At 71.0% G+C, this 115,343-nt stretch carries 88 protein-coding genes and 4 pseudogenes (2 of these 92 only partly in view); 31 read left to right on the plus strand and 61 right to left on the minus strand.

All coding sequences use genetic code 11. The features are described from left to right. Window positions 1-9,689, minus strand: partial view of a type I polyketide synthase gene (locus AS97_RS41165; protein ID WP_210566683.1) — the 5' portion only. 4,750 nt of this gene lie to the left of the window's left edge; 9,689 of the gene's 14,439 nt are visible here — the first part of the coding sequence; its start codon is at window positions 9,687-9,689; its stop codon lies off the left edge, out of view. Between the two features lie 39 nt (window positions 9,690-9,728). Further along, window positions 9,729-10,376 carry a hypothetical protein gene (locus AS97_RS41170; protein WP_125759303.1) on the minus strand — a complete coding sequence of 216 codons (648 nt, stop codon included), beginning with the start codon at window positions 10,374-10,376 and terminating at the stop codon, window positions 9,729-9,731. Between the two features lie 332 nt (window positions 10,377-10,708). On the opposite strand from AS97_RS41170, the gene AS97_RS41175 reads away from it, so the two are divergent. Then, window positions 10,709-12,106, plus strand: a complete 1,398-nt coding sequence (locus AS97_RS41175; RefSeq protein WP_210566684.1) for a M28 family peptidase — start codon at window positions 10,709-10,711, stop codon at window positions 12,104-12,106. A 157-nt stretch (window positions 12,107-12,263) separates the two neighbouring features. On the opposite strand, the gene AS97_RS41180 is transcribed toward AS97_RS41175, so the two are convergent. Next, entirely contained in the window at window positions 12,264-14,294 is a 2,031-nt protein-coding gene (locus AS97_RS41180; RefSeq protein WP_210566685.1) for a M6 family metalloprotease domain-containing protein, read from the minus strand. A gap of 418 nt (window positions 14,295-14,712) precedes the next feature. On the opposite strand from AS97_RS41180, the gene AS97_RS41185 reads away from it, so the two are divergent. Beyond that, complete coding sequence (locus AS97_RS41185) at window positions 14,713-16,347, plus strand: AMP-binding protein (RefSeq protein WP_079059735.1); 1,635 nt, start codon at window positions 14,713-14,715, stop codon at window positions 16,345-16,347. A 111-nt stretch (window positions 16,348-16,458) separates the two neighbouring features. Here the strand turns inward: AS97_RS41185 and AS97_RS41190 are convergent, their stop codons facing one another. Further along, window positions 16,459-16,827 carry an arsenate reductase family protein gene (locus AS97_RS41190; RefSeq protein WP_059147552.1) on the minus strand — a complete coding sequence of 123 codons (369 nt, stop codon included), beginning with the start codon at window positions 16,825-16,827 and terminating at the stop codon, window positions 16,459-16,461. 123 nt (window positions 16,828-16,950) lie between these two features. Between AS97_RS41190 and AS97_RS41195 the strand changes: the two genes are divergently transcribed. The 4 genes from AS97_RS41195 to AS97_RS41210 all read left to right on the plus strand — a co-directional run bounded on the left by AS97_RS41195 (window position 16,951) and on the right by AS97_RS41210 (window position 19,564). Then, complete coding sequence (locus tag AS97_RS41195; protein WP_059147553.1) at window positions 16,951-17,247, plus strand: hypothetical protein; 297 nt, start codon at window positions 16,951-16,953, stop codon at window positions 17,245-17,247. 486 nt (window positions 17,248-17,733) lie between these two features. Further along, entirely contained in the window at window positions 17,734-18,213 is a 480-nt protein-coding gene (locus AS97_RS41200) for a general stress protein (protein WP_210566686.1), read from the plus strand. A 98-nt stretch (window positions 18,214-18,311) separates the two neighbouring features. After that, window positions 18,312-18,815: a hypothetical protein gene (locus AS97_RS41205; RefSeq protein WP_247204654.1), complete on the plus strand. Its 504-nt coding sequence runs from the start codon at window positions 18,312-18,314 to the stop codon at window positions 18,813-18,815. A gap of 71 nt (window positions 18,816-18,886) precedes the next feature. Further along, complete coding sequence (locus tag AS97_RS41210; RefSeq protein ID WP_210566687.1) at window positions 18,887-19,564, plus strand: DUF305 domain-containing protein; 678 nt, start codon at window positions 18,887-18,889, stop codon at window positions 19,562-19,564. 79 nt (window positions 19,565-19,643) lie between these two features. Here AS97_RS41210 and AS97_RS41215 read toward each other — a convergent pair whose 3' ends face one another. Continuing rightward, entirely contained in the window at window positions 19,644-20,354 is a 711-nt protein-coding gene (locus tag AS97_RS41215) for a M56 family metallopeptidase (protein ID WP_330790868.1), read from the minus strand. 197 nt (window positions 20,355-20,551) lie between these two features. Next, the gene (locus tag AS97_RS41220) at window positions 20,552-20,920 is read right to left on the minus strand and encodes a BlaI/MecI/CopY family transcriptional regulator (RefSeq protein WP_059147558.1); all 369 of its coding nucleotides are present in this window, start codon (window positions 20,918-20,920) and stop codon (window positions 20,552-20,554) included. Window positions 20,921-21,076: 156 nt separating this feature from the next. Between AS97_RS41220 and AS97_RS41225 the strand changes: the two are divergent. Next, window positions 21,077-21,610 (plus strand): annotated as a pseudogene (locus AS97_RS41225) (TerD family protein); the annotation flags it as partial. 93 nt (window positions 21,611-21,703) lie between these two features. Here the strand turns inward: AS97_RS41225 and AS97_RS41230 are convergent. Then, window positions 21,704-22,561 carry a hypothetical protein gene (locus AS97_RS41230; protein WP_210566689.1) on the minus strand — a complete coding sequence of 286 codons (858 nt, stop codon included), beginning with the start codon at window positions 22,559-22,561 and terminating at the stop codon, window positions 21,704-21,706. Further along, entirely contained in the window at window positions 22,561-23,829 is a 1,269-nt protein-coding gene (locus AS97_RS41235; protein WP_210566690.1) for a VWA domain-containing protein, read from the minus strand. Before AS97_RS41235 ends, AS97_RS41230 begins: the two co-directional genes overlap by 1 nt. 168 nt (window positions 23,830-23,997) lie before the next feature. Here AS97_RS41235 and AS97_RS41240 point away from each other — a divergent pair, with 168 nt between their 5' ends. Both AS97_RS41240 and AS97_RS41245 read left to right on the plus strand, forming a co-directional pair. After that, window positions 23,998-26,802: an alpha/beta fold hydrolase gene (locus AS97_RS41240; protein WP_210566691.1), complete on the plus strand. Its 2,805-nt coding sequence runs from the start codon at window positions 23,998-24,000 to the stop codon at window positions 26,800-26,802. Continuing rightward, window positions 26,799-27,653 carry an ABC transporter permease subunit gene (locus AS97_RS41245; protein ID WP_210566692.1) on the plus strand — a complete coding sequence of 285 codons (855 nt, stop codon included), beginning with the start codon at window positions 26,799-26,801 and terminating at the stop codon, window positions 27,651-27,653. The genes AS97_RS41240 and AS97_RS41245 overlap by 4 nt, the downstream gene beginning before the upstream one ends. A gap of 100 nt (window positions 27,654-27,753) precedes the next feature. Here AS97_RS41245 and AS97_RS41250 read toward each other — a convergent pair whose 3' ends face one another. Further along, on the minus strand, window positions 27,754-28,935 hold the full coding sequence (locus AS97_RS41250; protein WP_210566693.1) for an FAD-dependent monooxygenase: 1,182 nt from the start codon (window positions 28,933-28,935) through the stop codon (window positions 27,754-27,756). 712 nt (window positions 28,936-29,647) lie between these two features. Here AS97_RS41250 and AS97_RS41255 point away from each other — a divergent pair. From AS97_RS41255 to AS97_RS41265, 3 genes are all read left to right on the plus strand, one after another. Beyond that, the gene (locus AS97_RS41255; RefSeq protein WP_236670355.1) at window positions 29,648-31,942 is read left to right on the plus strand and encodes a glycosyltransferase; all 2,295 of its coding nucleotides are present in this window, start codon (window positions 29,648-29,650) and stop codon (window positions 31,940-31,942) included. Continuing rightward, on the plus strand, window positions 31,939-33,195 hold the full coding sequence (locus AS97_RS41260; RefSeq protein ID WP_059147587.1) for an acyltransferase: 1,257 nt from the start codon (window positions 31,939-31,941) through the stop codon (window positions 33,193-33,195). The genes AS97_RS41255 and AS97_RS41260 overlap by 4 nt, the downstream gene beginning before the upstream one ends. A 246-nt stretch (window positions 33,196-33,441) precedes the next feature. Continuing rightward, window positions 33,442-33,966, plus strand: a complete 525-nt coding sequence (locus AS97_RS41265; RefSeq protein ID WP_247204655.1) for an extensin — start codon at window positions 33,442-33,444, stop codon at window positions 33,964-33,966. Between the two features lie 11 nt (window positions 33,967-33,977). On the opposite strand, the gene AS97_RS41270 is transcribed toward AS97_RS41265, so the two are convergent. The 5 genes from AS97_RS41270 to AS97_RS41290 all read right to left on the minus strand — a co-directional run bounded on the left by AS97_RS41270 (window position 33,978) and on the right by AS97_RS41290 (window position 39,356). Then, complete coding sequence (locus tag AS97_RS41270) at window positions 33,978-34,871, minus strand: lysozyme (protein ID WP_210566694.1); 894 nt, start codon at window positions 34,869-34,871, stop codon at window positions 33,978-33,980. Window positions 34,872-34,953: 82 nt separating this feature from the next. After that, complete coding sequence (locus tag AS97_RS41275) at window positions 34,954-35,601, minus strand: TetR family transcriptional regulator (protein WP_210566695.1); 648 nt, start codon at window positions 35,599-35,601, stop codon at window positions 34,954-34,956. Window positions 35,602-35,611: 10 nt separating this feature from the next. Beyond that, a complete protein-coding gene (locus tag AS97_RS41280) occupies window positions 35,612-37,774 on the minus strand; it encodes a xanthine dehydrogenase family protein molybdopterin-binding subunit (protein ID WP_210566696.1) in 2,163 nt (720 codons plus the stop codon). Further along, complete coding sequence (locus AS97_RS41285; RefSeq protein WP_210566697.1) at window positions 37,771-38,772, minus strand: xanthine dehydrogenase family protein subunit M; 1,002 nt, start codon at window positions 38,770-38,772, stop codon at window positions 37,771-37,773. Before AS97_RS41285 ends, AS97_RS41280 begins: the two co-directional genes overlap by 4 nt. Further along, on the minus strand, window positions 38,769-39,356 hold the full coding sequence (locus tag AS97_RS41290) for a 2Fe-2S iron-sulfur cluster-binding protein (RefSeq protein ID WP_086709667.1): 588 nt from the start codon (window positions 39,354-39,356) through the stop codon (window positions 38,769-38,771). Before AS97_RS41290 ends, AS97_RS41285 begins: the two co-directional genes overlap by 4 nt. Window positions 39,357-39,407: 51 nt before the next feature. Between AS97_RS41290 and AS97_RS41295 the strand changes: the two genes are divergently transcribed. Both AS97_RS41295 and AS97_RS41300 read left to right on the plus strand, forming a co-directional pair. Continuing rightward, entirely contained in the window at window positions 39,408-40,559 is a 1,152-nt protein-coding gene (locus tag AS97_RS41295) for an XdhC/CoxI family protein (protein ID WP_125759668.1), read from the plus strand. A gap of 77 nt (window positions 40,560-40,636) precedes the next feature. Continuing rightward, the gene (locus tag AS97_RS41300) at window positions 40,637-41,980 is read left to right on the plus strand and encodes an MFS transporter (protein ID WP_210566698.1); all 1,344 of its coding nucleotides are present in this window, start codon (window positions 40,637-40,639) and stop codon (window positions 41,978-41,980) included. 280 nt (window positions 41,981-42,260) lie between these two features. Here the strand turns inward: AS97_RS41300 and gndA are convergent, their stop codons facing one another. From gndA to AS97_RS41320, 4 genes are all read right to left on the minus strand, one after another. Beyond that, the gene (gene gndA, locus AS97_RS41305; protein ID WP_059147572.1) at window positions 42,261-43,715 is read right to left on the minus strand and encodes an NADP-dependent phosphogluconate dehydrogenase; all 1,455 of its coding nucleotides are present in this window, start codon (window positions 43,713-43,715) and stop codon (window positions 42,261-42,263) included. Between the two features lie 619 nt (window positions 43,716-44,334). Next, window positions 44,335-44,871, minus strand: a complete 537-nt coding sequence (locus tag AS97_RS41310) for a hypothetical protein (protein WP_210566699.1) — start codon at window positions 44,869-44,871, stop codon at window positions 44,335-44,337. Between the two features lie 126 nt (window positions 44,872-44,997). Further along, complete coding sequence (locus tag AS97_RS41315; RefSeq protein ID WP_210566700.1) at window positions 44,998-45,210, minus strand: hypothetical protein; 213 nt, start codon at window positions 45,208-45,210, stop codon at window positions 44,998-45,000. A gap of 97 nt (window positions 45,211-45,307) precedes the next feature. Then, a complete protein-coding gene (locus AS97_RS41320) occupies window positions 45,308-46,003 on the minus strand; it encodes a recombinase family protein (RefSeq protein WP_247204656.1) in 696 nt (231 codons plus the stop codon). A gap of 266 nt (window positions 46,004-46,269) precedes the next feature. Here AS97_RS41320 and AS97_RS41325 point away from each other — a divergent pair, with 266 nt between their 5' ends. After that, entirely contained in the window at window positions 46,270-46,908 is a 639-nt protein-coding gene (locus AS97_RS41325) for a hypothetical protein (RefSeq protein ID WP_059147575.1), read from the plus strand. 125 nt (window positions 46,909-47,033) lie between these two features. Here the strand turns inward: AS97_RS41325 and AS97_RS41330 are convergent, their stop codons facing one another. Continuing rightward, the gene (locus AS97_RS41330) at window positions 47,034-47,519 is read right to left on the minus strand and encodes a MarR family transcriptional regulator (protein WP_059147576.1); all 486 of its coding nucleotides are present in this window, start codon (window positions 47,517-47,519) and stop codon (window positions 47,034-47,036) included. Window positions 47,520-47,660: 141 nt separating this feature from the next. On the opposite strand from AS97_RS41330, the gene AS97_RS41335 reads away from it, so the two are divergent. Both AS97_RS41335 and AS97_RS41340 read left to right on the plus strand, forming a co-directional pair. Further along, on the plus strand, window positions 47,661-48,011 hold the full coding sequence (locus tag AS97_RS41335; protein WP_210566701.1) for a DUF6653 family protein: 351 nt from the start codon (window positions 47,661-47,663) through the stop codon (window positions 48,009-48,011). A 140-nt stretch (window positions 48,012-48,151) separates the two neighbouring features. After that, window positions 48,152-48,550, plus strand: coding sequence for a GNAT family N-acetyltransferase (locus AS97_RS41340; protein ID WP_086710701.1), 399 nt, complete (start codon window positions 48,152-48,154; stop codon window positions 48,548-48,550). Window positions 48,551-48,817: 267 nt separating this feature from the next. Here AS97_RS41340 and AS97_RS41345 read toward each other — a convergent pair whose 3' ends face one another. Further along, window positions 48,818-49,300 (minus strand): Lrp/AsnC family transcriptional regulator, encoded by a 483-nt coding sequence (locus AS97_RS41345; RefSeq protein ID WP_059147589.1) that lies wholly within the window; start codon window positions 49,298-49,300, stop codon window positions 48,818-48,820. Window positions 49,301-49,444: 144 nt separating this feature from the next. Here AS97_RS41345 and AS97_RS41350 point away from each other — a divergent pair, with 144 nt between their 5' ends. Next, window positions 49,445-51,808 carry a pyruvate dehydrogenase gene (locus AS97_RS41350; RefSeq protein WP_197049232.1) on the plus strand — a complete coding sequence of 788 codons (2,364 nt, stop codon included), beginning with the start codon at window positions 49,445-49,447 and terminating at the stop codon, window positions 51,806-51,808. Between the two features lie 135 nt (window positions 51,809-51,943). Here the strand turns inward: AS97_RS41350 and AS97_RS41355 are convergent, their stop codons facing one another. The 4 genes from AS97_RS41355 to AS97_RS41370 all read right to left on the minus strand — a co-directional run bounded on the left by AS97_RS41355 (window position 51,944) and on the right by AS97_RS41370 (window position 55,277). Then, a complete protein-coding gene (locus tag AS97_RS41355) occupies window positions 51,944-52,441 on the minus strand; it encodes a hypothetical protein (protein WP_210566702.1) in 498 nt (165 codons plus the stop codon). Between the two features lie 186 nt (window positions 52,442-52,627). Next, the gene (locus AS97_RS41360) at window positions 52,628-53,179 is read right to left on the minus strand and encodes a DoxX family protein (protein WP_210566703.1); all 552 of its coding nucleotides are present in this window, start codon (window positions 53,177-53,179) and stop codon (window positions 52,628-52,630) included. Between the two features lie 91 nt (window positions 53,180-53,270). Beyond that, complete coding sequence (locus tag AS97_RS41365; RefSeq protein ID WP_210566704.1) at window positions 53,271-54,662, minus strand: MFS transporter; 1,392 nt, start codon at window positions 54,660-54,662, stop codon at window positions 53,271-53,273. A 111-nt stretch (window positions 54,663-54,773) separates the two neighbouring features. Beyond that, the gene (locus tag AS97_RS41370; RefSeq protein WP_059147582.1) at window positions 54,774-55,277 is read right to left on the minus strand and encodes a metallophosphoesterase; all 504 of its coding nucleotides are present in this window, start codon (window positions 55,275-55,277) and stop codon (window positions 54,774-54,776) included. A gap of 98 nt (window positions 55,278-55,375) precedes the next feature. Here AS97_RS41370 and AS97_RS41375 point away from each other — a divergent pair, with 98 nt between their 5' ends. Continuing rightward, on the plus strand, window positions 55,376-55,942 hold the full coding sequence (locus tag AS97_RS41375; RefSeq protein WP_210566705.1) for a tyrosine-type recombinase/integrase: 567 nt from the start codon (window positions 55,376-55,378) through the stop codon (window positions 55,940-55,942). Window positions 55,943-56,061: 119 nt separating this feature from the next. Then, window positions 56,062-56,748, plus strand: coding sequence for a GntR family transcriptional regulator (locus AS97_RS41380; protein WP_059147584.1), 687 nt, complete (start codon window positions 56,062-56,064; stop codon window positions 56,746-56,748). Between the two features lie 84 nt (window positions 56,749-56,832). Here AS97_RS41380 and AS97_RS41385 read toward each other — a convergent pair whose 3' ends face one another. Beyond that, window positions 56,833-58,218, minus strand: coding sequence for an aminopeptidase P family protein (locus tag AS97_RS41385; RefSeq protein WP_059147591.1), 1,386 nt, complete (start codon window positions 58,216-58,218; stop codon window positions 56,833-56,835). A gap of 149 nt (window positions 58,219-58,367) precedes the next feature. Between AS97_RS41385 and AS97_RS41390 the strand changes: the two genes are divergently transcribed. Next, window positions 58,368-60,704: a collagenase gene (locus AS97_RS41390; RefSeq protein ID WP_210566706.1), complete on the plus strand. Its 2,337-nt coding sequence runs from the start codon at window positions 58,368-58,370 to the stop codon at window positions 60,702-60,704. 148 nt (window positions 60,705-60,852) lie between these two features. On the opposite strand, the gene AS97_RS41395 is transcribed toward AS97_RS41390, so the two are convergent. The 6 genes from AS97_RS41395 to manD form a co-directional block, all read right to left on the minus strand. Beyond that, window positions 60,853-64,359: a phosphodiester glycosidase family protein gene (locus AS97_RS41395; RefSeq protein ID WP_210566707.1), complete on the minus strand. Its 3,507-nt coding sequence runs from the start codon at window positions 64,357-64,359 to the stop codon at window positions 60,853-60,855. A 159-nt stretch (window positions 64,360-64,518) separates the two neighbouring features. Then, window positions 64,519-64,941: a YchJ family metal-binding protein gene (locus AS97_RS41400; protein ID WP_210566708.1), complete on the minus strand. Its 423-nt coding sequence runs from the start codon at window positions 64,939-64,941 to the stop codon at window positions 64,519-64,521. An 86-nt stretch (window positions 64,942-65,027) separates the two neighbouring features. Further along, on the minus strand, window positions 65,028-66,059 hold the full coding sequence (locus AS97_RS41405; protein ID WP_210566709.1) for an NAD(P)-dependent alcohol dehydrogenase: 1,032 nt from the start codon (window positions 66,057-66,059) through the stop codon (window positions 65,028-65,030). Window positions 66,060-66,068: 9 nt separating this feature from the next. Further along, window positions 66,069-67,442, minus strand: a complete 1,374-nt coding sequence (locus AS97_RS41410; protein ID WP_210566710.1) for an MFS transporter — start codon at window positions 67,440-67,442, stop codon at window positions 66,069-66,071. Beyond that, window positions 67,439-68,908: a mannitol dehydrogenase family protein gene (locus tag AS97_RS41415; RefSeq protein ID WP_247204657.1), complete on the minus strand. Its 1,470-nt coding sequence runs from the start codon at window positions 68,906-68,908 to the stop codon at window positions 67,439-67,441. The genes AS97_RS41410 and AS97_RS41415 overlap by 4 nt, the downstream gene beginning before the upstream one ends. After that, window positions 68,905-70,122, minus strand: a complete 1,218-nt coding sequence (manD, locus tag AS97_RS41420) for a D-mannonate dehydratase ManD (protein WP_059142921.1) — start codon at window positions 70,120-70,122, stop codon at window positions 68,905-68,907. Before manD ends, AS97_RS41415 begins: the two co-directional genes overlap by 4 nt. A 148-nt stretch (window positions 70,123-70,270) precedes the next feature. Between manD and AS97_RS41425 the strand changes: the two genes are divergently transcribed. Further along, window positions 70,271-71,029 carry a GntR family transcriptional regulator gene (locus AS97_RS41425; RefSeq protein WP_059142920.1) on the plus strand — a complete coding sequence of 253 codons (759 nt, stop codon included), beginning with the start codon at window positions 70,271-70,273 and terminating at the stop codon, window positions 71,027-71,029. 84 nt (window positions 71,030-71,113) lie between these two features. Here AS97_RS41425 and AS97_RS41430 read toward each other — a convergent pair whose 3' ends face one another. From AS97_RS41430 to AS97_RS41490, 13 genes are all read right to left on the minus strand, one after another. Continuing rightward, complete coding sequence (locus AS97_RS41430; protein WP_247204658.1) at window positions 71,114-71,797, minus strand: discoidin domain-containing protein; 684 nt, start codon at window positions 71,795-71,797, stop codon at window positions 71,114-71,116. A 488-nt stretch (window positions 71,798-72,285) separates the two neighbouring features. After that, window positions 72,286-72,846 (minus strand): phage tail protein, encoded by a 561-nt coding sequence (locus tag AS97_RS41435; protein WP_210566711.1) that lies wholly within the window; start codon window positions 72,844-72,846, stop codon window positions 72,286-72,288. After that, the gene (locus AS97_RS41440) at window positions 72,847-74,820 is read right to left on the minus strand and encodes a putative baseplate assembly protein (RefSeq protein ID WP_059142918.1); all 1,974 of its coding nucleotides are present in this window, start codon (window positions 74,818-74,820) and stop codon (window positions 72,847-72,849) included. After that, window positions 74,817-75,224 carry a GPW/gp25 family protein gene (locus tag AS97_RS41445; RefSeq protein ID WP_059142917.1) on the minus strand — a complete coding sequence of 136 codons (408 nt, stop codon included), beginning with the start codon at window positions 75,222-75,224 and terminating at the stop codon, window positions 74,817-74,819. The genes AS97_RS41440 and AS97_RS41445 overlap by 4 nt, the downstream gene beginning before the upstream one ends. Before the next feature lie 3 nt (window positions 75,225-75,227). Beyond that, window positions 75,228-75,503 carry a PAAR domain-containing protein gene (locus AS97_RS41450; RefSeq protein WP_059142916.1) on the minus strand — a complete coding sequence of 92 codons (276 nt, stop codon included), beginning with the start codon at window positions 75,501-75,503 and terminating at the stop codon, window positions 75,228-75,230. A 74-nt stretch (window positions 75,504-75,577) separates the two neighbouring features. After that, the gene (locus AS97_RS41455; protein WP_125761430.1) at window positions 75,578-77,500 is read right to left on the minus strand and encodes a VgrG-related protein; all 1,923 of its coding nucleotides are present in this window, start codon (window positions 77,498-77,500) and stop codon (window positions 75,578-75,580) included. Between the two features lie 3 nt (window positions 77,501-77,503). Continuing rightward, on the minus strand, window positions 77,504-78,307 hold the full coding sequence (locus AS97_RS41460; protein ID WP_125761432.1) for a peptidase M23: 804 nt from the start codon (window positions 78,305-78,307) through the stop codon (window positions 77,504-77,506). Between the two features lie 3 nt (window positions 78,308-78,310). Further along, window positions 78,311-78,742 (minus strand): phage tail protein, encoded by a 432-nt coding sequence (locus tag AS97_RS41465; RefSeq protein WP_059142913.1) that lies wholly within the window; start codon window positions 78,740-78,742, stop codon window positions 78,311-78,313. A gap of 25 nt (window positions 78,743-78,767) precedes the next feature. Continuing rightward, window positions 78,768-80,345, minus strand: a complete 1,578-nt coding sequence (locus tag AS97_RS41470) for a hypothetical protein (protein WP_247204866.1) — start codon at window positions 80,343-80,345, stop codon at window positions 78,768-78,770. Between the two features lie 126 nt (window positions 80,346-80,471). Further along, window positions 80,472-80,615, minus strand: coding sequence for a DUF6760 family protein (locus AS97_RS41475; protein ID WP_185929941.1), 144 nt, complete (start codon window positions 80,613-80,615; stop codon window positions 80,472-80,474). Then, window positions 80,612-81,043, minus strand: a complete 432-nt coding sequence (locus AS97_RS41480) for a hypothetical protein (RefSeq protein WP_059142911.1) — start codon at window positions 81,041-81,043, stop codon at window positions 80,612-80,614. Before AS97_RS41480 ends, AS97_RS41475 begins: the two co-directional genes overlap by 4 nt. Then, window positions 81,043-81,486, minus strand: coding sequence for a phage tail protein (locus tag AS97_RS41485; protein WP_059142910.1), 444 nt, complete (start codon window positions 81,484-81,486; stop codon window positions 81,043-81,045). Before AS97_RS41485 ends, AS97_RS41480 begins: the two co-directional genes overlap by 1 nt. A gap of 35 nt (window positions 81,487-81,521) precedes the next feature. Beyond that, window positions 81,522-83,090 carry a phage tail sheath subtilisin-like domain-containing protein gene (locus AS97_RS41490; RefSeq protein WP_210566713.1) on the minus strand — a complete coding sequence of 523 codons (1,569 nt, stop codon included), beginning with the start codon at window positions 83,088-83,090 and terminating at the stop codon, window positions 81,522-81,524. Window positions 83,091-83,521: 431 nt separating this feature from the next. On the opposite strand from AS97_RS41490, the gene AS97_RS41495 reads away from it, so the two are divergent. Together AS97_RS41495 and AS97_RS41500 are read left to right on the plus strand one after the other, a co-directional pair. Further along, on the plus strand, window positions 83,522-86,926 hold the full coding sequence (locus AS97_RS41495; protein ID WP_210566714.1) for a DUF1524 domain-containing protein: 3,405 nt from the start codon (window positions 83,522-83,524) through the stop codon (window positions 86,924-86,926). Beyond that, a complete protein-coding gene (locus AS97_RS41500; protein WP_059142908.1) occupies window positions 86,926-87,561 on the plus strand; it encodes a hypothetical protein in 636 nt (211 codons plus the stop codon). The genes AS97_RS41495 and AS97_RS41500 overlap by 1 nt, the downstream gene beginning before the upstream one ends. A 241-nt stretch (window positions 87,562-87,802) precedes the next feature. Here AS97_RS41500 and AS97_RS41505 read toward each other — a convergent pair whose 3' ends face one another. From AS97_RS41505 to AS97_RS41520, 4 genes are read right to left on the minus strand one after another with little or no spacing between them, the layout of a single operon-like run. Beyond that, window positions 87,803-88,564, minus strand: a complete 762-nt coding sequence (locus AS97_RS41505) for an aminotransferase class IV family protein (RefSeq protein WP_059142907.1) — start codon at window positions 88,562-88,564, stop codon at window positions 87,803-87,805. Between the two features lie 20 nt (window positions 88,565-88,584). After that, window positions 88,585-89,100 carry a DinB family protein gene (locus tag AS97_RS41510; RefSeq protein ID WP_086708619.1) on the minus strand — a complete coding sequence of 172 codons (516 nt, stop codon included), beginning with the start codon at window positions 89,098-89,100 and terminating at the stop codon, window positions 88,585-88,587. Between the two features lie 41 nt (window positions 89,101-89,141). After that, window positions 89,142-89,492 carry a VOC family protein gene (locus AS97_RS41515; protein WP_059142905.1) on the minus strand — a complete coding sequence of 117 codons (351 nt, stop codon included), beginning with the start codon at window positions 89,490-89,492 and terminating at the stop codon, window positions 89,142-89,144. Between the two features lie 20 nt (window positions 89,493-89,512). After that, window positions 89,513-89,884 carry a MerR family transcriptional regulator gene (locus AS97_RS41520; protein ID WP_059142904.1) on the minus strand — a complete coding sequence of 124 codons (372 nt, stop codon included), beginning with the start codon at window positions 89,882-89,884 and terminating at the stop codon, window positions 89,513-89,515. A gap of 422 nt (window positions 89,885-90,306) precedes the next feature. Here AS97_RS41520 and AS97_RS41525 point away from each other — a divergent pair, with 422 nt between their 5' ends. Beyond that, window positions 90,307-92,049 (plus strand): sulfatase, encoded by a 1,743-nt coding sequence (locus AS97_RS41525; RefSeq protein WP_247204659.1) that lies wholly within the window; start codon window positions 90,307-90,309, stop codon window positions 92,047-92,049. A gap of 21 nt (window positions 92,050-92,070) precedes the next feature. On the opposite strand, the gene AS97_RS41530 is transcribed toward AS97_RS41525, so the two are convergent. From AS97_RS41530 to AS97_RS41550, 5 genes are all read right to left on the minus strand, one after another. After that, window positions 92,071-92,379, minus strand: a complete 309-nt coding sequence (locus tag AS97_RS41530; protein WP_086708621.1) for a hypothetical protein — start codon at window positions 92,377-92,379, stop codon at window positions 92,071-92,073. A 70-nt stretch (window positions 92,380-92,449) separates the two neighbouring features. Next, window positions 92,450-94,546 (minus strand): ATP-binding protein, encoded by a 2,097-nt coding sequence (locus AS97_RS41535; protein ID WP_059142901.1) that lies wholly within the window; start codon window positions 94,544-94,546, stop codon window positions 92,450-92,452. After that, entirely contained in the window at window positions 94,543-95,238 is a 696-nt protein-coding gene (locus tag AS97_RS41540) for a DUF4255 domain-containing protein (protein WP_210566715.1), read from the minus strand. The genes AS97_RS41535 and AS97_RS41540 overlap by 4 nt, the downstream gene beginning before the upstream one ends. Window positions 95,239-95,245: 7 nt before the next feature. Then, window positions 95,246-97,867 (minus strand): VWA domain-containing protein, encoded by a 2,622-nt coding sequence (locus tag AS97_RS41545; protein WP_247204867.1) that lies wholly within the window; start codon window positions 97,865-97,867, stop codon window positions 95,246-95,248. A gap of 225 nt (window positions 97,868-98,092) precedes the next feature. Next, window positions 98,093-98,701, minus strand: coding sequence for a response regulator transcription factor (locus tag AS97_RS41550; RefSeq protein WP_228053696.1), 609 nt, complete (start codon window positions 98,699-98,701; stop codon window positions 98,093-98,095). Window positions 98,702-98,962: 261 nt separating this feature from the next. On the opposite strand from AS97_RS41550, the gene AS97_RS41555 reads away from it, so the two are divergent. Continuing rightward, window positions 98,963-100,327: a hypothetical protein gene (locus tag AS97_RS41555; protein WP_185929943.1), complete on the plus strand. Its 1,365-nt coding sequence runs from the start codon at window positions 98,963-98,965 to the stop codon at window positions 100,325-100,327. Window positions 100,328-100,375: 48 nt separating this feature from the next. Here AS97_RS41555 and AS97_RS41560 read toward each other — a convergent pair whose 3' ends face one another. The 4 genes from AS97_RS41560 to fdh form a co-directional block, all read right to left on the minus strand. Continuing rightward, complete coding sequence (locus AS97_RS41560) at window positions 100,376-101,170, minus strand: DUF4157 domain-containing protein (protein ID WP_059142897.1); 795 nt, start codon at window positions 101,168-101,170, stop codon at window positions 100,376-100,378. 173 nt (window positions 101,171-101,343) lie between these two features. Further along, window positions 101,344-102,414: an NrfD/PsrC family molybdoenzyme membrane anchor subunit gene (gene nrfD, locus AS97_RS41565; RefSeq protein WP_125761186.1), complete on the minus strand. Its 1,071-nt coding sequence runs from the start codon at window positions 102,412-102,414 to the stop codon at window positions 101,344-101,346. Then, on the minus strand, window positions 102,414-103,436 hold the full coding sequence (locus tag AS97_RS41570) for a 4Fe-4S dicluster domain-containing protein (protein ID WP_059142895.1): 1,023 nt from the start codon (window positions 103,434-103,436) through the stop codon (window positions 102,414-102,416). The genes nrfD and AS97_RS41570 overlap by 1 nt, the downstream gene beginning before the upstream one ends. After that, on the minus strand, window positions 103,433-106,696 hold the full coding sequence (fdh, locus tag AS97_RS41575) for a formate dehydrogenase (protein WP_210566717.1): 3,264 nt from the start codon (window positions 106,694-106,696) through the stop codon (window positions 103,433-103,435). The genes AS97_RS41570 and fdh overlap by 4 nt, the downstream gene beginning before the upstream one ends. Window positions 106,697-106,757: 61 nt before the next feature. On the opposite strand from fdh, the gene AS97_RS41580 reads away from it, so the two are divergent. Continuing rightward, on the plus strand, window positions 106,758-107,492 hold the full coding sequence (locus tag AS97_RS41580; protein WP_125761182.1) for a DUF429 domain-containing protein: 735 nt from the start codon (window positions 106,758-106,760) through the stop codon (window positions 107,490-107,492). Window positions 107,493-107,707: 215 nt separating this feature from the next. On the opposite strand, the gene AS97_RS41585 is transcribed toward AS97_RS41580, so the two are convergent. After that, window positions 107,708-108,865, minus strand: a complete 1,158-nt coding sequence (locus AS97_RS41585; protein ID WP_125761180.1) for a transglycosylase family protein — start codon at window positions 108,863-108,865, stop codon at window positions 107,708-107,710. Between the two features lie 1,528 nt (window positions 108,866-110,393). On the opposite strand from AS97_RS41585, the gene AS97_RS41590 reads away from it, so the two are divergent. Beyond that, window positions 110,394-111,227, plus strand: a complete 834-nt coding sequence (locus AS97_RS41590; RefSeq protein ID WP_210566718.1) for an MOSC N-terminal beta barrel domain-containing protein — start codon at window positions 110,394-110,396, stop codon at window positions 111,225-111,227. Window positions 111,228-111,361: 134 nt separating this feature from the next. On the opposite strand, the pseudogene AS97_RS48045 reads toward AS97_RS41590, so the two are convergent. From AS97_RS48045 to AS97_RS41605, 3 genes and pseudogenes are all read right to left on the minus strand, one after another. Further along, window positions 111,362-111,541: pseudogene (locus AS97_RS48045) on the minus strand (Lrp/AsnC family transcriptional regulator); the annotation flags it as partial. Between the two features lie 181 nt (window positions 111,542-111,722). Further along, window positions 111,723-112,337 carry a TetR/AcrR family transcriptional regulator gene (locus AS97_RS41600; RefSeq protein ID WP_210566719.1) on the minus strand — a complete coding sequence of 205 codons (615 nt, stop codon included), beginning with the start codon at window positions 112,335-112,337 and terminating at the stop codon, window positions 111,723-111,725. Further along, entirely contained in the window at window positions 112,337-113,185 is an 849-nt protein-coding gene (locus AS97_RS41605) for an oxidoreductase (RefSeq protein ID WP_059142889.1), read from the minus strand. Before AS97_RS41605 ends, AS97_RS41600 begins: the two co-directional genes overlap by 1 nt. 141 nt (window positions 113,186-113,326) lie before the next feature. Between AS97_RS41605 and AS97_RS41610 the strand changes: the two are divergent. From AS97_RS41610 to AS97_RS41620, 3 genes and pseudogenes are all read left to right on the plus strand, one after another. After that, window positions 113,327-113,727 (plus strand): annotated as a pseudogene (locus AS97_RS41610) (transposase); the annotation flags it as partial. 85 nt (window positions 113,728-113,812) lie between these two features. Then, window positions 113,813-114,144, plus strand: a pseudogene (locus AS97_RS41615) (AbgT family transporter); the annotation flags it as partial. A 47-nt stretch (window positions 114,145-114,191) separates the two neighbouring features. After that, window positions 114,192-115,343: the 5' portion of a M20 family metallopeptidase gene (locus AS97_RS41620; protein ID WP_059142887.1), read on the plus strand. Its footprint extends 3 nt past the window's final position; only the first 1,152 of its 1,155 coding nucleotides appear in the window; it begins with the start codon at window positions 114,192-114,194; its stop codon lies beyond the right edge, outside the window.

The following is a 115,343-nucleotide window of genomic DNA, read 5'->3' on the forward strand; positions in this document are numbered from 1 at the left end:
AGATCCCAATTGCGGTCGGTGGGCATCTCCGCGATGGCATCGCGGTGGGCGACGACCAGGTCCCACAGATCCTTCGGGGAGTGTGCGTCGCCGGGGTAGCGGCAGGCCATGCCGACGATCGCGATCGGCTCGTCCTGGGCGGCCGTGGTGGGGGTGTGAGCGGCGACGGCGATCTGCTGGCCCGTGAGTTCGGCGCGCAGGTAGGTCGCGAGGGCGTTGGGCGTGGGGTGGTCGAAGACGAGCGCGGGCGCGAGGTCGATTCCGACGGCGGTGGCGAGCTGATTGCGCAGCTCCACGGCGGTCAGGGAGTCGAACCCGAGCTCCTGGAACGGCTGGGTGGGCGGGATGGCGTCCGCCCCGGAATGGCCCAGGATCGAGGCCGCGAGCGACTGGATCCGTTCGAGCAGGAGTTGGTGCTGCTGCTCGGGGGTTCCGGCGGAGAGCCGCTGGTGGAGCGAGGTGCCGGCGGACGCGCCCGTCGATGCGCTGCGGGTTCGCTCGGCGGGGTGCTCGGCGGTCGTGATCAGGTCGTCGAGGAGCGGGCTGGGGCGCTGGGCGGTGAAGGCCGCCGGGAACTTCTCCCAGTCGATGTCCGCGACGGTGATGGTGGTGTCACGGTGGTCCAGGGAGTGCTGGAGCGATGCCACGGCCAGTTCAGGGCTCAGCGGAGACAGCCCACGTCGGCCGTAGAACGCGAGCGCCGTCTCGTCGGCGGCCATGCCCGCGTCGCCCCAGGGGCCCCAGGCGAGGCTGGTGGCGGGGAGTCCCCGGGCGCGGCGGTGCTCGGCGAGGGCGTCGAGATAGGTGTTCGCGGCGGCGTAGGCGCCTTGCCGACTGCCGCCCCACGCGGCCGCGCCGGACGAGAAGAGCACGAAGGCGCTGAGGTCGAGCCCCTGCGTCAGCTCATGCAGATGAGTGGCGGCCAGGGCCTTGGGCCCGAGCACATGCTGTAGTCGCTCCGGCTCCAGATCGGCGATGAGCTCGGTGTCCGACGTTCCGGCGGTGTGGATGACGGTGGTGAGGGGGTGTTCCGCCGGGATGGTGTCGAGGAGGTGTTGGAGTGCGGTGCGGTCGGAGGCGTCGCAGGCGGTGATGGTGACGGTGGTGCCCAGGGTGGTGAGTTCTTGGGTGAGTTGGGTGGCGCCTGGGGCGTCGGGGCCGGAGCGGCTGATGAGGTGGAGGTGGGGTGCGCCGTGGTGGGCGAGCCAGCGGGCGACATGGGCGCCGAGCCCCCCGGTGCCGCCGGTGATGAGCGTGGTACCCGTGGGCTGCCAGGTCCTGGGCGCGGTGGCGGGGGCACCGGCCGTACGGAGGCGCCGGGCGTAGCTGCCGGTGGCGCGGATGGCGGTCTGGTCCTCCGGTCGACCGGGGGTGAGCAGGGCGGCCAGCCGGTCGGAGGTGTGGTGGTCGATGACGGTCGGGAGGTCGATCAGGCCACCCCAGCGGCGAGGGTGTTCCAGGGCCGCGGCGCGGCCCAATCCCCATGTCTGCGCCTGCCGCGGGCTCGGGAGCGGATCGCCGGGACCGGTGGCGACAGCGCCCTGAGTGAGGCACCACAGGGGCGCCGGGATCCCGGCGTCGCCGAGGGCCTGGACGAGCACGGCGGTCGCGGCCAGCCCGGAGGGCACGGCGGCGTAGTCGGGGTGCGGCTCCTCGTCGAGGGCGAGCAGGCTCAGCACTCCGGCGGGTTCCGCCTCCGAGGTGAGACGGGTGAGGTGGTCCGCCAAGGCGTCGCGATCGACGGTGTGGGTGCCGAGCACATGGCGGAGCGGGGTGGCACCGTGGGCGGTCAGGGACTGCTCGGCGGTTGCCACGGCAGGATGGTCGGACTGACCGGCGGGGAGGACCAGCAGCCAGGTACCGGAGAGGGCCGGAGGCGCGGAGGGAGCGGGAAGGCGCTTCCATGTGGCTTGATACCGCCAGGAATTGATGACCGACTGCTCCCGGTGATGCCGCCGCCAGGCGGACAGCGTCGGGAGGACGGCGCTCAGCATGGGCTGCTGGTCCGCCGGTGAGTCGATGGTCGCCGCGAGCGCTTCCAGATCCTCCCGCTCCACCGCCTCCCAGAACTCCCTGTCGACCAGAGCCGCCTCGGTGGGCATCGGGTCCGAGGACGAGGCCGACGACAGCCAGTAGTGCTGGTGTTGGAAGGCGTAGGTGGGGAGGTCGATGGTGCGGGGGGTGGGGGTGGCGGGGTACCAGCTGGTCCAGTCGACCTTGACGCCGTTGGTGTGGAGTTGGGCGAGGGTGTGGGCGAGGGCCTGTCCGTCGGGTTGTTTGTGGGTGAGGGTGGAGGTGGTCAGGGGTGTCGGCTGGTTGGTGGGGTTGTTCTGCTCGGTGGTGTTGGTGGTGGTGTGGTGGTGGAGGGTGTGGTGGGTTGCGGTGGTGAGGATGGGGTCGGGGCTGAGTTCGAGGTAGGTGTTGGTGTGGGGTGCGGTGTGGGTGATGGCGGGGTGGAAGTGGACGGGTTGGCGGATGTGTTGGGTCCAGTAGTCGGGGGTGGTGATGTGGTTGTCGGCTGGTTGTCCGGTGAGGTTGCTGATGAGGGGGATGGTGGGTGGGTGGTAGGTGAGTTTGCTGATGGCTTTTTTGAAGGGTTCGAGGATGGGGTTCATCAGGGGGGAGTGGAAGGCGTGGCTGACGGTGAGGGTTTTGGTTTTTCGGCCTTTGGCTGCCCAGGTGGTGGTGATGTCGGTGACGGGTTGGAGGGGGCCGGAGATGACGGTGTTGCCGGGGGTGTTGTGTGCGGCGATGCTCACGTGGTTGTTGTGTCGGGCGAGGTCTTCGGTGAGTTCGTCGGGGGTGGCGGCGATGGTGGCCATGCTTCCGCCTTCGGGGAGTGTTCCCATGAGGGTGGCGCGGGTGGCGACGAGGTGGCAGGCGTCGGGGAGGTCGAAGACTCCGGCGATGTGGGCGGCGGCGATTTCGCCGATGGAGTGGCCGATGACGGCGTCGGGGCGTACGCCGAGTGAGTTGAGTAGGCGGGCCAGGGCGATGTGCAGGGCGAATAGCCCTGTCTGGGTGTAGGTGGTGTGGTTCAGCAGTGCGGCGTGTTCGGGGTCGTGGCTGAAGACCACTTGCCGTAGGGGGTGTTCCAGGTGGGGATCGAGGAGGGCGCAGACGTCGTCGAAGGCTTCGGTGAAGACGGGGAAGCGGTTGTAGAGTTCGGCGCCCATGCCGGGGCGTTGGCTGCCCTGCCCGCTGAACAGGAACACGGTCTGGCCGGTCGTATCGGCGGTCTGTCCGGGTCCCACCAGGCCCGGATGGGGCTCTCCGGAGGCGAGGGCTTCGAGCCCCGCCACCAGTTCGTCGCGGTCCTGGCCGATGACCACGGCCCGGTGGTCGAAGAGTGTCCTGGTCCGCAGCAGGGACCAGCCCACCTCCGCAGCGGTCACCCCCGGGTCGGCGTTCACCCGTGCGGCCAGCGCCCGCGCCTGGCCGCGTAGCGCCTCCGCCCCGCGCGCCGAGACCACCCACGGCACCGGCCCGCCCACCGGCTCCGCCTCGATGGCCTCGACCGCCGCCGGCGGCTCCTCGGGGGCCTGCTCCACGATGACATGCGCATTGGTCCCGCTGATGCCGAAGGAGGAGACCCCCGCCCGACGAGGATGTTCGTCCCCCGGCCACTCCCGCGCCTCGGTCAGCAGGTGGACTTCGCCCGCGTTCCAGTCGACATGTGGGGTCGGCTCGTCGATGTGCAGTGAGGCGGGCAGCACCCCATGCCGCATCGCCATCACCATCTTGATGACACCGGCCACTCCGGCGGCGGCCTGGGTGTGGCCGATGTTGGACTTGATGGAGCCGAGCCACAGCGGATGTCCACCCCGCCGCTCCTGCCCGTACGTGGCCAGCAGCGCCTGCGCCTCGATCGGATCGCCGAGGGTGGTCCCGGTGCCGTGCCCCTCCACCACATCGACCTCCGCGGGCGACAGCCGCGCGTTGGCGAGCGCCTGGGCGATGACCCGTTGCTGTGAGGGCCCGTTCGGTGCGGTCAGCCCGTTGCTGGTGCCGTCCTGGTTGACCGCGGAGCCACGGAGGACGGCCATCACCCGGTGGCCGTTGCGGCGCGCGTCCGACAGCCGCTCAAGCAGCAGAAGCCCGGCCCCCTCGCCCCAGCCGGTGCCGTCGGCCGCCGATGCGAACGGCTTGCACCGGCCGTCGGCCGCCAGACCACGCTGGCGGGAGAACTCGATGAAGGTGGTCGGCGTGGCCATCACCGTCACACCGCCCGCCAGCGCCATGGTGCATTCGCCCTGCCGCAGCGCCTGGGCCGCCAGATGCATCGCCACCAGCGAGGACGAACACGCCGTGTCCACCGTCACCGCGGGCCCTTCGAGGCCGAACGCGTACGCCACCCGGCCGGACATGACACTCGGCGTACCGCCCGCGAGCAGATACCCCTCGACCTCCCGCGCCGAGGAGCTTCCGGAGGCGCCGTAGCCCTGATAGGTGCCGCCCGCGAAGACGCCGGTGACGCTTCCGGCGAGCGTGTCCCGGTCCAGGCCCGCGTTCTCGAAGGTCTCCCAGGCGATTTCCAGGAGCAGGCGCTGCTGGGGGTCCATGGCGAGCGCTTCGCGCGGGCTGATGCCGAAGAACGCCGCGTCGAACCCGGCCGCATCGTGGAGAAATCCGCCCTCGCGCGCATAGCTGGTGCCCAGACGCTCGGGGTCGGGGTCGAAGAGGGTGTTCAGAGGCCAGTCACGGTCGGTGGGCATCTCTCCGACGGCGTCCCGGCCCGTGGCGACCAGCTCCCACAGCTCCTCCGGTGAGCGCACGCCGCCCGGGTAGCGGCAGGCCATGCCGACGATCGCGATCGGTTCGTCGTCGGGGGCCGCGAACGCCGTATGGGTGGTGCCGGAGGGCTTTTGCCCCGTCAGTTCCGTGCCCAGATAGGTGGCGAGCGCATTCGGCGTCGGATGGTCGAAGACCAGCGCCGGGGCGAGCGGGAGGCCGGTGGTGGTGGCGAGCTGATTGCGCAGCTCGACCGCGGTGAGGGAGTCGAAGCCCAGCTCCTGGAAGGGCTGCGCCGGGGGAATTGCGTCCAGGCCGGGGTGACCGAGGATCGTCGCGGCCAGCGTCTGGATATGGCGGACGAGGATCTGGTGCCGCTGTGCGGCCGGCGCCGCGCTGAGCTGCTGCCGCAACGGATTGTCGTCGGCGGTGTCCGTGGGCGTGGCGGGCTCGGCGGCCGACGGCATCAGCCGGGTGAGGAACGGACTCGGGCGCTGCGCGGTGAACGTACTCCCGAACCTCGCCCAGTCGACATCCGCGATCGTGACGGCCGTGTCGTGGTGGGTCAGGGCGTGGTGCAGCGACGCGATGGCGAGGTCGGTGGGGAGAGGCGACAGACCGCGCCGCTTGAGGTGGGAGAGCGTGTGCTGGTCGGCGGCCATGCCTGCCTCGCCCCACGGGCCCCAGGCAAGGCTGGTGGCGGGCAGGCCCCGGGTGTGGCGGTGCTCGGCGAGCGCGTCCAGGTAGGTGTTCGCGGCGGCGTAGGCGGCCTGTTGTCCGCTGCCCCAGGTGGCGGCGTTCGACGAGAAGAGAACGAAGGCCGTGAGATCGAGGTGCTGGGTGAAGTCGTGCAGATGAGCGGCGGCCAGGGCCTTGGCCCGCAGAACGGACTGCAACCGCCCGGGATCCAGTTCGCTGATCTGGCCGAGTTCCATCGTGCCGGCGGTGTGGAAGACAGCGGTGAGGGGGTGTTCGGCGGGGACGGTGTCGATGAGCTGCCGGAGTGCGGCGCGGTCGGAGGCGTCGCAGGCGGTGATGGTGACATCCGTCCCCAGAGCAGTGAGCTCCTCGCTGAGCTCGGACGCACCGGGCGCGTCGGGTCCGGAACGGCTGATGAGGTGGAGATGGGGCGCGCCCCGGTGAGCCAGCCAACGGGCGATCTGGGCGCCGAGACCCCCTGTGCCGCCGGTGATGAGCGTGGTCCCCGACGGCTCCCAGGGGGCGGGGGCGGTGTCGACGGCGGGCACACGGGTGAGGCGGCGTACGTACGTTCCGGTGGTGCGGATGGCGGCCTGATCCTCGGGCTGCCCGGGTACGAGAAGGGCTGCCAGCCGAGCCGCGGTGTGGTGGGTCATGGTGGTGGGCAGATCGATGAGGCCGCCCCAGCGCTGCGGATGTTCCAGCGCGGCCACGCGGCCGAACCCCCAGATCTGCGACTGCTCGGGGTGGGGGAGGAGGTCGCTGCGACCGGTGGCGACGGCGCCTTGCGTCACGCACCACAGGGGCGCGCTGATGTCGGCATCACCGAGAGCCTGGAGAAGAGCGACGGTGGCGCCGAGCCCGGCAGGCACCGCGGAGTGGCCGATGAGCGGTTCCTGGTCGAGTGCGAGCAGGCTGAAGACTCCGGCGGGTTGGGCCTCCTCGGCCAGCCTGCCGAGGCGTTCGCGGAGTGTGGCGCGATCGACGTCATGAGCGTCGACCTCAAACGGCTGCGCCGTGGCGCCATGCGCCCGCAGCGCCTGGACGATGACTCTGACCGTCGCGTGCTCCTCCTGCCCGGCAGGGGCGACCACCAGCCAGGTGCCCGTCAGGGCCGGTGTGGCCGGGTCGGGGAGCTGCTGCCAAGTGGCCCGGTAGCGCCAGGAGTCGATGGTGGAACGTTCACGGTGCTGACGCCGCCAGGCGGACAGCACGGGGAGTGCGGGCAACAGGGCGTCGATGCCCGGGCTGTCCTTCTCCAGCCGGAGCGTGCTGGTGAGGGTGTCGACGTCCAGTTCTTCGATGGCATGCCAGAGCTGCGCCTCGGCCGGGTCCTCGGCAGTCCCCTGGAAGCCCGTACGAGCGGCGGGCGGGGCCAGCCAGAAGCGCTGGTGCTGGAAGGCATACGTCGGCAACCCGACCACTTGGGGCGCGGGGTCGGTGGGGTACCAGCTGGTCCAGTCGACCTTGACGCCGTTGGTGTGGAGTTGGGCGAGGGTGTGGGCGAGGGCCTGTCCGTCGGGTTGTTTGTGGGTGAGGGTGGAGGTGGTCAGGGGTGTCGGCTGGTTGGTGGGGTTGTTCTGCTCGGTGGTGTTGGTGGTGGTGTGGTGGTGGAGGGTGTGGTGGGTTGCGGTGGTGAGGATGGGGTCGGGGCTGAGTTCGAGGTAGGTGTTGGTGTGGGGTGCGGTGTGGGTGATGGCGGGGTGGAAGTGGACGGGTTGGCGGATGTGTTGGGTCCAGTAGTCGGGGGTGGTGATGTGGTTGTCGGCTGGTTGTCCGGTGAGGTTGCTGATGAGGGGGATGGTGGGTGGGTGGTAGGTGAGTTTGCTGATGGCTTTTTTGAAGGGTTCGAGGATGGGGTTCATCAGGGGGGAGTGGAAGGCGTGGCTGACGGTGAGGGTTTTGGTTTTTCGGCCTTTGGCTGCCCAGGTGGTGGTGATGTCGGTGACGGGTTGGAGGGGGCCGGAGATGACGGTGTTGCCGGGGGTGTTGTGTGCGGCGATGCTCACGTGGTTGTTGTGTCGGGCGAGGTCTTCGGTGAGTTCGTCGGGGGTGGCGGCGATGGTGGCCATGCTTCCGCCTTCGGGGAGTGTTCCCATGAGGGTGGCGCGGGTGGCGACGAGGTGGCAGGCGTCGGGGAGGTCGAAGACTCCGGCGATGTGGGCGGCGGCGATTTCGCCGATGGAGTGGCCGATGACGGCGTCGGGGCGTACGCCGAGTGAGTTGAGTAGGCGGGCCAGGGCGATGTGCAGGGCGAATAGCCCTGTCTGGGTGTAGGTGGTGTGGTTCAGCAGTGCGGCGTGTTCGGGGTCGTGGCTGAAGACCACTTGCCGTAGGGGGTGTTCCAGGTGGGGATCGAGGAGGGCGCAGACGTCGTCGAAGGCTTCGGTGAAGACGGGGAAGCGGTTGTAGAGTTCGGCGCCCATGCCGGGGCGTTGGCTGCCCTGCCCGCTGAACAGGAACACGGTCTGGCCGGTCGTATCGGCGGTCTGTCCGGGTCCCACCAGGCCCGGATGGGGCTCTCCGGAGGCGAGGGCTTCGAGCCCCGCCACCAGTTCGTCGCGGTCCTGGCCGATGACCACGGCCCGGTGGTCGAAGAGTGTCCTGGTCCGCAGCAGGGACCAGCCCACCTCCGCAGCGGTCACCCCCGGGTCGGCGTTCACCCGTGCGGCCAGCGCCCGCGCCTGGCCGCGTAGCGCCTCCGCCCCGCGCGCCGACACCACCCACGGCACCGGCCCGCCCACCGGCTCCACCGCGACCGCCACCGGTTCCGCCCCGACCGTCCCCGGCTCCACCTCGGCGGCGATCGGCTCCATCGCCACCGGCTCCATCGGCTCCACCCCGAGGTCCCCGAGCTCCGTCGCGGCCTCCTCGGGGGCCTGCTCCAGGATCAGATGGGCGTTCGTCCCACTGATGCCGAACGAGGAGACCCCCGCCCGGCGTGGATGCGCGCCCCGTGGCCACTCCCGCGCCTCGGTCAGCAGATGGACATCACCCGCGTCCCAGTCCACATGTGGGGTCGGCTCATCGATGTGCAGCGAGGCGGGCAGCACCCCATGCCGCATTGCCATCACCATCTTGATGACCCCGGCCGCACCCGCCGCCATCTGCGCATGCCCGATGTTGGACTTGATGGACCCCAGCCACAGCGGACATCCCTCGTCCCGCTCCTGCCCGTACGTGGCCAGCAGCGCCTGCGCCTCGATCGGGTCACCCAGAGTGGTCCCCGTGCCATGCGCCTCGACCGCGTCCACCTCGGAGGGTGACAGCCGGGCGTTGGCGAGCGCCTGCCGGATCACGCGCTGCTGCGACGGCCCGTTCGGTGCGGTGAGGCCGTTGCTGGCGCCGTCCTGGTTGACCGCCGTGCCCCGGATCACGGCCAGCACCTGGTGGCCATTGCGGCGCGCGTCCAGCAGTCGCTCCAGCAGCAGGACGCCCACGCCTTCGGCCAGGGTCATGCCGTCGCTGTTCGCCGAGAATGCCTTGGACCTGCCGTCCGGGGCGAGCCCCCGCAGCTCGCTGAAGCCGATGAACGGCGCCGTGGAGGACATCACGGCCACGCCCCCGGCCAGCGCCATATCGCATTCGCCCTGCCGGATCGCCTGGCAGGCCAGATGCATGGCGACCAGGGAGGAGGAGCACGCGGTGTCCACCGTCACCGCGGCGCCCTCCAGGCCGAGGGTGTACGCCACCCGGCCGGACACCACACTGGCGGAGTTGCCGATGGTGAAGTAGCCGGCCGAGCCCTCGGGCACCTGGGAGGCGTCGGAGCAGTAGTCGAGGTGATCGCAGCCGATGAACGTGCCGGTCCTGCTGCCCCGCAGCGACTCCGGGTCGACACCGGCGTGCTCGATGGCCTCCCAGGACGCCTCCAGGGCCAGCCGCTGCTGCGGGGCCATCCCGAGAGCCTCGCGGGGGCTGATGCCGAAGAACGTGGCATCGAATCCCGCGGGGTCGTCGATGAAGCCGCCCTCGCGCGTATAGCTCGTCCCCGGGTGGTCCGGGTCGGGATGGAAGAGATTCTCCAGGTCCCAATTGCGGTCGGTGGGGAGTTCCGAGATGGCGTCCCGCTCGGTCGCGACCAGTTCCCACAGCTCTTCGGGGGACCGTACGCCTCCGGGAAAGCGGCAGGACATTCCCACGATCGCGACCGGCTCATGCCCCGCGGACTCGACATCCTTGAGACGGCGCTGCGTCTGCCGGAGATCCGCCGTCACCCGCTTCAGATAGTCGAGCAGCTTCTCTTCATTGCTCGCCATGGTCGGCCACCCCCACTTCCCTCGGTCCGGAACTGAACGCTATTGGCGGCGGCAGTCGTAACTGCCCTGCAAGGTACTTCCGTCGGGGAAAGTGAAGCTCGTGGAGTTCTTGAAATGCCCTCGACCGAGCACCTGGTAGTCATCCATGAGGTCCAGCTTCACGCCCGATGTCTGTCCCGTGGCATTCGGTGTGATCACCTGGGTGAGGGGGCCCTTGAATATCAGGTGGCCGTCCTTCCAGCCGGACGAGGTGTAGTTTCCGGAGGAACCCCAGTTGTCGTGGTACTGATTGATGAATTTTCCGTCGACGGGATTCCAGCCGAAGGCAGAACGGCCGACCACGTTTCCGGGTTCGAGGGTGGCGTCCGTGTAGAAGTAATGCCCGCCCAGCGCCCGCCTGGTGGTCAGCTTCAGCACCGCCGCGGTGCCGCCCGGCGGCGGGGTGTACTCGCAGGTGTAGGAGCCGAGCAGAAAGTCGAGATCCCGGATCTGTGGGGGAGCGGGAAGTGGATTCCTGCCGCGCGGCGGTTTGGCTCTGCCGTCGGGCTCGGCGTTCACCGGGGAGACGGTGAGCGCGATCAGGCTCACGGCGGCCACGCCCACGACACCGGCCGGGACGCGCCGGATCCACTTCCTCCGCCTGGCCGTGCCATCCGGTTCCCGTTCCTCTGACTTCTCGGTGCGCACACTCGACTCCCCATCGTCAATCGGGCACTGACCTGCGGCTGAGCCGCCTGCCGGGCGACCAGTCCGGATACGGCGACCATCATTTGCGCCGTCGCCAAAGTGGGTCTAACGCCCGGCTTGGCCTCCTCCCTGACACGAACCGCTTGATACGAACCGCTTGATACGAACGGCTCGATACGAACCGCTCGACACGAACGGCTCGATACGAACCGATGGATACGAGCCGAGGCGGAAAGGGTCCCCGCGAAAAGAGGCGCACTGGCATCGCGTTAGCCCAGCTTTAGCCCGCCCGTCGAGCATGAATCCGGACCGTGGCGATGAGGAGGATGACGATGAGCGGCTGGCCGACGCTGGAGAAGTACCTCGATCGGGCACCCACGTCGAAGGAGATGATGGCCTGGATCGAACTGATCGTCAGCCAGGGCATTCGCCGGGCGGGCTATCCGGCCGACGGCTGGACCGAGGAGTGGGCCGCGGAACAGTTCCGGGAGACCGGGCTGGCGGACGTGCGGCTGGAGCCGCTGGACACGCCCATCTGGCGGCCGCGGTCCGCCGCCTTCGAGATCTGGCCCACCGGCCGCCCCGATGAGGCCGTCCGGTTCGAGGGACTCGCCCTGCCGTACACCACGCCGACCGAGGGCACCGGGGGCCGGCTTGTGCGGATGGAGGACGGGGAGGTGCGCGGCTCCATCGCGGTCCAGGAGATCGGCTTCACGCGGCTGCCGCAGACCGAGGTGCAGGCCCGGGCCACCGGCTCCTACGACCCCGAGGGCGTGTTCCCCGACCTCGTCCAGACCGTGCCGTTCGACCTTCCCCATGTGCTGGACTTCGACATCGCCATCAAGGACGGTGCCACGGCCTACGTCGGCCTGCTCACCGGACTGCCCTGGGAGACCAGCGACTTCTACTGGCCCTACGACGCCGAACGGCGCCCCATCCCCGGCATCTGGCTGAGTGGCGAGGACGGGCAGCGGGTCCGCGAGCTGATGGCGTCGGGGGAGTGCGAGGGCCGGGTCGTCTCCGACGCCACCATCACCGAGGAGACCACCCACAATGTGGTGGGCACCCTGCCCGGCGCCTCCGACCACTGGTTGATCATCGGCTCACACCACGACGGCCCCTGGGCGTCGGCCGTGGAGGACGCGTCCGGGGTGGCGCTCGTGCTGGCGCAGGCCAAGTTCTGGGCGTCGGTGCCCCAGGAGCTGCGACCGCACAACATGCTGTTCGTGCTGACGTCCGGCCATATGGCGGGCGCCGCGGGCACACAGGCGTTCATCGCGGCGCATCCCGAGCTGTTTCCGCAGGTCGTCCTCGAGATGCATCTGGAACACGCGGCACGCCAGGCGGTGGTGGTCGACGGGGAGGTCGTGCCCACCGACGATCCCGAGGTGCGCTGGTGGTTCACCACCCAGGCGCCCCGGCTGGAGGAGCTGGTGGCCGGGTCCCTCGCGGCGGAGGACCTGCGCCGCTCCTGGATCCTGTCGCCGACCGCCTTCGCGCCGAACCCGGCAACCGACGGTGCCTACTTCTACTACACGGGTGTGCCGCTGGTGCAGCTGATCACCACGCCCATGTACATCTTCGATCCGCGGGACACCCCGGACAAGGTGGACGAGCAGAGCCTGGTGCCGCTCACCAAGGGGGCGGCGCGGATCATCGCCGGTACGGCCGGCTGTGAGCCCGACACCCTCCGAGTGCCGATCCAGACCGCGGGCGACGAGACGGAGTAGGGCCACCGAGCCCCGACGGCCCGCGGGGCAGAGAGCAGGGACGGCCCGCCGTATGTCGGCGGGCCGTCACCCGTTTCACGTCACCCGTTTCACGTCACCCGTTTCACGTCACCCGTTTCATGTCACCCGTTTCACACGTCACCTGTCACCCATCGCCCTACCGGCGGCTCGACAGCCGGCACATGGCCTTGGCGGTGCGGTGCGGATCGCTTTCGGAGCGGGCGGTGAGCATGACCGCCCCCTGCCGTGTGGCGCCCTTCTTCGCGGCCACGGCCACCTCGACATCCACCGATCCACCGGCCTTTGCGGTGGCGAGACGGTTGGGCAGCCAGGCGGACCAGCCCCGTCCGACGGCCCTCGCCGACAGCCGGTAGACATCCGAGTCCACCGAAGTGGCCGCCGATCCGGCCCGGTTGCCCGTAGCGCCTCCGGTGTTGTCGAGGCCGAAGGTGCACACGGCCCGGGAGCGGGCGGCGTCCCCCTTGGCCTCGCCGCGGTGGAGGGCCAGTCCGCGCCGCCGCGGTCCCGCGCCGTCGAGGGACTTCACGGCGATGGTGTACGAAAGCACTCCGGACCGGTCGCGCTTGAGGTCGAGCACATAGAAGTGCAGCCGGTTGGCCCGGTCGATGTACTCGTACTGGCTGCCGGAGTCGGCTCCGGCGTGGAAGAGCGCATCGCTGAGCTGCCGGTAGTCGCCCATGGTGATCTTCTGGGTGGTGCCGTCGGGACGCCGGAAGTCCACCAGGTCGATGTCCTCGGGGTGCGCGTCGACCACCCAGGCGAACGGCGCCCGGTCCTTGTTCTTCGTCTTGGTGAGCAGCACCCCGTGATCCGGAGTGAACGAGTCCATGCCCATGCGGTCGACGATCTCGACGGTGTAGTTGTCGTAGCCACCGCCGTCGCACAGCGGGTCGGCTTTGTCGCAGGACGGCGAGAGATCGCGACCCAGGGCGATGTTGACCCCGGAGAGCCCCTTCTCACCCGGTGGCGCCGAGCGTGCGGTGACGTGGGCGACGACGAGGCCGGAGCTCTTCAGGGCGTCGCGGTCCAGCCGCAGGACGTTCTTCTCGTCGACGATACCGAGCTTCAGCTTGTCGCGCAGTACATGCTGGGAGCCCATCGAGCCACCGGCGGTGGCGGGGATCTGCCAGCGGGAGTGCGGCCCGCCGGGGCCGTTGAACGAACCGCGGGAGAGCATGCTCCAGATACCGGTGTACGAACGGCTGAGGGGCGTGCCGTATGGGTTGTTGTAGTTGTCCCCGATGCCCAGGATATGGCTGAGTTCGTGGGCGTACACGGCCATGCCGGAACTCTCGGCCTGTACCGACGACCCGTCGGCGGCGTTGGGCCAGATACGGGCGGCGGACTGCCAGGACGTCCACGGTACGTAGCGGGTCCGGGCGGAGTTGGCGCCCGCGGTGGCCGGTGGTCCCCAGTCGGCGGGTATGTCCGCCGCGCTCGGGAACTTCATCTGGCCGAACTCCTGCCAGGTGGACGACTCGTCCTGTCCGGCCGTGAGGTAGAAGACGAAGTCGAACGAGTCCGCCTTGTCGGCGCCGACATCGGCTACCCAGGCGGCCTTGCCGTCGGCCCGGATGTCCTGGTCGCAGGTGTCCCCGGCCGGGCAGGCGCCCGGGTTCATCGAGTCCTCGACGCCGTACTGATAGGACTTGCCCGGCATGCGGTACACACCGAAGGCGGTCAGATCGACACCGATGCGGCCGCCGGAGTCCTCCATCCAGTACTCGTTGATGGTGTGACCGTTGTTCAGCGGCCCCGGTGTGTTGAGGAAGTCCTGGTAGAAGCGCGGGAGGCGAGCGCGGGGGATATCGGACGCACTGGCCTGGGGATTGCCGAAGAGGGTGGATCCGGCCGGGCGGCTGACCGCGAACTCCTCGTCCGGATAGTCCAAGAGCACCAGCGCGCCCTTGAAGGTGCGCTGTGTGGGCTTGACGTCGGGGTCCGCCCAGTGCGTCCCGGGAACCGCACGGTAGTCGGCCCAGGTCATGTCATCGGGGTTGCGCCACTGCTGCGGGTCGATCGGCCGCACCAGCGAGGGACGGGCGGAGCCGGCCGACGGTGTGTCATCGGGGGTGGCCCGCGCGGGTCCGGCGGCGATGGCCGCTGCGGTGGCGAGGACCGTGGCGACGACGGTCAACCGGCCGACGGGTCTTCGGGGCAGTAACAAGACTCACCTCGTGTTGGGCGTCTTGGAGCTCAGACATGACAAACCGTACAAGCGGTATGCCTACCGCCGCCCAAGGTAAGGCGGGGAAAGAGGGGGGCGCCAGAGTGCGTCGGTGACGGACGGGGCCATCGCCCGCCGGTTCCGCTCCGGGCTCCGCATCGGTTCCGCTCCGGCTCGCGGAGGCCGTCCCGGTCCCGGTACCGGTGGACGGCTGCCGGACCGGCGGGAAAGCGCGATAGCGTGTACAGGCCAACGGGAGCTGCCGCCTGGGACTTCGGCTCAGCGCAACCCGGGAACAGCCCACCCCGGAAGGCGAGATGCGCCCGCGCCCCGAGGTGCGTCCGCACTCGCCCGAAGCCGGGCACCTGCCCTGTCTCCCGTCCGGCGCGATTCGTGGATACCAGCACTAGGAGCCCTCTTGACCAGCCCGGAACAGCGCATGGCTGACCTGCTCAAGACCTTCGGTGAGCCCGCGGCGAACACCGCGTACCTGCTGTGCGACAGGCACCCGGACGACGCCGTCGCGTTCACTGTGGTGGGCAAGGATCTGACCGGCCACGACATGACGTACGGGGAGCTGCGTGACCGTTCGTCACGTATGGCCGGTGCCCTGGCCGCCCTGGGAGTCGGAGTGGGCGACCGCGTCGCCACCTTGATGGGCAAATCCGCCGACCTGCTGGTCGCGAGCCTTGCGATCTGGCGGCTCGGGGCCGTCCAGGTGCCGCTGTTCACCGCGTTCGCCCCGCCGGCCATCGCGCTGCGGATCGCGGGCAACGACACCAAGGTCGTGATCAGCGACGCCGACCAACGTCCCAAGCTGGACCCGGAGTCGGGCTTCCCCGGCGAGCGCCCCTGGCAGATCGTCACCACCGGGCCCGTCACCGGGTCCGACCTGTCCTTCGCGGAACTGGCCGAGGGGGAGGCCACGCTGCCCGAACCGGTGGCCGTGGGCGGCGACGGGCTCATCGTCGAGCTGTTCACCTCGGGCACCGCGGGCACCCCCAAGGCCGTCCCGGTTCCGCTGCGGGCCGTCGCGGGCTTCTCGATGTACCAGCAGTTCGGCCTGGATCACCGGCCCACCGACGTCTTCTGGAACGCCGCCGACCCGGGCTGGGCGTACGGCCTGTACTACGCGCTCATCGGGCCGCTCGCCCTCGGGCAGCGCGCACTGCTGCTGAGCGGCCTGTTCTCCGCGGAGTCCACCTGGGAGGTGCTCTCCCGCTTCGGGGTCACCAACTTCACCGCCGGGCCCACCGTCTACCGCAAGCTGCGCGCCTCCGGCATCCCCGCCCCCGGCGATCTGCGGCTGCGCTGTTGCTCCGCCGCGGGCGAACCGCTGCCCCCGGACGTCGTCGGCTGGGCGCTCGAGACGCTCGGTGTCCCCGTGCGCGACCACTACGGCTCGACCGAGCTGGGCATGGTGGTCGCCCACGCCTGGCACCCGGCTCTGCGCGAGGACATCAAGCCCGGCTCCATGGGCCGTCCGCTGCCCGGCTGGGGGGTGAAGGTGCTGCGCGAGGACACCAACTCCGCGCTGGCCCACGTGGACATCCCCGGCCGGGTCGTGGTGGACATCGAGGACAGCCCGCTGATGTGGTTCAAGGGCTACCGCGACGCCCCCGAGCAGACCGCCGAGAAGTTCAGCCCCGACGGGCACTGGTTCTACACCGGGGACACCGCCTCCCGCGACGACGAGGGCCATCTGTTCTTCTCCGGGCGCGGCGACGACATCATCCTGATGGCGGGCTACCGCATCGGCCCCTTCGAGGTGGAGACCGTGCTGCAGGAGCACGCCGCGGTGGCGGAGGCCGCCGTCGTCGGCGTACCGGACGAGGAGTACGGCGAGGTCGTGGAGGCGTTCATCGTGCCGCGACCGGGGACGGCGGTGGGCGACGCGCTCGTGGCCGAGCTGCAGCAACTGGTCAGGGAGCGGTACGCCAAGCACGCCTATCCGCGGAACGTCCACTTCGTGGCCGAGCTGCCGAAGACCTCCAGCGGTAAGACACAGCGGTTCCTGCTGCGTCCGCAGCAGCCCGCGCCCGGGCGCCGCTGAGCCGCCTCGCGCGCCGAGGCGGCCTCCGCGCACGCCCCGGAGCCGAACCGAGCACGTCCGGCGCCCCGTGTCGCAGCACGGGGCTCCGGGGCGTCATGCCCCTGCCTTGAGTCACTCGCGGGACCGGGACATCGCCTCCCGCACCGCCTCCTCCGTGCGCCCCACCACGGCCGTGCCGTCGTCCGCCGTGATGATGGGCCGCTGGATGAGCTTGGGGTGCTCGGCGAGCGCCGCGATCCAGCGGCCCCGTGCGCTCTCCTCGCGCGGCCAGTCCTTCAGCCCCAGCTCCTTCGCGGCCGCCTCCTGCGTGCGAGTGATGTCCCACGGCTCCAGCCCGAGCCGGCCGAGCACCTCGCGGATCTCGTCCTGGCTCGGTACGTCTTCGAGATAGCGGCGGACGGTGTACCCGGCGCCCTCCGCGTCGAGCAGGGTGAGCGCGCCACGGCACTTCGAGCATGCCGGATTGATCCAGATCTCCATGCCGTACACAGTATCGCGAGACCGTCTCGTAAATGGCGCCTGACCAGGGGCCTTTGTCAGTGCCCGGCCGTAGAATAGAGGCAGTTGAAGGGAAGGTTTCCCGACCATCTCAGGAGGCTGCCGATGGCCGTTGCCGCACCCCCTCTTCAGGAGCTGCCGAGCTTTCCGACCCTGCCGAAGAAGCGGATGCCTGCCGGGCGTCCGCGTGAGTGGTACGAGTCCCACAACCGCCGTCTGAAGGCCATGCGTCTGGCCATCGCGCTGCTCAACTCCGGTGTCTACCGCCCCGAGCAGGCGTCCAACCGCAAGATACGCTCCACGGCCGCCCGGATCGGAGTGCATCCGCCCTCCGACATCACCTGCCGGATGGTGCGCTCCCTCATCCGCACCGATCACGCCGACCGCCCCGCCCGGGGCTGAAACCGCCGGCCCGCCGTGCCTCCTCGGAGCGCGGCGGGCCCGGCCCGAGGGCGCGCGGTCACCGCATCAGCGTCAGCCGCGCCCACGGCTGTGGTCGCTGTCAACGGTTAACCGAAAACGGATAACGGGTGTCCCGGGCGAGCGAGGGAGCAGGCCCCAGCAGGTCTCATGGACCGACAGCGCGAAAGGGAGCGGCCCCTTCCGGGATCGGCCCCTTCCGGGATCGGCCCCTTCCGGGATCGGCCCCTACCGGGAATGGCGCGGCCTTCGTGCCCGGGTGGGAAATGAAGGGCGAAGAGTGGCAGGGAGAAGGGCGTAGAGGGTCGGGGAAATGTTCCGCCGATAGCCGTGCCGGCGTTCCGGATATCCGGCGGCACGGACCACTCTCGGAGGTTCCGCCGCTTTCCCCTCGCCGCTCCCCGCCGCCTCTCCCGTTGCGAGGGGGCAGGCGCGGGCGCACGCTCTCCTTGACGGAGGGAGGCGGCGATGACCCAGCAACCGCCGTCGGAGGTGGTCGACCGCCCGGTCGTCGGCTCGTTTCCGACCTACGCAGGCGCCCAGCACGCGGTCGACTTCCTTTCCGACAACAAGTTCCCGGTGGAACACATGGCGATCATCGGCTCGGACCTCCGGATGGTCGAGACGGTGCTCGGGCGGATGACCAGGGGCCGTGCGGCGCTGGCGGGGGCCGGTACAGGAGCCTGGTTCGGACTGCTGGTCGGGCTGCTGCTGACCGTGTTCGCCGCCGGGGCCAACAACGTGATCGTGCTGCTGGTGAGCGGTCTCGTCTACGGGGCGGTGTTCGGCGCGATCTTCGGTTTCGTCGGGCATACCATGACCCGGGGGCAGCGCGATTTCTCGTCCCGTAGCCAGATCGTGGCCGCGCGCTATGACGTGGTCGCGGACGCCGAGGTCGCCGATGAGGCGAAGAACATGCTGGCCAGGCTCGCGATGCAGGAGGGCTGAGCGGCTTCCGAGGGTCCTCCGGGGGGCTGTGCACGTACTAACGGCATTAGGAGTAGGGTGTGACTCCGAGAGATCACACCGACCCCCGAGGAGTGACGGTGAACACCGGCAGGAGTATGCGCGCGGACGGAGTCCTTCCGCGACTCCTGCTCGTCGTCGTGCTCGCGCTCGGTGTCTTCGTCATGCACACCCTGGGCCATCCCGACGGCGGATCCGGTCCGGGTGGGAGCCCCTCGGCACACCATGCCTCCGGTGACCTGCGCCCCGCGCCGTACGGCGGCGACCGCGACGGCGGTACGGCCGCCATTGGCTCCGGGTCGCACCAGGCCGCGCCCGCCCCGTCCGCCGAGGCCGGGCATGCGCCGGCCGTATCCGAGACAACGCCACACACAAAGCCACGCGCACCCATGACCGGGATGGACATGGCCTCGCTGTGTATCGCGGTGCTCGGCGTCTGGGTGCTCGGAGCGCTCCTGCGTGCGGTGCTCGCCCACCGCGACGGCCCCTCGCCGAGGCTCCCCGTGACGTCGGTCGCCGTCGCGCGGCCCGACCCTCCGTCACGCGGACCCGACCTCACTGCCTTGTCTGTTCTCCGGATTTAGGCCGAACCGCGCGCAATGCGCCGGTACACCCCATGGAACAGTCAGCACTTGGCAAAAAGAGGTATATCGACATGACCGCATTCACGCATGTCCCGCGTCGGCCGCTTCGTCGCCGTCTCGCGTTCGTGGGCGCCGTCGCCGCCGGAGGGCTGCTGCTCGCCGGATGTGGCGGGAGCGACGACGCGAAGGGCATGGACCACGCGAGCGCGAAGGGGTCCGCCACCTCCGAGGCGACCACGGGCCCCGCCGCGGGCGCGTTCAACGACGCGGACGTCCGCTTCGCGCAGATGATGATCCCGCATCATGAGCAGGCCCTGGCGATGGCCGCACTGGCCGATGACCGGGCCTCGGACGCGCGGATCACGAGCCTGGCGGGGCGGATCGAGAAGGCGCAGGACCCGGAGATCGCCACCCTGAAGTCCTGGCTCAGGGGTTGGGGCAAGCCGGAGAAGCCGTCATCGGGTGGTATGGACGGCATGGATGGCATGGAGCACGGTTCGGGCAGTAAGGGCGATATGGGCGGAATGATGTCCGGGGAGGGCATGCGGAAGCTCGAGGCCGCCAAGGGGCCCGCCTTCGACCGCGCCTTCGCGAGCATGATGATCGACCATCATCAGGGCGCGATCGCCATGGCGAAGGACGAGAAGAAGAACGGGCGTAACGCCAAGGCCAAGAAGCTCGCCGACGAGGTCGTCAAGAACCAGTCCACCGAGGTCGCCACCCTGCGAACCCTCCTCGACCGGCTCTGATCCGCATCGAGCCCCGCCGCCCCGGGCCCCGCGGTTCCTCCGCGTGGCCCGGGGCGGCCACCGAGGCGCGCGGGGGTCGTTACCCCATCCCGGGGACGCAGCCGAGCAGAGGGGGCAGGACCGGTGCGGCCACGGCGGCCGCCACCACCGCACCGCGCAGCGCCGGATGCGGGCGCCGCCGGGCCTCCAGCATCCGCCGCAGCCGGATCACGGCGTCCGGTCCGCCGACGCTGAAGGCTCCGCCAGGAGCATCCCCCGCCGCCATCGCGTACAAGGCGGAGACGAGCGCTTCACGTGGATGGCGGCGCAGGGCCCGGTCGTCCGCGGCCATCTCCAGCAGAAGTGCCGTCTGTGTCCTGGTCTCGCGCGCCAGCGGCAGCCACCGGAACACCCGGGCGAACGCCTCGGTGGCCGCCAGCGCCAGATGGTGGCGGCCCGCGATATGCGCGCGCTCATGCTCCAGTACGGACTCCAACTGCGCGGGGGAGAGCAGTCTCAGCGCGCCCGCGCTCACGACGATCCGCGGCCTGCGGCCGGGCAGGCAGTACGCCGCGGGCGTGTCATGGTCCAGCACGGTGGCGCGCCATCGCGCCGAGCGCCGCCCGACCATGTCCAGTACGCCCCGGTGGCGGGCGCGAACGCGCCGGGCCCGTAGCAGCTCATGTGCGAAGCAGACGAGCGGAAGCAGGGCCACCAAGGCCGGTACCGCGATGGCCGGAACGCCGACCGGGCCCGTGCCCGGGATACGGGCGTCGAACGTCAACCCACAGAACCGGAGCAAGCCGGACATTCCATTATGAAGAGGCCAAGTTGGGGTGACGAGGTGATAAGTGGTCAGAGCCAGTGCGATGGTGAACGACAGGACTAATCCATGCCAAACGGCAATCGCCAAACCGGGTGCGCGATACGGCCAGGCGCTGCGCGCCAGTGCCTTCGGGGCCACCGAGCCGACCACGGCGGCGTAGCAGCCCAGTACGAGGGCGGCCGTCACGCCTGGGTCCGCCGACCCGCGGCCCGCAATGCCTTGCGCAGCGCGCTGACCTCCTCCGGGCCCATCTGCTCGACGAAGTGGGCGAGGGCGGCGGAGCGGTCCTCGCTGGTGCCGAGCGCGTCTTCCATCAGGGCGGCGGTGTACTCCTCGCGGCTGCGGACCGGTGAGTACACCCACGCCCGGCCCTCCTTGGCGCGCAGCAGCCAGCCCTTGTTGTAGAGGATGGAAGCGACGGTCATCACCGTGGTATAGGCGACCGGGCGGTGCTCATTGATGTCGTCCACGATCTCCCGCACTGTGGTGGGACGCTGCCAAGCCCAGAGGCGGTCCATGATCTCCGCCTCGAGCTCCCCCAACCGTCGCATGGACGCTTCCTTCCGCCGTTAGTACGGAGGCCCATAGTAGAGACCCCTCGGGGAGGTCTCGCACGCGGCCGTCAGGAAATCCCCAACTCGCCCTGCCCGCGATAGGCTTGACGCCACGCGCATTCAACATCCGCACGGTTCGAGGGAAGGGAAGTCCGGGTGACTGGTCTCAACAAGGGGCTTCGGAAAATCGAGGTGGCGCTCAAGTGGGATCCGAGTCCCACCGGTGAGCCGCCCCATGATCTCGACATCGTGGCGGGGACGTACCGCGCCGCCGATCCGTACGGTGAGCCCGCGTATCTCGTCCACTTCGACAGCCGCTCACCGGACGGCACCATCAACCTCAACAGGGACAGCCGCACCGGTCAGGGCCTTGGCACCGACGAGTCCATGACCCTCGAACTCGAACGGCTGTCGTCCGAATACTCGCGGGTGGTCGTCGGGATAGTCATCCAGCCGAGCTCGGGACGGAAGGCGTTCGGAGATGTGCCGAACACCAGCGTCCGGATTCTCAACGGATACACCGAGCTGATTAACAGCGACTTCACCGGTGTCGCAGAAGCCACTGCCGCCACGGTAGCGGTATTCACCCGGGACGACTCGGGGGAATGGGGAATGCGGAGCGCTATTCGTGGATTCGACACGGATCCCGAAGAGTTTGGGCGGCTCATGGGCCAGGACTATTCCTGAGGTTCCCGGCGACCGGGGTCCGGTGTGGTGCGCGGCCCGCACGGTGAAGGTGCGGGCCGCGCGCCGATTCCGGACATCGGGTCAGCTATCGGGTCAGGCGTCGCTCGGCGGGCGGCCCGGGAAGCGCGGCCCCCGGGTGAGGGTGTACCCGCCCACCCCGGCGAGCGCCGCCAGCGCCGCGCCGATCACGGTCCACACCCATCGGTCCGACCACCAGCCGGAGCCCCAGTCGTCCTCCGGCTCGGCGACCGCGTACGGGATGCCCCCGTCCTTGTCGTCAGCGGAATCCGAGGACGTGTCGCCCGACGGCTCGGCGTCCGTGCCCGGGGCCGTGCCGGACCGCAGCACCGGATTGAGCGGGGTCACATCCCCGCCGTCGGCGTGCGCCCCGCCCGCGTCCGGTACGGACGCCTCCACCTCGGCGTCGATCGGCAGTCCGAGGTCCTCGGCGGGCAGATCGACGACGGTGAGCCGCACATAATAGGCGCCCTGCAGAGGGTCGTTGGCCCAGCGCTCGGACCAGGACCGCACCTGGCGCAGGGTGCAGCTCACGGTGACCGACCCGTCCTGCTGGGCCGCTCTGCGCGCCGGGGTGCCCGAGGCGCACGGCTGGTGGCGGCGCAGACCGTCGTAGACATCGAGCTGCCAGGTGGCGCTGCCGTGCCGGCTGGCAGCGTCGGGCAGCTTCAGCTCCGCCTCGACCTTGGGGATCTGCCCGGCGGCGGCCGGGAACACCCAGTACAGATAGTCGCCGGTGGAGGCCGCCGCGGTGGCCTTCTGACCGGGCTTGATCTCGGTGGCGGTACGGAAGTTCGTGCCCGCCTCGGTGGGGGCGCCGTCCTTCGTGTCGGCCGCGCTGTCCGCGCCGTCCGCGGCGGCCGGGACGGCGGCGGTCAGCCAGGCGGCGGCACACAGGGTGAGCGCGGCGCCCACGGTACGCAGGGCTCGCATCAGTTGGACCTCCAGACGGTGACACGCCAGCGGGCCAGCCAGCCCCACAGCAATCCCGCGAGCAGCCCGCCCACGGTGAGCACGCCCAGCAGCATCCAGCCGCGGCCCAGGCCGAAGGCGGCCACATCGGCGGGCGGATCGTCGTTGCCGACCACATCGACGGCCAGCTCCACCGGAAGGCCCGGAGCGCGCTTGACGGAAGCGGGCGCGGAGAAGGACTGGCTCAGCTCCAGGCACACCGTTCGCGCGGTCTCGTCCTCGTCGTCGTCCACATCCGCGACCGGATAGCGCAGCCCGCTGGAGAGGACGTCCGTACGGCCGCTGCCCGCCTCGCTGCCGCGCACCAGCTCCCGGCCACCCGGGGTCATCGCCCGCAGCAGCACGCCGTAGTCCGGGTCGACAGCGCGGTCCACGGCCACGCTCGCCGAGGCCCGCAGCTCCTGACCGGGCGCCACGCGCATCCGGTACCAGCGGTGTTCGCCGAAGCTCTCCCGGTCGCTGTAGAGGCCGGAGCCCAGGTACGGGGCCTTCGCGCACTGTGTGGCGCCCTGCACCGGCGTGGGCGTCTGCACGGGGGTGTCGGCGGAGCGCCGGACCAACTGCTTGATACGGCTGGAGAGCTGGTCCCGGTGCTGGATCGCCGTATAGGTGCCACCGGTGGCCTCGGCGATGCAGCTGAGCTGCTCGCGGACCTTGCGGTCCAGCGTCAGCCCGAGCGTGTCGACGACCAGGTGGGTTCCCTGGGCCGCCAGTTCACGGGCCACATCACACGGGTCGGGCTGACCGCAGGAGTCCTCGCCGTCCGTGATCAGCACGATCCGGCGGGTCCCGTCGCCGCTGGAGAGGTCCTTGGACGCGCCGCGCAGCGCGAGCCCGATGGGCGTCCAGCCGGTGGGGCGCAGTGTGGCGACGGCCGCCTTGGCCTCGGTGCGGTCCACCTGGCCCACCGGGTAAAGCTGCTCGCTGTCCCGGCAACCGGCCACGCGGTCCTTTCCGGGGTAATTGGCGCCGAGGGTGCGGATGCCCAGCCGCACCTCCTCGGGAGTGGCGTCCAGCACCTCGTTGAACGCCTGTTTCGCTGCCGCCATCCGGGTGTCGCCGTCGACGTCGCGGGCCCGCATGGAGCCGCTGACGTCGAGTACCAGTTCGACCTTCGGGGAATCGGAAGCCGGTTCGCCGGCCATGGCGGCGGGAGGGGATATCAGGCCGCAGGCGAGGGCCGCGAGGAGCCCCAGCGCGCCTGTTGCCAGACGTTTCTTTATGATCACCGGCGCATCTTATGGAGCTTCATCTGACGGATCCAAAAGCCCGGCCGCCGCGGCCGGGGGCATACCGCGCCGGGTGTACGGCAGGTGTCCGGGTACTCCCCCGGGAGGGGACGAGAATCCGTCTGGTGTCAGCTCCGGCGTTCGCATCCTCCTCTTAGGGTTGCGGGTATGGATCTCCGAAAGACCCGGCTGCGGGGCCGGCGCCTGGCCGCCGCCGTGGCCGCCGCGGCCGTCCTCGCGGGCGCGGGCACCTGGGCGGCCGCCGCCTCCGACGACCGGCCTGCCGTGCACCGCCAGGACCGCGTGCTGGACATGCCGGGGGCGCGCATCGACACCTCGTACTTCACCTCGGGCTCCGGCCGCAGGCCCGCGGTCCTGCTCGCCCACGGCTTCGGGGGCAGCAAGGACGACGTACGCGACCGGGCCGAGGAGCTGGCCCGCGACGGATACGCCGTGCTCACCTGGTCGGCGCGTGGATTCGGCAGATCCACGGGGAAGATCGGGCTGAACGACCCGGACCATGAGGTGGCCGATGCCCGGCGGCTGATCGACTGGCTGGCGAAACGCCCCGAGGTGCGGCTCGACGGCCAGGGCGACCCCCGGGTGGGCGTCGCCGGCGCCTCCTACGGCGGGGCGATCTCCCTGCTCGCGGCCGGATACGACCGCCGGGTGGACGCCATCGCGCCCGAGATCACCTACTGGAACCTCGCCGACGCGCTCTTCCCGAACGGTGTCTACAAAAAGCTCTGGGCCGGGCTGTTCTTCACCACCGGCTCGGCCGATCTCTCCCAGGCCCAGGGAGACCAGGAGGACGCGAACGGCGGGGGAGGAGCGGGCGGCGGAATGGGCCAGTCGGGCGCGGGCGGCGCGAACGGCGGGGCGGGCCAGGGAGTCCGGGCGGACCCGGGAGACGCGAACGGCGAACGGGGCGAGAGCGGTGGGAAGACCCTGGGAGGCCAGGGCTGCGGTCGCTTCGAGAAGCGGCTGTGCGAGATGTACGAGCGGGTCGCGGTCGCCGGAAAGCCCGACGCCGCCGCCCGCCGGCTGCTCGAGGCCCGCAGCCCGTCCGCCGTCGCCGGCCGGATCAAGGTCCCCACGCTGATCCTCCAGGGGCAGGTCGACTCCCTCTTCCCCCTCGGCCAGGCCGATGAGATGGCGAAGTCGATCCGGGCCACCGGGGCGCCGGTCGCCGTCGACTGGACGGCCGGCGGACATGACGGCGGCGACCGCGAGACCTCGCGCGTGGCGGCGCGCACCCACGCCTGGTTCGACCGCTACCTCAAGGGCGACAAGGGCACCGACACCGGTCCCGCCTTCCGGATCAGCCGCACCGGCGGCATCGACACCACCAACGGCGCGGTCCAGCTGCGCGGCGCCGACGGCGACCGCTACCCGGGCCTGAGCGACGGCACCCGGAAGGTGGCACTGCCCGGACGCGAGCAGTCGTTCGCCAACCCGCCCGGGGCGGGGCCGCCCTCCATCTCCACGGTGCCGGGCGTGGCCGGGCTGTCCCAGGCGTCCTCGCTCGGCGTCGGCCTCTCCCTCGACGTCCCGGGCCAGTTCGCGCGGTTCGACTCGGCGCGGCTGGACCGGCCCCTGCGCATCACCGGATCGCCCGAGGTGAAGGTGCGGGTCAAGGCCGACACGGACGACGCCGTCCTGTTCGTCAAGGTCTACGACGTGGGACCGGACGGCCGGCAGGTGCTGCCCGAGCAACTGGTCACGCCGCTGCGCGTCACCGGCGCGAAGCAGGGCCGTACCGTCACCGTCCGGCTGCCCGCCGTCGACCACGAGCTCATCGCGGGCCATCGGCTGCGGCTCGTCCTCGCCTCCACCGATCTCGGCTACGCTTCCCCGACCGAGCCCGCCACCTACACGGTCGGGCTCGTGGACGGCGGCCTGACGGTTCCCACCGCGCCCGCGGTGCACACCCAACCCGCCCCGCTGCCCGCCTGGGTGTGGGGGCTGCCGCTCGCCGCGGCCGTGGTGGCGCTCGGGCTGGTGCTGACCGGCAGGCGGCGTACGGCCACTCCCGCACCCGATCCCGAACTGGCCGGGGTGCCCCTGCAGATCACCGGTCTCAGCAAGCGCTATGCCAAGTCCGCCGACCGTTACGCGGTACGCGAGCTGTCCTTCCGCGTCGAGAAGGGGCAGGTGCTCGGGCTGCTCGGGCCCAACGGCGCGGGCAAGACCACCACCTTGCGCATGCTGATGGGGCTCATCGCCCCCGACGAGGGCGAGATCCGTGTCTTCGGCCAGGCCATCAGGCCCGGCGCGCCCGTGCTCTCCCGCGTCGGCGCCTTCGTCGAGGGGGCGGGCTTCCTGCCGCATCTGACCGGCAGCGCCAACCTGGAGCTGTACTGGCGGGCCACCGGCCGTCCCGCCGCCGACGCCCATATCGAGGAGGCGCTGGAGATCGCGGGCCTGGGCAGCGCGCTGGAGCGTGCGGTGCGCACCTACTCCCAGGGCATGCGGCAGCGGCTCGCCATCGCCCAGGCCATGCTGGGCCTGCCCGATCTGCTGATCCTCGACGAACCGACCAACGGCCTCGACCCTCCGCAGATCCGCGAGATGCGCGAGGTGATGATCCGGTACGCCGCCGAGGGGCGCACCGTGATCGTTTCCAGCCATCTCCTGGCGGAGGTCGAGCAGTCCTGCACCCATCTGGTCGTCATGGACCGGGGCCGGCTCATCCAGGCGGGCCCGGTCGGCGAGATCACCGGTAACGGCGGCAGTGTGCTGGTGGGCCACGAGGGCGAGCTGAGCGACGTCCACGTCGACAAGGTGAACGCGCTGCCCGGTATCGCCTCCACCGCCCACACCGCCGACGGACTGCTCGTCCAGCTCGACGGGACCACCCCGGCGCGGCTGCTCGCCGAACTGGTGCGGCTGGAGATCCCGGTGACCAGCTTCGGGCCCAACCGGCGCCTGGAAGACGCCTTCTTGACGCTGATTGCAGGAGGATCCGCGTGAACTCCCTGTCCCAGGTCGCGCCCGGCTACCGGGCCCATCACACCCTGCCGCTGCGGGTCGAGGCCGTACGGCAGCTGCGCCGTCGCCGGACCCTGGTCATGGCGCTGGTGCTGGCGCTGCTGCCGTTCGTCCTCGTCGCCGCGTTCGCCATCGGCGGCGCCCCGGAAGGGCGGGAGGACCGGGTCACCCTGATGACCACGGCCACCGCCTCCGGAGCCAACCTCGCCGCCACCGCGCTGTTCGTCTCGGCCGCCTTTTTGCTGGTGGTGCCGGTGGCGCTGTTCTGCGGTGACACCGTGGCCTCCGAGGCCAGCTGGTCCTCGCTGCGCTATCTGCTGGCCGCGCCCGTGCCCCGGGCCCGGCTGCTGGGGAGCAAGCTGGCGGTGGCCCTCGCGTTCAGCGCGGCCGCCATGGTGCTGCTGCCGCTGGTCGCGCTCGCGGTGGGCACCGCCGCATACGGCTGGGGGCCGCTGCGGATGCCCACCGGCGGTGAACTGCCGATCGGGGACGCCCTCGTCCGGCTCGCCCTCGTGGTGGTGTACATCTTCCTGTCCCAGCTGGTCACGGCCGCCCTCGCGTTCTGGCTCTCGACCGTCACCGACGCACCGCTGGGCGCGGTGGGCGGCGCGGTGGGGCTCACCATCGTGGGCAATGTGCTGGACGCGGTCACGGCGCTCGGCTCCTGGCGCGACTTCCTGCCCGCGCACTGGCAGTTCGCGTGGGCGGACGTACTCCAGCCCCATATGGAATGGGGCGGAATGGTGAAGGGCGTCTCGGTGTCCGTCGCCTATGCGCTGGTGCTCCTCGCGTTCGCCTTCCGTGGCTTCGGCCGCAAGGACGTGGTGTCCTAGCCGGCCGCGGGGCCACGGGGCCACGGGGCCGCGGGGCCACGGGGCCACGGGCGGCACGGGGCCACGGGGGGCACGGGGCCACGCCCGTCGGGCGGCCCGGTCAGTAGTCCTTGAGCGCATAGGAGTTGACCACCTCGTAGAAGCCGTCACCGATATCGGTCGGGTTGGTGTCGGGCTCCTGCCCGGCCGAGGCGGTCTCCGCGTCCTTCCGCGCCTTGTGGTCCAGCGCGATCTGCTGGTTGGCCGCCACATAGCCCCGAAGCTCGCGCTCGTAGGCGGCGAAAGCCGCGGTGTGGTCGCCGCCTGCGGCCTTCAGCTCGCCCGCCAGGACATAGGCGCCGACCATGGCCACGCTGGTGCTCTGCCCGGACATCGGCGAGCCGCAGTAGCCGGCGTCGCCGACCAGGGCCACCCGGCCACGGGACCAGGAGTCCATATGGATCTGGGCCGCCACGTCGAGGTGGAAGTCGGGCGCCCCCCACATGTACTCCAGCAGCCGTGGCATCTCCCAGCGTGCGTCCTTGTGCAGCTCGGCCACCAGCCGCTTCTGATCCGAGACGGTCCGGGAGCCGAGGAACTCGGCGGGCGGTTCGTCCGAGTCGATGCCGATGTAGACCCGGACCTCGGTGTTCTCGCGGACACTCATCACCATGCCGCCCCAGACGTCGCCGGGCATCTGGTAGATGACCTCCCAGCGGTCGAGGCCCAGATAGTTCGGTGCCGTCCACACGCCCAGATAGCCCCCCATATGGCGAAGGAACTGCTCCTCCGGGCCGAAGACCAGCGCCCGGGTGGAGGAGTGCACCCCGTCGGCCGCCACCACGATGTCGAAGGCGCGCGAACCGCCCCGGTCGAAGGTGACCGCCACCTCATCGGGCCCCTGGGCGAGCGAGGCGATCGAATCGTTGAAGAGGTACTCGATCCCGTCGCCGCCCGCGGCCAGCAGAACCGAGGACAGATCGTCCCGGAGAATCTCCACGTCGGGGCTGTCGAGCCGACCGCCACTCGCGGTGCGCTCGGTGGTGCTGAACAGCTCCTTTCCGTCGCCGTCGACCATCGACATACCGCGCAGCCCGGTGCGGTGCGCCCGGATCTCCTCCAGCACACCCATGCGCGCGCACACCTCCAGCGCCGGGCCTCGTACGTCGATCGCCTGTCCGCCCGGTCGCGGCCGCGCGGCGCGCTCCACCACGGTGACCTGGAAGCCATGGCGGTCCAGCCAGTAGGCGAGGGCGGGCCCGGCGATACTGGCGCCGGAAATCAGGACCCGGGTATTGCGCATGGTGTTGTCCCTTCCGAATTCAACCACCGAATGTGGTGCCTGGAAAAAGACTGGCCGCAGGTACCGACACCGCACCGACGTGGCGCCGACGCCGGGTCGATGACCCGCCGACGCCCCACCGACGCCGCACCGACAGGGCTCCGACCCCCCCGCGTCGTGGGGGAGTTGAGACCGGTGGCGATCGGCCCGTCGGCACGCGGAACTCTCTCATCGGTTAATGAGAGTGTTACTTCGGTGTGTTGTGTGGTTCCGTAGTGATCGATGAGACTAAGGATTCCGACCGGTCAGCCCAAAAGATCGGTCGGCCCGCACTGGTGACGTTCGGTCCGCCCCCCACGATCCGAACAGGATGGGACCTTATGCGCAATTCGCTGGAGCACGTTCGCGTGTCCCCCGCCGCCGTCACGTCCGTCTGCCCGAGACCCCGCCGGAGACCTCACCTCTCCCCGCGCGGATCGGCCACGGTCGCGGCGTAGCCGCCTCTCACCACTCACCGAACGGCGGATCGCCCCGGCCTTCCCGGCGACGCCGTGCTCCGGCCTGCCCGTAGACGCATGCCCATGCAGGCATGCCCGCGGGCCACGTGGTCTGCCCTGACCCCGGCCGGAATGTCCGCGCGCCCACGGCCCGTTCGGTGACGCACGTCTTCCAGAAAGGAACCACTCAGGTGCTTACTTCGCACCACCCACGATCACGCGACTACCAGCAACCCGTGCCCGCCGCTCGCGGCGATGTGGCGGGACCGAGCGGGCGGGTGCTGGCGGTCGGCACACCGGGCCCCAGACTCGATCAGCTGACCCGGACACTCGTCTCGACCGGGCATGAGGTGAGCCATGCGGCGCCCGGCGACGTCAGCCGTCAGATGCGGCAATCCCCTCCGGACGCGATCGTCGCCCTGGACGACGCCGACGACGGGCTGGACCTGATACGCGAGGTCCGCGCCGTGCCCGCGGGACAGGCGCTGCCCCTGCTCGTGGTCACCTCCGACCCCGGGCCCGTCGGCGTCGCCGACATGCTGCGCGGCGGCGCCGACGACTGCGTACCGGACAGCTCCGACCCCGTCGAGCTCTCCGCCCGGATCGAGGCCAAGCTGCGCCGGGTCCCGGTCCCCGTCGAGAATCTGCTGCTCGACCCGCGCACCGGTCTGTACTCCCAGCCCCACTTCCTGGGCGAACTCGACCGGGAACTCAAGCGGATCGACGACAGCCGCGTCGGCGGTGTCGTCGCCATGGTCGGCGTCGCCGAGATAGCCGCCCTCGAAGCCCGACTGGGGCCTCGGGTGCGCCGTGAGGTCGCCGAACGTCTCGCCGGAGTGGCGGAGAAGCTGGGCGGTGTCTGCGACCGGCTCGGCTGGGACGACGACGGCCATCTGCTGATGCTGATGCCCGGGGTGGACGAGGACACCGCGCGCGACGAACTGCAGAAGTTCGCCAACGCCGTGGCCGGGACCCGCTTCGTGGTCGCCGATGAGAACGTACGGCTGACCCCGGCGATCGGATGGACCCCGCTGGCCGACTGCCCGGACCGCGCCCAGGCCGTCGCCAACTCCCGCAACGCGGTCGAGGAATCGATCCGCCACCGGGATCTGCGGCCGGTCAAGTACGCGGCGTGGATGCGCGGCAGCCACCGCCGCCGTCGCCGCCCCCTGGCCACCGCGCTCCGCGCCCTGCTGTCGGCGCTCTCGCCCATCCTGGTGCTTGCCTTCGGCGTGGGCATCCCGTTCGTCTTCTACCAGCAGATGTACGAACTGGGCTGGGACGTCGGCTCGGCCGCCTACTGGGTCGTGGTGTCCGGGCTGGTGCTCTCCGCCGCGATGATCGTGCTGGAGTGCCTGTTCGCACTCGACGCCAAACCCCGGCCCGAACGGCCCGCACAGCCGTATCCGCCGGCCAGCGCGGTCATCGCCGCGTATCTGCCCAATGAGGCCGCGACCATCGTCGACACCATCGAGTCCTTTCTGCGCCTGGACTACCCCAACGAGCTGGAGATCGTGCTCGCGTACAACACGCCGCACCCCATGCCCGTCGAGGAGACCCTGCGGGAGATGGCCCGCCGCGACCCGAGGCTGGTGCTGATGCCGGTGGCGGGCAGCACCTCCAAGGCGCAGAACGTCAACGCCGCGGTCACCCGGGTGCGCGGTGAGTTCGTGGGCATCTTCGACGCGGACCACCACCCGGTGCCCGACGCCTTCCAGCACGCCTGGCACTGGCTTTCAGGCGGCTACGACGTGGTCCAGGGCCACTGTGTGATCCGCAACGGCGAGAGCTCCTGGGTCTCCAAGCTGGTGGGCGTGGAGTTCGAGGCCATCTACGCCGTCAGCCACCCCGGCCGGACCCGGCTCTACACCTTCGGTGTCTTCGGCGGCTCCAACGGCTTCTGGCGTACCGATCTGCTCGCCCGCACCCGGATGCACGGCACGATGCTCACCGAGGACATCGACTCCTCGATGCGCGCCCTGCACGAGGGTGCCCGGATCGCCACCGACCGCACGCTCATCTCGCGTGAACTGGCGCCCACCACCCTCAAGGCGCTGTGGAACCAGCGGTCGCGCTGGGCTCAGGGCTGGCTCCAGGTGTCGCTGAAGTATCTGTGGCGCGGACTGCGCTCGCCGGCCTTCACCGCCCGCCAGAAGGCGGGGCTGGTGGTGCTGCTGGGCTGGCGGGAGATCCAGCCGTGGCTGACCCTGCAGATCCTGCCCGTGCTGCTGTACTCGGCGTGGCGGGCGGGCGGCGTGGACCAGCTCGACTGGGCGGTGCCGGTCTGCCTGCTGGCCACCTTGTTCACCCTGTCCGCCGGGCTGGTCCAGGCGCTGTTCGCATGGCGGCTCGCGGTCCCCGAACTGCGCCGCCGCAGGGCGTGGTTCTGGCGGTATCTGTTGGTGTCCACCTTCTTCTACAGCCACTTCAAGAACATCGTGGCCCGTCAGTCGCTCCTCAAGGAGGTGCTGCGGGACCGCCAGTGGCGGGTCACCCCGCGGCCCGGCGAGAAGGCGGTGAAGCGGACATGAGCACGGTGTCCACGACCCTCACCACCGTGCCCGCCGCCGTTCGCCGGCCGGTCAACGGCACGCCCGCCAAGGGCGCGCCCTCCCGGAACCGGAGGAACGCGGAGATCCAGGGCTTCCGGGGCATGGCGGCGCTCCTCACGGTCGTCTTCCACGTCTGGCAGCAGTACTTCACCTACGACCGGGACGGCGCCCACTCACCGGTGCCCAACCGGTACGCGAACGCGCTGGTGTCGCTGGAGGTCATCGACTTCTTCTTCGTCCTGTCCGCGTATCTGCTGACACTGTCCTACGCACGGGCGGCGATCGACGGGGGCTCGACCCGCCCCGGCCGGGTGTTCCTCTTCCGGCGCGCCATCCGGATCATCCCGCTGTACTTCCTGGCGGTCCTGTGCGTCTGGGCCACCCGCAACCCCACCCTGCCCGGCGAGTGGTCCGATCTGGTGCACCATCTCACCTTCACCCAGGTCTTCGACCAGGAGCAGATCTTCTACACCATCGGCCCCACCTGGTCGTTGTCCCTGGAAATCATGTTCTATCTGGCGCTGGTGGGACTCGGCCCGCTGGCCGCCCGCGCCTGCCGTCCGCTGCGCAAGCGGGCCTCCCGGGTGGCGGTGTGCGCCGCCGGATGTGCCCTGCTGTACATCGGGCCGTTCATCTGGATCGCGGTCGCCCGCTATGTGCTGGAGATTCCGCATACCGAATGGCCGGTGTACTTTGGACCGCAGGCCCGCTTCGGAGGGTTCGCTGCGGGCATGGGCCTGGCCGTGATGATGGTCGCCCTCGGCGACCGGGGCCGGCTCCACGCGAAGGTGGCGATCCCGCTGCGGGTGGCCGCCCTCCTGGGGCTGTATCTGCTGTCCTGGTCCGGTACGGAGGCGGAGGACTTCCCCACCACCTTCTACCATCCGCTGTCCGCCCTGCTGTGGATGCTGCTGCTGTACAGCACCATCCATGTGCGGCGGCAGGGGCGGTGGCACAGGTGGCTCACGGTCCGCTGGCTCACCGGTGCCGGGCTGGCCAGCTACAGCCTCTTCGTCTGGCATGAGCCGATCATGCTGGGCCTGTACAACGCCGGGCTGCTGCCACCCGACGGCCAGGCGGGCTTCCCGCTGGCCGTGGTCATCGTGCTGGTGGTGGCCGTGGCCGCCGCCGCGGTGAGCTATTGGCTCATCGAGTATCCGGCGAGCCTGCTCGGCAAGCTCAAGGACGGTCAGGGCCGTTCACGCGACTTCTATCCGGAGGCCGCGCGCTAGCCATGGACAGACGTTCCCCGGTGTACGGGTGGCCGTACACCGGGGGGCCATGGTTATCATCTCGCTCATTCTTTACTCTGTAGCACGTGTGCGTCGGACATCAGTCCCTCTCGGAACCGGGCCTTCCGGTGCACTGCACCCAACCCATGCCATAACGGGGAGACCAGCGAAATGGGTCGACACAGCCGACCGACCGCCGCTCAGCAGGCGCGTACCACGACGCTCAAAGCGGCTACCGCCCTCGGAGTGGCCGGAACCATAGCCTTCGGCCTCCACTCGACGGCCGGCGGTGACAAGTCCGCGCAGGCCCGCTCCGATGTGAACACACAGCAGGAGCAGGCGCCGCACATCGACCCCGCCGTCGACCACTCGCCCTCACAGAGCCATGTCTCGCCCAGCGAGTCCACGAAGCCGAAGCTGATCTCCGACGACACGGACTCCGCCACTCCCGGTGGCGGGGCGACGGACCGGAGCGCCGGCGCGCAGCGGCCCACCACCCCGGCCACCCCCGACGCGGCCCCCTCCGAGGCCGCGACCACCCACGCGGCCCCCACTCCGGCGCAGCGGGACGACCAGGTCCCCTCGGAGCCCTCCTCGCCCGGCGAGACGACCCCGAGCGCCGATCCGACCACCCCCTCGCAGCAGCCCAGCCAGCCGCCGCAGTCCACCCCCGGCGGGGGCGGTCACCACGGCAAGGGTCTGGTGGGCGGTCTGGTGGACGGTGTCGGGGACACGCTCGACGGAGTGCTGGGCGGTGTGCTCGGCGGCTGAGCGCCGCCGCCTCACCCTGTGGCCAGCGCCTTGAGGCCGGCCAGGCTTCCGTTGAACCTGTTGTGGTCGCCCACCAGCGGTCCGGTGGAGGTGTACTGCCACAGGGTGTGGGTATCCCAGCCGGCCGGCAGGGCCCCGGGGGTGGCGGCGTACCGCGCCAGCCACAGTGGGTTGCGCTCGGCGAAGGCGGCGCTGTTCCCGGTGCACGTCTTCCACCAGCCGGTGGCCGTGTAGATCACCGGCTGGCGTCCGGTGCGCTCCTTGACCCGTGCGGTGAAGTCGCCGATCCAGTCCACGATCTGGGATGCGGTCAAGCCGTAGCAGGTTGCTCCGTACGGGTTGTACTCGAGGTCGAGGACGGGCGGCAGTGTCTTGCCGTCGTCGGACCAGTCGCCTCCGTTGCTCACGAAGAAGTCGGCCTGACGGGTGCCGCTGGAACGATCCGGCAGGGCGAAGTGGTAGGCGCCGCGGATCATGCCCTGCTGGAAGGAGCCGTTGTACTGCGCGGCGAACGAGGGGTTCTCGTAGGTCGTGCTCTCGGTGGCCTTCACATAGGCGAATCGGACGTTGTCGTCCCACAGGGCCGCCCAGTCGACCGAACCCTGATGGTCGCTGACATCCACACCCTCCACTGAGCCCGCTCTGGTGGCCCTGGGGGCGGCGCCGGGGCCGGACGTCTCGTGGCGGGCGATCGTCGAGCCCATCCAGTCCCGCTCGGGGTGCGGGACGGATGCGGGGGCCGGGTCGGTACCGGCGTCGTGGTCGGGGTCGGCCGTCCCGGCCGTGGCCGGGACGAGGGTGGCGAGGACGGCCGCGGTGACCGCCACCCCCAGTGCGCCGATGGCGTGCGGCGAGCGCAGACGCGAAGGGGCCCGGTGGGCGCCCTTACCGGATTTCAGGGACATCTGTTCCTCCGATCCGTTCCGCAACGACGGTATGCGCGCCGAACGAAGAACGTGAAGCGGAACGGGAAATTCTGTCCCTCCGTCAGCGGTCCCGTGCCACCTCGCCGACGGGCCGCGAAGGCACGCCGTAGCCCGCTACCAGCGCCCGGGCGGCCTGGGTCGCACGGGTGGCGACCCCCTCGACCACATCCTTGGGATCGCCGAACTTCCCTTCCAGCAATTGGGCGACATACCCCCGGGCGAGTGCATGCAGCGCGTCGAGCAGCGCCACGGCCGTCGCCGGTCCCTCGCCGGGAGCGATCACCTCGAACGCGCTCGGCAGCAGCAGATCGACGAACTCCCTGGTGCTGTCCCGTAGCTCCGGATGGGTGGCCCGCAACCCCGGGGCGAACAGGATGTCCAGCCCGCCGCGGTAGCGGGCGGCCGCGCGAACGAAGCTGCCCGCCACCGTCGCCAGCCGCTCCTGAGCGGAGCCGGTCTCGGCCGCGGTCTCCAGGTAGATGGCCCGCAGCCGCCGCGAGACCTCCAGCGCGGCGGCCGCGAGCAGCGCGTCACGGTCGGCGAAATGGCGGTACGGGGCACCGGGGCTGACACAGGTGCGGCGCGCGGCCTCCGCGACGGAGAAACCGCGCACCCCGACCTCGTCGATGATCTCCAGGGTCGCCTCCACCAGCGCGGCGGCCAAGTCGCCGTGGTGGTAGGTGGCGCGTCCCTTCGGGGTGGGTGCCATTCGGGTGACCCTACCCGACCCCAGGCTCCGGCTCGCCGGCCCCTGGCCTGCGCCTTTCGGCGGACCGGGCCACCCGAAGCGCCTCCCGCGAGCGCTCGATGCGGATCGGCAGATCCCGCACCCGCTCGCCGGTGGCATGGTGGAAGGCGTTGCCGATGGCCGCCGCCGCGCCCACGATGCCCAGTTCGCCGATGCCCTTGGCACCCACCGGGTTGGAGGTGTTGTCGGTTTCCTCCAGGCACACCACGTCCAGCCGCGGGACATCGGCGTGGGCGGCGATGTGATACCCCGCGAAGTCGTGGTTGGCGAAGTCGCCGAAGACCGGATCGACCTCGCCGATCTCCAGCAGCGCCATCGACAGACCCATCGTCATGGCTCCCAGGAACTGTGAGCGCGCGGTGTGCGGATTGACGATCCGCCCGGCCGCGAACACGCCCAGCATCCGGTCCACCCGGACCTCACCGGTGTCGCCGTCCACCCGCACCTGGGCGAACTGCGCCCCGAAGGTGTGCCGCGACAGATCCGCCCGCTGCCCCAGGTCCTCGGTGGTGTCGGCCACCACCTCAAGACCGCCGTCCGGGACCACACCCGCGTAGACGTCCAGCTCCTTGAGCAGCGCACGGCACGCCTTGTCCACCGCCCAGCCCCAGGAGGCGGTGCCCAGTGAACCGCCCGCGAACGGCGCCATGCCCAGGGACGCGCGGCCGATCTCCAGCCGCAGCCGCGACACCGGAATGCCCAGCGCGTCCGCCGCCACCTGGGTGAGGGCGGTGCGGGCACCCGTGCCGAGGTCGGCCGCGCCGACGCGCACCCGGAACGTCCCGTCCTCCTCGGCGCGCGCCACCGCGGAGGAGGGGAAGGTGTAGTCCGGGTGGTGCGAGGCGGCCACACCGGTGCCGACCAGCCAGCGCCCCTCACACCGGGTCCCCGGCGTCGGATCGCGGTGCTCCCAGCCGAAGCGCGCCGCGCCCTCGCGCAGGCAGGCGACCAGGTTGCGGCTGCTGAAGGGCTTACCGCTCTCCGGGTCGTTCTCCGGCTCGTTGCGGATCCGCAGCTCGATCGGGTCCATGCCCAGCGCCTCGGCCAGTTCGTCGACGGCCGACTCCAGCGCGAACATCCCCGGGGTGTGGCCGGGCGCGCGGAACCAGGCGGGCGTCATCACATCCAGTGGCGCCACCTTCACCGTCGTGCGGGCGTTGGGCGCCGCGTACATCATCCGTGTCGAGGACACCGTCTGGTCGGCGAACGGCACCAGGGCCGAGCGCTGCTGCACCGACTCGTGCTGGATCACCGACAGCCGGCCGTCGCGCCCGGCACCCAGCCGCACCCGCTGGATCGTGGGGGAGCGGTAGGGGATCAGCTGGAACATCTGCTGCCGGGTCAGGGCGATCTTCACCGGCCGCCCGACGGCCCGTGCGGCGAGCGCCGCCAGCACCGTGGGCGAGCGCGGAATGCCCTTGGACCCGAAGCCCCCGCCGATGTACTCGGCGACGACCTCGACCGCACTCAGCTCGATCCCGAACAGCGCGGACAGCAGCTGCGCGCTCATGTACGGGCCCTGATCGGAGTTGAACACCGTCAGCCGGTCCTCGTCCCACACCGCGATGGTGGCATGCGGCTCCATCGGGCTCACATGCTCGACCGGGGTGGTGTACGTCTGGTCCACCCGCACCGGAGCGTCGGCCCACGCCGCGTCGGCGTCACCGCGCTCGACCAGGCCGGCACTGCCGTCGGTCACCGTCTCGGCGATCTCCAGCCGCTCGTCGTCGGCGCGCAGCACCACATCGTGCGGCTCCCGCTCATAGCTCACCCGGACCGCCGCCGCACCCTCGCGCGCCGCCTCCAGCGAGGTGGCCACCACGGCGGCCACCATCTGGCCGTGGTAGGCCACCTGAGGAGACTGCAGTACGAAGAGGTCCGCGCTCGCCTCCGCCTCGGCGTTCAGCCGCGGGGCGTTGGTGTGGTCGAGCACCGTCAGCACACCGGGCAGGGCCAGCGCCGGGGCGGGATCCACCTCCGTCACCCGGCCGCGGGCGATGGTGGCCTGCACCGGCCACACGTAGCTGACGCCCTGAGTGGGGAACTCATAGGCGTAGCGCGCCGCGCCGGTCACCTTGTCCAGGCCGTCGACCCGGGTCATCGGGGCGCCGACGCATCGCGAGACGGTGGTCATGCGCGATCCTTCCTCGCGATGAGGTCGCGGACGCCCGCGACGATCAGATCAATGGCCAGGTCGACCTTGAAGGCGTTGTCCGGCAGCGGCCGCGCCTCGGCCAGCTCGGCCCGGGCCGCCTCCCGCAGCGTCTCCTCGTCCGGCCGGCTGCCGCGCAGCCGCTCCTCGGCGATCCGGGCCCGCCATGGCCGGGGTGCCACCCCGCCGAGGGCGATCCGCACGTCCCGGAGCGAGCCGTCCTCCGCCACGGAGACCGCGGTGGCGGCGCTCACCAGCGCGAAGGCGTACGACCAGCGGTCACGCACCTTGCGGTAGCGCATCCGGGCGCCTGGCGGCGGCGCGGGCAGCTCCACTGCGGTGATGAGGTCGCCGTGGTCCAGGACGGTCTCCCGGTGCGGTGTGTTGCCGGGCAGCAGATACAGCTCCGCCACCGGAACGGTGCGCGTGCCGCCGTCCACGGACCGCAGATGCGCCACCGCGTCGAGCGCCACCAGTGCCACCGCCATGTCGGAGGGGTGGGAGGCCACGCAGTGGTCGGAGGTGCCCAGCACGGCCAGATCGCGGTGCGCACCCTGGATCGCCGGGCACCCGGAGCCCGGTTCGCGCTTGTTGCACGGCTTGGTCACATCCTGGAAGTACCCGCAACGGGTGCGTTGCAGCAGATTGCCGCCCACCGTGGCGACCGTGCGCAGCTGCCCGGACGCCCCGGCCAGCAGCGCCTGGGACAGCAGCGGGAAGCGCTCGCGGATGCCCGGATCGCCCGCCAGAGCGCCGTTGCGCACGGTGGCGCCGATGAGCACGGAGCCGTCGTCGCGGTGCTCGATCCGGTCGTACGGCAGCCGGGAGACGTCGATGAGCAGCCCGGGACCGGTGACGCCGAGCTTCATCAGATCCACCAAGTTGGTGCCCCCGCCGAGATAGGTGGCGTCGGGGCGCTCGGCGATCAGCGCGGCGGCCTCGTCGGCGTCGCCCGCGCGGGCGTAGGCGAACTCCTTCATCGGGCGCTCCCGACCGTGGCAGTGTCCTGGGCGCCCTCGGCGCCCGCGGCCTCCAGCACGGCCTCCACGATGCCGTTGTACGCACCGCAGCGGCACAGATTGCCGCTCATGCGCTCGCGCACCTCCCGCGCGTCCAGCTCCGCGACATCGGCCACCCCGGCGGCGGTGTCCTCGGTGACATGGCTGGGCCAGCCGCGCTCGGCCTCGCCCAGGGCCCCGATGGCGGAGCAGATCTGGCCGGGGGTGCAGTAGCCGCACTGCAGCCCGTCGTGGTCGAGGAAGGCGCGCTGCACCGGGTGCAGCTCCCCGCCGTCCGACAGAGCCGCCACGCCCTCGATGGAAACGATCTCCCGCTCCTCGGCGGTCACCGCGAACACCAGGCAGCTGTTCACCCGCTCACCGTCGACCAGCACCGTGCAGGCCCCGCACTGACCGTGGTCGCAGCCCTTCTTGGTGCCCGTGAGCGCCAGCCGCTCGCGCAACACATCGAGCAGGGTCGTCCGGTTGTCGATGGTCATGGAGTGCGGCGTGCCGTTGATCCGCAAGGTGATGTCGCTACTCGGTGAGTGATGTGAGAGGCTCATACATTGAATGTATCAACCTCTTACATGGGTCGGCGAGGAGATGTGGATTCCATGCGGGACGTCGTAGCGCAGATGCACCGATGGTGGGGCGAGGGAGAGCCGTTCGCCCGTGCCACGGTGGTGGCGACCTGGCACTCCTCCCCGCTGCCGCCCGGGACGAGCATGCTGGTCGGGCCCGATGGCGCCGCGATCGGCAGCGTCTCCGGCGGCTGTGTCGAGGGCGCCGTCTACGAACTGGCGCAGGAGGTGACCGACAGCGGCAGGCCCGTGCTGGAGCGCTACGGAGTCAGCGACGACGACGCCTTCGCGGTCGGGCTGACCTGCGGCGGAATCATCGATGTGTATGTGGAGCGGGTCGATCCCGAAGGCTTCCCCGAACTGGGCGAGGTGGCCACGGCGGTGGCCGCGGGGGAGCCGGTGGCCGAGGTGATCTGCGTGGCCGTCGACGGGCCCGACCCGGAGGGGCGGCTGGGCCGCCGGCTGGTCGTACGGCCCGAGGGCAGCTCGGGCTCCCTCGGCTCCGCGCGGCTGGACGCGGCCATCGCCGAAGACGCGCGCGGACTGCTGGCCGGCGGGCGCACCGAGACCCTGCGCTATGGCTACGACGGCACCCGCATGGACGAGGAGCTCACCCTGTTCGTCTCGGTCCACGCCACCCCGCCGAGGATGCTCGTCTTCGGCGCCGTGGACTTCGCGGCGGCCATGGCCCGGATCGGCGCGTACCTCGGCTACCGCGTCACCGTGTGCGACGCCCGGCCGGTCTTCGCCACCGCGCGCCGCTTCCCCGAGGCACACGAGGTGGTGACCGACTGGCCGCACCGCTATCTGCGCACCGAGGCGGAGGCGGGCCGGATCGACGAACGCACGGTGGTCTGTGTGCTCACCCACGACCCGAAGTTCGATGTGCCGCTGCTGGACGTCGCCCTGCGCCTGCCGATGGCCTATGTCGGCGCCATGGGCTCCCGCCGCACCCACGACGACCGGCTCCGCCGGTTGCGTGCCACCGGTCTCGGCGAGGACGCGCTGGCCCGGCTGGCCTCGCCGATCGGCCTGGACCTCGGCGCCCGCACTCCGGAGGAGACCGCGATCAGCATCGCGGCCGAGATCATCGCCGACCGAGGGGGCGGCAGCGGCGCCCGGCTGACCTCCCTGAGCGGCAGCATCCATCGCCCGCGGTCGATGCGGCCCGCGGCCGGAGACTGAACCGGGGTCACGGCGCGGGCCGGGGGTCGTCACAATGGTTCCCGGCCCGAATGGATGTAGGAGGAATCGAACCAGTCGTGGAGACCGCCCGAAGCAGCGACGACGAGATAGCACCCACCGCCCGGGACGGCGGCACGCCCCCCGGAGCCGGGGACGGCGCCCCCGCCCCGCCGCCGAAAGCCGGCTGGCGCCGCTGGGTGATGGACGCGAGGCCGCTGCGCCACCGTCCCTTCCGACGGCTGTGGACCTCCACCACCGTCACCGCCATCGGCAGCCAGCTGACCGCCGTGGCCGTCCCCAAGCAGATCTACGACATCACCGGCTCATCGGCGTGGGTCGGCTACGCCAGCTTCGCGGGGCTCCTCCCGCTGGTGGTCTTCGCGCTGTGGGGCGGGGTGGTCGCCGACCGGATGGACCGGCGCACCCTGATGCTCGTCACCAACGTGGGCATCGCCGTCACCTCGTTGCTGTTCTGGGCGCAGTCCTTCGCCGGTCTGGACTCGGTGGCGGTGCTCATGGTGCTGCTCGCCGCCCAGCAGGGCTTCTTCGGCATGAACTCCCCGGCCCGCAACGCCTCCGTCGCCCGTCTCGTCCCGGCCGACGAACTGCCCGCCGCGGGCGCCCTGCAGTCCACCGTCGCCCAGACGGGCATGATCATCGGCCCACTGCTCGCGGGCGCCCTGATCCCCGTCCTCGGCCTGCCCACGCTCTATCTCATCGACGCCGTGGCGCTGTGCATCACCCTGTGGGCCGTCTGGCGGCTGCCCGCCCTGCCGCCCCTCGCCGAGGGCGCCGGGGGCGGGGGCCGGCGCGCCGGGTGGCGCGATGTGGTCGACGGCTTCCGGTACATCGCCGCCCACCGCATCCTGCTGATGTCCTTCCTCGCGGACATCATCGCCATGGTCTTCGGCATGCCCCGTGCCCTCTTCCCCCAGCTCGCCTCGCACACCTACGCGCCCTGGGGCGAGGGGTTCGCGCTCGGCCTGCTCTTCGCGGCGATCCCGATCGGCGCGGTGGCCGGCGGTCTGCTGTCCGGGACCTTCTCCCGCGCCCGCCGCCACGGTCTGATGGTCATCGCCGCCGTGGCGGCCTGGGGCGTGGCCATCGCCGGATTCGGGCTCAGCCCGAACCTGTGGTGGGCGGTGGCCTTCCTCGCCCTGGCGGGCGTCGCCGACATGGTCTCGATGGTTTTCCGCGGGGCGATTCTCCAGTCGGCCGCCACCGACGACATGCGCGGCCGGATGCAGGGTGTGTTCACCGTGGTGGTGGCGGGCGGCCCGCGCATCGCCGACCTGCTGCACGGCACCGCGGGCTCCCTCGTCGGTGCCCGCGCGGCGGTCGCCGCGGGTGGGCTGCTGGTGGCCGTCAGCACGCTCGGGCTGGCCGCCGCGGTGCCCGCTTTCCGCCGCTACACGCCCTGACGAGGCGGCCGTGGCGCGACGCCACGAAGGCCGGGCTACGGCGCGACGCCATGAGGGCCGGGCCGTGGCGCGACCGCACGCGGTGGGTGCCACACCCGCACGACGGCCGTGGCACAACCGCACGTACGAGGTCGGTGGCACAACCGTACGAGGAGCGCGGCGCGCACGCCGCGCTCCTCGTACGGGCGCGGCGCACACGGCGCGCGGCCGCGGCACACAACCCACGAGGGCCGTGTCCCCCCCCGCCGGAACGCGGCGCGGGGACACGGCCCTCGCGACGTCAGGCCGTACGCTCGTCGCGGTCGGCGCCCCACATCGTGTGGAACGAACCCTCGCGGTCCACCCGCCGGTAGGTGTGCGCGCCGAAGAAGTCCCGCTGCCCCTGCACCAGCGCGGCGGGCAGCCGCTCCGAGCGCAGCGCGTCGTAGTACGCCAGCGCCGCCGAGAAGCCCGGCGCCGGTACGCCCAGCTCGACCGAGGTGGCCACCACTCGCCGCCAGGCGTCCTGCGCCGCGCCCAGCGCCTCGGCGAAGTGGTCGTCGGTGAGCAGCGTGACGGGCTTGCGGTCCTTGGCGTACGCCTCGGTGATCCGGTTCAGGAACCGCGCCCGGATGATGCAGCCGCCGCGCCAGATCCTCGCGACCGCCCCCGGGTCGATGTCCCAGCCGTACTCCTGGCTGCCCGCTTCGATCTGGTGGATGCCCTGCGCGTACGCCACGATCTTCGACGCGTACAGCGCCTGCTCGACATCGTCGGCGAACCGCTCCGCCGCCGCGCCCGTGAGCTTCTTGCCGGACGGCCCCGGCAGCCCCTGCGAGGCGTCCCGCAGATCCGCGTGGCCGGACAGCGAGCGGGCGAACACCGCCTCGGCGATCCCGCTCACCGGCACGCCCAGGTCCAGCGCGGTCTGGACGGTCCAGCGGCCGGTGCCCTTCTGCTCGGCCTGGTCCTGCACCACGTCCACGAACGGCTTGCCGGTGGCGGCGTCGGTGTGCCCGAGCACCTCGGCGGTGATCTCGATCAGATACGACTCCAGCCGACCGCCGTTCCAGGTGCGGAAGACCTCCGCGATCTCACCCGGCGCCATACCCAGCGCCCGCCGCAGCAGATCGTACGACTCCGCGATGAGCTGCATGTCCGCGTACTCGATGCCGTTGTGCACCATCTTCACGAAGTGGCCGGCCCCGTCCGGGCCGATGTGGGTGCAGCACGGCGTGCCGTCCACCTTGGCGGAGATGGATTCCAGCAGCGGCCCGAGGGACTTGTAGGATTCCACCGATCCGCCGGGCATGATGCTGGGCCCGTTGAGGGCGCCCTCCTCGCCACCGGAGATGCCGGTGCCCACGAAGTGCAGCCCGCGCTCGCGCAGGGACTTCTCCCGGCGCCGGGTGTCGTCGAAGTGGGCGTTGCCCCCGTCGATGATCACGTCGCCCTCTTCGAGGAGGGGTGCGAACTCCTCGATGACGGCGTCGGTAGGTGCACCCGCCTTGACCATGATGATCAGCCGCCGGGGCCGCTGCAGGGAGGCGACGAACTCCTCGGCGCTCTCGGCCGGAACGAAGTTCCCCTCGTGGCCGTGCTCCTCCATCAGCGCCTTGGTCTTGGCGAACGTGCGGTTGTGGAGGGCGACGGTGTGCCCGTGCCGGGCGAAGTTGCGGGCGAGGTTGCTACCCATGACGGCGAGCCCGGTGACGCCGATCTGGGCGGTCGGCTGGGCGGCGGAAGGGCTGGGCATACGGTGTTCCACTCCTGTCACGCGCATCGAATCCTTATGCGAGGCAGCAACGCCGAGGGGAGCGAGGATCTTCCCCATCGTCAGCCGGATATCGCCCGGCCATAGTTGCACGATGTGCGCGACGGCGGACGAGTGTCCGAGGAAAGGGGCCGAGGTGTGTCACTTTTCGCAATGCCCGGCCGGTGCGCCGGGTTGTGGGGTGTCCACAAGGCGGCTGGTGGACGGCTGGTGAGCGTGCGATGTGCGCGTGATGGGCCCGGCGGGGGTGATCTTGGCGCTTGTCGGCGGGCCTGGGCGATGGGTGGCGGGTCTTATGCTGACCGATCGCTGACGCTACTGACGAGGTATCAGGTGGTGGATCCTGAGCCCCGGGGAGACACGGCGACGCCGACGCCAGGGCATGGCTTCGCCTGTCAGCTGCGCGACCATCTCGACCGCGCCGCCAGTGATCGCCGTAACCTTGATCCGCCTGATCAACGGGGGCGGTTCGTCAGCCATGGCAGAGGCGCGGAGTCCCTCGCTCTATGCGGGACCCTCCTCAAAGGTTTGCGCTGTAGGCCAGCACGCGCTGTAGGTCCCGCTGGAGTTCCCCGGCGGCGCCGCCGCTACGGCACTCGCCCTACTCCGCCGGGAAGAGCCGCAGCTTCGCGGTGTCCCCCGCGATGGCGAGAACGGCAATCGACAGCTCGTTGACGGTGGAGGGCCCGCCCTGGTCGGGGCGCTGGCCGAGCAGGTTGGAGGCGAATCCGCTCGCGTCGACCGAGCTCAGGTCCACGCCCTCGGCACCGACGGCACTCACCGTGAACGGTCCCGCCCGAAGGCCGTCGGCGCGCGGGATCTCGGTGCCCTTCGTCACGACGACCGTGCAGCTTCCGTCCGCACACCCCCGCAGCTCGGCCGGGGTTGACGGCGTCATCGGCTGCACCGCGGTCGGCGACGGTGACGAGGAGGGTTTCGTGGGCGGTGGCGAGGCGGGAGACGGTTCGGCCGAACGCGAGGACGCGGCTGGCGCGGGCGCCCCCGTGTCGCCGCCCGAGTCGGAGCCGCAGCCGGTCAGCGCGGCGGCGAGGGCCAGGACGCAGACGGTCCCGGCCGGGCCGCGCGCCGCAGACAGCCTGGTCCTACGGCGGTGGGCCGGTGATTCTGATGGGGTCATGGGACCGTTCTATACGCGGGCGCCCGGGAGGGGTCCCGCGCGCCCGTCACGTCGTAGGACCAGGTCTTCTGCCAAGGAATCCTTGTCGAAGCGCGGCATCGGCACACAGGTGCGTGCTCGACAGATTCAGGCGAGCGCGGGCGGACGGTACTCAAGCGCGTAGCCAGTGCCCTTGCGGGTCACGTGTCCCACTCCGGGCGAGTCCAGGTGGGCGCCGGCGCCGATGTACCCGGGCGTGGTGAGTGGTTCGAGGAGCGCGGTTCGGGCCTTGCGTGCTTGTGGCTGCTCGCCGTCGAGTTCCCAGGACACGTTCGGCTGGGCGAATTGGACTGAGGGCACGTGCAGGGCGGAGGCGCAGGTTCCCGTCGACCTGCGGGAATGTATCCGGCCTCGGGGAACAACGGAACAGCCGTCAGCGCTCAACCGATGATCTTGGCTAGGTCGGGGCTCCGAGGGCGCTGACGCGGTTCGCGTATGCGCGGCGGCCTTGCGCCGTGCCGGGACCGCCGAGGTCCCCGGGGTGCCGCCGAGGGGCTGGCAGAGGCCGAGGAGTTGGCGGTGGACGGCCGGGGTGGTGCTGACGCGCAGGGCGTGGCCCTGGCCGCGCCGTACGGGGCACGCCCTGGTCGAGCGCGGCTCGTTCGGCGGGCCCCAGCTCGGCGGTGCGGAGGAAGTCGGCGACCTTGCCCGGCATGTCGAGGGTGACCGGCAGCTCCGGAGCCGGGACGTACGCGGCGCGCACGTCGTCGGTCTTGTCGGCCGGGACGGCCGGGCGGCGGCCGCCCTCGCTGCCCTTCGTCTCGGCGGCCCGCAGCCCGTCGTACGTCAGCTCGCGCTGGAGGTCACGCTGGAGTTCGCCGGCGGTCGCGAGGGTCTGCGCCATGAACTTCACGGTGGACAGCAACTCGCCGGTGCGCGGGTGGCGGGCGGTGAGGTCCACCGCGGAGAACGCGCCGTCGTGGATGCGCGGGGCGACCTGGTCGCGGTGGAGGACGTCGAGCACGTCGAGGATGTGTCCGGTGGCGCGTACGAGGCGGAACATCTCGGAGATGTGCACGGTGTCGCCCGGCCGCGCATACGTGAGCAGTTCGCGGAACTCGGGACATTGGACGCACCGGCCGCCTGTCCTCAAACGATGGCACCCTCAAGTGATCAATGCTGTTTCTGTAGGGGAGACTCGGCTCCGTGAGGCTCATCAACTCTCAAAAGATGCAGCTCAGATGCCTTACGGTGCTGAGGCTGTCGAGTGCAACAGCTGTCGTGCAAGTGGGCTGTGCTCAAAGAGCGATGGGCGCGGCTCTTCCGGAGCGATCAAGTCGTATCCGTCCTGGTAGCGGGCCTGGCTCCGGTGCCTACAAATAGCCGACCCGGCTCGGGTTGCGGCAGTAAGTTGTGCCGATGACCGAATCCCTGCCGCCCGGCGGCGCTGTGCTCGATGTGGACGAACTGGAGGCTCGGTGGGCGGACGCTTGGCGTCCGGAGCAAGTCGCGGAGCGATTGGACGGGGTCAGTGCACCCTGGTGCATCGCGGCGGGGTGGGCACTGGATCTGTTCCGCGGGGAACAGTCGCGGCCGCACGGCGATCTGGAGATCGCGGTGCCCGCGGCGGAGTTCCCAAAGATTCGGCACCACTTTCCCGAGTGCGTGTTTGACGCGGTGGGTTCGGGGCGGGTCTGGCCGGGGGCGGGAGCTGAGGCCCTGGCAGCTACGCACCAGACCTGGCTGCGGGATCCGGCGAGCGGTCAGTTCCTGTTGGACGTCTTCCGCGAGCCGCACGAGGGCGGGACGTGGATCTGCCGGCGGGACGAAAGGCTCCGGCTGCCGTACGACGCGATCATTGAGCGAACGGCGGACGGGGTCCCCTACCTGGTGCCGGAGTTGGTGCTGTTGTTTAAAGCGAAGGCGCCACGACCCAAGGATCAGGCGGACTTCGACGGAGTGCTGCCGCTGCTGGGCCGGGCGCGGCGGGAAGTCCTAAGCGGAGGGCTGGAGCTCGTGCACCCCGGGCATCCGTGGCTGGCGAAGCTGGCGGAATAAGTGACCAGTGGGCGCCTTGACCAACTCCGGGCCGTCCGACTTCTTCGGACGCCGCCTCTGGTCACTTCTTCAATCCTGTGTTCGAGTTGCTGCGTGCCCCCTGCGGTGAAGCCCGATGACACTCCTCAGTTGTGGCCAGCTTCTCGTTTCGCTGTGAAGTTCGTACGCCACCGGTCGATCAGCGGGGTCAGTTCGCGCAGTATGAACGCATAGAAGTCCTCCATCTCCGCCAGCCGCCGCCCAGCCAGGGTGGATGGACCTCCGGCCGCTGCGAGACCCCGCTCGGCGACTTCGCTCATGGTGGACAGCAGCTGGTTCTGCTGCGACATGAGCCGAGCCCAGGCGCCATCCGGGAAGCGGTAGTGGTCCCGGCGGCTGCCCGGCGCCGGGACCCGCTCCAGTAGGCCGCTCTGGATGAGCTGCTTCACGGCGCCGGACACGGCGCCAGAGCTGATCTGCAGTTCTTCGCACAGGTCGGCGGCGGTCATTGTCTCCTGCTGGCTGAACAGCAGGGAGGTCATCACCCGCGCGGTGGTCTTCTGCATCCCGCCCTGCGCGAGGATCAGCGCCAGCCTCTCCGCCATGTCCCGCAGCTGCTTGTCGTCGCTCATGCCGACACCCTAACCGGAAGCTCCTCACGATCAGAGTATTCAAAGATCTCTGAAAGTTTCATAGGGTCGAGGCTGCGAACGCGACTGAACATCGCGCCCAATGAGCACTCAATACGTCGAGCGGAAAGGCCCTACCCGCCCATGACCCGCAAGAGCGCCGCAGCCGCCGTCCACGGAATGTCCGACGAGACCTGGAAGAGGCACGCCAACCCATGGAGCGTGTGGACTCGTTTCGCCGCCATCCCGGCTTTCGAGCTGGCTGTGTGGAGTCGGCAATGGCTCGGCTGGTGGTGCCTGGCCGCTGTTCTCGCCGTCGTTGTCTGGCTCTGGCTCAACGTTCACCTGTTCAAGCCGGTGGAGCCCACCAGCTGGGCCGCCAGAGGTATCTACGGTGAGCAACTCCACGTCGACGGCAAGGTCCCAGCCGAGCACAAGACGACCCTCAACTGGCTGATCGCGTCCGGCCTGGCCGGCTTCGCGCTGATCGCCTGACCGCCTTGCGGGTTCGCTCCTCCGTCACCCGCAATGGTGGAGTCGGGTATCAGAACTCCCGGAATGCCTCTGGCCGAAAGGGGCATAGGCCCCGAAAAAAGAGGGCTGAGCCGGACGTCTCTCGACCTACGATACGGCCCATGACGATCACGTATGAGTGGCGCGGCGAATTCGACAACGCTGCCGTCAACGCGCTCCACGCGGAGGCGTTCGGTCACGCCCAGTTGCCCATCGATTGGCAGACACAAGTGCACCGTCACAGCCTCGGCTGGGTCTGTGCCCGAGAAGACGTCAGGCTCGTAGGGTTTGTCAACGTTGCCTGGGACGGTGGCGTCCATGCCTTCGTTCTCGACACGATGGTCGCTCAGGACATGCGCAAGACCGGTGTCGGGACCGAACTCGTGACGACCGCAGCGCAAGGCGCCCGTGCAGCGGACTGCGAATGGCTCCACGTTGACTTTGAACAGCATCTGCGTCCCTTCTACTTCGACGCGTGCGGCTTCAGACCGACGGACGCAGGGCTCATCGCCCTGCGTTAGACCAAGCTCGCTCGGCAGACGTCCGGCGGCTGATCTCGGCTGCGTAGGCGGCCCAGTCTCGGCGGCGGCTCGCTGCCACTTGACGGCGACGGTGATGTCGATGCCGAGGGTGCGTGCGAGGACCGCGGCGGGCAGCTCGGTGGCGAGCTGGAACAGGGCGGTCGAGCGGGCTTCCGCGAGCCGGATGCCGAGTTTGCGGAGCCGTTCGCCCGTGGCCCAGGCGCTGATCGGGCGGCCGGGCTGGCCTCCGGATCGCCCGACAGCCCGCTATCCGCCCGCCGCTGCACGGCGCAGCAGCGGGGTGAGGCGGTGCGGCACCAGTTCGCGCATGGCCAGGGCCGTCGTGGTGCGCTCGATGCCCGGGATGGCGAGGATCTGCCCCGCGATTCCGTACAGGGCCTCCACGTCCGTGGAGGCCACCCGTATGAGCAGATCCGTCTCGCCGCTGAGGCCGAAGACCTCCACGACCTCGTCGATGCCCGCCAGCGCTTCGGACACCTCGGCCAACCGGTGCTGATGGACCCGCGCGGTGACGAACGCGGTGAGGGGATGGCCCAGCGCCTTCGGGGTGATCCGGCGCTCGAAGGTGTCCAGCGCGCCGCCCTGCTCCAACCTGGCCACCCGGGCCTGGACGGTGTTGCGGGACAACCCCAGCCGCTCGGCCAGGGCGACGATGGTGGCTCGTGGATCGGCGGCAAGGGCAAGCAGGATCCGCGCGTCGGTGGCGTCCACGCCTCGTTCATCGCTCATGGTGCCCAATCGATGTTCCTCATCCGCCTCGGAGTCTGAGCAGAATGCACAGTCCTACAGGAACATGTTGTGCATCCCAAGGATTATCTGTCTACTTGCGGAGCACAACGTCAATTTTCGCGGAAGCAAGGTGCGGACAGTGGGGTGCGCTCTGTGACGGTCGTGAACTGGGAGCCGAGGTCAGCCGGCGGCAAGGGCTCGGGCGTTGCCCGGGAGGCGGAACTCGCCGCGCTCGAGGCGGTCGAACGGCGCGTGCTGTGGCTGTCCACGGCGATCATCGATCATGCCAACCGGGTGCGGCCGAACCCCTCGGGCCTGAAGGTCGGCGGTCACCAGGCGTCCAGCGCCTCGATGACCTCGATCATGACGGCGCTGTGGTTCCACGCGCTGACCTCCGAGGACCGGGTGTCGGTCAAGCCCCACGCCTCGCCCGTGCTGCATGCGATCAATTACCTGCTGGGTGAGCTGGACGAGTCCTATCTGACCACCCTGCGCGCCTTCGGGGGCCTGCAGAGCTACCCCAGCCGGTCCAAGGACCCCGACCCGGTCGACTACTCCACCGGTTCGGTCGGCATCGGCGCCACCGCGCCCCTGTGGGGAGCCATCGCGCGGCGCTACGCGGAGGGGCATTTCGGCGGGGCCGGTACGGGACGGCAGTACTCCCTGCTGGGCGACGCGGAACTGGACGAGGGCGCGATCTGGGAAGCGATCCAGGACCCGATGGTGCCGGGCCTGGGCGAGGTGGTGTGGGTCGTCGACCTGAACCGGCAGTCCCTGGACCGCGTGGTGCCCGGTATCGCCGCGGAGCGGCTGCGGGGCATGTTCACCGCGGCCGGCTGGCAGGTGATCAACCTCAAGTACGGGCAGCTCCTGCAGGAGTTGTTCGCACGGCCGGGCGGCGAGGCGCTGCGCGCCCGTATCGACGCCATGGGCAACCCCGAATACCAGCGCCTGCTGCGGTGTTCCGCCGACGAACTGCGTGAGCGGCTGCCCGGCACCGGCTCCACGGCCGGGCCGATCGCCGACCTCATCGCACCACTGGACGATGGCTCGCTGCTGGCGGCGGTGCGCAACCTGGGCGGTCATGACATCCCCGCCCTCATGGACGCGTACGACGCCGTCGACGACACCCGCCCGACCGTGATCTTCGCGTACACGGTCAAGGGCTGCGGGCTGCCCACCGAGGGCCACCCGCAGAACCATTCCTCGCTGCTGACCGGCGACCAGATGAAGGTGCTGGCCGACCGTCTGGGGACGGACCTCGACCGCCCCTGGGCAGCCTTCGGCGAGGGCTCGCCGGAAGCGGCCCTGTGCGCGGCGGCCGCCGAACGGCTGCGCCGCCCCGGACACGCGTCGCGGCGGCCCCCCGAGGTGCCCGCCGACCTGGCCCGCCCGGCACCGACCGGTACCGGCAACACCCAGCAGGCGCTCGGGCGCGTCCTGCTGGACCTCACCCGGCGGGCGCCGGAGGCGGCGGCACGGATCGTCACCGTCAGCCCCGACGTCAGCTCCAGCACCAATCTCGGTGGCTGGCTCAACAAGGTCGGGGTGTGGTCGCCGACCGAGCGCCCCAACTGGTTCGCCGACGACGCCGAGACGATCCTGCACTGGCGGGAGCGGCCCACGGGCCAGCATGTGGAGCTGGGCATAGCGGAGACCAACCTGGTCGGCCTGCTCGGCGAACTGGGCACCACCTGGAGCCGCTGGGGCCAGCCGCTGCTGCCGATCGGTGTGGTCTACGACCCCTTCGTCAACAGGGCGCTGGAGCCGTGGTCCTTCGGTATCTACGCCGGTGGCCAGTCCATCCTGGTCGGCACGCCGTCCGGCGTCACGCTCGCCCCCGAGGGCGGTGCGCACCAGTCGATCACCACTCCGTCACTGGGCATCGAGCAGCCCGGCTGTGTCACCTACGAACCCGCGTTCGCGATCGACACCGAATGGTGTTTGCTGGCCGCGCTCGGCAACCTCGGCCGCCCGGACGGGAGTTCGGCCTACCTGCGGCTGTCCACCCGGCCCGTCGACCAGGCCGCGGCAGCGGTGCCGACCGACCCGGCCGCGCGTGAGCGGCGCCGCCGGCACGCGGTCGCCGGAGCCTACCGGCTGAGGCAGCACGAGAACCCGGTGGTGACCATCGCCGCGATGGGCGCACTGGTCCCCGAGGCCCTGGCAGCCGCCGACCGGCTCGCCGCACTCGGCCATGGGGCCGATGTCGTCTGCGTGACCAGCCCGGACCTGCTCTTCCGCGCGTTGCAGGCCCGCCGTGGCCTGTCGGAGGACCCGACCTGGATCCTCGACCAGGTCTTCCCCGCCGAACGGACCACACCCCTCGTCACCGTGCTGGACGGCCACCCGCACACCCTGTCCTTCCTGGGCACGATCCAGAACACGCCGGTCACCACCCTCGGCGTGACCCGGTTCGGCCAGTCCGGTGCGATCGAGGACGTCTACCGCTACCACGGCATCGACAGCGATGGCATCGTCGCCGTGGCGCTGGACCACATCGAGTAGGGCGAGGGGGCGGAGGCGGCGGAGGCCGGCGAGCCTCGCACCTTCGAGGCGCACATACGAGGGTGCCGTCCGGTGGGGGACGGCACCCTCGTATCCGCGGCCACTCCAGCCGTTCCCCGATGTCTGGGTCCGGTGCTATCTCGGCATCTCCGTGGACGTGCCGTTCACCGTTCCGGTGGCCCTGGTGGGGCGCTCCAGGATGCCCCGGGTGTCGGGCGGGGCCGGTTCCGGGGCGCCGGTGGTGTGCTGCGGGCCCGTGGTCTCGGCGGCGCCGGCGCCGCTGTTCGCGGTGCCGTTGTGCGGATGCGCCGACCCGTTGATCTTCTCGATCGCCTGCCGGGCCTGTTCACCGGGGGAGCGGGCCGCCAGTGGCGGTGCGGGGTGGGGCGCCGTGGCCGCGGGCTGGGTCCGCTCCCGCTCGGGCTTGGCGTGAACGCCGATGGTGTGGGTCCCCTGGCGCAGTCGATGGCCGACCGCCTCGTCGAGGCTCACCGGCCGCTGCGTCTGGGCCGCCAGCCGGCCGGCCTCCTGGCCCAGCGCGGCGACCACTTCCCAGGGCAGATGGAGCACCAGGCGGACTTCGGCGTCGCCATCCGGCAGCGCCTGGATGGGAGGGATGAACCGGTCATTCATGGACGGGGCCTCCGGTCTCGGTATCGGCCTGTGCGGGCGGCGCGCGCCCCATGGACAGGACGCACACAGAGCGATACGGGGAACCGGCCCCTGGTGTTCACCCGTGCGACGGCGATCCTTCTCCCCACCCCGTGCCCGGCCTCCTCGTGGCCCGGTGGACCGGGCTCCTGGTGGCCCCGGTGACCGTCAGGTCTTGCTGAGCAGGATCGTCACCGTCGCCAGGATCGCCGCCAGCACCAGCATGGCGATGCCGTAGATCAGCCGCTGCGACCGCAGGAGGGGGAGGAACGCGTCGAGGGAGATCCGGCCGGCGCCGGAGAGCGCGAGCCCGGCCGCGCCGACCCCGATGAGCAGCGGGAACTCGAAACCGCCGAAATAGCCGAGCGGCCAGGCGGCGGCGACGGCGTCGGCCATCGTGCCCGCGACGGCCGCACCGGCGAGCGGGGTGAGCAGCCCCACGGCGAGGGCGAGGCCGCCGAAGGTCTCGGTGAGCCCGGCGATCAGAGCCATGGCCTTGGGCGCCGGATAGCCGAACTGCGCGAAGGCCACGGCCGTCTTGTCGATGCCCAGGCCGCCCCACCAGCCGAAGAGGTGCTGAGCGCCGCGCGCGGCGACGATCAGCCCGACGCCGAGCCGGAGAACCAGCAGACCGACATCATGCGCTCGGCGCACATGCGCCGCTGACCTGGGCGAGGCCGGGGCGGGTGCGGTGGCCTCCTCGGGGTGGGGAGAAGTCATGGCGCCCTCGTCTGGTCGGGCTCGGCGCGGATCGCCGAGCCGAGATCCGATATGCACCTTAAATACTTTTTATTCCACCGAGTTGTGGGGTTCAATCCGGGCACCCGTCGGCCGCGGAGCGCTCTCCGCGTGAGCTGCCGGGCCGTACCGCTGTCAGCACCAGCAGCACGGTCCCGGCCAGACAGCAGCCCCCGGCCGCCATCAGGGCCGTGTCGACGGCCGCGGCCGTGGCGGTGCCGTGTGCGTCGGCGGCGGGCCCGGACATGGCCACCCCCAGCCCCGCCGCGGTAGTGATGACCGTCTTGGTCACCCCCGACGCCTCCCCGGCGCGCTCGGGCCGCACCACCGCCTGGGTGGCGATGAGCGTCAGGGCGCCCGCGACCCCGAGCGCGGCCCCGCACCCCGTGACCGCGACGAGGAAGACCGGCAGGGTCGGCGCCGCGGCGGCGGCGCCGAGCGCCGCCGCCCCCAGCACCAGAGCCCCGGCCATCGCCCGCACCGCGTCCGCCGTGCGGATCCGCCCCGCCACCGGCCCGGCCAGCGCCATCGCCGCCGCCGGGGCCACGAAGGCCGCCCCCGCGCCCGCCGCCGACAGCCGCCACGGCCCCTGCAGCGCCAGGGGCACGGCGAACAGGACGACCACGGTCGCGGCATTGGCCGCCGCCCCCGCCGCCGTGAGCGCCACAAAGGGCCGGTTGCCGAACAGTGTGAGATCCACCAGCGGATGCGCCGCCGCCCGCTCATGCCGTACGAAGACGGCCCCGAGCCCGACCGCCAGCGCCAGGGCCACCGCCGAGGGGCCCGAGGCCCAGCCCCACAGCGGCCCCCGGTCGACCAGGACCGCGACCGCCGCCAGCGCGCCGGTCGCCGTGACCAGCCCCGCCACGTCCACGGACGCCGGCGCGGTGGTGTCCCGCGACTCCCCGGCCCGTGCCGCGCACACCACGGCGGCCAGTGCGAGGGGCACGTTCAGCCAGCACACCGCCCGCCAGGACACCGCCTCGGTCAGCACCCCGCCGACGTACGGCCCGCACACCGTGGCCACGCCCCCGATCCCCAGCGCCCGGCCCATGACCTGCGCCCGCGAACCGGGCGGGCAGGCGTTCGTCAGCAGGGCGAGACCGGCCGGCATGGCCATCGCACCGCCCGCGCCCTGCGCCACCCGCGCGCCCACCAGCACCGGAAGCGACGGGGCCAGCGCACAGACCAGCGACGCGCCACCGAACACCGCAAGCCCCGCCATCAGCAACCGGCGACGGCCGTACAGGTCGCCCAGCCGCCCCGCGCCCGCCATCAGCGCGCCGGCCGCGAGCAGATACCCGCTCACCACCCACTGCAGGCCGCCGCCCGCCGCCCCCAGATCCCGCCCGATTCCGGGCAGGGCCAGGTTCAGCGCGAACGCGTCCAGCTGGACGCAGAACACGGTCGCGGACACCGCCGCCGACGCCCATCGCCCCGCGGACCCGCCACTTGCCGTCGTCATCACACACTCCTCGACACCCGAAAAGGACCTGTCGGATACCGGGGCTGAAAGGAGAGACGAGCGAACGGAAGGAAACGGGCGCGGCCGTCACACCCGGGGAACGGCGATCGGTCAGCGGCGGGGCGGCAGCCGGTGCAGCTCCACGGCGGTCAGCCGCCCGGCCTCGATCGCGGCCGTCAGATACGTACAGTATGGCTGCCGCCGCCGGTCGGTGGGCGAGCCGGGGTTGAGCAGCCGCAGCGACCCCTCGGCCGTGGAGTCCCACGGGATATGGCTGTGGCCGAACACCAGCACATCAAGGCCGGGGAACCGCTCGGCGCAGCGCCGCTCGCGCCCCCGGGCCGCTCCGGTCTCGTGCACCACGCCCAGCCGCACCCCCGCCAGCTCGGCCCGGGCCACCTCCGGCAGCCGCGCCCGCAGCTCGGGCCCGTCGTTGTTGCCGTACACCCCGATCAGCCGGCGCGATCGCTCCTGGAGCAGATCGAGGGTGGCGAGGTCGACCCAGTCGCCCGCGTGGACCACCACATCGGCGTGCGGCAGCCGCTCCAGCAGCTCCTCGGGGAGCGCCTTGGCGCGCCGGGGGAGATGGGTGTCGGACATCAGCAGAAGACGCACACGGACGACCGTACCGCCGCGATGGCCTTGACGAGGACATCGACGGAAGAAATAGTGTGCCAAGCGACTCGACGTGGCGGGGCTCCCAGGGGGTGGACATGGCAGCGCGGTCCCAGGCAAGGACGGCGAAGGAGGCGGCGCAGGACCGCTATCCGCGGCCGCTGGTCCAGGCGGCGGAGGCGGAGTGGATCTGGCGGCAGCTGTCGGTGCAGGCCATGGAGGAGGGCGCGAAGCCGGAGACCGTACGGCTGGCCGTGGTGGTGGGCCTGGCGCGGGCCAGCGGCGCCCGGTACGGCGGACTGCTGCGCTGCACCATGTCGGCGCTGGACCTGGACTCCGGATGGGTGACCATCGAGCACGGCAAGCATCGCGTCCCGCGCCGGCACGGCCTGGACCGCGGCACCGTACTGGTGCTACGCCGCTGGCTGCGGGTGCGGCAGGAGCTCTGCGCCGAGCTGGAGGGGTCGGTGCCGGACGCGCTGTTGCTGACGGTGCACCACACCCATGACAACGGCGTGACCGTGGTCGCGGGGCTGCCCATCACCCGGCAGGGGCTGGTGCTTTCCTGGCGCCGGTTCGTCCACCGTACGAACGCCCGGTACGCCGGTCGCCGCCCTCCGCTGCCCACCCGCTTCGAACAGGTCCGCCGCGTCTGGGACACCTGAGCCCGGACCCCGGCCGGGTCCCGGCCGGGGTCCGTCAGGCCACTGTCAGGTCACTGGCGCAACGTGACATTGTACGCTGGCACTCCGCGCCGACTCGACGTGCCATTCGGAGGGCCGAGATGGGTGAACTCAAGCATCGGAGCCTGGCCACCGTTCAGCACCGGCTGCGCGACCAGGTCGCCCATCAGCTGCGTGCGGCCCTGATAGCCGGTGAACTCCGGCCTGGCGCGGTCTACTCGGCGCCCGGTCTGGCCGCGGACTTCGGGGTATCGGCCACACCGGTGCGGGAGGCCATGCTCGACTTGGCCCGCGAGGGTCTGGTCGAGCCGGTGCGCAACAAGGGCTTCCGGATCACCGAGGTGAGCGAGCGCGATCTCGACCAGTACACCGAGATCCGGGCGCTGATCGAGGTCCCGGTCGTCGGCCGGGTCACCCGCACCGCGACCCGCGCCCAGCTCGAAGCGCTCCGCCCGATCGCCCTGGAGATCGTCGACGCGGCCGCCGCCCATGACCTCGTCGGCTATCTGGAGGCCGACCGCCGCTTCCATCTCGAACTGCTGGGCCTCAATGGCAATGACCGCCTCGTCGAGACGGTGAGCGACCTGCGTAAGCGCTCCCGTCTCTACGGCCTGACCTGGCTCGACGAACACGACCAGCTGCTGCCGTCCGCCGAGGAGCACGTGGAGCTGCTCGATGTGATGCTGGCCGGGGACGTCGAGGCGGCAGAGGCCTGTATGACCCGCCACCTCGGCCATGTCCGTTCCCTGTGGGCCCAGGGCCGCGAGGAGGCGGCGCGAGTGCCCTGACGGGGCACCGCCCCGCCGGGCCCGTTGGACGGGAGCGCGGCGTGGCCGGGGATCAGCGGGACGGGAGCGCGGCGCGGCCGGGGATCAGCGGGACGGGGGCAGTAGTCGGTCCATCCACTCCTCCACCGCATCGGCCGTGCGGGGCAGGGCTGTTGACATCAGGCGGGCGCCGTCGGCCGTGATCACCAGATCGTCCTCGATGCGGACGCCGATCCCGCGCAGTTCGGGCGGCAGGGTCGTGTCGTCGGGCTGGAGGTAGAGGCCCGGTTCGACGGTGAGGACCTGGCCCTCCTCCAGGACACCGTCCAGGTACTGCTCCGCGCGAGCCCGGGCGCAGTCGTGGACGTCGAGCCCGAGCATATGGCCGGAGCTGCACAGGGTGTAGCGCCGGTGGAGGCCGCTCTCGGCGGTGAGCGCCTGTGCGGCGGGGACGCGCAGTACGCCCCAGTCGGCGAGGCCCTCGGCGAGCACGGTGGAACAGGCCCGGTGGAAGGCGCGGAAGCTCGCGCCCGGTTTGAGGGCGGCGATCCCGGCGTCCTGCGCGGCGAGCACCAGCTCGTAGACCCGGCGCTGGACGGGGGAGAAGCGTCCGGACAGCGGCAGGGTGCGGGTGATGTCGGCGGTGTACAGCGCGTCGGTCTCCACGCCCGCGTCGAGCAGCAGCAGGTGCCGTGGGTCGAGCCGGCCGTCGTTGCGGGTCCAGTGCAGCACGCAGGCGTGGGCGCCGGCGGCGGCGATGGTCTCGTAGCCCGTGCCGTTGCCCTCGGCGCGGGCGCGCAGCTGGAAGACGCCCTCGATCCAGCGTTCGCCGCGGGGGTGCCGCAGTGCCGACGGCAGGGCACGGACGACGTCCTCGAAGCCGGTCGTGGTGTGATCCACGGCCTGCTGGAGCTGGGCCACCTCCCATGGGTCCTTCACCAAGCGCAACTCGCTGAGCACGGAAGCGAGTTCGGGATCGCGGGAGGCGTCCCTGCCGGGGGCGAGGCGGGCGAGGCCGGCCAGGTGGGCGCAGCGGACGCCTGTCAGCCGCTCGGCCTCGGCCAGGTCGGGGCGGCGGCCGACCCAGAACTCGCCGTACTTGCGGTCCCGGTAGAACTCCCCGCCCTCGTCGCGTGGTGACCGCGGCCGCAGGTACAGCACCGGCTCGCCGTCCGGCTCCAGGACGAGCACGTGGCCGGGCTGGTCCTCGCCGGTCAGTCCGGTCAGCCAGGCGTACGCACTGTGCGGGCGGAAGCGGTGGTCGCAGTCGTGGGAGCGGACCTTCAGCTCGCCGGCCGGGATGAGCAGCCGCTCGCCGGGGAAGCGGGCGGCGAGCCGGGCCCGGCGGCCGGTGAGCTGCTCGAAGCCGGGGCCGCGGGAGTCACCGGGGGGTGGGGCGGGGGCCCAGCCGTCGGCCATCGAGCGGGCGAGGGCGTCCGATACGGGCAGGTCATGGCTGCCGGTGTGGAGTTGGGCGGCACGCGCGGTCACGGACACCTCCGGTGAAGGAAATCTGGATGACCTTTTCCTGACGCCTTGTCAGTGCAATTTCACATTACTATGTTACAGGTCACACCTCGTGAAGTGAAGGCCGGCGCCTCGGGCCCCCACTCACCCCCCACCGCCTCTAGGAGGTTCAGGTGTTACCTTCGCGTCCCTCGCGCAGACTCCTGCTGGCCGCGACCCTCGTCGCCGCGCTCGTGATGCCACTGGGGCAGGCCGCCGCGGCCGCCCCCGGGGACCCCGCGCCATCCGCCCAACCGTGGCAGCCGAAGGCGGCACCGAAGCCCCCGCCCCGGCCCGCCGACAACCGCTTCGACCACGCCCAACGCCTCCAGCGGGAACCGAAGTTGAGCGAGCCTCCGGCCCCCGCGCCCCGTTCCGTCACCACCGACGGACGGATCCCCGGCCCGCTGTCCGGGCCGGCCACCGCTCACCACGGCAAGAAGCCGGGCGTCGCCCCCTGCACCCTGGACGGCATCACCGGGCTGAGCCCCGATCAGCTGGCCGACTTCCTCGCCGACCCCGCGGTCACCGCCGACGGCTGTCTGCGTGGCCTCATCTGGAACTGGGACTCGCGGCTGATCCCCGTCATGTCCGACGCACATGTCCAGACCGTGGCCCGGCGCATCGCCTCCCTCGCGCCCGGCCATGACGGCGAGAACACCAGCCACCTGTACGAGATGTTCACGTTCCTGCACGCGGTGGCCTACCAGGACTTCTCGCACGAGGAGATCGACACCACCGACGCCCCCACCGTCAACGCGGTACGCGGTGCGGTGGACGCCTTCGCCGCCGCGGCCCACACCTTCGACGCCACCCGGGCCAACGCCGACACCCTGCGCGAGGCCCTGATCGCCTGCAGCGGGCCCGGCGGACGCCAGTACCAACTCGGCCTGGTCAAGAAGGTCCTGGCCACCATGGACCCGGAGCACACCGCCACCAACAGGGACCAGTCCTGGGCCGGCGCCGCCCTCTCCGCGCTCTCGCTGAACTACCTGGGCGTCTACCCCGGCAACCAGGACAAGGAGTTCCAGGCCGCGGTCGCCGCCGACCCCGGCTACCGTGCCGCCTTCAAGGCGTTCGCCGACTACACCCACCTCAAGGACACTCCCAACGCCTGGGTGGTCCGCGACGCCCTCCTCGAATACGGCCGCTTCGGCGAGATCGACTCCCTCGAGCAGCAGACCATCACCGACCTCGGAGCCCTGCTGCCCGTCACCGTCCAGAACTTCGGCGAGGGCAGCGCGCCCTGGGGCAAGGTCGTCTCCTGGCTCATCACCTTCGAGGCGTGCGAGCCCTACGGCGTCTGCAAGGAGGACATCGAGAAGCGGATCTTCCCGCACACCTACTCCTACGACAACGGCGGCATCAAGGTCCGCACCGCCCTCGACCGTGCCACCGTCGATCAGCTCTACTATGCGTCCAAGCAGGTCAGGGCCCAGTTCCACCGGGTGCTCGGCACCGAGGAGCCGCTCGCCGGCGACCCCAACGCCACTCTCGGCATCGTGCTGTACGCCGCACGCTCCGACTACGAGGTCTACCACCCGATGCTCACCGGCATGGGGACCGACAACGGCGGTGTGTACATCGAGCAGGGCGCGACCTTCTACACCTACCAGCGGCGCGTGCCCCAGGACTCCTCCCTCACCCTGGAAGAGCTCTTCCGGCACGAGTACACCCACTACCTCAACGGCCGGTTCGCCGTCCCCGGCTTCTTCGGCGAGGGCCCCTGGTACGAGGGCGACCGCACGACCGCCATGGACGAGGGCAGCGCCGAGTTCTTCGACGGCTCGACCCGTGACGACGGCATTCGCGTACGCCAGTCCCTGGTCCGCGACATCATCAACGACACCCAGGGCGGCAGGCCGCGGATGACGATCAACGAGATGCTGCACGCGACCTACGACCGCGACGGCTTCCGCTTCTACTCCTACGCGGGAACCTTCTTCGAGTTCCTGTGGCGCGACCACCCGGCGAAGCTCCAGGAGATGTACCGGTTCATCCGCGCCGACGACCCCGTCGCCTTCGACAGCTGGCGCCGTCAGCAGGGCGCGGACACCAATCTCCAGCTGCAGTACGATGCCTTCCTCGACGCACAGATAGCCATCGTCGACGACCTGTTCGTACCGGACACCACGTTCGTGCCCAACGAGGACCTGACGCTCACCGACGCCGCCGGGGCGCAGAGCGCCTTCTCCCGGGCCACCGGCAATCAGCCCGTCTGCGAGGACAATGGCGACGGCGAGCACGGCCGGTTCGTCTGCGCCGGCCGGATCACCGCGAACCTCAGCGACCCCGGCAGCCTCAACAAGGTCTTCACGGAGATGTCCGAGGCGGTCGACGCCAACCTGCTCGACCGTTCCAAGCCCGCCGCCGTCGACTTCGGTGATATGAACTGCGACTTCGGCCGGCCCACCGTGACGGGCAACTCCGGTACCGCGAACTTTCGTTGCGAGGGGCCGCTACGGCGGTGACCTGACTTTCGGTACCGCGCATCCGCACCTGCTCGGTGCGGATGCGCGGGCCGATCTCCCGGCGGGCCGGCCGCCGGAATCGTGTTCCGCCGCCCGCCGCCCGCCGCCCGCCGCCCGCCGCCCGCCGCCCGCCGCCCGCCGCCCGCCGTCAGGCCGCGGGCGCCGCGGCCGCCGCGGTGACGGTGAACCGCGCCTGTGCGGTGGCGCCGTTCACGCGCACCGCGAGGGTGGCCGTTCCCGGGCGCAGCGCGGTCAGCTTGCCGCTGGCCGGGTCGTACGCCGCCACATCACGGCGCCCGGCGTCGTCCGGATCGCCGATGTGGACGCCTGGCGAGCCGGTCCAGTCCGCGCTCAGCGGGAAGCCGACCGGCACCCGGCGGGCATCGATCCCCTCGCCCTGGAAGACGGTGGCCGTGATGCCGGCGGCCTGCCCGGTGTGCAGGTCCTCCGGGGCGGTGACGGTCAGCCCGTCCACATGGGCGCGGGTCTGCACGGACACCCAGTCCGGGCCGCCCTGCCACGGTGCGTGGCGCGCGGCCGCCTGGTCCCGGGCCGAGACGTGGTCCACGCCGACCATCGACCAGCCGGTGAAGCCGCCCTGGTTGGGCGGGGTGGCGGGGTTCTTGCCCGAGTTGCCGTTGATCAGGTACGGGACGCCGTCCACCCGTGAGGCGTGGAAGGTGCCGACGTGGCTGCCGATGAACCCCGCGCCCTTGCCCGTCGTGCGGCGGAAGTCGGTCAGCCAGCCCTCCAGCAGCGCCGCCTCCTTGCGGTCGCCGAGCCGGCTGCCCTGCTGCGGGGTGGGGTCACGCGGCGGCACATGCTCGATCACCATCACCGAGCCGACGTCGGGGTCCTTCGCGGCCGCGTCCAGCTGGGCGCGCAACTCCTTGATCTGGTCGAAGCCACCGGCGCGCAGCCCCAGCCGTGAGGTGTCCAGGGTGAGGAAGCGGGTGCCCCGGTGGTCGAACGAGCGGTGGGCGGGCCCGAATGCGCCTGTGAAGTTGTCGATGGAGCCGCCCATCACCTCATGGTTGCCGGGCACGTAGTACCAGGGCAGGTCATCGCCCAGCTCCTCCTTCAGCACGGTGCGGGCGAAGGACAGATCGGCGGGCGAGCCCTCGTCCACCAGGTCCCCGTTGATCACCAGGAAGTCGGGCTTGGCCGCCTTGATCTCCCGCAGGGTGCGGCGGGCCTGAGCGACGATCGGGCTGCCCGGATCGCGGGCCACGAACTGCGCGTCGGACATCACCGCGAACCGCCAGTCGCGTCCCCGCACCTGTGCGGCGGTGGAGATCAGCGGATCGGGGCGCACGCTCTCCGTGGGCAGTTCGACGGAGGGCGGCACCCGCGCCGAGAGGTCGTCGATGACCACACTGCCGGTGTACTGGCGGGTGGCGGCGGTCTCGGCGAGGTAGAAGCGGTTGACCTTCAGCGGATACGCGACCCCGGCCGGGACGGCGAAGTCGACATGACGCCATCCGGTCCAGGTGACATACGGTCCGCGGAGCAACTGGTCCGCGCCCGCGGCGTCCTTGAGGTGCAATGTGGGCCACGCCCCCTTGCCGTCGCCCTTGATCCACAGGCCGAAGGACTGCGGCTGCCCGTCCACCTCGATCTGCTGGGGCGGGGTGACATAGGCGGCGCGGGTGGCCGTGGACTGGGTGAAGTCGTAGTCCAGCTGCAGCCCGGTGCCGGTGTGGCCGTCGGGCGTGGCCTTCGCCGAACCGGAGGCGCGGGCCTGGCTGAAGGTCCAGCCGTCGGCGTCGTCGAAGGACGCCTCCTGCCGCTCGGTCAGGCCGACGGTGATGGCGAGCACCGTGGTGGCGGTGCCGACGCGGACCTTGACCTGCCCCGCGGCCTGGCCGTGGCGCGCCTTGACGGTGAAGGTGCCGGCCCAGGGGTCCGGGGCGATGTCGAACAGTGCGTGGTCGTACGAGAGCCGCACATCGGAGGGTTCGACGGGGGCGCTGGTGCCGTGCGCGTCCAGGCCGACGATGCCGAACCGGCCCGTGGCCTCGGCGTCGGCCAGGCCGACCAGCCGGCTGGTCGGCTGGATCCGGTCCAGCCGGTCCAGGACGGTGAGGCCGAGGTCGCCGTGGGCGGCGCCGCGCCGGGCGGTGACGGTGGTGTCACCGCCGTGGCGGGCGGTGAAGGTGCCGTCGGAGCCGACCCGGCCGATATGCGAATCGGCCGTCCGCCACTGCGGCGCGCCGTCGGCCGGGCCGTACGTCTCGTCGTAACCGGCGGCGGTGAGGCGGCGGGTGAGCCCGGGGAAGACCCGCTCGGGGTGGCCGCCCCGAACCGGGTCCGCGGTGGGCGCGGACGCGCGGTCCATCACGGTGTCCACCCAGAAGCCCTTGAGCCGGCCGCTGCCGTCGGGCGCGGTGAGGGCCAGGCCGTTGGGGACGGTGCGCTCGGCGCCGTCGGACGGGCTGTTCTCCACCCGGGTGGTGTCGCTGCCGGGCTCGCGGGCGACCAGCGTGGAGGAGCCGCCGCCGTCGAGGTTGAGCGCGCTGTAGGCGCCCGCGTCCTTCATCATCAGGCCCAGCTCGGTGAGGGTGACCCCGCCGCTGTCGGCCTGCCGCCCGTCCACGGTGAGGATCCGCATGGTGCGGCCGTCGCGGGAGAAGCCGACCGCGGTGCGCGGCGCCGTGGTGTTGTTGCCCTCGCCGTCGTGGCCGACCGGCTTGCCGTCCACGACCAGCAGTTCCCGGCCGCCGAGGGCCGTGCGCGGCAGGTCGCCGTCGTCGGTGCGCGGCCGGTACTCCATCGACACCGCGTCGCCGACGGCCAGTCCGGACAGCTGGTCGGCCCCGGCGTCCCGGCCGAGCAGCACGGTCGCACCGGCCGGGACCGGGCCTTTGCCGGGCGCGCCGGCCGCCTGGGCGACCTTGCCGTCCACGACCGTGACCTCGGCGGTGCGCCGTGCGCCGTCCACGGTCTGGGCGCGGTCCGCCTCGCCCCACTGGGCGGTGTACGCCCCGATCCCGGCGGCCGGGACGTTGGCGGCGTTGAGTGCCGCGAGCGGATGGGGGCCGTCGGGGAGGGTCAGGGTGCCGTCGAAGTAGAGCTGGAGGATGCGGCCCGCGTCGGCCGGGCCGATGCCGACGGCTTGGGCGGGCCCGGCCGCGGAGGCGGAGTTGACGAGGCGGCCGTCGCCGATGCCGGTGCCCTCGGGGGCGCCGGTCTGGTTGATGTCGAAGAAGTCACCGTTGATCGCCGCGACCGTGCGGCGCCCCGGCCCGGCGTCGTGCTCGGCGGCCAGTTGGGAGACGGTCCGGCGCTCGGCGACCTGGTCGGGGTGGAGATAGTCGACCTTGGTGCCGCCGGCCAGGTCCACCGACAGCGCGTCGACCCGCAGCCATTTGTCCGACTCCAGCCGGTCGTACGAGGTCAGCTTCACTCCCGGGGCGACCGGCCGCGAGGAGCGGGCGGTCTGCAGTCCGTCGCCGTCGGCCACGGACCGGGTACCCGGTGCACCGCTGGCGGCGGGCGGCGCGACCGGCCGCAGCATCTCCGTGGAGACCCGCGGCAGGGGTTCGGGCGCCGGGGCGGGGGTGGTGTCGGCGGTGGCCTGGCCGGCGGCGCCCAGCACAAGGGCGGACACCGCGGCCAGGGCCGCCAGAGGTCTGGCGAACGCGACAGGAGGCACGGCAACTCCATGGGGCCAGGGGACTCGCGTGGTTCACACGCACAGCGCCCCAGCATCGCCCCGGAGTTGACCGGGCACCAGAAGGCGTCGGCGACGACACGGGAAACAAATGACCAAGTCGGAGCGGACCGTGATCGCGCCGGCCGCCGTGAAGCGAGGTCAGTCGCCGGTCACACCGTCGAGATAGACCCAGTCGCCCTCGTGCCGTACGAAGCGGCTGTTCTCGTGGAGCGAGCCCGCGCGGCCGCCCTCGGTGTAGTGGGCGCGGAACTCGACGGTGCCCGTGGTGTGGAACGCGCTGCCCTCGCTGGTGCCCAGGATCTCCAGGCGCACCCAGCGCAGCCCCGGGTCCGGCACGGCGCCGGGCGGCCGGGTGGTGGGGTGCCGGCTGCGCAGCAGATACGCCTCGTCCCCGACGGCGAAGGCGCTGTAGCGCGAGCGCATCAGCTGCTCGGCGGTGGTCGCGCGGGCCTGGCCGCGGTGCAGCCGGCCGCAGCAGTCGTCGTAGGCCGCGGGCAGCCCGCAGGGGCAGGAGGCCGGGGTGGGGCGGGCCGGCTGCGGGCGTCGGGTGCGTCGGGACATGACCCCATTGTGACGGGTGGGACGGGGCGGGGTGCCGCCGAGGTCCGGGCGGCGGCTCAGGGCTCGGCCGCCCGGACGGCCATGGCTCAGGGCTCGATGACGACCTTCAGCTGTGCGGGGTCGGAGAGCGCCGTCTCGAGGGCGTCCGCCGTGCGTTCGAGGGGGAAGCGGGCGGTGACCAGCGACTCCAGGTCGATCCGTCCGGTGGCGGCCAGGGACACCGCCGCGGGGAACTCCCCGGCGTAGCGGAAGGCGGTGACCAGGGTGAGCTCCTGGCGCTGCATCCAGGTCAGCGGCAGCGTGGTGCGGGGCTGGGGCGGGTTGCCGACGGCGACCACGGTGCCGCCGGGGCGTACCGCGTGCGCGGCGGCGGTCAGGGCGGATTCGATGCCGGAGCAGTCGAGTGCGATGTCGAACACCGGATCCTGGGGGAGGGGTTCACGGGAGGTGTCCAGGGCGCGGTCGGCGCTCAGGCGGCGGGCGTGGGCCAGCCGGCCGGGGTTGACGTCGGTCACCACGGTCTCGCCCGCCCCCACGGCGCGGGCGGCCTGGAGGACCAGGAGGCCGATCGGCCCGGCGCCGGTGATCAGCACCCGGTCCCCGGCGGTGACATTGCCGCGGCGCACCGCGTGCAGGGCGACCGCGAGGGGTTCGATGAGCGCCCCGGAGGTGAGGGGGAAGTCGTCGGGGAGCGGATGGGCGAACTCCGCGGGCACGGTCAGATGCCCGGTCAGGGCGCCGTCGGTGGGCGGGGAGCCGAAGCAGCGGCCGTGCGGGCACTGGTTGTAGCGGCCCGCGCGGCAGGCGCGGCAGCGTCCGCATGGGATGGCGGGCTCGATCGTGACCCGGGTGCCCGCGGCCAGGGGGACGCCGCCTGCCACGACCGTTCCGGCCGCCTCGTGGCCGAGCGCGGTGGGGGAGCGGAGCACATTGGGGCCGTTCTCGCCGTGGGCGTAGTAGTGCAGGTCGGAGCCGCACAGCCCCACCGCGCCGATCTTTACGAGGACGTCGCCGGCGGCGGGTCGGGGAAGCGGGCGCCGCTCGATGCGCACGTCCTTGGGGCCGTGCAGGATCGCGGCGGTGGCGTCGTTCATATCGGGGTGGTTCTCCTCGTGCATGAGTGGGGCTCAGGCGGCGGACAGCCGCAGCGGTTCGACGCGCTGGACGACCAGGCCGTAGGTGAGGGCGCCGACCACGCACAGCGCGCCGGACAGCATCAGCGGTGCGACGAAGGAGTGGTGGAAGAAGCCCAGCAGCAGCCCGGTGGTGGTCGAGCCGAGGACCCCGGCCAGGTTGGAGGCGAAGTTCTGGATGCCGCCGAGCGAGGCGACATGGCGCGGGGTGGGCGCGACGTCGGCGGGCAGGCTGGCCACCGAGGCGGCGGAGAAGGCCAGGCTCGCGTAGCTGACGGACAGCAGTGCCAGGGCCCACATGGCGCTGGGGACGAGCACGGCGAAGGCGATGACCGAGGAGAAGAGCATGCCGCACACCAGACAGGTCTTGCGGGCCCGGGTCACCGACCAGCCGCGGCGCAGCAGCGTATCGCTGGTCCAGCCGCCGAGCAGACTGCCGGCGATGGCGACGATGCCGGGCAGGGCGCCGTAGAAGCCCAGCTTGAGCAGGTCGAAGCCGCGGGCGTCGACGAGGTAGCTGGGGAACCAGGTGATGAAGAAGTAGATGACGTAGTTGAGGCAGAAGAAGCCGATCATCATGCCCCAGACCGTGCGGTGGCGGAACAGGTCGCGCCAGCGCACGGCGGGTTCCTCCGGGGCCGTCTCCTCGGCGGGGCTCTCCTCGAGCCGGGCGCCGCCGGCCGTCACGTACGCCCGCTCCTCGGCGCTGAGTCCGTCGCGCGCCGTGGGCTCGCGGTACGTCTTCAGCCACAGCGCCACCCACAGCAGGGCCACGGCGCCGGTGACCCAGAACGCCATCCGCCAGCCCTGCCAGGCGATCAGCGCGGTCACGACCGGGGCGGCGACGGCGGTGCCGGCGCGGGCGCCGTTGTCCCAGACGCTGTTGGCCAGCGCCCGTTCGCGGGCCGGGAACCAGCGGGAGACGGACTTGGCGCACGAGGGGTAGGCCGGGGCCTCGCCCGCGCCGAGGGCGAGGCGGGCGAAGAGCAGGCTGCCGATGCCCCGGACGAAGCCGGTGCCCACGGTGACCAGCGACCAGAGCAGCCCGCCGATGGCGAACATGCGCTTCTCGCCGTAGCGGTCGATCAGCGCTCCGGCGGGCAGTTGGCCCAGCGCGTAGGTCACGAAGAACATGCTGAGGATGACGCCCTGCCACTCGGGGCCGATGTGCAGGTCATCGGTCATATAGGGCAGGGAGATGGAGATGGTGGCGCGGTCGACGTAGTTGACGGTCATGCCCAGGAAACAGAGGAAGACCATCAGCCAGCGGGTGTTGTGCCGCAGGCCGCGTGGGCGCGGTGGCCCGGTCGTGGCCTCGTCCTGGGAGGATGGCGTGTCGGTGGCGGGGGCGACTCTGGGCGTCTTCAAGGCGGCTCTCCTTTGCGGGGGCGGTGCGTGCGGTCAGCGCGGCGGCCGGGGGCCGGAGTCCAGCTCCGCCCGTACGGACGTGACGAGGGCGGTGTCGTCCGCGAGGTCCTCGGCGCCCAGCAGCCGCAGCAGCCGGCGCGGGGCCTGGGGGTGCGGGCCGTCCCAGGCGCGGCGCAGCTCCTCGGCGCGCGGATCGTCCAGGGGTGGTCCCGGGTGCGGCGGGCCCAGGCGGCGAGGGCCGTGGCCAGGAGGGGGGTGTCCCGTCCGGCGGCGCGCAGCTCGCGCAGTGGGGCGAGCCACCGTTCGGGGATCTTCTGGGACCCGTCCATGGCGATCTGCTGGACGCGGTGTTCCATCGCGGGGTTGGCGAAGCGGTCCACCAGGCTGTCGATGTAGGCGGGGAGGTCAAGACCCTCGGTGGGCGGCAGGCTCTGGGCGGCCTCGGCGCAGTAGGCGCGTACGGTCTCCTCGCCCCAGGGGGTGGCCAGGACATCGGCGACGGTCTCGCATCCGGCGGCCAGTCCGAGATAGGCGATGAGCGAGTGGGCGCCGTTGAGCAGCCGGAGTTTGGCGAGCTGGTAGGGGCTCACATCGGGGACGAAGCGGACCCCGGCCGCCTCCCAGTGCGGGCGGTCGGCGGCGAAGATGTCCTGGAGCACCCACTGGGTGAACGGTTCGCCGGTGACCGCGCCCGCGTCGGCCACGGTCAGCGCGCGGGCGGCGGCCCGCCGGTCGGCGTCGGTGGTGGCGGGGACGATGCGGTCGACGACGGTGGCGGGGAAGGCGACCGAGCCGGTGATCCAGTCCAGCAGGCGGTCACGGTCCTCCCAGGCGGTCGCGGCGATGAACTCCCGCACCAGGCGCCGCAGTACGGCGCCGTTGTCGGCCATGTTGTCGCAGGACACCAGCGACACCGGGGCGCCGCCGGCCCGCAGCCGGGCGCGCAGCCCCGCCGCGAGCTGTCCGGCCACGCTCGCGGGGGCGGGCCGTCCCTCCAGGTCACCCCGGACGAGCGGGTCCTCCAGGGCGAGTCCGCCGGTGGCGGCGTCGCGCCGGTAGCCCTTCTCGGTGACGGTGAGGCTGACGACGGTGACCTCGGGGGAGGCGAGGAGCGCGTCGAGCCGGGCGCCGTCGTCGGCGGCGTGCAGCACCTCGGTCACGGTGCCGACCACGCGGGTGGCCCCGTCCTCGGGGCGCCGCTCGGTGAACGAGTACAGCCCGTCCTGCGGGCGCAGGGCGTCCACGACGGACCGGCTGCGCTGGGTGACACCGGCGATGCCCCAGCCACCACCGTGCGCCGCCTCGGCGGCTTGTGTGTAGAGGGCCTGGTGGGCGCGGTGGAAGGCGCCGATGCCCAGATGCACGATCCGGGGGCGCAGCGCCCGCGGGTCGATCGGCGGGCGGCTCTCCGCGGGGACGCCGGGCAGGGTGGCCAGGGACAGGCGCCGTGGGGGATCGGTGCTCACCAGTCGTGCACCGACCCGTCGGTACGGCGGCTCACCGGAAGGTACTTCGGGTCGTACGGGAAGCGGGCGGCCGCCTCCTCGTCGAGTTCGATGCCGAGGCCGGGCGCGGCCGAGGGGTGCAGCGCGCCGTCGCGCAGCTCGTAGGTCGGCCGGAACACCTCATGGGTGAGCGGGTCGTGCGCCATGTACTCCTGGATGCCGAAGTTGGGCACGGTGACATCGAGGTGGACGGCGGCCGACATGCTCACCGGCGACAGGTCGGTGGCGCCGTGCGAGCCGGTGCGCACCTGGTACAGCTCGGCGAGGTGGAAGATCCGCCGCAGATGGGTGATGCCGCCGGCGTGCACGACCGAGGCGCGGATGTAGTCGATGAGCCGCTCGGTGATGAGCTGCTGGCAGTCCCAGATGGAGTTGAAGACCTCGCCGACCGCTATCGGCGTGGTGGTGGAACGGCGGATCTGGCGGAAGGACTCCTGGAGCTCGGCGGGGGTGGGGTCCTCCATCCAGAACAGCCGCACCTCCTCCAGGCTGCGGCCCAGCCGCCCCGCTTCGGTGGGGGTGAGCCGGTGGTGGACGTCGTGCAGCAGATGGAAGTCGAAGCCGAACCGTTCGCGGACCGCCTCCAGATAGCGCGGTGCGAAGTCCAGATACGCCTCGGTCGACCAGGGCTGTTCCTCGGGCAGTGTGCCGGTGGCGGGCTCGTAGACGGTGGCGACCGTGCCGTGGCGGATGCCGTAGGTCCCCGGTGAGCCGGGGACGGCGGCCTGGGCTCGGATCGCGCGGTAGCCCATCTCCTGGAAGCGGGCGACGTCCTCCAGCAGCTCGGGGACGTCGCCGCCGCTGGCATGGCCGTAGACCATGGCGCCCTCGCGGGCCTTGCCGCCCAGCAGGTCGTACACCGGAAGGCCCGCGACCTTGCCTTTGATGTCCCACAGCGCGGTGTCCACGGCCGAGATGGCGGTCATGGTCACCGGGCCGCGGCGCCAGTAGGCGCCCTTGTAGAGGTAGTGCCAGGTGTCCTCGATACGGGCGGGGTCGCGGCCGATCAGCAGCGGTACGAGGTGGTCCTCCAGGTAGGAGGCGACCGCGAGTTCGCGGCCGTTGAGGGTCGCGTCACCGAGACCGGTCACGCCGTCGGAGGTGGTCACCTTCAGGGTCACGAAATTGCGACCCGGCGAGGTGACGATGACCTTGGCCTCCGTGATCGTGGCCATACGCATGTGCTCCTCACTGAGCGGGCTCCCGGGGGTTCCGGAGGGTTCCCGGGGGGCTCCCGGCGGGCTCCGGGGTGGAGTCCGGGCTGTCGGTCGGCTACCATACAAGTACGTCAGCGAGGCGAGTCAAGGGTTCGGAAGGGGTCAGATGGCACCGGCGGAGGGACTGCACGCGGCACGCTCCCGGGGGCGCAACACCCGGCAACTGGTCCATGAGGTGCTGCGTTCGCGCATTGTCAGCCTGGAGCTGGAGCCCGGCTCCGCCGTCTCGGAGAACGACCTGGCGGCCGAGCTCGGGGTCAGCCGCACCCCCGTCCGCGAGTCCCTGATCCTGCTCGCCGACGAGGGGCTGGTCGACATCTATCCCCAGATGGGTACGTTCGTCTCGCGCATCCGGGAGCGCGATGTCGCCTCCGCCCAGTTCATCCGGGAGGCGCTGGAGTGCGCCGCGCTGCGGGAGGCCGTGGAGAAGGCCACCGCGCGGGACGTGGCGGAGCTGCGGGTGCTGCTCATCGCGCAGGAGGAGGCCGACGACCAGTCCGATATGCAGGGCTTCTTCCAGCTGGACGAGGAGTTCCACGCCCGGCTGATGGCCGTCAGCGGACACGCCTCCGCCTGGCCCGTCGTCAGCCAGGCCAAGGCCCAGCTGGACCGCGCCCGCAGGCTGTCACTGCCCATGACCCAGCAGATGTCCCTGCTCATCGGCCAGCACCGGGAGGTGGTCGACCTGCTGGAGGAGGGCGATCTGGACAGGGCCGACGGGGCGCTGCGCTCCCATCTGCGGCTGGTCTTCAGCGATGTGGAGAAGATCCGCGCCAAGCACCCGGAGCTCTTCAGCGACGAGGACGCCCCCCTCAGGCCGCGCCGCGACAGCGCCCGGCGCACGGCCTCCCGGGGAGAGGGCTGACCTGGCCGGGTGCGACCGGCCGGCCCGGGCGCGGCGTGACCGTCGTCCGTCCTCTTCGACCGGCCGTCAGGGACGCGCCCCACGTCACTGACGGCCGAAGAACTCCACCTCGGCGATGGCCGTCCGCCGGTCGGAGCGGGCGCCGTACGCCGCGTCGACCGACAGCCGGATCCGCACCACGTCCGAGCCGTGCACATCGAAGCTCTGCTGACCGGGCTGGTCCTGGAGGTTGACGCCCTTCGTGGTGCGCTTGCCCTCCGAGGTGACCAGCGTGAGGGTGAGCTCCGAGGGCCGCGCCTGGGTCAGGAACTCATCCGCCTTCGCCGAGCGCCCCGAGGTGATCAGCAGCTTCCGCAGCCGCACCGGCCGGTCGAAGTCGGCCTCCAGGTACTGGCCCGTGCCCGGGCCCGCGGTGGCCGGTGCCCAGTACCGGTTGTTGTAGCCGTCGAAGGCCGCCCCGGCCCGGTGTCCCGGCGCCTGGCTGGAGCCGCGCACCGCCGTGGGGTGCAGGGCCTTTGGATCGCCGGTCCGGTCCTGGGTGAAGGTGAAGACCTCGGACAGCTGGGACCGGGCGAACCACGCCGCCGCGGCCAGCACCAGCACCAGGACCGGAAGGGTCAGCCGGGGCCGCGGCCAGGTCCGGTGGGTGGGCCTGCTGCCCGCGGCCAGCGGGCGCTGGGCGTCGCGCCGGAAGATCCGGCGCCACCAGGGCAGCCGACGCGGCCGGCCGGGTTCCGCCGCGGAGTCGAGCAGGATACCGCAGCGCATACAGAGCCTGCGGTCCGACGGATTGTCCGCACGGCACCGGGGACAGGGGCGGCCGGGGCGGCGCGGCAGGGCGTCCGGCCTCGGGGGCGCCGCCGGGGGCTCGTCCGGCGCACCCGGCCGGTGGTCCGGACCGGTATCGGTGTCCTCCGGCCGGTCCCCGGGCCGCCGGGGCGCCGCCGCGGGCTCGTTCGGCCGCACGGCGGGCGGTGTCACAGCGTGCGGAGCGGCGGCTGGAGCGGCGGGCGGAGCGACAGTCGGAGTGGCAGGCGGGGCGGCGGGCGGAGCTACGGGCGGAACGACGGGCGGGGCGGGTGCCGGGTCGGAGGGCCCGGTGCGCGGTCCTTCGCCCGTACCGGAGCCCGGCGGACTGGCGGGCGGCGCCGAGGCCCCCGGCCGCCGGTCCGGTTCCTCGTCCCAAGCCAGGAACGCCTCGCAGGAAGCGCAGAAGTGCGCCCCCGCCTCATTGCGGTGTCCGCAGTCGGGACAGATCATGACGCTCCCGTCCCCTCGACCGCGACCTCCACGCGGTAGACGACATGCGCCGGCACCTCCGCGGCGAGCAGCCGCTCCAGCCGCAGCCGGGTCGGCGTCACCGCCTCGGCGTCCGGCACCGTGAGCCGCACCGTCACCCACGGCCGCGCCGAACCGGGCAGCGGCGCCCCGGGTTCGGTGGACCAGTCCGTGGCACCGCTCTCGATGATCTCCGGTTCGATACCGGTCTCCACGCGCACGGCCGCCGCCAGCCCCTCCCGGGTGCCCCGCCGGCGGTGGCGGGTGACGGCGCTCGCCACCACCGCGCGCCGCTGGGTCACCGGGCGCTCCGGGTCCACCTCCACCGCCACCCACTCGGCCAGCCACGCCAGCAGATCCTCGGGCGCGGTGCGCGGATGCAGATGTGCGGGCAGATTGTCCAGGGTGAGCAGCACCGGTGCCAGCACTTCATCCAGGGCGCTCAGAAACCGCTCCAGGAACGGATGGTCGAGATAGACGGCGGGAAGCTGATGGAGCAGGGGATGGGCCGTGGGCAGCCCGGGAAGTGTTCCGCGCACTCATGCCTCCCGTACCCGCAGCTGGTGCTCATAGCTGAACACCAGCGCATGCCGGTCCAGTTCGATCCTCGTGGTGGCCTCCGCCCGCTGCCCGGTCACCGGGTCCGCCGGGAACAGCCGTACGTCCTCGACGAGATCCACGCCGGGCACCCGCTGCAGCACCGCGAACACCTCACCGGAGTGCACCGGCCGCCCGAACGGCCAGCCCTGCCCCTCCGGCCCGCCGGTCAGCGGGTTGAAGTAGCCGTACAGCGCGGTCAGCGCCGCCTCCCGCAGCCGCTCGGCGGCCACCCCGCGCCCCGCCTGCACCGAGGCGACCACGGTCACGCCCTGGTAGTACGGCGGTCCCACCGACAGCCGGGTGCCGATCGGGCGCCGCTCGTCCAGATAGGCCGAGATCATGGCGAGGGTGTCCGGTGGCGGGATCAGCTCCTCGAACCGGATCCGCCCCCGTTCGTCATCGCGCCCGGCCGGGACGACCAGCAGCCGCACCCCGCCCGCCGGATCCTCCCCTTCGCCACCATGGCCATCGGCCTCACCCGCCGGTACACACGCCACCCGGGCGGCGTCGGGCGCCACCTCGCGGGCCAGCTGCTCGTAGTCATGCGGTACGACCGCCCGGTGCAGGGTGCGCAGCGTCAACGGGCCCCGCACCCGCGCGTTCTCCACCGTCTCGCCGTCCACCCCACCCAGCGCCGGGCGCCGGTTCTCCACCCGTGCCACATACGGCAGTGAGCTGCGCAGCACCCGCAGCGCACCGCGCGCCACATTGCCCCGGTGCCCGCCCCCCGTACGGTAGGCGCGCACCCGCACCGGCGAGCCCTTCGGCGGCACCGCCCCGAACAGCCGCAGGGTGCCGTCGGGCTCCCGCACCGCCGGGCCGAAGTCCACCTGCCCGGAGTTGGGGTCCAGCGTGATGTGCCGGTCGTACGGCGTGGAGTGCGCGAAGTTGTCCACGCGGATCCACTCCACCCAGCCGTGGCCCTCGGCCACTTCCACCACGAACGGCTCTTCGCCCGCCACCACCGGGGGCCGCGCCACCCGGAAATCCTGCCCCGGCACCCCCTCCGACAGGCCCAGGACCTCCTCGACCACGTTCTCCGCGTGCGCGGCCTCCACCGTGCCGCCGATGGTGAACGCACTGGCCTGACGTACCGTCGGGGATGCCACATAGGTGGGCTGGTCAGCCGCCGCCTCCAGCAGCCGGCAGCGCAGCCACCCCCCGGACTCGCGCACCACCACCGAGGCGGTGTGCGTGGCCGGCACATGCAGGATGACCTCGCCGGCCTTGTTGAACCCGCCGGTGTCGTCCTTCTCCACCTCGCAGGAGGCCCAGGCGCTCCCGTCCCACGCCTCCCACAGCAGTGGCGGGCGGCGCGGATCCACGCCCACGCCGTCCACCCGGCAGTCCAGCCGCAGCACCACCGCGCAACCCGGCACCGGCTGGGAGAGACCGAGGTAGAGACAGTCGCCAGGGGTGGGCGTGCGGCCGAAGCAGGGCACATCACGGCCCAGGCCCAGCTCCTGCGAGCGGTCGGTGGCATCGCCGGTGGCCGGCCAGGTGGCCAGATGGGTCAGGTCGCACGGCACCACCGACAGATTGCGGCCGGTGGTGAAGACCACCGCCTCCTCGGTCTCGGTGCGCACCGTGGCCACCTCCGTGCCCGCCTGGATCCGCACCGGCTCCGGCTGCGGCGCCGACAGCCAGAACGTGGCTTCGGTGCGCGCCGCCGTCGGCGGATAGAGCCGCACCCCGATCAGATCGAGGAAGGCCAGATAGTTCTTGTCCGGCACCCGGTTGAGCCGGTACACGAGCTGGTCGACCATGGTGGCGAACGCCTCGATGAGCGTGACCCCCGGATCGGAGACATTGTGGTCGGTCCACTCCGGACAGCGCTGCTGCACCAGCCGCTTGGCCTCGTCCACCAATCCCTGGAATCTCCGGTCGTCCAGGTTCGGGCTGGGGAGTGTCATCCGCCCTCCTCGCCGTGCGGGATCACATAGAACGGGAACACGAGGTTGCGCGGGTCGTTCGCGCCGCGCACCGCGTAGCCGATGTCGATGTAGAGCACCCCGTTGTCCGCCTCGTCGAAGCGGACGGCGACGTCCGCCACCTCGATCCGCGGCTCCCACCGCTCCAGGGCCAGCCGCACCTCGTAGGCCAGCTGCCCGGCCGTACCGGCGTCCGCGGGCGCGAACACATAGTCGCCGAGGGCGCAGCCGAACTCGGGCCGCATCGGCCGCTCACCGGGCGAGGTGGCCAGGATCAGCCGGATCGACTCCTCGATCTCCCGCTCCTCGCGGACCAGGGCGATCGATCCGGTGGCGTCCGTACGGGGTGGGAACGCCCAGCCCGCGCCGATGAACTGCCGCCCCATCCCTCACCCTCCGATCAGTACGCTCGGGCACCCGGACGTGATGGGCGAGCCGCACCCCGCCGTGTCACCCACCCGCGCCGCAGGCCGGCCGCCGATGAGCACCGTGGAGCTGCCGGGCGGGGCGATCTGCGAGGTGCTGTGGGCGGCGGGGGAAGCGCACTGGTGGGCGGTGCCCACGGTGGCCGCGGGCCGCCCGCCGATCAGCACGGTGGGCTCGCCGGGCGGGCCGATCACCCCGGGGTGGCCGGTGGGATCGCCGACGCGTGCGGCTGCTGGCATGTGCTGTGCCCCCTGCCTGGTCGCTGTCTCTTCGCTTGTCTCTTCACACCGGCTCGTCGCTGTCGTGTGCGGTGTCAGTTGATGCGCACCATCGGCGCGCTGACGGAGAGCGAATCCCCGCCCTTGAGCTCGGTGCGGGTGGTGCCGCTCACCGCCACCTGGCTGCCCCGCACCTCCACCGCCCCGCCGGTGGACAGCTTCACCTGGCCGTTGCCGCCGTCCACCTGCACGCCGCCGCGGGCGGTCAGCTTCACCGTGGCGCCGCCCAGCTCCAGCGTGCCGTCGCCCGCGTCCAGGGACACCCCGCTGCCCGCCTTGATGGACACCTGCTCCTTGGCCTCGATCTCCACCGTGCCGTCGCTGTGCACCACGATGGCCGTGCCCTTGCGGTCGAGGTTGATCCTGAGCTTTCCATCGCCGGTGACCAGCCGTACGCCCTGTGGGCCGTTCGCCGCGTCGAGCAGTTCCAGCTTGTTGCCGCCACGGGAGCCGAACGCGCGCTTGTTGACCGCACCGCTGGTGGGGTCGACCGCATCCGCCTCCTGGCCGTCTCCCTGGCCCTGCTGAGGACCGAGACCCTGCCCCTGCCCCGAAGCGCCCTGCCCCTGCCCCGGCTTGTCCTTGCCGTTGTAGAGACCGGCGAGCACATACGGGCGGTCCAGATGGCCCTGCTCGAAACCGATCAGCACTTCGTCGCCGACCTCGGGGATGAACGCCTCCCCGCCACCGGTCCCGCCCGCCTGCGCGGTGCGCGCCCAGTCGCTCGCGTACTCGTCGGACAGCCAGGGGAACCGCACCTTGACCCGGCCGAGCCCGTCGGGGTCCTTGGTGTCGGTGACCGTGCCGTTGGCCAGCCCCGAACAGCGGGAGGCCGTCTCCGCGCCACCACCGCCGGACCCGCCGCCGGTCAGTCCGAAGAGCGAACGCTCCTGCTGCCCGGACACCGTCACCCAGGTCTCATAGCCGCGCACCGGGTCGAACACATGCCGCGAGGAGGTGACGGTGTAGCGCCCCTCGAAGGGCTTGCCGACCCCGGCCAGGGTGACCGCGCCACCCGCCCGCACCTCCGGATTGCCCCGGATCACCGCCTCCAGCTCGGCGAACGACCCCGCGATCCGCGCCGCCAGGGCGCTCGCGGCCTGGTCCACCTGCGCCTGGTGCCCGTACGGCGCGTCGGACACCACAAAGCTGGCCTCGCCGAACGGCCGCGCCACCTCCGCCGCCGTCACCCCCAGGTCCAACGTCGCCGCCTTGCCCGCGTCCGCGCGGCCCACCAGCGGTTGCTTGGTCTTGACGTCCCAGCCCCGCACCTCGACCGTGGACACCTGCTCGGCCGCCGACACCCCGGCCCGGCAGCGCAGCAGATTGTCCCCCATCTCCAGCACCAGGGGGTCGCGGACGGCGCGGGCCGAGGTGTCCGGGGCGCCGCCCGCCTCGGTGGGCTTGGCGACATGCAGCCGTCCGTCCGTCACATACACCTGGGCGCCCGCCTCCTCGGCGAGTCCGCACAGGAACTCCCAGTCGCTGATGTTCGGCTGCGCCACATGCTCCAGCACCGGGCCCGCCACATCGACCTTCCCCGGCTTCAGCCCCGCCCGCCGCGCCACCCGGACACAGATGTCGGCGAGGGTCATGTTCTGGTAGCTGGCCACCTGACGGCCCCGGAAGAGCCGGTGCGACTCGTCCAGCCCGCGCACCACCGTGAAGGTGCCGGTGTCGTCGATCTCCACCTCCAGCGCGGTGACGCTCCCGGTCAGCAGCGGACGCGGCGAAGTCCCGCCCCCGGCGCCGGCCAGCAGCCGCACCTCGGTACCGATCTCCACCCCCGCCTGCTCCAGCAGCACCCGGCTGGGGTCGCGAAAACGCAGCACGAACAGATCGGGCAGCGTACGGCTGTCGTCCACATACCCCTCGACCATCGTGTTCGCCAGCGCGGGGGAGAGCGGACGGCCACCGAACTCCACCACCAGGGCCTTGGCGACGCTCTGCTGGGCCATCGCTCACCACCCCCCGCCATGACCGTCGCCGTGGGCTCCGGCCCCCTTGTCGCGGTCCAGCTCGTCCAGCGCCGGAAGCAGCAGCTCGAGACCGCCCGGCAGCCGCATCGGATCGTCGATCCCGTTGGTCTCCGCGATGACCCGCCATGCCGCCGGATCGCCGTACTCACGCCAGGCCAGCAGCGGCAGCGTGTCGCCGGTGCGCACGCGGTGCACCCGGCGTGCGTGCAGCGCGCCCGACGTCGGATTCTGCCCCGGGGTCTCCCCGGTGATCTCCTCCATCGTCACCTGGCACACCGCCCGGATCGGCACCCCGGAGGTGGTGAACAGGGTGTACTTCGCCTGCACTTGACTGACGTAGCCGGGGAACCCGGTGAGCCCGCCCCAGTGGAATACCACCCATGGCGGCGAGGCCCGCTGCTGCTGCCGGGTCTCGTTGGTCGGCACACAGCAGGTGAACAGCCGCTCCACCGAGGTCACCACGCTGGTGTCCTGGGTGTCGCTCGCGTCGAAGAACATCTCGACGGTCAGCTTGCTGGGCTGCGGCCCCTGATACTCGGGCGGCCCCGCGCTCTTCGCCCCCTTGGCCGGGGTGCGCTTCCAGGCCGCCGCCTTGGTCAGGCTCAGCTCCTTGGGGTTGAACTGGAAGTCGATCCGCCCGCATGGCCCGCCAGGCGTCAGACCGCCACCCGGCGGCGGGGTGCGCAGCTCCAGATAGGCGTGCTCCAGCTTGGGCCGGGCCCCGCCACCTGTCCTGCCCGCGGCGGCCCCGCCGCCCGCCGCGCTGAACGCCACGGGTGAGCTCATGGGTCAGCCCTCCATCACATAGCCGTGGTGGGCGATCTCGATGGTCTCCATGGCCACCTTGGGCGACTCCGGGTTGAACGACGGCCCGGTCCAGCGCACCGGCACCACCTCGAGCAGACCCCACTGGGCCACCTTGTGCCCGTCTCCCGTCCGCGCCTCGATATGCGCGGTGCGGCGGGCGATCCCGGTGGTCATGCTCGCGAACCACTTCGCCACCTTCTCGGTGTCACGGGTCAGCGGCCGGGACAGTTTGATGTTGGGGTACTTCAGCCGAGTGGGCAGCTGCCACAGATGGCTGTTGTTGCCGCCCTCCTCGCGCTGTTCGAGCACCACCTCGCAGCCGAGGCCCTCACAGGTGTTGAACGAGCCGAGCTCGATGCCGTCGACCGTGACGACGAAACAGACGCTGACCGCCGGGTCATCGGTAACGGGCATGCCGTGTCCCTTCTCTCCGCACTTGTCAGTGCCTGGTGTTGATCAGATGTCCGGCCCGTTCGCGCTCCAGCCGCAACTCCGCCTTCAGTAGCCGGCTCAGGGGGCCGTACAGCGCACGGACCAGCTCGTCATTCACCTTGGGCGCCCCGCCCTTGCCACCGTGTCCCCCTGGTTCTCCCGGTGTGCCGTCATGGGGCGCGCCTGCGGGGGACGGCTCGGGAGCGGGCTCGAAGGGCGGGCCCGCCGACGGCGGCTCGGCGGGTGGCGGGGCGGACGGTGGCTCGGCGGGCAGGTCGGGCGGAGTGGGCGGGTCGGGGGCCGGGGCGTCGGGGGGCTCCGGGCCCATGGCGTCGCGCTGCACGGGCGGGAGGAACCGCGCCCGCTGTATCCGCTGTACGGACGGAGCGGGCGGCACGGACGGAACGCGCGGAGGCGGGAACACCACGGAGCCGTCCGCCATGCGCTGTGCCACCCCGGCGGCCACCGCCACCGAACCGGCGTCGACCAGCGGACGGGCCAGGGCCGTCGGGGCGGTGGCCGGTACCGGTGCGGTGGGGCGCTGCCCGGTGGCCCGGGGCGGGGGAGCGGCGGCCGTCGGCGCCATCGACCGCCGGGTCGCGGGCGCCGTCGACCGCTGGGCCGTGGAGGTCGTCGGGGGATTCGTGGCCGACGCTCCGCCCGCGGCCGTCACCCCCGGACTCGTGCGCGCCGGGCCGACGGCGGCGGACCAGCGCACCGGCACGACGGGCGGCTCGGCGACGGGGACCGGACCGGAGCCGCCTGGCCGGTCGGGCATGTCGTACGCGCCCGAGAACAGCGGCACCGATCGCTGTGCCACGAGCGGCACCACGGGCCCGGCCGCCGGTGCGGGTTCGGCCGCCACCGGCGTCCCACTGGCGGTGGCCCGTCGCAGCGGCACGGGCGGGGCCGTGGGCGTGGGCGCGGATGCCGTACCGGTGTCCGCCGTACGCACCGCCAGCGGATCGTCGGTGAGCAGCGGCCTGGACGGCGCATCGCCGCGCGGAGGCTCTGGCGGTACGACTTCCGGCTGCTCGGGAGTCAGGGCCCCGGTGCTCGCCACGGGTGTGCGCTGGGCGGTCGGCGGCAGCTCGGTCAGCGGCTCGCCCAGGCCGAAGGCGGCGGACCGCTGGACCGGTGGCGAAGGCGATGCCGCTTGGGGCAGATCGCCCGCTGCCGCGGTGGGACGCGGCGTGGCGAGAGGCAGCGTGGTCAGCTGCCGTATCCGTTCGTCCGGAGGACGGGCGGAGATCAGCGGCTCGACCACCTCCGGCGTGTCCAGGGTGGCAGCACCCTCCGCCACCCGCTGTACGGGAGCGCTCCGAGGCGTGGCGAACTCCCGCGCCACGACGGGACCGACCTCACGGCTCACCGTCGGTGGTGTGCGGGCAGCTGGGTTCGGCGTATCGGCAGGGGGCGGCGGCGTGGTGAGACCGTGCCCCACCCCCGACGGTGCCTCCGGGCTCACCAGATGGCCGAGCGTCCCGAGGAACGACGCGTTCTGCCACGTCCCCAGCCCCGCCCGGAATCCCGAGGGATCGGTCACCAACTCGGGCGATGCCACCGTTCGTTGCAACGGCGGCACCTCCCGCCACCCCGGTACGGCAGGCGGCGCCGCGCGGCCCGTCCCCGTCTCCGGTCCGGTGTGCGTCGTGTTCCCCGTGCCGCTCCGCCGGTGTCCGGCCAGCCAGGACAGCAATCCCATGTCATGTCACCGCTCGTTCAGCCGGGCAATGTGGTCCACGTAACGCGATCGGTCGGTGTGCTCGAGGTCGAGGATCTGGTCGAGGGGCCAGTGGAAGTGGTAAGCGAGGTACGCGACTTCCTCATGGATCCGGTCGGCCGCGTACGTCACGATTCCCCCAGGCGACCACCACCGGAGAGATCCACCGCGAAGTTCTCCTGGCACGAGGGGCAGGTGACCGCGGCCCGAGTGTGCCCCTCGGCGTTGATCCTGCGGTAGAAGTCCTGCAGAAAGGCGAGGTCGGAGGCGAACAGGTCCTCGACGATGCCCGGATGGATGTCCTCGATCGAGCCGAGCCGGGTGATCACCCGGGAGATCAGCACCACCGAGAGATAGGCGGAGTTCTCCCGCACCCGGTCGTCCCGCAGCGGGATCAGCTCATCGCGGGCGGTGGCCAGCCGCATGACGCCGTCGCGGTGCACCGTCCCGGATTCGTCCACGTATCCGCGCGGCAGCTCGAAGGGGAACTCCGTCCGCAGGGTCTCGGTCTCCCGGTCCGGGGCCGCCCGCTCGGGGGATGCCGCGATGGTGCGCCGCATCAGTCGACTTCCACGCTCTCGTAGGTGATGGCCAGCTTCTCGGTGAGCACGGAGGTGTCGCCGGCCTTGAGCGTGCTGATCTCCAGGGACTTGGGCCAGGCGTTGATGAGCTTGTACCGCTTGATCGGGATGCCCTCGTAGTCGTAGACGATGATGGACCCGTTGCGCCGGGCATTGGTCATCTTCCCGAACCGGGAATCCTTGATCCACTGCTCGAAGCTGTTGTCCTCGGTCAGACCGCGGGTGACCGTGACCTCACCGGCCTTGGGACGGCCGGGCAGCTTCTTGATGGCGTACTTTCCGTCGGCGGTGTTCTGCTTCAGCTCGATCACGTCCTGCTCCATCTTCAGACCACTGACCTCGGTGATCTGCCTGATGAGCACGCTGTCGAATTCCAGCCCGAAGGAATGCCCTACGGAGCTGTCGAGTTCGGGGAGCGGCATACCAGCCTCCTAGGATCGGTCGGTCGTGGTGGTCATCACTCGTCAACCGCTCCCGTGCCCGCGGAGAGCTGGGCGAGCCGGAACACCACGAACTCCGCGGGCTTCACCGGGGCCACCCCGACCTCACAGATCACCTGCCCGGCGTCGATGGACTCCGGCGGATTGGTCTCGCGGTCGCATTTCACATAGAAGGCTTCGTCCGGGGTCAGCCCGAAGAGCGCGCCCTTGCGCCACTCATTGACCAGGAACGCCGAGATGGTGCGCCGGATACGGGCCCACAGGGCGTCGTCGTTGGGCTCGAAGACCACCCACTGGGTGCCCGCCAGAATCGACTCCTCCAGGTAGTTGAAGAGCCGTCGCACATTGAGATAACGCCAGGACGCGTCATCGGCGAGCGTGCGCGCGCCCCACACCCGGATGCCGCGGCCGGGGAAGGCACGGATGCAGTTGAGCCCAATGGGGTTGAGGAGGTCGTGCTCGCCCTTGGTGATCTGCGTCTGGAGCGCGACGGCGCCCCGTACCACCTCGTTCGCCGGGGCCTTGTGCACCCCGCGCGTCTCGTCGTTGCGCGCCCACACCCCCGCGATGTGTCCGCTCGGCGGTACGAAGGCGTCCCGGCCCACGGCCGGGTCGAACACCTTGATCCACGGGTAATAGAGGGTCGCGTACCGGGAGTCGAATCCCGTCGTCTCCTCGCGCCAGGTCTTGATCTGCCGCGGGCTCAGGGCGGGCGGCGGATCAAGAATGGCGATCCGGTCGCCCATCGCCTCGCAATGGGTGATCAGCCCGCGCTGCACCGTGATCACCGTCTCGAGGTCCACCGCGCCCCGCTGATAGGCGCTCATCAGGTCCGGCGCGGCCACCATGGTGATCTCCTCGACCGCCTCCAGACCGCCGAATCCGGTCCGCTGGTCGGGATCCCCTACGTACGAATCCGCCGACAGCGCGTCCGGCACCACCGCCGCGCCGGCCCCCGGGCCGGCACCGGGAGAGGCGGCGAGCGTCACCACTTGCGACTCGGGCCTCGCGGGCGCCGCGCCCTTACCCGGCTCCTCCAGCCTGATCAGCTGGGACCGGGCCCTGACCTGCGTGGCCACGTTCTCCTTGCTGCGCTTGGTGGTCACGGCCGGGTAGGTCTCCACGACCACTCCGTCCCGCTTGACCACCAGCGCGAAGACGTCCTGCGGCGGGTCGTCGCCCTCGGGGTCGGCCACCTCGACGGTGATCTCCCCGGTGACACCGGGCAGGGTGCGGACGACATACGGCCCGAGCTGGGCCGAAGGCCCCGAGGCGACCTCCTTCGCCGTGCCCGCGCGCTCCCCGCCCGGCTCGGCCTCCTCGGCGTCGCCGATGCGCACGACGTAGCAGATGCCGCCACCGTTGGCGAAGAAACCGTAGATGGAGGAGGCGAGGTAGGTGCCCTCGACGAAGTCCCCGAAAACGGTGGTGAACTGCGTCCAGTTGGTGATGAGCGTCGGCTCGTTGAACGGCCCCTTCTGCGCGAACCCGATGAAGGCGGCGACCGAGGTCCCGACCCCCTCGATCGGCCGCGACCCGGATTCCACCTCTTCGACGTAGACACCCGGGGACAAGTACGACGGCATGCCACTCTCCTTGACCGGGGAAACGAGAGCGATTGTTCCCGGGAAAAGGATCAACGGGAACGGGCTTTCGGCCGCCCCCGCGTACAGAAGGCGCTGCCCGAAGAGGCAGCGGATTCCCTTTCCCCATAGGGCAGAAAGTCTTGCCCCCATCGCTACCCGGCCTGCCACGGGCTTGGAGCGGGCGGAACCAGCACCCTGACATACATGTCGCGGACGTATCGCCGACCGCCCGGTGACCGGATGATGCGATGAAGTCTGCCTCGGAGAAGTCCGGGAAGTCTGCCGCGTCGGCGAAACCCGGGGCGAGGGAGCATACGGCGCCGAGGTCGACCCCGTCCCCGGCCCCGACCTCGGTCCCGGCCTCCGAGCAGGCGGCCGCCCCTGTCCCCCCGTCCGCCGCCCCCGGCCTGTCCCCCCGTCACCTCCAGCGTTTGCAGGCCGCGGCCGGGAACACGGCGGTCTCCCGGCTGGTCGCCCAGCGCTACGCGGCGCCGGTGAAGCCTCCACCGGCCCAGGCCCCCGGCTTCCGCAAGGTCCAGTCGGACGTCGCGGCGAAGAAGCGGAAGCTGGCCCAGCACCACCCCGCGACCGCGGAGTCCCGGTCCGCCCAGGACGCTGCGGTGGCGCCGCCGGACGACAAGGAGGCGCAGGGCAAGGCGGCCAACGCGGAGAAGATGAACGCCGCCAAGCCGGGGGAGTTCGACAAGGCGGGCTTTATCGCGGCGGTGAACGAGGCCATCGCCGCACAGGCGCCCAAGAACCTCGACGAGGCCGACAAGTTCGCCGACTCCGGCAAGGCCGACAAGATCAAGGGCGAGGTCGACGGCAAGGTCACCGACGGCAAGCAGGCGTCGTCGAAGGACATCGAGACGACCACGAAGGCCGCTCCCGACACCTCGAAGGCCAAGGAGAAGCAGGTCACGCCCATGGGGCCGGACCAGCCTCCGGCCAACCCGGGCGCACCGAGCGCCGCGGACGCCACTCCGCAGCAGCAGCCGCCCGAGGTGACGGACTTCTCGGAGGGCCCGAAGAAGACCGATCAGCAGATGGCGGACGCGGACGTCACCGAGGAGCAGCTGGCCAAGAGCAACGAGCCGGAGTTCACGGAGGCGCTGGGCGAGAAGAAGAAGGCGGAAAAGCACTCCGCGACGGCCCCGGCGCAGGCCCGGGGAGCGGAGCAGCAGCAACTGGCCACCGCGAAATCACAGGCGGCCGCGGCCGGCACCCAGGCCATGTCCGCCCTGACCGCCACCCGCGCGGGCGCGGGCAAGCAGGTCGACGGCGGCAAGGGCGAGGCCAAGTCGAAGGACGAGCAGAAGCGGGAGGAGGTCACCGCAAAGCTCCAGAAGGTCTTCGACGCCACGCAAAAGGACGTCGAGGGCATCCTCGACGGCCTCGACGGCAAGGTGGACAAACAATTCGAGGAGGGCGAGAAGAAGGCCCGGGACGCCTTCAACACCGACCAGAAGCGCCGCATGAAGGCGTACAAGGACAAGCGCTACGGCGGCTTCTGGGGCCCGGCCAAATGGGCCAAGGACAAGATCGCGGGCATGCCGGAGGAGGCAAACCAGCTTTTCCAGGAGTCCCGCAAGCTCTACGTACGTCTGATGCAGGGCGTCATCTCGTCCATCGCCGACACGATCGGCACGGAGCTGGGCAAGGCCAAGGCCCGTATCGCCAAGGGCCGCGCCGAACTGAAGGCGGAGGTCGACAAGCTACCCGCCGATCTGAAGAAGTACGGCCAGGACGCGGCGAAGGACTTCGCCGGAAAGTTCGACGACCTCGAGTCGGAGGTCAACGACAAATCGAAGCAACTGGTCCAGACCCTGGCTCAGAAGTACACCCAGGCCCTCAACAAGGTCGACGAGGAGATCAAGAAGCTCCAGGAGGCGAACAAGGGCCTCGTCCAGAAGGCCGTGGACGCCGTCGTCGGCGTCATCAAAACCATCAATGAGCTCAAGAACCTCCTGATGGGCATCCTGGCCAAGGCCGCCGGCGCCATCATGAAGATCATCAAGGACCCGATCGGCTTCCTGGGCAACCTGGTCCGCGCGGTGGGCGCGGGCCTCCAGCAGTTCATCTCCAACATCGGCACCCACCTCCAAACGGGTCTGGTCTCCTGGCTGTTGGGCACGAGCGCCAAAGCCGGAATCGAGATCCCCGCAAAGTTCGACCTCAAGGGCATCATCCAGCTGATCGCCTCCCTGCTGGGCCTGACCTGGGCGAACATCCGCTCCCGCATCACCCGCAAGGGCGTCCCCGACCAGGCCATGAGCGCGGCCGAACAATCCGTCCCGGTGGCAAAGGCCCTGGCGACGGAGGGCCCGGCGGGCGCCGCCAAGGAAATCACCGCCGAAACCGGCGACCTGAAGTCCACCATCCTCGAAGAGCTCAAGTCCTACCTGATCCCCACGGTCATCATCGCGGGCATCACCTGGATCCTCTCCCTCCTCAACCCCGCCTCCGCCTTCGTCCGAGCGGTCAAGGGCATCATCGACATCGTCACATTCGTCGTGAACCAGGGCGCTCAGATCGTGGAATTCGTCAACGCGGTCCTGGACGCGGTCGTAGCGATAGCCAACGGCGGCGCAGCCGGCGTCCCCAAGACGGTCGAAACAGCCCTGGCCGCCAGCCTCCCCCTCCTCATCGGCCTCCTCGCGTCGTTGCTGGGCATCGGGGGCCTGGCCAACAAGATCAAGCAGGTCTTCCAAAAAGTCTCCCGCCCGGTCAACCGCGCCATGGACAAAATCGCCGCCAAGATCGCCCAGGCCGCCAAGAGACTGTGGGGAAAACGCAATAAGAATAAAAAGGAAGGGCGAAATGGAGAACCGGATGCCAGCGCGGGCGGCAAGGCTGGAAAGAAGGATGAGTCGCGCAGGAAAGTCCGCGAAATAATCTCAGCGGTGGACGTCAGTGAGAAATTCACTACGTTCGGTCATGTGCATACGATCAGGGCCAGAGGGGATGGGTCCGGGCGTCTAGCCACTTCTCTTGCGAGCGAGGAAGAGGAATTTAAAGCAAAGGTGATGAGGGTGAAAGGGGAAATTGAGAGTTACCCGGCTCCAAGAAAGATCAGAGGCGTCGCGCCGGGTGATATGGCAGACAGGTTGCATACCTCCGTGAAGACCGAGGAGAGGCTGAAAGAGTCATTCGGAGCTTGGAAACGAAAGGAAGAGGCGCGTACCAGTCCCGATCCATCGGCCGCAAATAAAATCAAGCAAATTGTGGATAAGTGGATTGCCGATGGGCGCCCCGAGGTGGTGGATGCATCAGACATACCGAAACTGCCTGAGGGTTTCAATAAACATCGAGAGATGCTTTATGAAGGGGGTGGAAATCACTTTAATCGGGCGAAAATAGCTGTGATAGGGCGCGATTTTCCTGGGATCTTTGCTGAGGTTCAAGCGGTTATAAAGCCTTACAAAGATGCGCGGAGCGCTGGCATGGCCCCTGTAGGTCTTCGAGTCGTGAAGGCTCTTGCTGTCAGCAAACTCAAAGACATGACGATGCTTGGTGCCGCAAAAGAGGATGCCAAGGTGCCGGTTAAGGTTCTGATGGATTTCAAGAGAAAGGGGGATGTGTCAACGGCCAACATGCGAAAATCTTCGAACTGGAACGTCGATCACATCGTCCCTCTTGCTGCGCATTGGCATGCCGTCGGCTATAACTCCGCCGATCGCGAACGCGTGAATGCTACCCCAAATATATCCAACCTGCAGCTTATCGCCGCAGATGCGAACAAGTCTGCACAGGCGGATTATGAAGGCGAGAAGTATGAGTACATGAAGAAATCTCCTGGCCCTGACTTTGAGACGGAAAAGGAAGTGTGGGAATAATGCCAGACGATACCGATAGGGAAAAGGTGGAACGCGCCATCGACAGGCTGCGCAGTGCTGGTTGGCGTGTGCTGCGGGAGGAACAATCCTTCGGAAGTGGCCCTGCGCTGGTAATTCCACAGCTTGACAGGCTCTTCAGCGGAGACGGTTCGCTGCGGGATGACCTCTCCTTCGAGTGGCGAGAGGGGCTGGCGTCCCGCGTTCAGACTGCCTTCGCGCGGGAAGGTCTGGTTGTTCGTGCGGCCCTTGAGCAAGACAGTGGGGTGGCCGTATGTGTCGCAGGTCGGGCTCCAGATTCTGATCTCTGCCGGATCGTTCAATCGTTCAGGGAGTTGGAGGCCGACGGATACATCGCCGAACCCGATTTCTCACTTACGACCACCGGTGGCTGGGAAGACGTTCACCAACGAGTGCAGGGTGAGCTGAGGGCGATCTTCTGGATTTCTCAAGCGCACGTGGACTGTTTTGACGACGAAGGTAACCTGGTGGACGATCTGCCATTGCATTGGGCGGGTGACGCTACTGCTATAGCAGAGGCTCTGCGCAGTACCGGATTGCTGGTCGAGATACCGGAAATCGCCGATATCACTTTCTTCATCAGCCCTGTGGGAGAAGAAGAGGACGACGTTTTGTGACGGCGGCTGTTGATGCATGGGTCGGCTTTGTGAGCAGCGTCAAGGCTGGCGCGTTTGGTGGCTGAGCAGGCAGGTAGTGCTCGACATGACACCGGCGAGCCGCTTTGGAAGATCTTGGTCTGGATGGCGTGCCACTCCCTGGCCCGCGGGCCAGGGGCTGACGATGAACGTTCCGCTTCGCCGTCACGCCATCGCGGGCAGCACATGCGGTGTCAGAGTCGAGCCCAGGCCCGATCAGGGTTCAGATCGTGTCCCACACCACCGCCTCGTACGCCGCGCTCACCCGCCCCATCAGCTCTTCGTCCACCGTGTACGCCACCTCGTCGATCCGCCGCACCGGTGCGAACCCCTGAGAGTTGGTGAGGAAGGCCGACCGGTAGGAGGAGAGGTCCGCGAGAGTCACGTGGCGGCGGGTCGAGGGGAGACGGGGTTCGAGGAGGGCCATGGTGATGCCCCGGAGCGAGGGGGCGTCCGGCCAGATGACGGACTCGCCGTCCCAGAAGGCGATGTTGGTGATCGCGCCCTCGGCCACCACACCCTGCCCATCCGTCAGTAGAGCCTCGTCGTGTCCGGCGCGGTGCGCGGCGGTGAGGTAGTGGTTCTGGCCGAAGCCGCCCAGGTGCTTGATGTGGGGGAGCTCTCGGACGAAGGGGACCGACATCACGGATTTCGGGCCCACCGGCATCGTCTGCGGGGGACGCACCGTGACCATCAAGGTGGCCCGCTCGTCGTCCTCGGGCCAGTAGACGTACACCCGAAGCGAGGCGTCGCGGACGTCGACGGCCTCCAGGGCGTGCCGGACGTCCGCCCGTACGCGCTCCTCGTCGAGGTCGCCGTCGAACAGTTCCCGGGTCGCCGAGCGCAGCCGATCGAGGTGGAGATCGAGGCCGCGCACCCGCCTGTCTCTGATCTGCATCGCCGTGAAGTGCCCGTAGCTGGTGAGCGCGGGCAGCCGCAATGTGTCCGCGGTGGCGGGCGAGCCGTTGATCTCGATGTAGGTCATCCGGCCACCGTAGCGGGGCCTCAGTAGTAGCCCTTCTCGCCGTCGACGAGTTCCCGGATGGTGTCCATATGGCCTGCGTGGCGGGCGGTTTCCTCGATCATGTGGAAGAGGATCCACCGCAGGCTGGTGGAGGTGGCGTCGAAGTCCGGGTAGCGGCCGGTGTCGTCCAGGGCGTGGGTCGCCGTGATCTCGTTGGACACCTGGCACTGCTGGGCGTAGTCCTTGAGGAGCTGGGCGAGCGGAATGCCCTCGACCCTCATGCCGGCGTCCTTGGCGTCATCGTCGAACTGGTGGCCCTGGGCCGGGCGGCCGAGCAGGACGATCTCGAACCACAGGTGCTCCACCCAGCGCATATGGGAGACGATCCCGGCCAGGGTCATCAGCGGCGAGGTCGGGAGGAGGGAGCGGTGGGCGTCCGCCTCGGACAGGCCCTCGCATTTCCACGCGATGATGGCGCGCTGCATATCGAGCCAGCCCAGCAACTGGGTGCGCTCATCGGCGGAGCGGCGCGGGCGGATGCGCGGTGGCGTCGTCATGAGGGGGACGCTAGCGCGGTGTGCCGACGGCACGCACCGGGTTATCGGCGGTGGCTCAGCACATTGATCACGCGGCCGTTGGGGTCGCGGACGAAGAAGCGGCGGACGCCCCACTCCTCGTCCCGCAGGGAGTGCACGATCTCGGCACCGCGGTCGCACATCGCCGCGTAGACCGCGTCCACGTCGTCCACCTCGACGCTCACATCGGGGACCACCGGCCCGGTCTCGTCGTGGGTCAGCACGCTGATCTGGGCCGTGGGGTTGGCGGTGGAGGCGAGCGTCATGATCCAGCCCTGGTTCATCACCTCTTCGAAGCCCAGGAGACCGTAGAACTCCCGGCTCTCCCGCATCGCTTCGGACCGGACGTTGGGTACGACACGGCGGACGGTCATCGTGGGCTCCCGGGGGTGGGTCAGCTGGCGGTGTTGTCGCTGCGCACGGCGTCAAGGTACTCGGAGATCGCGTCCCGGTTGCGGGTCAGGCACTCGATGCGCCGGCTCATGCGGTCCCGCTCGTTCTCCAGCGTGGCGATCATCTCCGGTGTGGCGTCGGAGAAGTGAATGCGCCGGGGCTTGTCGAGACACGGCAGGATCCGCTTGATGATCCGGGTCGGAAGCCCCGCGTCGAGCAGCCCCCTGATCTGCAGCACCCGGTCGACGAGACGCTCGTCGTAGGAGCGGTAGCCGTTCGCACAGCGGTCGGGCAGGATCAGCTTCTGCTCCTCGTAGTAGCGCAGTAGCCGACGCGGGGTGCCGGTGCGCTCCGAGAGCTCTCCGATACGCATGTGTCCGTCCTTGTCTCTCTGCCCGCGTGCCACCGATCCGGCTGACTTTCACATCCATGTGAAGGTCGCAGCCTATCGTGGGGCCGGGGGCGCTCGAGAGGGAACGGAAGGCGCCGGGAAAAATGCCAGGTGATTGAACGGAGGCCCCCGGCACGCCGTACGGATGAGGACGGGCCCGACTACCCGAGCCGGGTCCGCCGTGCCACCACCGGGCTTCGCAGGGAAGGACCTTCGGGTTGTCGCGCCAATCGAGCTCTCATCAGCGGTCGGAAACGGACAAGGGAACCACGGGGCAGGCCCCGACAGAAGGCCCCCCGCCGGAGGGGCCACCTGAGACAGAGGCCGAGGCTGAGGCCACGCAGGATCTCCCCGCCCGGCGGCAGGATGACACCGGGGAGCCGGACGCGGTCCCCGACCAGGAGGTGAGCTCCGACCACGGCACGGCCGCCGCCCCCAAGGGCTGGCGGGTCACCTACCCCGCCGTGGCGCGGGCGGTGGCGTGGACGGCCACGGGGCTTTCCCTCGCCCTCGTGTTCATCGCTCTCCTCCTGCCGACCCGGCTCAGCCTCGTCGAACCCAGCGCCTTTATGCGCATCCCGGTGGAGGGGGTGTTCGGTGCCACGCTGCTGCTCATGCTGCCGTCGATGGCGCGGCGGGTGGTGGCGGTGCTCGCCGGGGTGGTCCTCGGGGCGCTGACCATCTTGAACCTGCTCGACATCGGCTTCAACGAGTTCCTCGGCCGTGGGTTCAACGTGGTGCTCGACTGGATACTGCTGGACGACGCCCAGTCGTACGTCAAGGACGCGCTCGGCGGGACGGCCGCCACCGCCGCCGTGATCGGTGTCGTGGTCCTCGCCGTCGCGGTGCTCGTCCTGATGGGGCTCGCGGTCCTGCGGATCAGCAACGTCATGGCGAGGAACAGTGCCGTGGCGACCCGTACCACCCTGGTGCTCGGCACCGTCTGGGTCATGTGCGCGGCGCTCGGCGTGCAGGTGGCCGGGGCGCCGTTCGCGTCCCGGAGCACCACCGCGCTCGTCCAGGACCGGGCGGAGCGGGTGCGCAAGACCCTCGAGGACGAGCGGGAGTTCGCCAAGGTGGCCGCCGTGGACACCTACGGCGACACCCCCGGCGACCAGTTGCTGACCGGGCTGCGCGGCAAGGACATGATGTTCACCTTCATCGAGAGCTACGGCCGCTCGGCCATCGAGGACCCGGCCATCGCACCCGGTGTCGACAAGACCCTCAAGAACGCCACCAAGCGGTTGAACAAGGCCGGGTTCGCCTCCAAGAGCGGCTGGCTCACCTCGGCCACGTACGGCGGCAGCAGCTGGCTGGGGCACTCGACCTTCCTCACCGGCCTGTGGATCGACAACCAGAACCGCTATCGCACCGTCACCGCGGGCGACCACATGTCCATCACCCGCGCCTTCCAGCGCACCGGCGCCTGGCGGACGGTCGGCATCATGCCGGGAATCACCAAGGGCTGGCCGGAGGGCAAGTTCTACGGCCTGGACCATGTCTACGACTCCCGCGATCTCGGCTACAAGGGCCCGAAGTTCAGCTGGTCGACCATGCCCGACCAGTACGCCCTCAAGGCGTTCGAGCACCTGGAGCACGGCAAGAAGCGCGACAAGCCGCTGATGTCGGAGATCATCCTGACCTCCAGCCACCAGCCGTGGGCGCCCATCCCCAAGACGATCCCCTGGAGCCAGGTCGGTGACGGCTCGGTCTACAAGGCCATCCAGAAGGCCGGCAAGCATCCCGCGGATGTGTTCACCGACTCGGACAAGGTGAAGGCCGAGTACGGAAAGTCCATCCAGTACTCGGTGAACAGCCTCATCGACTATGTGCTGAAGTACGGCAACAAGAACACCGTGCTCGTCTTCCTCGGCGACCACCAGCCCCTCTCGCGGGTCAGCGGCAACAACGCCAGCCGGGACGTACCGGTCGCGATCGTCGCGCACGACAAGGCGGTGCTGGACCGGATCTCCCACTGGGGCTGGGAGGACGGGCTGATGCCGGGCGCGAAGGCCCCGGTGTGGAAGATGAGCTCCTTCCGCGACCGCTTCCTGGACGCCTACGGTCCGAACCCGGGCGGCGGCACGGCGCCTTCCTCGCCGTCGGCCTCGCCGAAAGCGTCGGCGAAGGCTTCCGCGAAGCGATAGTCCTCGATGGTCCCAGCTCCCTCACAGCAGACTCTCGTCCCGGACTGTCCAGCCTGTCCCCAGCTCACGGCGCAGAGCGGCCACGGCTGCGTGCGCCCGCTGCTTGAAGACCTGCCGCTCCTCGTCCGACCACGGCGACGGGTCCGGCGGATACCTCCAGTCGATCGATGACTGGTACCACTCGGACAACGTCGCCAGCTCTTCTCGGGTGGCCGGGCTGATCGGCAGCCTGTCCAGCTCACAGGGGTAGCCGTACGGGCTGTCCATGTCCTCCGGCCACAGGGGAGTGTCCACGCCGGCCTCGAAGAAGAATCGCAGGTAGCGGATCATGCGGCAGCTTCTCAGGCGCCCCCACGCACGGCACGGGCGGGGACTGAGCCGGCGACGGTTGAGCAACCTGTCAGCCCGTCAGCAGGGGCATATACGGGCCGAATTCCGAGGCCAGGGTCAGGCGGCCCAGTTTCTGGTACTCGCGCTGCAGTGCGTGGATGAGGTCGGACATGGTCACCGGGCTGCCGGACTCGGCCGCGAGGTAGGCGGCGGTGACGGCCACCGAGCGGATGTTGCCGCCCGCAAGTTCGAAGGACTCGGCGCAGAAGTCCAGGTCCAGATCGGTGGAGCGGGGGAGGACGGTGCCCAGTGAGCGGTCCCACAGCAGGCGGCGGTGGTCGGCGTCGGGGAGGGGGAAGTCGACGACGAGGTCGAGGCGGCGGGTGAACGCGTCGTCGAGGTTGGCGCGGAGGTTGGTGGCGAGGATGGCCAGGCCGTCGAAGGTCTCCATGCGCTGGAGGAGGTACGCGCTCTCGACGTTGGCGTAGCGGTCGTGCGCGTCCTTGACCTCCGAGCGCTTGCCGAAGATGGCGTCGGCCTCGTCGAAGAGCAGAACGCCGTTGATGCCGGCGGCCTCGGAGAAGATGCGCTCCAGGTTCTTCTCGGTCTCGCCCACGTATTTGTCGATGACGGTGGCCAGATCGACCGTGTACAGGTCCAGGCCCAGGTCGGCGGCGATCACCTCGGCCGACATCGTCTTGCCGGTACCGGAGTCACCCGCGAAGAGGGCCGTCACGCCGCGCCCCCGGCCACCGCCCGGCCGCATGCCCCATTCGCCCAGGACCCGGTCGCGGTGGCGGGCGCGGGCGGTGAGTTCGTGGAGCTGGGCGAGGGTGCCCGGGGGGAGTACGAGGTCGGACCAGCCCACGGCCGGTTCGATACGGCGGGCGAGGCGGTCGAGGCCCGCCGCGTTCTGGGCGCGGGCCCCGGCGCGGATGTGGTCGGGATGGAGGGTGCCGCCGTCCAGCACCGCGCTCTGGGCGGCGCCCCGGGCGGCCCGGGTGATCTGGTCGGGGGTGAGGAGGAACGGGGAGAGCAGGCGGGTGAGGTCGAGGTCCGCGGGGAGCGGGGCGTCGGAGGCGTCCGACCAGAGCGCAGCCCGGGCCGGCGGTTCCACGCGCGGGGCATGCAGCAGCAGCGGCGGACGGGAGGACCACGCGGCGTCCCAGGGGGCGCGGCCGACCAGCACGACGGGCAGCGGGGTGTCGGCCACCAGCCGGATGACCTCGGGTTTGTCGCGGATCAGGGCGTCGATCGGACCGCACACCAGACCCGAGGAGGTGATCCGGGCCTCTCGGGAGAGGATCCGCACGGCCTCGGCGGGATGGGGGTCCCGGGCGAGGCGCTCCAGATCGAGGCCGAGGACGCCGTGCCCCGCCCGGGCGAGGGCGGAGGCCCCCAGCGCCGTGCCCGCGCCGCCCTGGTCCTCCCGTAGATACGCCAGGGGGTCACCGGAGGCGAGGGCTCGGGCGAGCGGCGCCGGATCGCCGACGCCGGACACGTCCTGCCACGGGGCGAGCAGATCGACGATGCGTGGATCGGGTGTGTCATCGCCGAGGAGGTGCGCCGTGACCCGGTCGGGGACGCGGAGCGCACGGGCCAGGAACGGGCGGTCCGGCTCCTCGACCAGCAGCAGACCGCCCGCGCGCAGCGGGGCCTGCGGGGACAGCCCGGCCCGTGCGGCCGCGTCGGCCGCGGAGCGCCCGCACAGGCCGAGGGCGAGACCGATGGAGGGCCGACGGCGGGTGACATCGTCGTTGAGATAGCCGTAGAACCGCTCGAAGCGATCGTCGAGATCCGGGATGAGCGCGATCAGCAGGATCTCCACATCGAGTGCGGAGAGGCCGAACTCGTGGGCCAGGGCGCTCAGTCGGGTCGGCCGGCCCGCGCGGGCCGCGGCGTCGGCGCGCGCTTCGGTCTCGGCGAGGAGAGCGGTGTCGGTGTCGTCGGGAGCCGTGGAATCGAGGGCGCGTCCGGCGTCGAGAAGCCGGTGGATGGTCTCGTCGCTGAGGTAGAGGCCGCGGAAGGCGTCGTCGGGGTTGGGGTCGGTGAGCTGACGGGCGTGGACGGCGCGCCGTATCCGCTGTTCGAGGAGGATGGCGCGGTCGAGGAGGTGGCGCAGGCTCGGGTTCGGTGTCCCTGTCTCCGCGTCCGTCGTGCTCCTCATTCCGTGCGCTCTTCGGCCACGTGGGCGGCGATACCGGTGCGGCGGGCCCCGTACACCGGCAGATTGGCGCCGCCCGGCATCGGCTGCGTGGACGCCGGTGGGGCAGGGGCGTCCCGTGAGGAGTCGGAGAAGCCCAGGCGCACCCCCTCCTCGCCCACCTGCGGACCGGCCGGATAGACGGGCGATTCGGTGACCGGCACGCTCACCACCAGGTCGAGCGAGGGCTTGAGTTCGCCCCCGAGCGCGCTCCACACATCGGCGAACGACCGGTCCTCGGGCGGCGGCAGCGCGACCGTCATGGGTACGGAGACGCCGAGCTCGGCGAGTGTGCCGGTGAGCCGCTCGGCGGGCAGGGCCTCGTACCGCAGCAGACAGGACAGCAGCGAGGAGAGCAGCCGGTGTTCGTCCTCGGGGCGCTTGGTCCACGCGGTGATGAGGTACGAGAGCTTGAAATACCGGGGCGGGCGGCGCCGGGCCACGATGGTGCCCTGCTCGTCGTACTCATTGAGCAGACCGCGCTCCCGGCGCCGCATGTCCTCGCGGATGTCGTACAGATAGAGATTGACGGTGGGGGCGTTGACCTTGGCGGCCCAGTCGCGGGTGGGGGCGTCGAAGACCACGGTCACCTGGCCGCCCGCCAGGGCCTCGGCCCGGAACATGGCGCGCAGCGCCTCGTCGACCTCGTGGATCACGGATCTCTCACCCCCGGCCGGCGAAGTCGGGCGGCTGCAGATGGCGCCGTACGACGAGCACGGGCTTCTCCAGCCGCTCGAGCCCCGTCACCGCGGCGCGGAGCGTGCGGGGACCGAGCCGGTCCTTGCGCAGCACGAGCACCTGGGCCTCGAACGTGCCGTCGCGTTCCACCCGTACGGTCGACCGGGCCGCGGTGACGCCCGGATTCCAGCTGAGCGCGACCGTGGCGCCGGGCGGGAAGTCCTTGCCGCGGGCCACCGCCACATCGCCGGGGCGGGCGACCTTGGGAGTGACGGTCAGCTTGGGCCGCAGCACCTGGACGCGGGCCGTGTCCGTGTTGTCGGCGCGCCGGGGATCGCGCGGCGAACCGCTGACGGAGACCTTCAGGTCACCGCGGATCGCGGTGCGGTAGACGGCCGTCTGGGTCACGGTGATCCGTCCGCCCGGCGCGATGGTGCACGGGGTGGTCCGGGTGCAGCGCGACAGCGTGGAGAGGTGGCGGTCGTCCGCGTCCTTGGTACGGGGCCAGGCGGTGGTGACCACGACGTTCTTGGCCGCCTCGGGACCGGCGTTGGTGAGGGTGAGGCGGGCCCTGGTGCGCAGCCCGATGTAGGTCGGCGTGGGGCCGACGGCGGTGGTGACGGCGAGATCCGCCTCGTCCGGCACGGGGGCCGGGAGCACGGTGAAGGTCGCGGTGCCGGTGCCGGTGTTGCCGGACGAGTCGGTGGCGGTGCAGCTGACCCGCGTCCTGCCGACGGGGAAGCGCGAACCGGGGGCCGGATCACAGCTGACGGGCAGATCGCCGTCGACCGCGTCCTGGGCCGTGGCGGTGAAGTCGACCTCGGTGCCGTTGTCGTCGGTGGCCTCGATGGTGCGGTCGTCCACGGTGATGACGGGGGCGGTCACATCGTTGACGGTGATGCTGATGTGCTGCTGGTAGTCCTCGGGGGTGGGGTCGTCACCGCCGTCCCCGCCGCCGGGGCCGCCGTTTTGGCCTCCGTTCTGTTGGCCTCCGTTCTGTTGGCCTCCGTTTTGGTTCCCGCCGTTCTGGCCTCCGTTTTGCTGGCCTCCGTTCTGGCCCCCTCCGTTCTGGCCGCCGTTCTGCTGACCGCCGATCTCGCCACCGCTCCCGCTGGTGGCTCCGCCGAGCAGCCCACCGATGAGACCGGCGTTCTGGCCGCCGTCGGCTCCGCCGATCACCCCGCCGATGACCCCGGCCACGGAACCGCCGTCCGCACCGTTGCCCCCGGCTCCGGAACCGCCGCTCGCCCCTGCGCCGCAGTCGCCGCCGGAGCCTCCGATGAGTCCGCCCAGCACCCCGGCGATCACGCCGCCGTTGCCTCCGTTGTCCGAGCCTCCGACACCACCCGCCGCCAGGCCGGCGATCGAACCGCCGCCGCAGCCGTCGGATCCGCTCGACACACCACCGGCAGCGCCGCCGATGAGTCCGCCGTTCCCGCCGCCGTCGGTGCCGCCCACCGCGCCGCCAATGGCCCCCGCGACGGATCCGCTGCCGTCGGTGCCGGAGCCGGGGTCGCCGTTTCCGCCGGTGTCGTCCTCATGCGGGGTGCCCGGGAGGCCCTGGCTGTTCCCGTTCCCCCGCTGAACACGGAATTCCCGGGCGGGTATCACATCGTCCGGCATCTGCCCGGCCGGTGGTTTGCCGTCGAGCAGGAACTGCACGCCGCAGTGCACGGTGACGCCCTGCGGCGCGTCGTCCGCCACCGTGATGGTTTCGGTGAAGGTGGCCACCTCACCGCTGGTCACCTGCCGGGTGGCCGGATCCAGGGTGACCGAGAGGGCGGGGTCGCAGCCGAAGGTCTGATAGCTGACGGTGGTGGGCAGATTGGTCAGCCCCTCCGCCACTGTGCCGGCCACTTCGTCTGCCTCGATGTCCTGGAAGAGCCTGCCGCCCGTGGCCTGGACGACCTTGGTCGCCTGATCGGGGTCGTGTGTCGGCTCCTGATTCTGGCCCGGGCCGTTGCCGTTGTCGCCGTTGCCGTTCAGGCCGTCGCCGAGTTCGGTCGCCACATCCACGGCCAGGACGCGAACGCCCGCGTCCTTGAGCGCGTTGATGCCATCGGTGAGCGAATGCCCCTTGCTGGGGTCATGGCTGGAGGCGTCGCCGACCAGGACGACGACGGGGCTGGCGCCCTCCCGGAAGGTGCCGCTCGCCCCGTTGGCGATCTGCCACAGACCGTTGATCCAGTCCTCGGCGGGCCCGGGGCTGTACGAGCCGCGGTCGTCGGTGAGCTGGTCGACGCCGTCTCGTACGTCGCCCAGATCGTCCGTCAGCCCCTGGAGCACGGTGAACACCCGCTCGCCGTCGACCTGTTGGTCTCCGTAGGTGGCGACGGCGAAGCGGGAGTCGGGCTGCTGCTCACGCACCTCGCTGGTGATCTGCTCCAGGTTGGCCTGGACGTTGTCGATGGTGGGCTGCATGCTGCCCGTGCCGTCGACCAGCAGCACCACATCCGGCCGGGGTGGGACCACCGGTGTGCGCACCTTCTTGTCCACGGTCAGCGCGTCACCAGGGTCGAGCGGTTCGTCCACCACGGCCGGGGTGACCGCAGGACGCTCGGCGGCCGCGCGCTTGCCCGCGGCCGCGCCCGGTACGACGCTGATCACCAGGAGCAGAACGGCGGTCAGCGTGCCGACGCGCAACGCGCGAGCCCGCGCGTCACCACGTACCCCGGCAAGCGGTCGAAAGTGCTGGAACCCGCGCACAGAACGCACAGAACACCCCACTCGAGATCGGCGCGCCGGGCTCCACGATCGCGTTTCACCGGGGAGTGGCGCACCGAGGGGTGAGCCAGCCCTTAGGGAAGGGCCGGCTGCCCCTTGAGGCAACGCTCATATCAATCCCTGCCGGAGCGCGTATGCCACGGCATGGGAGCGATTACGGAGATTCAGCCGCGTCATCACGGCATGCAGAACGTTTTTGATCGTGCGTTCGGAGTAGGAGAGCTTCATGGCGATATCCGCCGTGTCATAGCCCTCGGCGACCAGCCGCAGCACCTCGATCTCGCGGGTGGCCAGACCGGTGAAGTTGAGCCCGTTCGGCGCCAGCACCTGACCCTGGAGCCGGCCCACCTGCTCGAGCAGGCTGCCCAGTAGATCCGGAGGAACCCGGCCCTCGCCCTTCGCCACCGCGGCGATCACCTGCACCAACCGCTCCGGCGTCGCCTCCGCGCGGCGGACGACTCCGACGAAGCCGCACTCCGCGGCGTTGACCAGTTGCTGCTCATCGATTTGGGTGGTGACCAGCACCCCCCGCGCGGCACTGGTCCGTTGAATCTGGCGTAACACGCGTAGAGCGCCGTCATCGAGTACGTCCAGGACGACGACCACGACCTGCGGTGAGTCCGGTTCGTCCCAGTCGATGACCTTGACCTCGGGCCGGGTGCGCAGTTGGCTGGCCACTCCGGCCCGCGACACAGGGTCTTGGGCGCGCAGCGCCACCGTAACGCGTTCTCCCGTCGTTTGATTCACGTCGCTCTCTCCCCTCGGGCGACTGAGGGAGGGTCATGACCAAGCATGGTGAGCATGACGTGTCCATGTCATCACATTTCATTCACACTCGCCTCCCTTTAGCGGCCAACCACAGTAATCCTCCTAGTTCTCCAAGGGAATTGGGCGTGGCTCACCGGGCACCGCAATTGCCCGAAAGTGTGACTGCGCGGCCGCTGCCGACGCCATGAACCGGAGAATACGGTGCGCGGCATGAGTGTTTCGGCGAGCCTGGACGAGTCCTCCGTCGTGGTCGAGCCCGGCGGCGAGGCCGAACTCCCCGTACAAGTGCTCAACTCGGGAACCACCGTGGAGGAGTGCCGATTCGAGGTGGTCGGGCCCTGCGCCGACTGGACCACCGTAGAACCGGAGACCCTGTCGCTCTACCCGGGGGCGACGGGTGCGGCCATCGTGAAGCTGCGTCCGCCCCGCAGCCCCCGGACGGCTCCCGGGGAGATACCGCTCGGACTGCGGGTGGTGCCCACCAGCGAACACAGCGAGACCACCGTCCTCGAACGCGGCGTGACGGTGCGGCCCTTCACCGAGGTCACCTCGGAGCTGGTGCCCCGCGGTTCCAACAGCGCCTGGCGCGGCCGTCACAAAGTGGCGGTGGACAACCGCGGCAACACACCCCTTCCGGTGGCGCTCAGCGCACGCGGCGCCACCGAGCGGGCCAAAATGGCCTTCGAGCCCACCGAGCTGACCGTTCCACCGGGCGAGGCCAAGTTCGCCACGCTCAGGGTGCGCCCCACCCAGCGGCTGTGGCGCGGCACCCCGATCACCCATCCGTTCCAGGCGGTGGTGACACCACGGACGGGGGAGGGCCAGGACCCGTACGAGCCGGTGGTCCTGGACGGCACCTACGAACAACAGGCCATCCTGCCCCGCTGGCTTCCCCGGGCGCTCGCCGCCGCCGTCCTGGTGGCCGCGCTCCTGGTGGGCCTCTGGTACGCGCTGCTGCGCCCCACCGTACGGTCGGCCGCCCGGGAGGCGATCACCCCGCAGGCGGTCGAATCCGCCGTGAAACAAGGGGACAAGGAGAGCGGCGGAGCTCAGGACGGGCAGCAGGGCGGCGGCCGACAGGGGGCGTCGGGCGGCGGCGGTCAGGAGGGAGGCCAGGACGGCGGTTCGACCGGCCCCGGCGGCGGCAGGTCCCGCGCGCCGTCCGACGGTTCGCATGCCGAGCCCGGGGAGCCGGGCGGGCCCGCGGCCCCGACCAGCGCACGGGTGCAGGTGCGCGACGCGGTGGGTGGCGGGGCCGCCGAGCGGACCGCGTACACGGTCCCCGACGGGAAGAGCTTCGAGCTCACCGACATCGTGGTGCAGAATCCGCAGGGCGACGCCGGGACGCTGGTGATCTCCAGTGACGATGGACAACTGCTCAATCTGGCGCTGGAGAACTTCCGCGACTCCGATTACCACTTCGTGACCCCCATCCAGGTGGCGGCCAAGGGCAAGGTCACGATCTCGGTGAGCTGCCGTGAGGTGGGCCGGCCGGTGAAGGCCCCGGCGCCGTCCCAGTGCTCGGAGTCGCTGTTCCTGGGCGGCAAGATCTCGGCGACGAAGAGCAACGGCTGACAGGCCAGGGCGGGCCCATCGTGCAGGTGGGCCCACCCCCCAGCCGGTCTATCCCTCGGGCGGGGCCTCCTCCTCGTCCTCGGTCCCGCTCTCGGCGGCCCGCTGGACGAACGATCCCTGGACGTCCGCCGGCTCCTCGTCCTCGTCCGCCTCCTGGCGCTGCACCGGCGGCGCGGCGGTGGAGGGCGCGGCCGCCGCCGGGGCGGGCGCGGGGGCCGGGGCGGGCGACGGCTCCGCCATCACCCGCTCGGCGTTGGCCGACGCCTCCTGTTCGAAGCGGTCGGACGGATCGCTCACCCGGATCCCGCCCGGGGCCTCCGTACCGTCGACCGGGCCGCTGCGCTGCTGGATGACATGGGTCAGCTCATGGGCGAGCGTGGTGCTGCCCTGATGCGAGGAGGGGTCGTAGGCGTCCCGCTGGAAGACCACGTTGTTCCCCACCGTGTAGGCGTGGGCGCCGACCTCCTTCGCCGACTCGTGTGCCGCGGAGCCGGTGTGCACCCGTACGTCCCCGAAGTCGGCGCCGAGCCGGGCCTCCATGTCGCCGCGGGTGTCGGTGTCCAGAGGCTCCCCGCCGCCGGACGCGACGACGTCATGGACGCTCGACCGCCCTTCGCTCTCCTCGCCCCGCTCGGCGTCCCGCTGGATCGCCGCTCCGACGGCCGAGTTGCCGACCGTGCGCTGCAGGGTGCTCATCCCGGAGGGGCCGAGCACCTCCGTACGGCCCGTGGCGGCGGCCCGCAGCAGATGCGGAAGTTCCGCCTGCTCATCAGGGCCCGTCCGCTTCGGCGAGGCGAGGGATTCGTCGTGCTCGTGTCCGTGGTCGTGCTCATGTGCGTGCATCTGCCGCTCCCCGGGGACTGCCGCCCCACACCGGATGTCCGCCTTGAGTCAGCGTCGCGGGGCGGATGCCGCGCCGTCCAGGCCGGGGCCCGCCGGGGAAGGGCAGTGCGGACTGCCCTTTCGGGCAGCGCCGTACGGCCGCGGCGGGGCGGTCGTACGGCGCGCCCCGCGGGTCAGCCGTCCTGCGGCCGGTCCTGTCGTGCGTCGAGCCGTTCCCGTCGTGCGTCGAGCCGTTCCCGCTGGGGCAGGACGGTGTACTTCGGGTCCTCCGCCGACCGGATCCCGGCGTGGAAGACCCCGAAACGGGTGCAGACGGAGGCCGCCACCAGGGCCGCGCCGCTGAGGGCCGCGGCGGTGCGGCTGCGGCGGCCGAGGACGGCGCCGCCGAGGGCGCCCGCCGCCGAAAGTGCCTCGGCGGCACGCATCAGCCGGCCCGCCCGGCCCTCGCGGTAGGTTTCGGCGACCACGCCGACCCGCCGCTCCATGGCCTTGACGGCGGCGGTCTCCAGCGCCGTGCCGAGGACCGCGACCCCGCGCGCCGGGGCGTTCTCGGTGACCGGCGAGACCAGCAGGGCCATGCCGCTCGCCGCCGTGGCGGCCGAGCCGATGAAGACGAACGGCATTTCGCGGTAGCCCTCGTGCCATGCGGGGATGGCCGTGTTGGCGGCCAGCACCGCCGTGTACGAGGCCACCGCCGGGCCCAGCAGCCCCGCGCCCACCGTGGCCGCCCGGCCGGCGCGTGGCAGCCGCCCGGCCAGGTCCGAGGCGGCGGCCGCACCGGCCATCGGGCCGTAGACCATCAGCAGCCATGAGCCGACGCTCATCGGCGAGGTGGGCTTGAAGACCCGCAGCATGTTGGCGAACCGCTCGGGGCGCCCGAGGTCGTGGATCAGCGCGGCGGTGGAGCCGGCCAGGGCGGCCACCGAGGACACCTTGAGCGCGCGGGCCATGACCGGACGGCCGGTCAGCTCGGCGCCCGCCGCGAGCACCGAGCCGGCGCCCGCGAGCCCACCGAGGAAGAAGTAGCCCGCGACGTCCCGGGCGCTCCAGGTGGGCGGGTTGAGCACCGGCCGCCCGTAGTAGGAGGTGAACTCCGCCCGGGGGACCATCGACTGATCGCCCTTGCGGCCCTTTCCGCCTTTGCGGCGGCGCCGCTCGCCGTTCTCCATCCCCCTGCCGACCAGCGCGTCACGGTCCGGCCGGGCGCCGCGGATGCCGTCACGGGTGACGTCCGACTCGCTCATCAGCCCCTCCTTCCGGTACGGCGTCCGCTCATGCCGCCATTTGCCGCGAACACGGCGGCCACGCCGCCGAGCAGGGTCAGCGCCGCGGCACCGGCGTGCCGCCACATCGAGGGCAGATCCCGGGTGGTGACGACCGGGTCCGGCGGCAGCCCGTACACCTCCGGCTCGTCCAGCAGCAGGAAGAAGGCGCCGTCGCCGCCGACACCGTCCTTTGGGTCGTGTCCGTACAGCCGGGCGTCCTCCACCCCCACCCGGTGCAGCTCCTCGACCCGGGCGGCGGCGCGCTCGCGCAGCTCGTCCAGGGGGCCGAACTGGATGGAGTCGGTGGGGCATGCCTTGGCGCACGCGGGTTCCTGGCCGGCGCCGAGCCGGTCGTAGCACAGGGTGCACTTATGGGCCCCGCCGTCCTCGGGCCGTACATCGATGACCCCGTACGGACACGCGGCCACGCAGTAGCCGCAGCCGTTGCAGATGTCGTCCTGGACCACCACGGTCCCGAACTCGGTGCGGAACAGCGCACCGGTCGGACACACATCCAGGCACGCCGCGTGGGTGCAGTGCTTGCACACGTCCGAGGCCATCAGCCAGCGCAGCCCGGTCTGCCCGTCGGCGGACGGGGAGGGCGCCGGGGAGGTGGGGGTGATCGCCGCCTCCCCGACCGGGGTCCCGGAGCCCTGCGCCGCGAGGGCCAGCACATCGACATCGCTGTGGTCGACCGCCGCCTCGGCCCGGCCCAGCGGCTTGCTCTGCTCGATGAAGGCCACATGGCGCCAGCTGGAGGCGTCAAGGCCCTGAGTGTTGTCGAAGGACATGCCGGTGAAGTCCAGCCCGTCCTCCGGGATGGCGTTCCACTCCTTGCACGCCACCTCGCACGCCTTGCAGCCGATGCACACCGACGTGTCGGTGAAGAAGCCGACCCGGGGCGGATGCCCGTCGTGGCCGGCGTCCCCGGCCACGTCCGGTTCGGCTCCGGCCAGCAGATTGCGGCCGATCAGTGACGAGCGCCGGGAGGTGTCGGTCATCCCCGCACCTCCGTTCCGGTCCGCGCCGTGATCCCGGCGCGCCGCCGATAGTCTTCGAGTAGAGCCGTCAGCTCCGGGCCGCGGGGGCGGCGGCCGGGACGGATGTCGGCGCTCAGCGCCTTCACCTCCTGGATGTGGACATTCGGGTCGAGGACGATCGCGGACAGCTCATTGGCGGCGTCCCCGCGTGTGTAGCCATTGGGGCCCCAGTGGTAGGGCAGCCCGATCTGATGCACCGTGCGGCCCCCGGCCCTGATCGGGGACATCCGCTCGGTGACCATCACCCGGGCCTCGATCACCCCGCGCGCGCTGACCAGCGTCGCCCAGCCGGTGTGCTCCAGATGCCGCTCGCGGGCCAGCTCGGGAGAGACCTCGCAGAAGAACTCCGGTTGCAGCTCGGCCAGATACGGCGTCCAGCGGCTCATCCCGCCCGCCGTGAAGTGCTCGGTGAGCCGGTAGGTGGTGATCACGTACGGGAACACCTCGCTGCCCGGCTCGTCCCCGCTGGGATGGAAGGCGTTGTGCTCATCGGAGATCACCTCCCGGACCGGGTTGCGCTGCTGCTCCGGGTAGAGGGGATTGCGCACCGGTGAGTCCTGCGGCTCGTAGTGCGTCGGCATCGGCCCGTCCACCAGCCCGGCCGGGGCGTACAGCCATCCCTTGCCGTCGGCCTGCATGATGAACGGATCCACTCCGCTGAGCGCGTCCGGGCCCCGGGCGTCCTCGGGCGGGCGGTAGGAGGGCGCCCGGTCGGGGATGAAGTCCGGGATGTCATGGCCGGTCCACCGCTCCTGGCTTTCGTCCCACCACACCAGCGCCTTGCGCTCGCTCCACGGACGGCCGGCGGGATCGGCCGAGGCGCGGTTGTAGAGGATGCGCCGGTTGGCGGGCCAGGCCCAGGCCCATTCGGCGGCGATCCAGTCCTGCTCGGTGTGCGGTTTACGGCGGGCGGCCTGGTTGACGCCGTCGGCGTACACCCCGCAGTAGATCCAGCAGCCGCAGGAGGTGGAGCCGTCGTCCTTGAGCTGGGTGTACGCGCTGAGCGGCGCGCCCCGCGCGTCGCGGCCGTTGATCTCGGCCAGGACCGCCTCGGCACTGGGCTCGGCGAGCGGGCCCTCGGTGGGATAGGACCAGGCCAGATCGTGGACGGCCCGGTCCATGGGGTCGGTGGAGTCCTTCAGCCGCTCCTTGACCAGCCGGCCCAGGTGGTACATGAACCACAGATCGCTGCGCGCCTCGCCGTCCGGCTCCTTGGCGGCGAAATGCCACTGCAGCATCCGGTTGGTGTTGGTGAAGGAGCCGGACTTCTCGGTGTGGGCGGCGGCGGGGAAGAAGAACACCTCGGTGGCGATGTCCTCGGTGCGCAGCTCGCCGGTCTCGATCTCCGGTCCGTCCTTCCACCAGGTGGCGGATTCGATGAGGGAGAAGTCGCGGACCACCAGCCAGTCCAGGTTGGCCATGCCCAGGCGCTGCATCTTGGCGTTGGCCGAGCCCACGGCGGGGTTCTCACCCATCAGGAAGAAGCCCTTGCAGACTCCGTTCAGCATCTCCTTCACGGTGTGGTAGGTGCTGTGGGAGCCGGTCAGCCGGGGCAGATGACCGAAGCAGTAGTCGTTGCCGGCGTGCGCGGCGTCGCCGTAGTACGCCTTGAGCAGGCTGACGGCATAGGAGCGCATCTCGCCCCAGAACCCCTTGTCGGTCTTGACGGCCTCGACGAAGGTGTCCAGGTCCTCATGCGCATGGGCATGCGGCATCGGGATGTAGCCGGGGAGCACGTTGAACAGGGTCGGGATGTCGCTGGAGCCCTGGATGCTGGCGTGGCTGCGCAGTGCCTGGATGCCGCCGCCGGGGCGGCCGATGTTGCCGAGCAGCAGCTGAAGGATGCTCGCGGTGCGGATGTACTGGGCGCCCACGGTGTGCTGGGTCCAGCCGACGGCGTACACGAACTCCGAGGTGCGGTCCGGGCCGGAGTTCTCCACCAGCGCGCGGCACACCTCCAGGAAGATGTCCTGGGGAATCCCGCAGGTCTCCTCGACCATCTCGGGTGTGTAGCGGGAGAAGTGACGCTTGAGGATCTGGTAGACGCAGCGCGGATGCCTCAGGGTGCGGTCGGTGGGGACGTCCGGATGGACGGGCGCGCCGCCGGAGCCATGCGACTCGGACTGGGCGGCGGTCGAGAGGGACGCGCCACGGCCGGTGCGCTGCTCGTACAGCTCGTCGGGCGCTCCCTGCGGCGCCTGGACCTGGGCGCCCTCGTAGCTCCAGGTGGAGATGTCGTAGTGGCCGGTCTCCGGATCGAGGCCGGAGAAGATCCCCGACAGATCCTCGGTGTCCTCGAAGTCCTCGCCGACGATGGTCGAGGCGTTGGTGTACTCCAGGACGTAGTCGCGGAAGTCATGGCCGCCGGTGAGCACATGGTTGATGATGCCGCCGAGAAAGGCGATGTCGGTGCCGGCCCGGATCGGCACGTACAGATCGGCCAGCGCGCTGGTGCGGCTGAAGCGCGGATCGACATGGATGACCTTGGCGCCGCGCGCCTTGGCCTCCATCACCCACTGGAAGCCCACGGGGTGGGCCTCGGCGAAGTTGGAGCCCTCGATCACGATGCAGTCCGAGTTCTGCAGATCCTGCAGAAAGGTGGTGGCGCCGCCGCGGCCGAAGGAGGTGCCGAGCCCGGCGACGGTGGAGGAGTGGCAGACCCGGGCCTGGTTCTCCACCTGGATCACCCCGAGCCCCGTCCACAACTTTTTGATGAGGTAGTTCTCTTCGTTGTCCAACGTGGCGCCGCCGAGACTGGCGATCCCCAGGGTGCGGTTGACGCTGACCCCGTCCTGCTCCCACTGCCAGCCCTCGCGACGGGTGCGGACCACTCGTTCGGCCACCATGTCCATCGCGGTGTCCAGGTCCAGCCGCTCCCATTCGGTGCCGTACGGGCGGCGGTAGAGCACCTCGTGACGCCGGGACTCGCCGGTGGTGAGCTGGAGGGACGCCGAGCCCTTGGGGCACAGCCGGCCGCGGCTGACCGGTGAGTCGGGGTCGCCCTCGATCTGCACCACCCGCTTGTCCTTCACATAGACGTTCTGGGCGCACCCCACCGCGCAGTAGGGGCACACCGACTTGACCACCTTGTCGGCGGTGACGGTGCGGGGTCGCTGCTCACGGGTGGCGGCCGAGGTGGCGGCGGCGCCGCGGCCGAGTGGATCGCTTCCGGTCAGCTGGCGGTAGACAGGCCATTCCTGAATCCATGTACGTACGCCCATCGCCCGTCCTTTCGTGCCGTTCTGCCCCGCACCGGCCCATCGGCATGGTCGGATACGGCGCATGGGTTCCCGCCGCGATGCTTTTCACACCCCGCCCGCAACCGGATGCGCCGGATCACTCGTCGTGGGGGTGGACGCCTGCCGTACCGGCTGGGTGGCCGTGACCCTGTGCGAGGAGGGCCGGTTCGCCGGGGCGGATACCGCCGGCGGGCTGAGCGAGCTGCTCGGCAGGCTTCCGGACGCCGCCGTGGTGGCGGTCGACATGCCGCTGGGGCTGCTGACGGCCGGATGGCGCGCGGCGGAGGCCCTGGCCCGTGCGAAGGTGGCCCCGCACGGCTCCCGGGTCTTCCCCGTGCCGCCGCGCGGGGTCTGGGAGGCGGATGACTTCGACGAGGCCAATCTGCGCTGCCGCTCCCTGACGGGTCAGGGGCTGAGCCGTCAGACCTGGGGGCTGGCCGCGAAGCTGCGCGAGGCCAACGCGTGCCGCGACGGGGGCGACCACCGGCTCTACGAGGTCCATCCCGAGGTCTCCTTCGCCGCCGTCGACGAGGGACGGCCCGTGGCCTGGAGCAAGAAGAGCTGGAACGGCCAGGCCGTGCGCCGACGGCTGCTGGAGGACCAGGGCATCGTCCTGCCCGACGACCTCGGACCGGCCGGCCGGGTGCCGTCCGACGATGTCCTGGACGCGGCAGTGGCGGCCTGGAGCGCGCGGCGCATCGCGCTCGGGACCGCCCGGAGCCTTCCCGAACCGCCTCAGGAGGCGGACACCGGGCTGTCCGCCGCGATCTGGTACTGACCGATCCCCGCGCGGATGGCGGGAGGCCGCCCGAGCCGTGCCTCGGGCGGCCTCCCCTTCCCCCACCCCCTGGAGATGGACCTATGGGGTGTCCGGCGGGTCGTTCCCCTCTCCGCCCCTTCCCGTTGCCGGGAGGCGGAGGGGAGCGGTCTGCCGCAGGCGTCACGATCCGCCGGACACCTTCTTGAGGGGCGCCGTGTGTCCGGTGTGAGCCGTCAGAGTCCGACGCCGTTGGAGCGCAGATAGGCGAGCGGGTCGAGGTCGGACCCGTAGTGCGGACCGGTGCGGACCTCGAAGTGGAGATGCGGTCCGGTGGCGTTCCCGGTGTTGCCGGACCGGGCGATCCGGCGGCCCGCCTCGACGGACTGCCCGGTGCGGACCGTCAGCGCCGACAGATGCGCGTAGTGGGTGTAGAGGCCGTCGGCATGGCGGATGATCACCTGGTAGCCGAAGGCGCCACCCCACCCCGCCGCCACCACGGTGCCCGGGGCGGCCGCGCGCACGGAGGTGCCGATGGGGACCGCGAAGTCCACGCCGGTGTGATGGCCGCTCGCCCACCGGGCGCCGCGGATGCCGTACGCCGCGCTGACCGTCCCGCTGACCGGGGCCGTATGCGGGCGGGCGGCCGCCTCGCGGATCACCGTGTGGCTCGAGGTGGCCGAGGCACGGTGGCGGGGCGCCGCCTTGCGCTGGTGCCGGGCGCCCGAGGGCAGGGCGAGCTGCTGTCCCGGGTGGATCAGATGGGGGTTGGGGCCGATGGTCCCACGGTTGGCGTGGTACAGCGCCTTCCAGCCACCGCTGACTGAGGCACGCGTGGCGATGCGGGACAGCGTGTCGCCGCGGACGACCGCGTAGGAGCCGGACGCCGCGCGCCGGGCGGTGTGCTGCCGGGCCCGGGACTTCGCGGCGGACTTGGCCGACTTCTTGGCGGGCTTGGCCGGGTGCTTGGCGCGGTGTTCGGTGCTTCGGCTCGCCACCTCGGCGGGCGGCCCGGACCGGCTCAGCCGACCGTGGACGGAGCAGACCGGCCACGCGCCCGGGCCCTGTTTGCGCAGGACCACCTCCGCCACGGTGATCTGCTGAACCTTGGACGCCAGATCGGCCCGCGGGGCGTAGGCGGTGCCGCCGAACGCCGCCCAGGTGTGCTGGGAGAACTGCAGCCCGCCGTAGTAGCCGTTGCCGGTGTTGATGTGCCAGTTGCCCCCGCTCTCGCACTTGGCGACCCGGTCCCAGGTGCCGGCCGAGGCCGCATGGGCGGGGCCGGTGCCGAGGAACGGCAGGACGATGCCGACACCGCCGGCGGTGAGGGCCGCGCACAGCGGGGAGACCCGGCTGGGCGATGCGGGGCGTCGGTGACTTCCTCGTACGGCCATGAGGCTGGTTCCTCTCGACACAACGGCTCTCCACGTGCCCCTCCGGAGGACCCGGCGGGCTGTACGAGTACCGCAGCCTGGCCCCGCTGGTCACAAGGCGCAGGGGGCCTCATGGACGGCCGTGCGCCGCCCGGTGCCACCCTGGAATCGACTGACGCTCCGTCAGCTCAGCGGCGGGAGGCGCATGGAGGGCCGGGGGCGCACGGCCGTCCGCGGGGCGGGTCCGGCGGGCCGGGGTGGAGGCGGGCGATCACGCCGCGCTGGACGTCCTCGTACGGCGGGAAATGATTCTCCGGGGCGCCGGAGGGGGCGGACCCTATTCCGCCGGATTCGTTTCCCGATGATCGGTGACCGGTCCTGGGTGGGCGGGCCGGGCGAATTGCGGTCGGCGCATGGACGGTTGAAGTGCGGACGAGCGGCCGGCGGCTCAATACGGCGCCCGGTGCGGGCCGGACGTGCGGCAGGGGATCTTCCTCGGCGCTATTGCGTCGCTGCCCGGTCAAGATCGGCCGCTTGGCGGCCGCGCCGCGGCGAGTGGCCGTAACCGCGCGGCACCGCGCTGGAACTGGCCGTTCCGCTCTTCCTGCCGGCGACCCAAGAATGCCGGGGAGTGGAGGAGAGAGGGGAGAGCGGGAGGCGGAGCGAGGGGCGGGAAATAGGACGGCCTTGCGGTGGAGCGGGGGAAGAGGGGACGCATGAGCGAATGCGCCTGGCGGGCCCGGCGGCGGTTCCCTAGGCGCGGCCGGTCCTTGAAACGCATCTACGGGGGCGTGCCGCCGACCGCGGCGTTCAGCGGCGGGGCCGGCCGGGAGCGGGGCGGCCGGGGCGAAGACGCGAGGGGAGATGGTGCCGGACCGAGGATGCCGGGCGCGGAACCCCGGCCCCGGCTCGTCTCTTCTCCGACATCCGGTATGGCCCCGCGGAACAGGGGCGCCGCTTGGTGCCTGAACCAACTAGCCTTCGCATGAACGGACTTGACTCGGCGTTTACCGTATCTCTTGTCGTGCATCGCCTCGCCGACCGCCCGCGCATCGCGGCAGTTCTCCGAAAAGGGCCGGTCGTCATGGTGGCGGGGAACTGGCGGAGAATCACGCGGCCTGTGTATAGCGGGAACCGCGCCGCCGCGCATATCATTGCCTCACATCGACTTCCCCCCTTCGAGCCGCTCTCAGGGGCGGCCCCGAAATCATCACCCTTCACTCCGCCTGTCCGGGACCCCGGGCGACGACGGAGGTCGTGCTTTTCCCGCGATCTCGTCCGCCGCTCCAGGGAAACGGCCGGTTTTGGGTTCCTGCCGGCGGGAGGCGCAGCGCGCCTACGCCATATGCCGGTGGTCACCAGCCGTGCGCGGTGGGTCATCCGGCGTACTCCGCGCTACGCACTGCCGTCGGACGCCGGGCCGGGGGCGCATGGCGGAGCCGGGGCGTGCCATGAACCGCCGGTCGGGCACCGGGCGAGGGCGCAGGAGCGCCCCGGCCGGCCGATCGGCGACGCGACCGCCGAGTGGGGCCCCGGGTAGGGTTGCCGTGTGGCGACCGTTGTCGAGCTGACCTCCTATCCCGTCAAGGGATGCGCGGGTGTTCCGGTATCCGATGCCCTGCTGACGGAGGCGGGTCTGCGACACGACCGCAGCTTCATGGTCATCGGCGAGGACGGAGAGTGCCGCACCCAGCGGCGCGACCCCCGGCTCGCCGTCATCCGCCCCGCCATCGACCTGGACGGCACCCGGCTCACCCTGTCGGCACCCGGCGAGGGCGAGGTGGCCATCGACATCGACACCACCTCCACCCGGCGCGAGGTCAAGCTGTTCCACAACCCCTTCCTCGGGATCGACCAGGGCGATGACGCCGCCACGTGGCTATCGCAGGCGCTGGGCGCGCCGAGCAGGTTGGTGCGGGTGCCCCCGGAGCACGACCGGGTGACCGAAGGATGGATCCCCGGCACCTGCGGCTACGCCGACAGCGGCGCCGTGCACCTCGTCTCCCGGGCCAGCCTGGACGGGCTGAACCGGCGAATCGCCGGGGCGGGCGGCGCCGCGCTGCCGATGAACCGCTTCCGCCCCGGCATCGTGCTCGGCGGATGGGACGAACCCCATCGGGAGGACCGGATCCGCCGGATCGCCATCGGCGGCGCCGAGCTGGGCTTCGCCAAGCTCACCGGCCGGTGCGTCGTGACGACCGTCGATCAGAGCAAGGGCGTCAAGGCGGGCCCGGAGCCACTGCGCACCCTGACCGGCTACCGGCGCGGCCCGGACGGCGCCACCCTGTTCGGCTGCCAGTTCTCCGTGACCCGCGCCGGAAAGCTGGCGGTCGGCGATGAGGTGGACGTCCTCGAGTGGGACGGGCCGCCGCCGGGGGAGTGACCGGGAGCGCTCTGGGCGGCCCCCTCCTCGGCCTGGGCGCACTGCTCCCGCCAGGAGTCGGACTTCGCTGTCGCCCTCAGCACCAGTTCGGTATGGGCCGACCGCACACCGGGGACGGACGGGATCCGGGTCATCAGCAGCTCCCGGGCCCGGTCGCGCCGGGTCGCGTGCAGGGAGCAGTAGACATCGGTGCGGCCCGTGGTCGGGGCGACGAACGGTATCTCGGGCAGCTCGGACAGCCGCCGGGCCACCTGCCACGCCTGCCCCGGGGCCGTGGCCACCCAGAGGTGCATGGGGTTGCCCTCGGCCGGCATCGGCCACTCCACCTGCCCGATCACCCGCAGCAGCCGTTCCTCCCCGAGCCTGGTCAGCCGGCGGCACGGTGCCGGCCGAGCTGCCGAGCACCTCGGCCAGCGCGCTCAGCGGCGCCCTCGGCGCCACCTGCGGGGCGGCCACGGGGCCCGGTTGCCCGCCTCATCGTCCACACCAGATGCATCAGGTGGTCAGGCCGGCGCTGATCAGCCAGATGTGTTCGCAGGTCGAAGATGCCTTTTGCAACTCGTCGTGGGATTCCTGCGAGGCGTGGTAGAAGGTCCGCTCGATCATCCAGCACAGGGCGCGTGCCATCGCTGACGCTTGCTCTGGTTCGGTGCCGGCCTCAACGCCGGCTCGTTCCAGGACGGCGGTGATGGCCGTGATGAACAAGTCAGCCGTGTGGCTCCACAGCTCGCCGATCTCCGGCACGGTCAACGACAGGTCGATCGCCGTGCGCATGACCAGGCCGTGCTCATCCCACAGCTCAACCGTGCGCTGCATGGCTGCTGCGATGGCCTGGCGCGGCTCGTCGGTCTGCGCAGTGGCCCGAGACCGGTCCCACAGGTGCTCAACGGTCCGGGCCACGAGTGCCGTGACCGCTTCTTGTTTGGAGCCGAAGTAGAAGTACAGGGCGCCGCGTGTGATGCCGGCGCCCTGGGCGATGTCGCCGACGGTCATGGCGTCGTAGCCCTTTTGCGCGAGCAGAGCTTCGCAGGTGTCCAGAATGGCCCGCTCTCGGACATCGCCCTTGCGTTCGGTGGCGCGCCGGCTCCGCGCGGGGTGGTGGCTGGGCATCAGAGCTGAGCTCCCTCGGCGAAGTCGGTCGTACGAGAGAGGGGCTCCCATGCGCGGATGTCCTCGTCTACGGCCGTGCGCGCGGCGGTGACCAGTCGCAGCGCGTCCGAGCCCAGGACGAGGTGGGCCGGCGGCTGGTCGACCGACGCGATGTGCACGACGGCGTCCCCGGCCTTGGCCGGATCGCCCAACTGGTTCCCGCTGGCCTTCTGCCGCGCTTCCCGGATGGGGGTGAACAGCTCGTCGTAGTCGTCGATGGACTGCGCGGCACGTGTCATGGACCGTCCGGCCCAGTCGGTGCGGAAGGAGCCGGGCTCGATCGCCGTCACGTGGATCCCGAACTGTGCGACCTCCTTGCCCAGTGCTTCCAGGATGCCTTCCAGGGCGAACTTGCTGCCGCAGTAGGCGGACATGCCGGGCACGGCCATGAGCCCGCCCATGGAGGTGACGGCCATCAGGTGTCCGCGGCGGCGCCGGCGCATGTGGGGCAGGGCTGCCTGCAGGGTGGCCACTGCCCCGAAGACGTTGACCTCGAACTGCCGCCGCACCTCGGCCAGCGGGGTTTCCTCGAAGGTGCCCTCCAGGCCGTAGCCGGCGTTGGCGACGACGACATCCAAAGGGCCGACGCTCTGCTCCACCTCCGCGACCACACTCGAGACGGCGTCGCCGTCAGTCACATCCAGGATGCGGCTGTGGGCGTACCCGGGTTTCAGTCCTTCGAAGGCCCGCAGGTCCTCCTCGGAGCGGACCGTTCCAACGACGGTGTGCCCGGCGGTCAGGGCGGCCTGGGCGAAGGCGCGGCCGAGGCCCGTGCTGACGCCGGTGATGAGCCACTTCTGCTGCTGCACTGTTCCTCCAGAAAGGTCTCACGAGGAGCTGGACCGCCCCTCACCCAGAAAGTCTACACCGTGTCGACATTAATCAACGTTATGTTGATTCTGTCGCCCCCAGCGGCCCCATGCTCAGTCGAGGTCAATCCGGCCCCTCACCGACCCGCTCGCCTGTTCGGGATCTCCAAGTCGGCCGCAGACCGCATCATCGACCACATCGGTCCGCTGCCGGCACTCCGGCGGCAGAGCCGGTTTCGCAGGGACTCCGTCCTCATCGTCGACGGCACCCTGGTGCCCACCCGCGGCCACTCGGTGGCCGAGCAGGCGGATGACGATCGCCGGCGGCGGCTATCAGGGCACCGGTCTGGTCATCCCGCACCGCCGCCGTACGGGCGAAGAACTTGCCCTCCTGGAAGGAGAGACACAATCGAGTACACAAGCGGATCAGGTCTCGCGTCGAGCACGTCTTCGCACGCATGAAGAGCTGGAAGATCCTTCGCGACTGCCGCCTCAAAGGCGACGGTGTCCATCACGCCATGCCCGGCATCGCCCGCCTTCACATCACCTTCACCGGACAGAGGGCCCCAGAGCCGGTGAGCCGTGCCCGAACGCGTGAGAAGATCACTTACGGGACAAGGCTCAATGGTGATCAATCTGGCGATGACCAGCGGTTCTGCCATGTGGGCGCTGGTGGCCCCGGTCTTCGTGCCGATGCTGATGCTGTTGCACATCCCCCGGAGGCCACCCAGGCCGTCTACCGCATCGCCGACTCCTGCACCAACGCCATCACCCCGATGAGCGCCTACTTCGTCATGGCGCTCGGCTTCCTCCAGCGCTACCGGCGCTCCGCGGGCATCGGCACCCTCGCCTCGCTGACCCTGCCGCTCTCCGTGGCCATGCTGGTGGCCTGGACCCTGCTCTTCTACGCCTGGTGGGCGCCGGGCATCCCGCTCGGCCCCGGCGCGCCCGTCCGCTGACCCCGGCCGCTCCCTCATCCACGCCACCTCAGGAAGGACCCCCTCGAATGACCCCCTCCGATCTCGCCGCCGCCACCGTCCGGGCGCTGCCCGAGATGATCGAAGACCTACGGACGCTGGTGGAGCTGGAGACGCCGAGCAATGACAAGCGGCTGCTGAGTGCCGGGCTCGCCACGATCAGCGGCTGGCTCGTCGACCGGCTCGGCGAGCCGGACGGAACCGAGCGCCACGACTGCGGGACGTACGGCGACGTGCTGGCCGTGACCTATCGCGGCACGGCCCCCGGCACCGTGCTGCTGCTGTGCCACTACGACACGGTCTGGCCGGCCGGAACGCTCGCCGAATGGCCCTTCCAGGTGGAGGACGGCCGGGCGAGCGGCCCCGGTGTCTTCGATATGAAGACGGGTCTGGTGCAGGCCGTCTGGACCCTGCGGCTGCTGCGCGAGCTGGAGCTTCCCCACCCCTCGGTGCGGCTGCTGCTCAACGGCGACGAGGAGATCGGCAGCCCCGCCTCCCGGCGCCATATCGAGCGGCTGAGCGAGGACGTACTGGCCACGTTGGTCTTCGAGGCGTCGCTGGACGGGGCGCTCAAGACCTCCCGCAAGGGCGTCGGGCTGTTCGATGTGACCGCCTACGGCATCGAATCGCATGCGGGACTCGACCCGTTCGCGGGCGCGAGCGCCATCCACGCGCTGGCCGAGGTCGTCCCGCAGATCGCCGCGCTCAGCGCCCCGGAGCGCGGAACCTCGGTGAACGTGGGGCTGATCAGCGGCGGCACCGGGCGCAATGTGATCGCCGCACAGGCGAGCTGCGGTATCGACATCCGGATCGCCGAACCGGAGGAGATGAAGCGGATCGACACCGCGCTGCACGCCCTCGCCCCCTCCGACCAGCGGGTGCGGCTGACCGTCACCGGTGAGTGGAACCGCCCGCCGATGGTCCCGGGCGATCCGTCCCGCCGGCTGTTCGAGCAGGCTCACGCGGTCGCCGCGGAACACGGCTGGGAGCTGGAGGAGACCGCGGTCGGCGGTGCCAGCGACGGCAACTTCGTCTCCGCGCTCGGCCGTCCGGTCCTCGACGGACTCGGTGCCCTCGGCTCCGGCGCCCACGCCCGCCATGAGCACACGGTGCTCGCCCCGATCCCGGTCCGTACCGCGCTGACCGTCGGTCTGCTGCACGCGCTGGCGGCGGACGCCTCG

The sequence above is a fragment of the Streptomyces sp. AgN23 genome, assembly GCF_001598115.1.
GTDB lineage: Bacteria > Actinomycetota > Actinomycetes > Streptomycetales > Streptomycetaceae > Streptomyces > Streptomyces antimycoticus.

Bases quoted from the DNA above. Each gene is read 5' to 3' on its own strand.
- AS97_RS41175 (WP_210566684.1), top strand. From the start codon at position 10,709: ATGAGCGGCTGGCCGACGCTGGAGAAGTACCTCGATCGGGCACCCACG.
- AS97_RS41190 (WP_059147552.1), bottom strand. From the start codon at position 16,827: ATGGAGATCTGGATCAATCCGGCATGCTCGAAGTGCCGTGGCGCGCTC.
- AS97_RS41195 (WP_059147553.1), top strand. From the start codon at position 16,951: ATGGCCGTTGCCGCACCCCCTCTTCAGGAGCTGCCGAGCTTTCCGACC.
- AS97_RS41200 (WP_210566686.1), top strand. From the start codon at position 17,734: ATGACCCAGCAACCGCCGTCGGAGGTGGTCGACCGCCCGGTCGTCGGC.
- AS97_RS41210 (WP_210566687.1), top strand. From the start codon at position 18,887: ATGACCGCATTCACGCATGTCCCGCGTCGGCCGCTTCGTCGCCGTCTC.
- AS97_RS41215 (WP_330790868.1), bottom strand. From the start codon at position 20,354: ATGTCCGGCTTGCTCCGGTTCTGTGGGTTGACGTTCGACGCCCGTATC.
- AS97_RS41220 (WP_059147558.1), bottom strand. From the start codon at position 20,920: ATGCGACGGTTGGGGGAGCTCGAGGCGGAGATCATGGACCGCCTCTGG.
- AS97_RS41230 (WP_210566689.1), bottom strand. From the start codon at position 22,561: ATGCGAGCCCTGCGTACCGTGGGCGCCGCGCTCACCCTGTGTGCCGCC.
- AS97_RS41240 (WP_210566691.1), top strand. From the start codon at position 23,998: ATGGATCTCCGAAAGACCCGGCTGCGGGGCCGGCGCCTGGCCGCCGCC.
- AS97_RS41250 (WP_210566693.1), bottom strand. From the start codon at position 28,935: ATGCGCAATACCCGGGTCCTGATTTCCGGCGCCAGTATCGCCGGGCCC.
- AS97_RS41260 (WP_059147587.1), top strand. From the start codon at position 31,939: ATGAGCACGGTGTCCACGACCCTCACCACCGTGCCCGCCGCCGTTCGC.
- AS97_RS41270 (WP_210566694.1), bottom strand. From the start codon at position 34,871: ATGTCCCTGAAATCCGGTAAGGGCGCCCACCGGGCCCCTTCGCGTCTG.
- AS97_RS41275 (WP_210566695.1), bottom strand. From the start codon at position 35,601: ATGGCACCCACCCCGAAGGGACGCGCCACCTACCACCACGGCGACTTG.
- AS97_RS41280 (WP_210566696.1), bottom strand. From the start codon at position 37,774: ATGACCACCGTCTCGCGATGCGTCGGCGCCCCGATGACCCGGGTCGAC.
- AS97_RS41285 (WP_210566697.1), bottom strand. From the start codon at position 38,772: ATGAAGGAGTTCGCCTACGCCCGCGCGGGCGACGCCGACGAGGCCGCC.
- AS97_RS41290 (WP_086709667.1), bottom strand. From the start codon at position 39,356: ATGAGCCTCTCACATCACTCACCGAGTAGCGACATCACCTTGCGGATC.
- AS97_RS41295 (WP_125759668.1), top strand. From the start codon at position 39,408: ATGCGGGACGTCGTAGCGCAGATGCACCGATGGTGGGGCGAGGGAGAG.
- gndA (WP_059147572.1), bottom strand. From the start codon at position 43,715: ATGCCCAGCCCTTCCGCCGCCCAGCCGACCGCCCAGATCGGCGTCACC.
- AS97_RS41310 (WP_210566699.1), bottom strand. From the start codon at position 44,871: ATGACCCCATCAGAATCACCGGCCCACCGCCGTAGGACCAGGCTGTCT.
- AS97_RS41325 (WP_059147575.1), top strand. From the start codon at position 46,270: ATGACCGAATCCCTGCCGCCCGGCGGCGCTGTGCTCGATGTGGACGAA.
- AS97_RS41330 (WP_059147576.1), bottom strand. From the start codon at position 47,519: ATGAGCGACGACAAGCAGCTGCGGGACATGGCGGAGAGGCTGGCGCTG.
- AS97_RS41335 (WP_210566701.1), top strand. From the start codon at position 47,661: ATGACCCGCAAGAGCGCCGCAGCCGCCGTCCACGGAATGTCCGACGAG.
- AS97_RS41340 (WP_086710701.1), top strand. From the start codon at position 48,152: ATGACGATCACGTATGAGTGGCGCGGCGAATTCGACAACGCTGCCGTC.
- AS97_RS41345 (WP_059147589.1), bottom strand. From the start codon at position 49,300: ATGAGCGATGAACGAGGCGTGGACGCCACCGACGCGCGGATCCTGCTT.
- AS97_RS41355 (WP_210566702.1), bottom strand. From the start codon at position 52,441: ATGAATGACCGGTTCATCCCTCCCATCCAGGCGCTGCCGGATGGCGAC.
- AS97_RS41360 (WP_210566703.1), bottom strand. From the start codon at position 53,179: ATGACTTCTCCCCACCCCGAGGAGGCCACCGCACCCGCCCCGGCCTCG.
- AS97_RS41365 (WP_210566704.1), bottom strand. From the start codon at position 54,662: ATGACGACGGCAAGTGGCGGGTCCGCGGGGCGATGGGCGTCGGCGGCG.
- AS97_RS41375 (WP_210566705.1), top strand. From the start codon at position 55,376: ATGGCAGCGCGGTCCCAGGCAAGGACGGCGAAGGAGGCGGCGCAGGAC.
- AS97_RS41380 (WP_059147584.1), top strand. From the start codon at position 56,062: ATGGGTGAACTCAAGCATCGGAGCCTGGCCACCGTTCAGCACCGGCTG.
- AS97_RS41400 (WP_210566708.1), bottom strand. From the start codon at position 64,941: ATGTCCCGACGCACCCGACGCCCGCAGCCGGCCCGCCCCACCCCGGCC.
- AS97_RS41405 (WP_210566709.1), bottom strand. From the start codon at position 66,059: ATGCACGAGGAGAACCACCCCGATATGAACGACGCCACCGCCGCGATC.
- manD (WP_059142921.1), bottom strand. From the start codon at position 70,122: ATGGCCACGATCACGGAGGCCAAGGTCATCGTCACCTCGCCGGGTCGC.
- AS97_RS41425 (WP_059142920.1), top strand. From the start codon at position 70,271: ATGGCACCGGCGGAGGGACTGCACGCGGCACGCTCCCGGGGGCGCAAC.
- AS97_RS41430 (WP_247204658.1), bottom strand. From the start codon at position 71,797: ATGCGCTGCGGTATCCTGCTCGACTCCGCGGCGGAACCCGGCCGGCCG.
- AS97_RS41440 (WP_059142918.1), bottom strand. From the start codon at position 74,820: ATGACACTCCCCAGCCCGAACCTGGACGACCGGAGATTCCAGGGATTG.
- AS97_RS41445 (WP_059142917.1), bottom strand. From the start codon at position 75,224: ATGGGGCGGCAGTTCATCGGCGCGGGCTGGGCGTTCCCACCCCGTACG.
- AS97_RS41450 (WP_059142916.1), bottom strand. From the start codon at position 75,503: ATGCCAGCAGCCGCACGCGTCGGCGATCCCACCGGCCACCCCGGGGTG.
- AS97_RS41455 (WP_125761430.1), bottom strand. From the start codon at position 77,500: ATGGCCCAGCAGAGCGTCGCCAAGGCCCTGGTGGTGGAGTTCGGTGGC.
- AS97_RS41460 (WP_125761432.1), bottom strand. From the start codon at position 78,307: ATGAGCTCACCCGTGGCGTTCAGCGCGGCGGGCGGCGGGGCCGCCGCG.
- AS97_RS41465 (WP_059142913.1), bottom strand. From the start codon at position 78,742: ATGCCCGTTACCGATGACCCGGCGGTCAGCGTCTGTTTCGTCGTCACG.
- AS97_RS41480 (WP_059142911.1), bottom strand. From the start codon at position 81,043: ATGCGGCGCACCATCGCGGCATCCCCCGAGCGGGCGGCCCCGGACCGG.
- AS97_RS41485 (WP_059142910.1), bottom strand. From the start codon at position 81,486: ATGCCGCTCCCCGAACTCGACAGCTCCGTAGGGCATTCCTTCGGGCTG.
- AS97_RS41490 (WP_210566713.1), bottom strand. From the start codon at position 83,090: ATGCCGTCGTACTTGTCCCCGGGTGTCTACGTCGAAGAGGTGGAATCC.
- AS97_RS41500 (WP_059142908.1), top strand. From the start codon at position 86,926: ATGCCAGACGATACCGATAGGGAAAAGGTGGAACGCGCCATCGACAGG.
- AS97_RS41505 (WP_059142907.1), bottom strand. From the start codon at position 88,564: ATGACCTACATCGAGATCAACGGCTCGCCCGCCACCGCGGACACATTG.
- AS97_RS41510 (WP_086708619.1), bottom strand. From the start codon at position 89,100: ATGACGACGCCACCGCGCATCCGCCCGCGCCGCTCCGCCGATGAGCGC.
- AS97_RS41515 (WP_059142905.1), bottom strand. From the start codon at position 89,492: ATGACCGTCCGCCGTGTCGTACCCAACGTCCGGTCCGAAGCGATGCGG.
- AS97_RS41520 (WP_059142904.1), bottom strand. From the start codon at position 89,884: ATGCGTATCGGAGAGCTCTCGGAGCGCACCGGCACCCCGCGTCGGCTA.
- AS97_RS41530 (WP_086708621.1), bottom strand. From the start codon at position 92,379: ATGATCCGCTACCTGCGATTCTTCTTCGAGGCCGGCGTGGACACTCCC.
- AS97_RS41535 (WP_059142901.1), bottom strand. From the start codon at position 94,546: ATGAGGAGCACGACGGACGCGGAGACAGGGACACCGAACCCGAGCCTG.
- AS97_RS41555 (WP_185929943.1), top strand. From the start codon at position 98,963: ATGAGTGTTTCGGCGAGCCTGGACGAGTCCTCCGTCGTGGTCGAGCCC.
- AS97_RS41560 (WP_059142897.1), bottom strand. From the start codon at position 101,170: ATGCACGCACATGAGCACGACCACGGACACGAGCACGACGAATCCCTC.
- nrfD (WP_125761186.1), bottom strand. From the start codon at position 102,414: ATGAGCGAGTCGGACGTCACCCGTGACGGCATCCGCGGCGCCCGGCCG.
- AS97_RS41570 (WP_059142895.1), bottom strand. From the start codon at position 103,436: ATGACCGACACCTCCCGGCGCTCGTCACTGATCGGCCGCAATCTGCTG.
- fdh (WP_210566717.1), bottom strand. From the start codon at position 106,696: ATGGGCGTACGTACATGGATTCAGGAATGGCCTGTCTACCGCCAGCTG.
- AS97_RS41580 (WP_125761182.1), top strand. From the start codon at position 106,758: ATGGGTTCCCGCCGCGATGCTTTTCACACCCCGCCCGCAACCGGATGC.
- AS97_RS41585 (WP_125761180.1), bottom strand. From the start codon at position 108,865: ATGGCCGTACGAGGAAGTCACCGACGCCCCGCATCGCCCAGCCGGGTC.
- AS97_RS41600 (WP_210566719.1), bottom strand. From the start codon at position 112,337: ATGCCCAGCCACCACCCCGCGCGGAGCCGGCGCGCCACCGAACGCAAG.